This is a genomic window from Rufibacter soli (assembly GCF_054781795.1).
The window spans coordinates 287,963-403,305 of the sequence record NZ_BAAGTS010000001.1 but is presented as its reverse complement, the minus strand read 5'-3'; the positions used below and the strand labels follow the sequence as shown (position 1 = coordinate 403,305).

Annotated in this window: 90 protein-coding genes and 1 tRNA gene (2 of these 91 running past the window's edge); 44 read left to right on the top strand and 47 right to left on the bottom strand. The window is 51.1% G+C overall.

Translation table 11 applies throughout. The features are described from left to right. Positions 1-571: the 3' portion of a hypothetical protein gene (locus ACYVJQ_RS01665; protein ID WP_460891329.1), read on the top strand. Its footprint begins 131 nt before the window's first position; only the last 571 of its 702 coding nucleotides appear in the window; its start codon lies off the left edge, out of view; it ends in the stop codon at positions 569-571. 688 nt (positions 572-1,259) lie between these two features. Here the strand turns inward: ACYVJQ_RS01665 and ACYVJQ_RS01660 are convergent. After that, a complete protein-coding gene (locus ACYVJQ_RS01660; RefSeq protein ID WP_460891328.1) occupies positions 1,260-1,766 on the bottom strand; it encodes a hypothetical protein in 507 nt (168 codons plus the stop codon). 307 nt (positions 1,767-2,073) lie between these two features. Here ACYVJQ_RS01660 and ACYVJQ_RS01655 point away from each other — a divergent pair, with 307 nt between their 5' ends. Continuing rightward, positions 2,074-4,518, top strand: a complete 2,445-nt coding sequence (locus ACYVJQ_RS01655) for a TonB-dependent receptor (RefSeq protein WP_460891327.1) — start codon at positions 2,074-2,076, stop codon at positions 4,516-4,518. Positions 4,519-4,808: 290 nt separating this feature from the next. Here the strand turns inward: ACYVJQ_RS01655 and ACYVJQ_RS01650 are convergent, their stop codons facing one another. Beyond that, entirely contained in the window at positions 4,809-5,318 is a 510-nt protein-coding gene (locus ACYVJQ_RS01650; RefSeq protein ID WP_460891326.1) for a DUF421 domain-containing protein, read from the bottom strand. A gap of 87 nt (positions 5,319-5,405) precedes the next feature. After that, positions 5,406-5,840, bottom strand: coding sequence for a hypothetical protein (locus tag ACYVJQ_RS01645; RefSeq protein ID WP_460891325.1), 435 nt, complete (start codon positions 5,838-5,840; stop codon positions 5,406-5,408). A gap of 257 nt (positions 5,841-6,097) precedes the next feature. Between ACYVJQ_RS01645 and ACYVJQ_RS01640 the strand changes: the two genes are divergently transcribed. Together ACYVJQ_RS01640 and ACYVJQ_RS01635 are read left to right on the top strand one after the other, a co-directional pair. Next, positions 6,098-6,481 carry an Hsp20/alpha crystallin family protein gene (locus ACYVJQ_RS01640; protein ID WP_460891324.1) on the top strand — a complete coding sequence of 128 codons (384 nt, stop codon included), beginning with the start codon at positions 6,098-6,100 and terminating at the stop codon, positions 6,479-6,481. A gap of 174 nt (positions 6,482-6,655) precedes the next feature. After that, positions 6,656-7,213: an Hsp20/alpha crystallin family protein gene (locus ACYVJQ_RS01635; RefSeq protein ID WP_460891323.1), complete on the top strand. Its 558-nt coding sequence runs from the start codon at positions 6,656-6,658 to the stop codon at positions 7,211-7,213. A 92-nt stretch (positions 7,214-7,305) separates the two neighbouring features. On the opposite strand, the gene ACYVJQ_RS01630 is transcribed toward ACYVJQ_RS01635, so the two are convergent. Continuing rightward, on the bottom strand, positions 7,306-7,551 hold the full coding sequence (locus ACYVJQ_RS01630) for a hypothetical protein (protein ID WP_460891322.1): 246 nt from the start codon (positions 7,549-7,551) through the stop codon (positions 7,306-7,308). A gap of 157 nt (positions 7,552-7,708) precedes the next feature. On the opposite strand from ACYVJQ_RS01630, the gene ACYVJQ_RS01625 reads away from it, so the two are divergent. After that, the gene (locus tag ACYVJQ_RS01625; RefSeq protein ID WP_460891321.1) at positions 7,709-8,470 is read left to right on the top strand and encodes a hypothetical protein; all 762 of its coding nucleotides are present in this window, start codon (positions 7,709-7,711) and stop codon (positions 8,468-8,470) included. Between the two features lie 82 nt (positions 8,471-8,552). Here ACYVJQ_RS01625 and ACYVJQ_RS01620 read toward each other — a convergent pair whose 3' ends face one another. Continuing rightward, a complete protein-coding gene (locus ACYVJQ_RS01620; RefSeq protein ID WP_460891320.1) occupies positions 8,553-8,867 on the bottom strand; it encodes an SH3 domain-containing protein in 315 nt (104 codons plus the stop codon). Positions 8,868-9,632: 765 nt separating this feature from the next. On the opposite strand from ACYVJQ_RS01620, the gene ACYVJQ_RS01615 reads away from it, so the two are divergent. The 3 genes from ACYVJQ_RS01615 (at position 9,633) to ACYVJQ_RS01605 (ending at position 11,265) form a co-directional block, all read left to right on the top strand. Next, positions 9,633-10,067 carry a GNAT family N-acetyltransferase gene (locus tag ACYVJQ_RS01615; protein WP_460891319.1) on the top strand — a complete coding sequence of 145 codons (435 nt, stop codon included), beginning with the start codon at positions 9,633-9,635 and terminating at the stop codon, positions 10,065-10,067. A gap of 96 nt (positions 10,068-10,163) precedes the next feature. Then, positions 10,164-10,859 (top strand): alpha/beta fold hydrolase, encoded by a 696-nt coding sequence (locus tag ACYVJQ_RS01610; RefSeq protein WP_460891318.1) that lies wholly within the window; start codon positions 10,164-10,166, stop codon positions 10,857-10,859. Beyond that, positions 10,852-11,265 (top strand): septal ring lytic transglycosylase RlpA family protein, encoded by a 414-nt coding sequence (locus ACYVJQ_RS01605; protein WP_460891317.1) that lies wholly within the window; start codon positions 10,852-10,854, stop codon positions 11,263-11,265. Before ACYVJQ_RS01610 ends, ACYVJQ_RS01605 begins: the two co-directional genes overlap by 8 nt. A 27-nt stretch (positions 11,266-11,292) precedes the next feature. Here ACYVJQ_RS01605 and ACYVJQ_RS01600 read toward each other — a convergent pair whose 3' ends face one another. The 5 genes from ACYVJQ_RS01600 to ACYVJQ_RS01580 all read right to left on the bottom strand — a co-directional run bounded on the left by ACYVJQ_RS01600 (position 11,293) and on the right by ACYVJQ_RS01580 (position 18,831). Continuing rightward, on the bottom strand, positions 11,293-12,222 hold the full coding sequence (locus tag ACYVJQ_RS01600; protein WP_460891316.1) for a 1-phosphofructokinase family hexose kinase: 930 nt from the start codon (positions 12,220-12,222) through the stop codon (positions 11,293-11,295). Between the two features lie 164 nt (positions 12,223-12,386). Further along, positions 12,387-14,483, bottom strand: coding sequence for a M13 family metallopeptidase (locus tag ACYVJQ_RS01595; RefSeq protein WP_460891315.1), 2,097 nt, complete (start codon positions 14,481-14,483; stop codon positions 12,387-12,389). Positions 14,484-14,726: 243 nt separating this feature from the next. Further along, on the bottom strand, positions 14,727-15,881 hold the full coding sequence (nagA, locus tag ACYVJQ_RS01590; protein WP_460891314.1) for an N-acetylglucosamine-6-phosphate deacetylase: 1,155 nt from the start codon (positions 15,879-15,881) through the stop codon (positions 14,727-14,729). A 203-nt stretch (positions 15,882-16,084) separates the two neighbouring features. Next, on the bottom strand, positions 16,085-16,417 hold the full coding sequence (locus ACYVJQ_RS01585; protein WP_460891313.1) for a hypothetical protein: 333 nt from the start codon (positions 16,415-16,417) through the stop codon (positions 16,085-16,087). Positions 16,418-16,419: 2 nt separating this feature from the next. Continuing rightward, positions 16,420-18,831 carry a penicillin acylase family protein gene (locus ACYVJQ_RS01580; protein ID WP_460891312.1) on the bottom strand — a complete coding sequence of 804 codons (2,412 nt, stop codon included), beginning with the start codon at positions 18,829-18,831 and terminating at the stop codon, positions 16,420-16,422. 1,203 nt (positions 18,832-20,034) lie between these two features. Here ACYVJQ_RS01580 and ACYVJQ_RS01575 point away from each other — a divergent pair. Beyond that, positions 20,035-20,343: an ArsR/SmtB family transcription factor gene (locus ACYVJQ_RS01575; protein WP_048921996.1), complete on the top strand. Its 309-nt coding sequence runs from the start codon at positions 20,035-20,037 to the stop codon at positions 20,341-20,343. A 155-nt stretch (positions 20,344-20,498) separates the two neighbouring features. Here ACYVJQ_RS01575 and ACYVJQ_RS01570 read toward each other — a convergent pair whose 3' ends face one another. Further along, positions 20,499-21,452, bottom strand: coding sequence for a phosphodiester glycosidase family protein (locus tag ACYVJQ_RS01570; RefSeq protein ID WP_460891311.1), 954 nt, complete (start codon positions 21,450-21,452; stop codon positions 20,499-20,501). Between the two features lie 455 nt (positions 21,453-21,907). Then, entirely contained in the window at positions 21,908-23,182 is a 1,275-nt protein-coding gene (gene hemA, locus ACYVJQ_RS01565) for a glutamyl-tRNA reductase (protein WP_460891310.1), read from the bottom strand. A gap of 182 nt (positions 23,183-23,364) precedes the next feature. Here hemA and ACYVJQ_RS01560 point away from each other — a divergent pair, with 182 nt between their 5' ends. Beyond that, positions 23,365-24,552, top strand: a complete 1,188-nt coding sequence (locus ACYVJQ_RS01560; RefSeq protein ID WP_460891309.1) for a sensor histidine kinase — start codon at positions 23,365-23,367, stop codon at positions 24,550-24,552. Between the two features lie 43 nt (positions 24,553-24,595). Here ACYVJQ_RS01560 and ACYVJQ_RS01555 read toward each other — a convergent pair whose 3' ends face one another. Then, positions 24,596-25,348: a carboxypeptidase-like regulatory domain-containing protein gene (locus tag ACYVJQ_RS01555; RefSeq protein WP_460891308.1), complete on the bottom strand. Its 753-nt coding sequence runs from the start codon at positions 25,346-25,348 to the stop codon at positions 24,596-24,598. 80 nt (positions 25,349-25,428) lie between these two features. Here ACYVJQ_RS01555 and ACYVJQ_RS01550 point away from each other — a divergent pair, with 80 nt between their 5' ends. Further along, the gene (locus ACYVJQ_RS01550; protein WP_460891307.1) at positions 25,429-27,174 is read left to right on the top strand and encodes an amino acid permease; all 1,746 of its coding nucleotides are present in this window, start codon (positions 25,429-25,431) and stop codon (positions 27,172-27,174) included. Between the two features lie 154 nt (positions 27,175-27,328). Further along, a complete protein-coding gene (locus ACYVJQ_RS01545) occupies positions 27,329-27,751 on the top strand; it encodes a hypothetical protein (protein WP_460891306.1) in 423 nt (140 codons plus the stop codon). 5 nt (positions 27,752-27,756) lie between these two features. On the opposite strand, the gene ACYVJQ_RS01540 is transcribed toward ACYVJQ_RS01545, so the two are convergent. Then, positions 27,757-28,668, bottom strand: coding sequence for a DMT family transporter (locus ACYVJQ_RS01540; protein ID WP_460891305.1), 912 nt, complete (start codon positions 28,666-28,668; stop codon positions 27,757-27,759). A gap of 385 nt (positions 28,669-29,053) precedes the next feature. Continuing rightward, positions 29,054-30,052 carry a tRNA dihydrouridine synthase DusB gene (gene dusB / locus ACYVJQ_RS01535; protein ID WP_460891304.1) on the bottom strand — a complete coding sequence of 333 codons (999 nt, stop codon included), beginning with the start codon at positions 30,050-30,052 and terminating at the stop codon, positions 29,054-29,056. A gap of 56 nt (positions 30,053-30,108) precedes the next feature. Between dusB and ACYVJQ_RS01530 the strand changes: the two genes are divergently transcribed. The 4 genes from ACYVJQ_RS01530 to ACYVJQ_RS01515 all read left to right on the top strand — a co-directional run bounded on the left by ACYVJQ_RS01530 (position 30,109) and on the right by ACYVJQ_RS01515 (position 34,171). Then, a complete protein-coding gene (locus ACYVJQ_RS01530; protein ID WP_460891303.1) occupies positions 30,109-31,059 on the top strand; it encodes a lysostaphin resistance A-like protein in 951 nt (316 codons plus the stop codon). A gap of 82 nt (positions 31,060-31,141) precedes the next feature. Next, entirely contained in the window at positions 31,142-31,972 is an 831-nt protein-coding gene (locus ACYVJQ_RS01525; RefSeq protein WP_460891302.1) for a phosphatidate cytidylyltransferase, read from the top strand. A gap of 121 nt (positions 31,973-32,093) precedes the next feature. Further along, positions 32,094-33,368: a Glu/Leu/Phe/Val family dehydrogenase gene (locus tag ACYVJQ_RS01520; protein WP_460891405.1), complete on the top strand. Its 1,275-nt coding sequence runs from the start codon at positions 32,094-32,096 to the stop codon at positions 33,366-33,368. Positions 33,369-33,484: 116 nt separating this feature from the next. Then, a complete protein-coding gene (locus ACYVJQ_RS01515) occupies positions 33,485-34,171 on the top strand; it encodes a phosphatidylserine decarboxylase family protein (protein WP_460891301.1) in 687 nt (228 codons plus the stop codon). Between the two features lie 178 nt (positions 34,172-34,349). Here ACYVJQ_RS01515 and ACYVJQ_RS01510 read toward each other — a convergent pair whose 3' ends face one another. Together ACYVJQ_RS01510 and ribD are read right to left on the bottom strand one after the other, a co-directional pair. Continuing rightward, positions 34,350-34,832, bottom strand: a complete 483-nt coding sequence (locus tag ACYVJQ_RS01510; protein ID WP_460891300.1) for a GAF domain-containing protein — start codon at positions 34,830-34,832, stop codon at positions 34,350-34,352. 202 nt (positions 34,833-35,034) lie between these two features. After that, positions 35,035-36,066: a bifunctional diaminohydroxyphosphoribosylaminopyrimidine deaminase/5-amino-6-(5-phosphoribosylamino)uracil reductase RibD gene (gene ribD, locus ACYVJQ_RS01505; RefSeq protein ID WP_460891299.1), complete on the bottom strand. Its 1,032-nt coding sequence runs from the start codon at positions 36,064-36,066 to the stop codon at positions 35,035-35,037. Positions 36,067-36,144: 78 nt separating this feature from the next. Here ribD and prmC point away from each other — a divergent pair, with 78 nt between their 5' ends. The 7 genes from prmC (at position 36,145) to rfbA (ending at position 43,080) form a co-directional block, all read left to right on the top strand. Next, a complete protein-coding gene (gene prmC / locus ACYVJQ_RS01500; RefSeq protein WP_460891298.1) occupies positions 36,145-37,014 on the top strand; it encodes a peptide chain release factor N(5)-glutamine methyltransferase in 870 nt (289 codons plus the stop codon). A gap of 121 nt (positions 37,015-37,135) precedes the next feature. Then, on the top strand, positions 37,136-37,726 hold the full coding sequence (locus tag ACYVJQ_RS01495) for an acyltransferase (protein WP_460891297.1): 591 nt from the start codon (positions 37,136-37,138) through the stop codon (positions 37,724-37,726). 11 nt (positions 37,727-37,737) lie between these two features. Next, entirely contained in the window at positions 37,738-39,027 is a 1,290-nt protein-coding gene (locus ACYVJQ_RS01490; protein WP_460891296.1) for a nucleotide sugar dehydrogenase, read from the top strand. Between the two features lie 9 nt (positions 39,028-39,036). Next, on the top strand, positions 39,037-40,059 hold the full coding sequence (galE, locus tag ACYVJQ_RS01485; RefSeq protein ID WP_460891295.1) for a UDP-glucose 4-epimerase GalE: 1,023 nt from the start codon (positions 39,037-39,039) through the stop codon (positions 40,057-40,059). Between the two features lie 18 nt (positions 40,060-40,077). Further along, positions 40,078-41,124, top strand: a complete 1,047-nt coding sequence (gene rfbB, locus ACYVJQ_RS01480) for a dTDP-glucose 4,6-dehydratase (protein WP_460891294.1) — start codon at positions 40,078-40,080, stop codon at positions 41,122-41,124. Positions 41,125-41,207: 83 nt separating this feature from the next. Beyond that, a complete protein-coding gene (locus ACYVJQ_RS01475) occupies positions 41,208-42,215 on the top strand; it encodes an SDR family oxidoreductase (protein ID WP_460891293.1) in 1,008 nt (335 codons plus the stop codon). A 4-nt stretch (positions 42,216-42,219) separates the two neighbouring features. Beyond that, entirely contained in the window at positions 42,220-43,080 is an 861-nt protein-coding gene (rfbA, locus tag ACYVJQ_RS01470; protein WP_460891292.1) for a glucose-1-phosphate thymidylyltransferase RfbA, read from the top strand. A gap of 89 nt (positions 43,081-43,169) precedes the next feature. Here rfbA and chrA read toward each other — a convergent pair whose 3' ends face one another. Next, positions 43,170-44,345 carry a chromate efflux transporter gene (chrA, locus tag ACYVJQ_RS01465; protein WP_460891291.1) on the bottom strand — a complete coding sequence of 392 codons (1,176 nt, stop codon included), beginning with the start codon at positions 44,343-44,345 and terminating at the stop codon, positions 43,170-43,172. 98 nt (positions 44,346-44,443) lie between these two features. Further along, on the bottom strand, positions 44,444-45,415 hold the full coding sequence (locus tag ACYVJQ_RS01460) for an isopenicillin N synthase family dioxygenase (protein WP_460891290.1): 972 nt from the start codon (positions 45,413-45,415) through the stop codon (positions 44,444-44,446). Positions 45,416-45,520: 105 nt separating this feature from the next. Between ACYVJQ_RS01460 and ACYVJQ_RS01455 the strand changes: the two genes are divergently transcribed. From ACYVJQ_RS01455 to ACYVJQ_RS01440, 4 genes are all read left to right on the top strand, one after another. Further along, positions 45,521-46,393, top strand: coding sequence for a hypothetical protein (locus ACYVJQ_RS01455; protein ID WP_460891289.1), 873 nt, complete (start codon positions 45,521-45,523; stop codon positions 46,391-46,393). A gap of 356 nt (positions 46,394-46,749) precedes the next feature. Then, on the top strand, positions 46,750-47,469 hold the full coding sequence (locus ACYVJQ_RS01450) for an ABC transporter ATP-binding protein (RefSeq protein WP_460891288.1): 720 nt from the start codon (positions 46,750-46,752) through the stop codon (positions 47,467-47,469). A 225-nt stretch (positions 47,470-47,694) separates the two neighbouring features. Then, a complete protein-coding gene (locus ACYVJQ_RS01445; RefSeq protein ID WP_460891287.1) occupies positions 47,695-48,798 on the top strand; it encodes a DUF3616 domain-containing protein in 1,104 nt (367 codons plus the stop codon). Positions 48,799-49,176: 378 nt separating this feature from the next. Further along, positions 49,177-50,067 carry a carboxypeptidase-like regulatory domain-containing protein gene (locus ACYVJQ_RS01440; RefSeq protein WP_460891286.1) on the top strand — a complete coding sequence of 297 codons (891 nt, stop codon included), beginning with the start codon at positions 49,177-49,179 and terminating at the stop codon, positions 50,065-50,067. A gap of 109 nt (positions 50,068-50,176) precedes the next feature. On the opposite strand, the gene ACYVJQ_RS01435 is transcribed toward ACYVJQ_RS01440, so the two are convergent. Together ACYVJQ_RS01435 and ACYVJQ_RS01430 are read right to left on the bottom strand one after the other, a co-directional pair. Further along, positions 50,177-53,299, bottom strand: a complete 3,123-nt coding sequence (locus ACYVJQ_RS01435; RefSeq protein WP_460891285.1) for a glycoside hydrolase family 3 N-terminal domain-containing protein — start codon at positions 53,297-53,299, stop codon at positions 50,177-50,179. Positions 53,300-53,394: 95 nt separating this feature from the next. Then, the gene (locus ACYVJQ_RS01430) at positions 53,395-54,453 is read right to left on the bottom strand and encodes a S66 peptidase family protein (protein WP_460891284.1); all 1,059 of its coding nucleotides are present in this window, start codon (positions 54,451-54,453) and stop codon (positions 53,395-53,397) included. 673 nt (positions 54,454-55,126) lie between these two features. Between ACYVJQ_RS01430 and ACYVJQ_RS01425 the strand changes: the two genes are divergently transcribed. Further along, positions 55,127-56,488: a D-alanyl-D-alanine carboxypeptidase gene (locus ACYVJQ_RS01425; protein ID WP_460891283.1), complete on the top strand. Its 1,362-nt coding sequence runs from the start codon at positions 55,127-55,129 to the stop codon at positions 56,486-56,488. A gap of 209 nt (positions 56,489-56,697) precedes the next feature. Here ACYVJQ_RS01425 and ACYVJQ_RS01420 read toward each other — a convergent pair whose 3' ends face one another. Further along, positions 56,698-58,206, bottom strand: coding sequence for a glycosyl hydrolase family 18 protein (locus ACYVJQ_RS01420; protein ID WP_460891282.1), 1,509 nt, complete (start codon positions 58,204-58,206; stop codon positions 56,698-56,700). Positions 58,207-58,306: 100 nt separating this feature from the next. After that, positions 58,307-59,509: a C40 family peptidase gene (locus ACYVJQ_RS01415; protein WP_460891281.1), complete on the bottom strand. Its 1,203-nt coding sequence runs from the start codon at positions 59,507-59,509 to the stop codon at positions 58,307-58,309. A 180-nt stretch (positions 59,510-59,689) separates the two neighbouring features. On the opposite strand from ACYVJQ_RS01415, the gene ACYVJQ_RS01410 reads away from it, so the two are divergent. From ACYVJQ_RS01410 to ACYVJQ_RS01400, 3 genes are all read left to right on the top strand, one after another. Then, entirely contained in the window at positions 59,690-60,448 is a 759-nt protein-coding gene (locus ACYVJQ_RS01410; RefSeq protein ID WP_460891280.1) for a hypothetical protein, read from the top strand. Positions 60,449-60,539: 91 nt separating this feature from the next. Next, a complete protein-coding gene (locus tag ACYVJQ_RS01405) occupies positions 60,540-61,013 on the top strand; it encodes a GNAT family N-acetyltransferase (RefSeq protein ID WP_460891279.1) in 474 nt (157 codons plus the stop codon). A gap of 112 nt (positions 61,014-61,125) precedes the next feature. Continuing rightward, the gene (locus ACYVJQ_RS01400; RefSeq protein WP_460891278.1) at positions 61,126-63,528 is read left to right on the top strand and encodes a TonB-dependent receptor; all 2,403 of its coding nucleotides are present in this window, start codon (positions 61,126-61,128) and stop codon (positions 63,526-63,528) included. A gap of 733 nt (positions 63,529-64,261) precedes the next feature. Here the strand turns inward: ACYVJQ_RS01400 and ACYVJQ_RS01395 are convergent. Further along, entirely contained in the window at positions 64,262-65,554 is a 1,293-nt protein-coding gene (locus ACYVJQ_RS01395) for a M20/M25/M40 family metallo-hydrolase (RefSeq protein WP_460891277.1), read from the bottom strand. A gap of 211 nt (positions 65,555-65,765) precedes the next feature. Continuing rightward, positions 65,766-66,905, bottom strand: a complete 1,140-nt coding sequence (locus ACYVJQ_RS01390; RefSeq protein ID WP_460891276.1) for an AI-2E family transporter — start codon at positions 66,903-66,905, stop codon at positions 65,766-65,768. 276 nt (positions 66,906-67,181) lie between these two features. Here ACYVJQ_RS01390 and ACYVJQ_RS01385 point away from each other — a divergent pair, with 276 nt between their 5' ends. Further along, complete coding sequence (locus ACYVJQ_RS01385) at positions 67,182-67,682, top strand: hypothetical protein (protein WP_460891275.1); 501 nt, start codon at positions 67,182-67,184, stop codon at positions 67,680-67,682. Positions 67,683-67,924: 242 nt separating this feature from the next. On the opposite strand, the gene ACYVJQ_RS01380 is transcribed toward ACYVJQ_RS01385, so the two are convergent. Then, on the bottom strand, positions 67,925-69,268 hold the full coding sequence (locus ACYVJQ_RS01380; RefSeq protein ID WP_460891274.1) for a DEAD/DEAH box helicase: 1,344 nt from the start codon (positions 69,266-69,268) through the stop codon (positions 67,925-67,927). Between the two features lie 272 nt (positions 69,269-69,540). On the opposite strand from ACYVJQ_RS01380, the gene ACYVJQ_RS01375 reads away from it, so the two are divergent. Then, positions 69,541-70,044, top strand: coding sequence for a hypothetical protein (locus ACYVJQ_RS01375; RefSeq protein WP_460891273.1), 504 nt, complete (start codon positions 69,541-69,543; stop codon positions 70,042-70,044). A gap of 94 nt (positions 70,045-70,138) precedes the next feature. Here ACYVJQ_RS01375 and ACYVJQ_RS01370 read toward each other — a convergent pair whose 3' ends face one another. From ACYVJQ_RS01370 to ACYVJQ_RS01360, 3 genes are all read right to left on the bottom strand, one after another. Next, the gene (locus tag ACYVJQ_RS01370) at positions 70,139-70,315 is read right to left on the bottom strand and encodes a hypothetical protein (protein WP_460891272.1); all 177 of its coding nucleotides are present in this window, start codon (positions 70,313-70,315) and stop codon (positions 70,139-70,141) included. Between the two features lie 152 nt (positions 70,316-70,467). Continuing rightward, the gene (locus ACYVJQ_RS01365; protein WP_460891271.1) at positions 70,468-71,973 is read right to left on the bottom strand and encodes an HTTM domain-containing protein; all 1,506 of its coding nucleotides are present in this window, start codon (positions 71,971-71,973) and stop codon (positions 70,468-70,470) included. 98 nt (positions 71,974-72,071) lie between these two features. Continuing rightward, positions 72,072-72,467 (bottom strand): hypothetical protein, encoded by a 396-nt coding sequence (locus tag ACYVJQ_RS01360; protein ID WP_460891270.1) that lies wholly within the window; start codon positions 72,465-72,467, stop codon positions 72,072-72,074. A gap of 203 nt (positions 72,468-72,670) precedes the next feature. Between ACYVJQ_RS01360 and ACYVJQ_RS01355 the strand changes: the two genes are divergently transcribed. Further along, on the top strand, positions 72,671-73,072 hold the full coding sequence (locus ACYVJQ_RS01355) for a thiol-disulfide oxidoreductase DCC family protein (protein ID WP_460891269.1): 402 nt from the start codon (positions 72,671-72,673) through the stop codon (positions 73,070-73,072). Between the two features lie 167 nt (positions 73,073-73,239). Next, a complete protein-coding gene (locus ACYVJQ_RS01350; protein ID WP_460891268.1) occupies positions 73,240-74,625 on the top strand; it encodes an alanine/glycine:cation symporter family protein in 1,386 nt (461 codons plus the stop codon). A 248-nt stretch (positions 74,626-74,873) separates the two neighbouring features. Here ACYVJQ_RS01350 and carB read toward each other — a convergent pair whose 3' ends face one another. Continuing rightward, positions 74,874-77,687 (bottom strand): carbamoyl-phosphate synthase large subunit, encoded by a 2,814-nt coding sequence (gene carB / locus ACYVJQ_RS01345; protein ID WP_460891267.1) that lies wholly within the window; start codon positions 77,685-77,687, stop codon positions 74,874-74,876. A 452-nt stretch (positions 77,688-78,139) separates the two neighbouring features. On the opposite strand from carB, the gene ACYVJQ_RS01340 reads away from it, so the two are divergent. Both ACYVJQ_RS01340 and ACYVJQ_RS01335 read left to right on the top strand, forming a co-directional pair. After that, a complete protein-coding gene (locus ACYVJQ_RS01340; RefSeq protein ID WP_460891266.1) occupies positions 78,140-80,068 on the top strand; it encodes a PAS domain-containing sensor histidine kinase in 1,929 nt (642 codons plus the stop codon). A gap of 215 nt (positions 80,069-80,283) precedes the next feature. Further along, complete coding sequence (locus tag ACYVJQ_RS01335; RefSeq protein WP_460891265.1) at positions 80,284-81,333, top strand: sensor histidine kinase; 1,050 nt, start codon at positions 80,284-80,286, stop codon at positions 81,331-81,333. Between the two features lie 370 nt (positions 81,334-81,703). Here the strand turns inward: ACYVJQ_RS01335 and ACYVJQ_RS01330 are convergent, their stop codons facing one another. The 6 genes from ACYVJQ_RS01330 to ACYVJQ_RS01305 form a co-directional block, all read right to left on the bottom strand. Next, complete coding sequence (locus tag ACYVJQ_RS01330) at positions 81,704-89,140, bottom strand: YDG domain-containing protein (protein WP_460891264.1); 7,437 nt, start codon at positions 89,138-89,140, stop codon at positions 81,704-81,706. Positions 89,141-90,026: 886 nt separating this feature from the next. After that, entirely contained in the window at positions 90,027-91,148 is a 1,122-nt protein-coding gene (locus ACYVJQ_RS01325) for an alkene reductase (protein ID WP_460891263.1), read from the bottom strand. A gap of 58 nt (positions 91,149-91,206) precedes the next feature. Then, on the bottom strand, positions 91,207-91,659 hold the full coding sequence (locus ACYVJQ_RS01320) for a MarR family winged helix-turn-helix transcriptional regulator (protein WP_460891262.1): 453 nt from the start codon (positions 91,657-91,659) through the stop codon (positions 91,207-91,209). 186 nt (positions 91,660-91,845) lie between these two features. Then, positions 91,846-92,475, bottom strand: coding sequence for a DsbA family protein (locus ACYVJQ_RS01315; protein ID WP_460891261.1), 630 nt, complete (start codon positions 92,473-92,475; stop codon positions 91,846-91,848). A 117-nt stretch (positions 92,476-92,592) separates the two neighbouring features. Continuing rightward, complete coding sequence (locus ACYVJQ_RS01310; protein WP_460891260.1) at positions 92,593-94,536, bottom strand: LTA synthase family protein; 1,944 nt, start codon at positions 94,534-94,536, stop codon at positions 92,593-92,595. A 186-nt stretch (positions 94,537-94,722) separates the two neighbouring features. Continuing rightward, positions 94,723-95,916 carry an alpha/beta hydrolase gene (locus tag ACYVJQ_RS01305; protein WP_460891259.1) on the bottom strand — a complete coding sequence of 398 codons (1,194 nt, stop codon included), beginning with the start codon at positions 95,914-95,916 and terminating at the stop codon, positions 94,723-94,725. 357 nt (positions 95,917-96,273) lie between these two features. Here ACYVJQ_RS01305 and ACYVJQ_RS01300 point away from each other — a divergent pair. Both ACYVJQ_RS01300 and ACYVJQ_RS01295 read left to right on the top strand, forming a co-directional pair. Next, a tRNA-Gly gene (locus ACYVJQ_RS01300) sits at positions 96,274-96,349 on the top strand. Positions 96,350-96,374: 25 nt separating this feature from the next. Beyond that, entirely contained in the window at positions 96,375-97,310 is a 936-nt protein-coding gene (locus ACYVJQ_RS01295; RefSeq protein WP_460891258.1) for a hypothetical protein, read from the top strand. 98 nt (positions 97,311-97,408) lie between these two features. Here ACYVJQ_RS01295 and ACYVJQ_RS01290 read toward each other — a convergent pair whose 3' ends face one another. Both ACYVJQ_RS01290 and ACYVJQ_RS01285 read right to left on the bottom strand, forming a co-directional pair. Beyond that, the gene (locus ACYVJQ_RS01290; RefSeq protein WP_460891257.1) at positions 97,409-97,768 is read right to left on the bottom strand and encodes a VOC family protein; all 360 of its coding nucleotides are present in this window, start codon (positions 97,766-97,768) and stop codon (positions 97,409-97,411) included. A gap of 65 nt (positions 97,769-97,833) precedes the next feature. Further along, positions 97,834-98,748: a pirin family protein gene (locus ACYVJQ_RS01285; protein ID WP_460891256.1), complete on the bottom strand. Its 915-nt coding sequence runs from the start codon at positions 98,746-98,748 to the stop codon at positions 97,834-97,836. Between the two features lie 454 nt (positions 98,749-99,202). On the opposite strand from ACYVJQ_RS01285, the gene ACYVJQ_RS01280 reads away from it, so the two are divergent. Beyond that, on the top strand, positions 99,203-100,252 hold the full coding sequence (locus tag ACYVJQ_RS01280; RefSeq protein ID WP_460891255.1) for an LLM class flavin-dependent oxidoreductase: 1,050 nt from the start codon (positions 99,203-99,205) through the stop codon (positions 100,250-100,252). A gap of 219 nt (positions 100,253-100,471) precedes the next feature. Here ACYVJQ_RS01280 and ACYVJQ_RS01275 read toward each other — a convergent pair whose 3' ends face one another. From ACYVJQ_RS01275 to ACYVJQ_RS01240, 8 genes are all read right to left on the bottom strand, one after another. Further along, positions 100,472-100,930, bottom strand: a complete 459-nt coding sequence (locus ACYVJQ_RS01275) for an SRPBCC domain-containing protein (RefSeq protein ID WP_460891254.1) — start codon at positions 100,928-100,930, stop codon at positions 100,472-100,474. 274 nt (positions 100,931-101,204) lie between these two features. After that, positions 101,205-102,899: an asparagine synthase B gene (gene asnB / locus ACYVJQ_RS01270; RefSeq protein ID WP_460891253.1), complete on the bottom strand. Its 1,695-nt coding sequence runs from the start codon at positions 102,897-102,899 to the stop codon at positions 101,205-101,207. A 368-nt stretch (positions 102,900-103,267) separates the two neighbouring features. Then, positions 103,268-104,494 (bottom strand): serine hydrolase domain-containing protein, encoded by a 1,227-nt coding sequence (locus tag ACYVJQ_RS01265; protein WP_460891252.1) that lies wholly within the window; start codon positions 104,492-104,494, stop codon positions 103,268-103,270. A gap of 165 nt (positions 104,495-104,659) precedes the next feature. Beyond that, positions 104,660-106,135 carry a glycosyl hydrolase family 28 protein gene (locus ACYVJQ_RS01260; protein WP_460891251.1) on the bottom strand — a complete coding sequence of 492 codons (1,476 nt, stop codon included), beginning with the start codon at positions 106,133-106,135 and terminating at the stop codon, positions 104,660-104,662. Positions 106,136-106,320: 185 nt separating this feature from the next. Then, positions 106,321-106,632 (bottom strand): putative quinol monooxygenase, encoded by a 312-nt coding sequence (locus ACYVJQ_RS01255; RefSeq protein ID WP_460891250.1) that lies wholly within the window; start codon positions 106,630-106,632, stop codon positions 106,321-106,323. Between the two features lie 153 nt (positions 106,633-106,785). Then, positions 106,786-107,487, bottom strand: a complete 702-nt coding sequence (locus tag ACYVJQ_RS01250) for a hypothetical protein (RefSeq protein ID WP_460891249.1) — start codon at positions 107,485-107,487, stop codon at positions 106,786-106,788. Positions 107,488-107,662: 175 nt separating this feature from the next. Next, the gene (locus ACYVJQ_RS01245) at positions 107,663-108,211 is read right to left on the bottom strand and encodes a hypothetical protein (RefSeq protein ID WP_460891248.1); all 549 of its coding nucleotides are present in this window, start codon (positions 108,209-108,211) and stop codon (positions 107,663-107,665) included. Positions 108,212-108,338: 127 nt separating this feature from the next. Beyond that, positions 108,339-109,595, bottom strand: a complete 1,257-nt coding sequence (locus ACYVJQ_RS01240) for a DUF6161 domain-containing protein (RefSeq protein WP_460891247.1) — start codon at positions 109,593-109,595, stop codon at positions 108,339-108,341. A 175-nt stretch (positions 109,596-109,770) separates the two neighbouring features. On the opposite strand from ACYVJQ_RS01240, the gene ACYVJQ_RS01235 reads away from it, so the two are divergent. The 4 genes from ACYVJQ_RS01235 (at position 109,771) to ACYVJQ_RS01220 (ending at position 114,325) form a co-directional block, all read left to right on the top strand. Further along, the gene (locus ACYVJQ_RS01235) at positions 109,771-110,523 is read left to right on the top strand and encodes an FkbM family methyltransferase (RefSeq protein ID WP_460891246.1); all 753 of its coding nucleotides are present in this window, start codon (positions 109,771-109,773) and stop codon (positions 110,521-110,523) included. Further along, complete coding sequence (locus ACYVJQ_RS01230; RefSeq protein WP_460891245.1) at positions 110,523-110,822, top strand: DUF4834 family protein; 300 nt, start codon at positions 110,523-110,525, stop codon at positions 110,820-110,822. Before ACYVJQ_RS01235 ends, ACYVJQ_RS01230 begins: the two co-directional genes overlap by 1 nt. A 41-nt stretch (positions 110,823-110,863) precedes the next feature. Next, positions 110,864-113,305: a YfhO family protein gene (locus ACYVJQ_RS01225; protein WP_460891244.1), complete on the top strand. Its 2,442-nt coding sequence runs from the start codon at positions 110,864-110,866 to the stop codon at positions 113,303-113,305. A gap of 96 nt (positions 113,306-113,401) precedes the next feature. Beyond that, entirely contained in the window at positions 113,402-114,325 is a 924-nt protein-coding gene (locus tag ACYVJQ_RS01220) for a 1-aminocyclopropane-1-carboxylate deaminase/D-cysteine desulfhydrase (protein ID WP_460891243.1), read from the top strand. On the opposite strand, the gene ACYVJQ_RS01215 is transcribed toward ACYVJQ_RS01220, so the two are convergent. Further along, positions 114,314-115,343, bottom strand: the 3' portion of a protein-coding gene (locus tag ACYVJQ_RS01215) for a hypothetical protein (protein WP_460891242.1). 158 nt of this gene lie beyond the right edge of the window; 1,030 of the gene's 1,188 nt are visible here — the last part of the coding sequence; its start codon lies off the right edge, out of view; its stop codon occupies positions 114,314-114,316. The genes ACYVJQ_RS01220 and ACYVJQ_RS01215 overlap by 12 nt on opposite strands.

Here is a 115,343-nt window from a genome sequence, read left to right as displayed (position 1 = left end):
TCCACGAGATTTTATTACATCACGATACTCCAAAGCAGAGGCTGTTATCAAAGGTTTTTTTCTTGATGCGAATAGAAGCGAGCAAGTAATCCATCAAGCTATTGAGGAGTTGAGTAAACAGAAACCTACTAATAAGCATCAACATGAGGTAATTTATTCTTGTATTGAGGCTCTAACTCAATTTTTAGAGTTTATTAATAATTCAGAATTGCTAGAAGAGGACAAAGACTTCAATGATGGAATAAGCAAATATGCGTCGTTAACTATTTCAGGAGTTGAAATAAGTATCCGGCCCGAGATTCTTATTCATGACAAATCAGAAATTTCTGGAGGCGTTAAACTGTATTTCTCAAAAAGTTGTCCATTATCTAAAACCTCTGCTGATTATATAGGCACACTTTTGAAGATGTATTTAGAGCAACAATACGGCAAGCCTATAAAAGCGAGAAATTGTTTTGTTATAGATATCTTCAATAAGACTATATATACAGCACCAAAAGCTTATGCAAAGAGGCTACAGGATATTGAGGCTGCTTGTTCAGAAATTTCGCATAGATGGAATTTTATTTAGTTTTGCTTTAAAACAGGAAAGGAGGCCCGTAACGGCCTCCTTTTCCGTTTGTACGTATTGGTCAAAAAAGTTATTCTAAATTGGATATTATGAAAGATTTACCACATTATAACCAGAGGATGCGGCAAAGATCGTTTATGAAAATATACCGACTGCCCTGCGGGCAAAGCTCACTTTAGATGATATTTTGATTATCCTCGAGATTGAATTTGAGTTTTTAGAGGAATCTGGGGTTACAGACAATCCAGACTCTTCTCCCTTGTTGGTGTTTTCACCAACAAGCACCTCTGCGGTCCAACCACAAAAGGCCCTCAATTAATTAGCCTGCATCAAGCATAGTGGATCAGTTGTTCAGAGACCAACACCTTAAAGCTTGTTGGTGAGAACACCAACAAGGGCGGGCGCTACTGCTGTCTTTCTGATATCACGTAATATACTGCTTCCGTTTTAAAGCCAAAATCAGAAAAACAGGCCAAAAGTGATCTTCTGCTCATCACCCCATTGCTACCGCCAGGAAAAGAAGCAGTAAAATGGACGCTGGCACCAAGCTAAGAAACAACCCAAATTTTGCGGCTCTTCGGTCTTTGTCATAGGTGGGGCGGCTGGGATTTGCATTTATTTTGGAAAGAGCCAAGATGCTGAGGGAAACGCCTAACAGGGCCAGGATGCCATACAGGGTAAGCAAAGTCTAGCCGCCAGATAGAAGGGTGCCAATACCTATCAGGCCCACCAGCAACGCGGCAAAACCGAATAAAAGGCTTAAAGTAACCATAGTGTTAATGCCCTTGTCCAGAGGAGTTTTGTCTGCCTTGCGAGCAAACTTGTGCCGCATAAGCTGCTTATTCTCTTGGGTAGCAAACGGCGCTAGGGCCGGAGTGGTTTGTATAGCTGATGGCCTTACTACTACTGGCTGTGGCCGTGGCCTAGAAGTAGCGAGCAGCAAAGCAGGTGTTGGAGCAGCAGTAGACGCCAACAATGGGTAGCTTTCTGGTACGGCAACCGGCGTAGTCACCACTACCGCGGGTGGTGGGGCTGTCACCGAATCTACCAGCGGCGCTACAGTACTTTGATGAATATTGGAGGAAGGGGCAAAAGAATAAAATGGCTTTTGCGTGGAGCAGGCGGAAAGAAGAAGTGTAATGGCTAGAATAGAAACCAGGGGAAACCAACGGGAGGGAACTGATTGAAGAATCATGCCAGCTAAAGTAGCTAAAAGCACTTGGTTTTCAACCAGGGCTATCTCTTCTCCTTTGATGGTGTTCTCACTAAGAAAGGTGCTAGTAGCGTGCTCCTAGCCTCCTGTTTTACCCAACCCGCTACTTCTGTTTTGAGCCTGTTTTTCAGAAAACAAGCCTAAATCAGAAACCTGCTCTTCTTAACCTTTCCGCCAGGTTTCACCCAAAGCCAGGCACCAACCCCAATAAAATCAGGAACTTATATTTTTAAGTTTATTTACTATCTGGAAGAATTCCGCATCTTCGCCGGTAAGCTCCCCTACGAAGATGAAAAAGTTTTCCGCCCTTTGCCTTTTCCTCCTAAGCCTCGGCATTTGGAGCCCCAGTGTTTGGTCACAGACGGCCAATGTGGTGGTGCAGGGTAAGGTGGTGAATGAGCAGAACCAGCCGCTGGAGTTTGTGACCGTTTTCCTGTTGCAGGAAGGCAGTACGCAAAGCTTGAAAGGCACGGTGACCAACGGCAAAGGCGAATTCTCTTTGACGTATGCACCCACCGCCAGCCGGTTTAAAATAGGGCTCACTTATCTGGGGTACCAGCCGTTCCAGACGCCGGCTTTCCCGCTGGGCAACCTGCAGCTGGGCACCTTGCAGATGAAAGCCACTGAGCAGGCCCTGAAAGAAGTAAAGGTCTACAGCCAGAAAAACTTGATCTCCGCCGAAGACGGCAACCTGACCCTGAACGTGGAGCGGAGCATCGCCGCCCAGGGCGGCACGGCCTATGATGTGCTCAGCACGGCCCCGGGCGTGGCCATCAGCCAGGACAACGCCATCTCCCTCAACGGCAAAAGCGGCGTGCGCCTGCTTATGGACGGCAAACTGGTCTACCTGGAATCGGCTGACCTGGTGGCGCTGCTCAAAACCTTGCCCGCCTCGGCTATCAGTACCATAGATTTGCTGGCCAACCCCGGCGTGCAGTTTGACGCGGCGGGATCGGCGGGGCTTATCAACATCAAAACCCGGAAGAACATTGAGTTTGGTATGAACGGCTCGGCGACTATTGGGGTGGCGGGCTGGGTCACGCCCAAACAGAACCTGAGCTTCAACCTCAATACCAGAAAAGGCCCCTGGAACGTGTACGGCAGCTACAGCCATCTCCTGGGGGCGTATGCCTATGACTACACCTTTTACCGCGAGCAGAACGGGCTCGTCTACAACAGCCCCGTAGATGATTCTGACACCCGCAATCGCCTGAATGCCAGCGTAGGCGTAGACTACCAACTGAGCCGGTACCAGACGGTGGGCGTGATGGGCAGCGGCAACCTCTTCTTCGCCTTAACCGAAGGCAGCCATACCCACACCAGAACCAGCATTTACGACGAGTTTAATCAGCCACCCATACGGGTGCTCCAGGCCAACAATGACTATTACCACCAGCGCAACAACCGCTACAATACCAGCCTGAACTACCGCTTCGCGCAAGATAGCATAGGCCGCAGCCTCAGCGCCGCCCTGGATTTGGGCTATTTTGACGGCGCCAATAAAAACCGGCAGTCCAATACCTACTATTCCCCGGCGGGCGAGCAGGAAGACCAGGCCTTGTACCGCTCGCTCTCAGGCGCGGGCGTGACCCTGTTTGCCGTGAAGGTAGATTATGAAGACAGCCTAGCCGGCGGGAAAGTGCTGGCCGGCGCCAAGTTTTCCTCCGTGGAGTCAGACAACTCCTTCAAGTTCTTCCATCAACTGCCGCAAGGCGAAGTGCTGGATGACCACCAATCCAATGATTTCAACTACCTGGAACGCATCTCGGCGGTGTACGGCAGCTACCGGTTTGCCCTCTCACCCAAGGTAAGCGGGCAGGCAGGGCTCCGGGTGGAGCATACCAAGGCCAATGGCGAGCTGGCCTTCCGGAAAGAGGAACAGGCCGCCGGGCAGATGGTGAAGAATGACTACCTCAACCTTTTTCCCAACCTTTCCCTTTCTTTGAAGGCCAATGAAAACAGCCGCTTCTCCCTGGCCTACTCCCGCCGCCTGGACCGGCCCGCCTACCAGCGGCTTAACCCCTTTGTGGCCTTGGTAGATGACCTCACATTCTGGCAGGGCAATGCCTTCCTGCAGCCGCAGTTCAGCAACCGCTATTCCCTGGATTACGGCCACGCCAACGGCCTGGTGGTCTCATTGGCCTACTCGCGCACCAATAACCTTATTGCGCAGGTAGATGACACCATCAACGTGACCCAAATTGTGATGATGCCCCGCAACGTGGGCGACCAACAGCATTACTCCGTTAATGTGACCCGCACGTTCAAAGCCAGGCCCTGGTGGGAGGTATCAGTGAACGGGCTGTTCTACTACGTAGACAACTTTGTGGTCTTTGACGAGAAACGCAAGTTCAGGCAAGATGCCACCGCCTATACGCTCAACCTGCAGCAGACCTTCCGGCTCCCCAAGGATTTCACCGGTGAGCTTACGGGGCGGTACAACTCGGCCACGGTGGCGGGCGGCAACAAATACAGCCGGGCCAGCGGGCAGGTGAACGTGGCAATGAAAAAGAAGCTGAGCGAAGCCGCCTCCCTGAGCCTGGCCCTTACAGATGTGTTCCTGACCAACCGCTGGAATACCTACAGCTCCTTCAACGGCTTCTTCTACCGCAACACCGGCCACGGCGAGAGCCGCCAAATCAGGCTTAATTTCACCTACGGGTTTGGGAAGAAGTTACCGGCCCCCAAGAAACGCGACTCGGCCTTAGATACTGAGAACAACCGGTTAAATTAGACGCTTTCCGTTTTAAGCCCGTTTTTTGGAAAAGAGCCCCAAAACAGGCAGTGGCTTGCCGTCCCATCTAAAACAGTGGCCAAGGGCCGAAGACCAGCCAAAGACTTTCTTAAAGCTTATGGGTTGCCACGGCAATGGCATGTACCAAAAGAATAGCCGCGAGGGCCGAGACAAGAAATCACTCAAGCTTAGCGGCTTTTCGGGCTTTTGCATGGATAGGCGGCTCTGGGCTGGCTTTGCTGTAGGGACGGGAATGTGTACAAAGAATAACTCGGACCGAAGGGCGGTGATCAGTTTTCTTTTTTCATGATCAGGCTAATGTCACCGCTGCGTTCTAGGTAGGCTGTTTCAATTTTGGCAAGGTCTACAGGCCCTCCGTTAGATCTGAGCGCCTCCTGAAGGTCGCGCTCCGTGATGCTATGTTTCTGCAGGGCGTCTTGGAGAATATTCCCGTTCAGCACCAGCGGAATGGGTTGGCCTTTGATAAAATTACTAAGTGGTGACCCATGCCTCACCCTTAGAGACAGAAATGCCAGCAGCCGGTGCAGTAAAATGAGAGATAATCCCGCCGCCAGGGTGGCAAAGAAGGGAGCGTTGCCGGTAATGGCCCTGCTCATGACAGAACCGTACATAACGCCCAACACAATGTCAAAGGCACTGAATTTTCCGAAGATGCGCTTGTTGGCTATCCTGATATACCCCAGTGAGATAAGAAAGACCAAGGCCGCCCGTATGCACATCTGCCACCAAATCAGTTCTTTCTGTGATAACCCTAGCACCGTTTCTAGAAAGTCTACCATAGAAAGGTAAAACGGCCGTGGTGCCCTGGGGTTTTCGGTAAAAACTAAAAGGAAGGCGTAGCCTGGCCCTTACCTCCACCAGAACAACTAAAAGTCCTGCAGCAGCCACTGTAGCGCCGCGTCTTCATAATTGAAATCATGGATGGCCAGTTTGTGCAGGCCCTGGGCCCGTTCAATGATGTGCTCTATGGCGGCCACTTGGGCCTGGTCTTTAGAAACAAGCGTAGCCATGCGCCGAAGCGGCCCGGCAATTAATTGGGGTAGCTGGGTTTCAATAAACCATTGCTCGTCTTCAGGGGAAAAAGCCTTCATAAGCCGATTGTCTCCTAGCCAGCGGGTAAGGCTGTATTTTTCTACTACATGGTTGCAGAGCAGCACCCCTTCGCGTAGGTCAGAGCTTTCAAGGTGCCCTTTCCACTTGGCCGTACCCAACTGCTGCTCCTGATCATACCTGATAACAAGGCTGGGGCTCTCATAGTAAACCTGAGGAAGGGTGAGTTGCATGGCCAATTTTTCTGTCATTAAATCTAATGAATTGCCCTAAGTTAAGCAAGCGGTAAAACACTGCTTTGGGCAATGGTTTTGGCAATGCCCATTGACCTTTCCAGCCCTGCTGTTTTTACTTTTCACCCCGCTTTTGGGTAGTCTGTCATTTTGCCGGTTAAGCGAAAACTAGGCTTGTCATTTTGTCGGTATTTAGCCCTTGAAAGGCGGTTTACGTGCTTGGTACGCCCTTTGCATAGCCCTCTGTAAGAAATAGAGAAAGGAAAGTGAAGATCATGAAACTGATAAAAGACAAGAAGTTCTTACAGAATATAGCGCAATACATAGACCTTACCAATACCGTAGGAGGCGGCGTGGTTCAGCCGCAGGTTAGAATGACCAAGCGTAAGAAAGAAGCCATCCTGCAGGTAGTATTACCCGGTATTTCTCTGGAGCAGTGCCAAGTGGTGCTGGATAAAAATCAGCTTACCGTTATGGCGTTGCACCAGAGCGAGCAACAGCAGGCCATGCAGATACCTTTGTTTAACCAGAGTTTCCTGCTGCCTCCATTCACAGATTTCGGGCAACTGCGGGTAGAGTACGCCGGCCAGGAACTACGGGTGCATATCCCGTATTTGCCCCAGGGCCCGCGATTTCTGGAGATTGAACCGGCAGAATAATGTGCCGTAAAAATAAAAAGGCCAGACGGGCACAGTAGGTACGTAAAGAAACACAGTTTAAGGCTCTTTTGGCAAAACCAGGCTTAAAACGGCCCTTGTGTACTTGTGAGTGTGATGGTTACGGCAGAGCCCATGTCTCTGCCAGATGTTTCAGTATCATAAAAAGGAGGAACTATGGCTATTCAACGTTATGGAAGCGGCTTTGAAGACATGATGCCGCAATCCTTTAGCACCATGCTAGACAAATTCTTTAATGAGTCTGTCAACAGCAGAGAGCGATTGAACAAGTTTAACCCGCACGTAGATACCTGTGAAACCGAGAACGGGTACGAGATTGACGTGTCTTTGCCCGGCCTGAAAAAGGAAGACATCCAACTGGATTTCCAGCAAGGGCGTCTCACCATTTCAGGCGAGCGCCAGTTCAGCAATGAAAAGAAAGAGAAGCGTTACCACATGATTGAAAGCCAGTACGGCGCTTTCTCCAGGTCTTTTCAGTTGCCAGATACGGTTAACCCCGAGAGAATTGAGGCCACCTTTGAAGATGGCATCCTGCACGTAACGGTGCCTAAAGACGAACGGAAAACCACCCGTCACCGGATTGAGGTCCGCGGCGGCAATGCCCAGGCCCGGCAACTGGATAAAAACAGTGACCAGAAGGGCATGGCAGGCAGCAACGGAGAGTCAAAAGCCGAAGCCTCTGGCAAAGAGAAAGTAAAGGCTTCAGGCAAATAAGCCTTTATGGTTTTCTGAGGCCTAGTGCTCTAAAACAGGAACGCCCCTTGCAAGGGGCGTTCCTGTTTTAGAGCAAATACCAAAATCGGTGGTTAGCCTTGCATGCCACTGCTGAGTGCCGCGCCGCCGTTTCCCTTGTCATTACCCGTTCCGTCTGGCACGCTGCCGGAGTTAGGAGATACTTTGGTGGTTTGGCCCGGGGCGGCAGGCTGTTGCGGCCTACCACCAGAAATACGGGTGGTGGTTTCTTGCTGGGCTGCTCCGGCTTTGCTTGCCCGCACGTAATACACCGTTATGAACAAGGCAATTATCAGTAGAATAGTTAGTGCAATAAACATAGTCTGGTCCGTTAAGGTGGAACAAAGGGGATATTTCCTTTTACTGTTTCCTTAGGTTTTGGGTTAACTTTGGCCTGCGCTGCCCCAGGTGGCTAAAAACGGCACATATTTTTTTCTTATCTTTCAATAGCTTTCTGGTTTTTAACGTTTTGTAGGCATGATGAAAAAACTTTTCCTATTGGTGTTGTTGGGGTGGGCAGCGGTAAGCCAGGCCCAGGACGTTTCTAGCGGCACACCCTACTTTGTGGAGCTGCACAACGGCCAGCGCGTCTATGCCCGCCGGCTCCAGTTTAAAAGCCCCATCTTCAAACAAAACTATTTTCTCCTGGATGATACGCTGCGCTATAACCCCGAGATGGTGAAGTATTACCAGAGCCAGGACGGCTTTTTTGCCCGGGTAGAGGCCGGCCGCCGGTTCAGTGATTTCGCCCAGCGTGACCAGGCCGGCAAGGTGTCTACCTATTTTGTTTACCGGACAGATTATAACTCTTATGGACCGGGCGTTGGCATAGGTATGGGCGGCTACGGCATGGGTGGTTACGGCTATGGCGGTTATCCTACCCAACGCAAGGTTTACTATTTCTCCAAAGAGAACGGCCCTCTGCAGCCGCTTACCTACAAAAACCTGCGGCCTGCCTTGGCAGATAACCCAGGCAGCCTGGAAAGCCTGCAGGACTATAAACGCGGGCAGAACATACAAACCGGTATTTACATTGCCGGGGCCGGGGTATTGGTAGCCGGGCTGCAGCAGCAGTTCAGGGGTGGTTCTTCGTCTGGCTCCAACTTCTCTACCCTTACCTTGGTGGGGGCCGGCATCATGCTCATTCCGCAGATCATTAAGCTGGTTAAAAAAGACAAGCTCTCTGAGGCTATTGACCTGTATAACTATACTCCCGTAGAGCCTGCCCCCAAAGAGTAAACGTAAATTTAGACGCAACGCAAAGTGCCCGCTCTCTACAGAGCGGGCACTTTGCGTTTAACGCTAAAACGGGGCGCAGAAATTAAAGTCTGGCGCTTTTATTCCCGTCTTGTGATACTTTGGCGGCGGCTACTTTCTTGCCTTTCTTGGCTTTCAGGTAAGAGGTGAGCACGTAGCCTCCTTCTCCGTCAATAGCCACTAAGGTCCATTGGCGGTTCTGCTCCCGCATTACCACAATTTCATCTTCGGGGTTGAGAAGGCGCATAACCTCTCCTTTGGCGTCTGGCTGGCGGTACATCTTAACCTTATCTGCATTTACCCGGCTGGTTGGCCCCTGTGCCATAACTGCCATTACTTGTACTAAAACTAAAGCGGCGATTAAAAATAAACGTTTCATAGTAATGTGTTTTTAATGTGAAAAATGGATGGTTTTATGGTAAAAAATGAATTCGTATTTCACCTTTCTTAAAAAAAAGGACATAAGGGTCAGGGGTAGAAATTCTACCAGTTTGTTTTGGCATTTAAGCCTTATGAAATAGCTCTATTAGTTTTTGTTAGATGCTGTTCTCTTAAATAGATGCAGATTTAAAAAGATGGTTGCTTGGGGTTTGAAAAAAATATTTTAGTGTTCCTTTCCTTGCCTTCTCTCTGTGGTGTATAAAAGCGCTGGGTTGCCTTGGCTCTTGCTCTGTTACTTCACTTCCCCATTTGCAAGGGCTGTGCCAATAATGTAAGATACTGATTTTCAGATTGCTACTTATTTATATAGTGATCAATACTGAACAATGTCTGTCTAAAACCGAACAGTGTTGGGCCTTGACAGCTGAAGGAGAGTTATTTCCTGCGTACATGTGTACTTGTGTAAATGTAAAACATGATGTTACCTGGCAGCATATAATTACTTGGTGAAACCGTGCTAATAGAGGGTGCAATGGTTTTTATTAAAATAAATTTTTCTTCTTTATTCAATTGAATTCCTGCTGTCTTGCCTGTTTTATGAAGTAAATATAGAATGCCTGAATGGGAGTAAATAGGCATAAAATGTTAATTAATATATGTTTAACATTGGCGGCTTTTAATTGTCTATAACTTAACGTTTTCATAATGGCTGGCTTTGATGCCGTGCCAGGCGTATTATTTTTGCAGGTATTAACAAGAACCCATGGCGCAAGACCTAGAGATAAGAGAAATAACCTCGTTGACCGAGATGCTGACGTGCTTCCCCCTGATTCAATTCCTGAACCCCAACATGGAGTACAGCCGGTATGAAAGCCTGCTCCAGCAAATGCTGCCTAATAACTATAGAATGGTGGGTGCTTTTGCCGGAACCACCTGCGTGGCGCTTTCTGGCTTCTGGCTTGGCACCAAGCTATACAGCGGCAAATATTTGGAGGTAGATAATTTTGTGGTAGAGGAGCAATACCGGTCGCAGCGGGTAGGAAAGCAGTTGCTGGACTGGCTCACCCAAGAGGCTGCGCAAAACCAGTGTGAGATGATGATGCTGGATGCCTACGTAGTGAACCATGCGGCCCATAAGTTTTACCTGCGCGAAGGATTTGTGATCAAAGGCTTCCACTTTCTCAAGCGGCTAGCCTAGATAGCAATCCGCAATTTCCTGTTTTAGGGCTGTTTTCAGAAAATAAGGCTTAAAACAGAACGTTAGGCAAATAACGCCACCATCATTACCTATCACATGCCACCACTGCTTTTGCTACATGGGGCGCTGGGCGCCAAAGACCAGTTTGAGCCGCTGCTTCCGTTGCTCCCGCCCTCTTTGCCGGTGTTCCGGCTGAATCTGGCAGGCCACGGCGGAGAACCTTTTCCAGAGGAAGATTCTTTCTCCATTGAAACGTTTGTGGATCAATTGCTGGCCTGGCTGCAAGCGCAAGACCTGGGGCCGGTTTGGGTATTTGGCTATAGCATGGGCGGCTACATAGCACTGGAAGCGGCCCGGCGGGAACCTTCCCGGTTTGCGGGCATCTTCACCCTGGCCACCAAATTTACCTGGAGCCCAGAGGCAGCAATGCATGAGACGGCAAAGCTTAACCCTGAAGTAATAGAAGCGAAGGTACCCGCCTTTGCCCAAGCCCTGCAACAGCGCCACGCGCCCCAGGATTGGAGGCAGGTAGTAAAAAACACAGCCGTCCTGATGGAGCAACTGGGCCAGAACCCTTTGCTTTCTCCCGAGGCGCTTAGCCAGATAACCTTGCCGGTACGTATTGCCGTAGGAGACCGGGACCAGATGGTGACCATAGAGGAATCACTAAGCGCTTACCGGCAGTTGCCTCAGGCGCAGTTTCAGGTCTTGCCTGCCACCAAACACCCGCTGGAACAGCTTGACTGGCCTTTGCTGGAAAGCGCCCTGCGTCATTTTTTCAACTATGCATAAAACCTTCCCCCTTTTCAGAATTCATCTGTATTGCCTGCTGGCGGCCCTGGCGTTTTTTACCACCAACTGTACTTCTTCCGCCCCGGCTTTTGGTGAGCGCGGCTATAAAGAAACAGGCAAGGCTTCTTATTACTCAGACAAGCTCAAGGGAAACAAGATGGCCAACGGAGACCGCTACCAACCCGGTAAACTTACCGCCGCCCATAAGAAACTACCCTTCGGGACGAAGGTGAAGGTGACCAACCCCAGCAACGGAAAATCTGTGAAAGTTAAGATCACCGACCGCGGTCCTTTCACCCCGGGCCGTATCATAGACCTCTCCAGATCTGCCGCTAAAAAGCTGGACCTGGACAAAGCCGGCGTAGCGCCCGTGCAAATGAAAGTGCTCAGGAGAGCGGCCAAGTAATTAACCCCGAAGAAGTAACGCGCCCCTTTAATGCGATTTCAGCCAGTGGTAGATTTCTTCCACGTCTGATTTGCGGCACAGCTCTGAGCCAGGCGTCATGGTAGTGGCGGTACCGGTAGCCACGCCGTATTTGATCACATCTGTGAGGGGCCAGCCTTCGGTGAGTTTGAGTACCATACCGCCCACCATGCTATCGCCGGCACCCACGGCGCTTTCTACCTTCACCGTGGGAGAGGTCACGTACTCAAAGCCGTTCTCCGTGGCCAGCATGGCCCCCCGGGGCCCCAGGGAAACCACCAGCACGTTGCTCTTGCCTTCCTTGATTACCTGGTGGGCCAGTTCTTCCTGTTCTTTGGCGTTAATGGTCTCTTTGCCGGCCAGTGCCGCCAGTTCATTTAAGTTGGGCTTCAGCATATAGATACCTGCTCCGGCCGCTTTCAATAAGGCCTCGCCCGAGGTATCTACCACCAGCTTGAATCCTTTCTTCACCGCCAGGGCGGCTATCTGGGCGTAAAAATCGGCGGGCATGCCCGGTGAAATACTGCCGCTGGCCACCACAAACTCAGGGGTTTCCTCTAAGTCTTCCAGGGCCTGCAGCACCTGTCGCCATTCTGGTTCGGTTAAGGCTGGGCCTGGCATACCAAAACGGTATTGGTCTCCCGTGGCTACCTCCATCACCATCAGGTTCTCGCGGGTCCAGTGCTGGCACTTGAATTCCCGGTAGCTTACCCCTTCGGCTTGCAGCAGTTGCCCTATGCGCTCGCCGGCTGGTCCCCCAGACAGGTACCAGGCACACGACTCTCCGCCCAGCTTTTTAATGGCCCTTGACACGTTGATGCCACCTCCACCTGGTTCATACACGGGCTCCTCACAGCGGAGCTTCTTTTCCGGGGCCAGTTTCTGTACGCGGGTACTTTTGTCCAGGGCAGGGTTAATGGTGATGGTAATGATTTTCATAGCGAAAGCGTTGGGCTTAGTGACGGTATTACCTTACGTGCGAAGGTTGTTTTAGGCCTGTTTTCTGAAAAACGGGCTCGAAACGCCAGGGCGGTTCCTAAAAAAGAAGAGCCTGTCTACCACCGTAGACAGGCTCTTCGTTCACCTTATAAACGTCTGGCAGATTACCAGATTTTTACTCTTTTCTCTGGAGCCAGGTACAGAGAGTCTGTGGGCTTCACGTTGAAGGCAGTGTAGAACTCAGGTACGTTGCGCACCACACCATTTACCCTAAAGGTGGCCGGCGAGTGCGGGTCGGTAGACACCTGGTTGCGTAGGGCTTCTTCGCGGGCTTTGCTCAGCCAGGCCTGTCCCCAGCCAATGAACACACGCTGCGTGCCCGTAAAGCCGTCCAGCACCGGGGCCGGTTTGCCGTTCAGGCTGTTGTTGTAGGCTTTCAACGCAATGCTCAGGCCACCCAGGTCCCCAATATTTTCGCCTAAGGTAAAGGCACCGTTCACGTTCAGGTCTGGGAACACCTTAAACTCATTGTACTGGGCCACCAGGGCGTTAGTACGTTTCTTGAATTCCTGCTGGTCTTTCTCGGTCCACCAGTTGCGCATCACGCCGTTGCCGTCAAAGGTGCTGCCCTGGTCGTCAAAGCCGTGGCCAATCTCATGGCCAATCACGGCGCCAATACCACCGTAGTTCACGGCATCCTCGGCATCCATGTCAAAGTAAGGGGGCTGCAGAATAGCGGCCGGGAACACAATCTCGTTCAAAGGCGGGTTGTAATAGGCGTTCACGGTCTGTGGCGTCATGCCCCACTCAGAGCGGTCTACTGGTTTGCCCAGTTTGTTCACGTTGCGCTGGTACTCAAAGGCGGTGGCGCGTTTCATGTTGCCGTACAGGTCATTCTTGGCAATCTGCAGCGCCGAGTAATCACGCCATTTGTCTGGATAGCCAATCTTAGGCGTGAACTTGCTCAGTTTGTCCAGGGCCTGTGCCTTGGTTTCCTCGGTCATCCAGTCCAGTTCCTTGATGCTGCTCTCATAGGCTTTGATCAGGTTGCCCACCAGTATCTGCATTCGTTCCTTGGCTTGGGGCGGGAAGTGTTTCTTTACGTACACTTTGCCTACCATCTCGCCCAGGTTACCGTTCACCACGCCTACCGCACGGCGCCACTGCGGCTGTTGCTTCTGCATGCCAGACAGGGTTTTGTTGTAGAACTCAAAGTTCTGCTGGTCCAGGGCAGTAGTCAGGATAGTGGCTGAATTATTAACCAGGGCCCAATGTAGATAAGTTTTCCAGGTGCTGATGGGGGTAGTTTTGATGATGTCATTGACGGCTTTCATGTACGCCACCTGAGTCACTACCAGGCTGTCCTGTCCGCTCATTCCTGCCTCCTGCAAATAGCCGGTCAGGTCAAAGTCTGGCATGAGGCTAGGTACCTTCTTGATGGCGTATTTGTTGTACAGCGCCGCAATGTTGCGGGTGTCTTCCTTCTTCATGTGCTTGGCCGCCATCTTGGTTTCCAGCGCCATGATCTGGCTGGCCTTCTCCTTGCCCTTGGCGATGCCCGCCAACGTGAGCATCTTGTTGATGTGGTCTACATACTTCGTCCTGATCTCTTTGGACTTGGCGTCTTCCTTAAAGTAATACTCCCGCTCAGGTAAGCCCAAGCCGCCCTGCCAGGTCAAAAGCATGTACTGCGTTGGTTTCTTGAAATCTTCGGTCACGCCAATGCTGAACGGCGCAGTGATGCCGTATTTGTTGGCGTAGGCGAAGTAGCGGGCCAGGTCTTTGTGGTTTTTGATGGCCTCCACCTTCTGGAACTCGGCCTGTAAAGGCTTTAATCCGATAGAGTCTCTCACCTTGGTGTTAAGGTAGGCCTCATACAGATCGCCTATCTTCTGCTCTTCAGAACCATTGGCGAATTTTCCCGTCGCCGAGGATTCAATGATGGCCTTTACGTCTTCCTGGGCTTTGTCATTGAGAATGTACATGGCCCCGTAAGCCGCCTTGTCTGCCGGAATCTCGGTTTTCTTCACCCAGGCGCCATTTACGTAGGCCGTAAAGTTGTCGCCGGGGTTAACGGTAGGGTCCATATTGGCCTTCAGGATACCAGAGCGTAGTTGGGTCTCTTCCTGCGGAACGGTGGCCACCGCTACCTCTGCGGCGGGCTTCTGCTCAGTGGTCATAGATTTGCTGCAGCTCACGGCCAAAAAGGAGCCCGTGGCCAGCAGGGCGATCCCTGAGAATTTAAAGGTTTGTTTTATCATGGGTGTATTCTGGTTGGTAAAAGTGGAGGACCCTGGCAAATGCCCTTTTCTTTAGGGGTGAGTCCCAGAAAAGCCTGCCGGCCACGGCCTGACGTATTAGTAGAAGAAAGCGTTAAATTATTACCAAAAATAGCAAAGCAAACGGGAGAAGCGTAACTCCCATAAAAGTAGCCTGCGTTTACTCTTTACTTGGGGAGCCGGCGTTTTAAGGCTGTTTTTTCAAAAAGAGGCCTAAACCAGAAACTACTGCTTTGGCTGTAAGGCTACCGCTTTTCCGTTTACCCATACCTGCTGCAACTCAAGCTCCTGGTTTAGCACCACCAGATTGGCCACCGCGCCCGGCACCAACTGCCCTACGCGGTCTTCCATTTTCAACACCTGGGCGGGATACAAGGTAGCCATGCGCAACGCCTCGTCTATCTCAAGCCCTACCATGTGGACGGTGTTCTGTACCGCCTGCAGCATGGTTAAGGCAGAACCGGCCAACCGGCCGTCTTCGGTCTCGCAGCGGCCATTGCGGTAGTAGGCTTTAAAATTACCGAAGTCTGTGAACGGAATGTCTGAGCCTACGCAGGCGGCACAGTCAGAGACCAAGTGCAGTTTCTGGCCCAGTATCTTTTTGGCCAATCGCACGGCGTAGGGGTGGCAATGCTCGCCGTCCACAATAATGCTGGTCCAAGCCTGGCCGTAGTCCAGAGTAGCGGCGGCCAGCCCCGGCTGCTTGGTATCTATACCCGACATGGCGTTATAGAGGTGCGTGACAGAGGTGATGCCCTGTTGGAAAAATTGCAGAGCCTGGTCAAAGGTGGCCATGCTGTGCCCCGCCGAGAGCACGATGCCCGTTTGGGCCAGTCGCTGCAGAATACTTTCCTCCACGCATTCGGGGGCCAGGGTCAGGTATTTGATGATGTCATTTCCGGTAGCCAGCAGCACGTCCAGTTCCTCATGGGTAGCTGATCTAATACAGGCTGTGTCATGGGCGCCGGGCTTTTCAGGGCTGAAGAATGGCCCTTCCAGGTGCATGCCCAGAAACGTGTTGGGGTCTTCCTGCATGGCCTGCCGCACGGCTTCTATAGTCTTCAGAATGCGGTCCTGAAACGCTGAGATCACCGTAGGCAGAAAACTGGTGGTACCAAAGGGCAGATGCGCGTCTCTAATGGTGTGGAGGCTCTCCAGGGTAGGATACTGGGTGAAATACACGCCTCCTCCGCCGTTTACCTGCAAGTCTACAAAACCAGGGCAGATAATGCCGCCCTTAGCGTCCACCACGGTCACGTCCGCCGGAATTTCTTCTGTCTGCACCAGATCCAGAATCTTGCCGTCTTCAAAAAGGACCGCGTAGCCTTGGGCGGTAGTAAAGCCAGAGTAAATGGTGCCGTTGGTAAGTGCGAAGCGCATGGGGTGGAAAGTTATTTTAGGGCTAATTTCAGGAAAAGGGGCCAGAAACCGGAAAGTAATTTTCCGTTTCCAGCCCCTTTTTCGCAAAACGGAGGTAAAACACCCTCATTCCCTTATGCCTTATTAAAAAGGAGTCGATAGCAAAGTTGAAAGACCGACCGGCGTTTTAGGCCCGTTTTTTAAAAAACGGGCCTAAAACGCGGCTATTCCCACAACCCACGTACCAGGTAGCCAGACAACGCACTTACCCCGCCTACCATGGCCCCCAGAAAGGCGGTCACGGCCACTAGAATCCAGGCGGAATTCACGGTCATCATGGTGGCTACCCGGTTACTGAGTACGCCGTCGGTAGCCAAATGCCAGAACAGCGCGCCGCCCAGCCACGTGAGCCCAATGGCCAGAAACCCCGACAAGAAGGCCTGCCGCCCGTACTGCGCTTTCCAAAAGGCGAGGGCAAAGCAGACCAAGGCAATGCTCCACCAGGGCAGAAAGAACTGGGCCAGCAGCCCGAGCAAAAGAATGAGAAGGAAAAGCATGGCTAGTTTTTCTGTAAGGTCCAGGTGATAGAAGTAGCGGCCGGTTGGTCTTGTGCTGATTTCAAAAACAGCAGTTGGTGCAATTTGCCGGCCTGCCAGTCATGGAGCAATTGGTCATAGAAGCGGCTGCCGGGGTTGCCGCTTTGTCCGCCGGGGTACACGCCCCAGGCCTGCACCTGCGGCCCCATCTGCACCACCATTCGCCAAGACGGGCCGTGGCTGCCATTGAGGGCATTGATGGAATTGGCGCTTCCGCCGGCAAACAACTTCTGCCCGAAGCCCGGCAGCTGGGCCATGTGTTTGATGGTGGAGTTGCGCGCGTTGCCCCATTGGCCCTTCTGGTCAGTGGTGTATAGACTGTCGGCTACGTGCTTGAAGGTGGTGTTAACCAATTGGGGTAGGGTTTCTTTCTGGGGCGTGTTCACGTTGTCATACCAGGGCGCGTTGGGTTCCTGCAAGAGCATCTGCACCAGGCGGTCGCGCGAAGGTGCCTTCTGGGTTTCCGGCGGAAATTCATCAAAGAAAATAGCCTTGGCCAAGCGTTGGGTCCACTCCTCAAATAGGTACGGCGCGAGTAGGTTGGCCTCAAAGCGGTAGTTCCACCCAGCCAGGGTCTGAAAAGCTTTCCTCTGTTTGCCCGAAAGGGTGTTATGGTCAATCAGTCCCAGTAAAGTGGGCAGTATATTCTTAGGTACAAAGCTGTAATTATCGGTCTGCAGCACCCTGAAACTGTCTGGCGTAGCCTGGGTCATGGCCGTTAAGCGCTGGTTGATGCGGGCGCTCCGTTCATAGCCGGCAAACGTGGAACCCAGGTAATAGGGATAGTCCTTCGGGTTTACCGGCGATTGGTTCGCTGAGCTTACAAAGCCGCGCGCTGGGTTCAGGGTCATGGGCACCTGGTTCATGGGAATCCAGCCCTGCCAGTCATGGGCGGGATTGGTGCCATCCAGCAGGAACTTGCCTTGCCCTGGCCACTTGAGCGGGAATAAGCCATTGGAGACAATAGCAATGTTCTGGGTATCGGCGTAGACGAAATTAAACGCCGGGGCCGCCCAGGTAACCAGTGCTTGCCTGAACTGCGGGTAATTGGTGGCGCGGTTGATGAGGAACAGCGTTTTGAGTTCGTTTTGGTTGTCATGGGCAATCCAGCGCAGGGCGTGGCCTGTGGGTGTGTTGCCGCTCCGGAAGGGCTTCTCATTAGGAAGGTAGGCCACCGGACCGTGATGGGTGTAGAGTACCGTGTCTACCACGTCTTTGCCGCCTTTCACCTTTATTTTCTCCACTACCCGGCGCACCGGTTTCCATTGCCCTCCGTGCCAATATTGTCGGCGCGTGTTGTCCTTGAATTTGATTTCGTACCAATCCAGCACATCGGCGCCCACGTTGGTCATGCCCCAGGCAATATGCTCGTTGAACCCAATGCCCACGCCCGGCGCGCCCGGTATCATTACGCCGTAGGTATTAATGCCCGGTGCGTGCAACTGAACCCCGTGCCAGATGGAAGGCAGGGTGAGGCCCAGATGCGGGTCTGAGGCCAGCAAGGGATAACCGCTGGCGGTGCGGGCCCCGGCTACGGCCCAGTTGTTGCTGCCCAGGTTTTCGGGCTTCTGCCGTTCCAGGGAATGAAGCGCTGCGCCGGCCATAAACTCTGCGGGCGTGGGCGGAATAGGCACCGGCTTGAATTTGGGTTGGGCCCCGGCCACCATAATCGGCTCCTCCCGGAAGGGATAATCAGGGAACAGGTCTTTCATGGTGGCTGCGCCGAATTTGCGTAGGTTGTTGGTCATGCGCAGGTCATCTGAGTACCCGGTCATGTCATTGGTGAGCATCTTGAGCAGCAGAACTATCTTTACCGGCGACCAGCGCTCTGGGGCGTAGTGCAGCAGCTTGTACTCAAACGGATAGTCGTGCGGGGATAATTGGTCAATATAGGCGTTCACCCCGGCGGTATACGCTTCCAGGGCCATCCGGCTCTGCGGATCGGCGAGCATCTTCTGCAGTGATTTCTGGGCCGAGGTCACCATGCCCATGCGGCGCTGGTAGCGGTCCATCTCCAATGTGCGGTCACCAATAAGCTCTGACAGTCGGCCCGCAGCGGCGTGGGTCATGAACTCCATTTGCCACAGCCGGTCTTTAGCAGTAAGGTAGCCCTGCGCTAAATACAGGTCATGATCATTCTGCGCGAAGATGTGCGGCACCCGCAAAGAGTCAAACCGTACCTGCACCGGCGCCTGCAGCCCTTCCAACGCCAACTCCTCACTCTGGAATTCGCCTTCGCGCTCACTGTTCCGCCAGAAGCCTTCATACGGGCTCAAAAACGGCCCCAACGCCGGAATAATGCCGTAGGTGCGGTTAAGGCCATACACCGCCAATAAGGTGAGCGCAACAGAGACAAAGGCTTTGGTCCATTTCATAGAAGACAGTACGGGGCTTGGAAACTTCTTGAAATATAGTTGCTTCCGGAGGCAATGGCAAGGGGGGAATGGATTATAGGTAACCTTGTTTCATATCGGTTCAGGCATGTTATGTTTGCCGTTAAGACTCCCTCTCTCTTGCTACTACCTTGTGCACGCCTTTCCGCCTGCTGCTGGCGTGGTGCCCGCTGTCGCCTTAAGTCCTTATACAGTATTGTTGCATGGTTTCCCTCCGAGCGCTCACGGCCGCGGGGCCCCGTCTTTCCCCCTCGCACTGCCCTTGCGGCCGAGTTGCAGTCTGCCCTTAGCAACGCCATTGCCGGGCCACAAGCGAGGCGCTCGAAGTAAAGACTGGAATCGGGAAATGCGTGGTAGAAGCAAAGTAGAATTAGAGGTTATTAGCGTTTCGTGCACGTTTTTGAGGAAACAGGCCTAAAACGCAATAACGCTTAATAATGACAGCACCGCCTATTAAAAGCAGACTCTCCCCTTGAGGATTGCCCAAACGAGAGTTTGAGGCAGCGAGCGAAGCTCTGAAGAGGGGTGTTTACACCAGCAAGTCTTTCTTGGTTCAAGTTTCCAACTTGGACTCATAATTCGGGAAGCTTCCAACTTCCCTGAGGCGAAAGCCTCATCCCACGCATATCGTCCCCCTTTGAAGGGGGTAGGGGGATGACCAATCGTGCAGGTCCATTCCTATTTCCAGCCCGTTATCCGCAAAACACCCACTAAAGTAGTTGCTGTTTTTTCTCTTCCCCTGTTTCTCCAAGGATGTCCATTTGCATTTTAGAGGTAAGTGGAAATGGGCGCTTTTCAGAAAGAATTGGACGCAGAAGAAAATTTTTTAGCCCCAACAAAATTTTTAACAGTTGGCTTGGATGAGGCCTAGAAGCCCTGTCTGCGGCGATTATGCCGGGGTCGGTTGCCTCTCAGCGGCCTGTCAGGCGTCGCTCTCATATATTTGAATATGGAACTGTTTCAGTATTAAGTATTTTATATATCCAATTATCTTCTTTATACGTAAATCTGCAATAAGCCACGTCAACTCCGGCTAGCGAAGTCCCCGGCATGATACCTATACTATGGCAAGTGGCCATGCGTTAAAGTAGCAGAATGTTATGGTGCTAAGTAAAACGGGTTGTAGGGCGGGTTTAAAGGCGCGGTGGGCGCGTCTATTGTAGTACTGGTTTTAGTGTGTCATTTATGAAAAGTTTATTATCCAGAGTTGAGTCTAAGAAGATAGATAAGGCGGCGTCTATGCTCAAGGTGTTGGCGCACCCCAAAAGGTTGGCCATTGTGGATCTTCTGGGTAAAGAAGATAAAATGACGGTGACGGAGATCTATAATTACCTGGATCTGCCGCAGGCTATTGCGTCACAGCATTTGATCACCCTTAAAGACAAGGGCGTGCTCTCGTCTTTCAAGGTAGGCACCAAAATCTATTATTCCCTTTCCATTCCTAAGCTGATTGATGTCATTGACTGCCTGGAGGAATGTTGCGGCGATCTGTAACCTTCCTACTTGCTCTGTCACCCCCTGCGTCAAGTAAGTATTCCCTGAAACCGTTTCCAGCCTGTTTTGAAAAAAGTAGGCCAGAAACGGTTTTTATTTTTCAGGATATTCTACTTATTAGCCTATCCTAAAATGGTGAAAGGGAGCCAGGGAAGTTACTGCTTGTACTTGAGCACCAGCACCGCAGGCACCGGCCGCTGGCCTTCTTTATCTGAGGGTTTAATAGTATCCTTTCCTTTCACAACCAAAGCGCTGGAGCCACCCCCGTCCAGATTCAGGGCTTCATTGCAGCCTAGGCTTACCATCAAGCGGGCCAATTGGTCCAGGCTGGCGCCTTCGGCTATGCCCTTGTTGCGACCTTCTACCATGAGAATAATCAATTTTTGGTTTGGTGTGTAGCCCATCACGGTGCGGGGATTTGGCCCGGTAAAGCTGGCGCTGCCGCGCATCTCTTCCTCAGCGGTCACATGTACTTTCCCATCCTGCACCAGAACAGGGCCGCCGCCCACGGCTACCTGGGGTTTCCAGCGTTTCATGCCCTTCACGGTTTTCTTAGAAGGCGCCGGTGCAGCCTGGCCATTTTGGCTGGTGGCATAAGGGGCAGCCAGTTCCATGGTTTTCTTTTTCTTGCCCACGTTGTAGGCCCAGGTTACGTCGGCGGTGCGGTTCCGGAAGAAGCCGATGGCGCCGGTGGTGGGGTAGTAGGTGAGGGTATCTGAGCCTTTGGGGTTCTTGCGCCGCACGGCGGTCTGCGGGGCCAGCACCTTGCCGTCATTGATGACCAGGTTCAGGTTGCTGTTATCTGCGAAGGAGAAAAACGTGGTGTTGACCACCGCCAGCACGTTGCCGGGCTCCTGCTCATAATACTGCATTGGCGTATAGCGTTTGCCATTTCCTACCCTGGTGAGTACCTCCAACTTTGGGTCCTTTAAATCTGCCTCCAGGTAAAAAGCCCTGAAGGCTTTGCCATCCAAAGAATCTGACGTGGTGAAAACCCTCACCGAGGACGGCAAGCCTTGCTGGTGCTCTGGGCTAGGCACCCATTTTACCTGCGCTTGGCCGGTGAAAGAAACGAATACGGTAGTGACAAGGAGGAGGAGCTTTTTCATGCCGCCAATATAAGCAACCGATTGGTTCTTTTCCGGAATATAGGGCCCTGTGCATTTGCAAGAGATGAGCTTTTGCCACTGCTTTTCCTTTCTTCCTCCTGCTTCGGCTGCAACTTGCCTTTGCGCCTTCTCCTCTTTTGTCATCCTGAAAGGATTTTGGTAGCGTACGGTAATGACCATGATTACACGCTACTGCCGTTTGCTCAAAGGTCCTTTCAAGTTGACAAAGGGAATGAGTTAAGTAGGAGGGAATTTTCCGTTTTAAGCCTGTTTTCCTAAAATCAGGCTTAAAACCCTAAGTAGGGGCAATCCTTTGTGGATGGCCTAACGCTTAGGGAACGTAAGAGGGCAACCACAAGGGATTGCCCCTACATTCTGGTATCAAGAAGTATATAAAAACAAAACAGGACGCCCTGTGCGGAGCGTCCTGTTTCTAATAGTGATGTAATAAAGTATTAATGCTGAGCCTCTGTTGATTGTTTTTCCAGGTCAAAAAGATCAGTGAGCACATCAATGAGGGTTTCGGCCTCGCCGCGTTTGCAGGCGGCTTTCAGTTGGAGAACCGGCAGCTTGATGATCTTCTGCATCATGGACTTGGTGATTTCCTCTACGTGTTTGGCTTCCTCAGAAGAAAGCTTTTTCAGGTAGCGGGCCATTTCCTCCTGCCGGATGGTTTCCAGCGCGTTCTTTAGTTTCTGGATGGTAGGCGACACATTCATCTCCTTGGTCCAGTCTTCAAACGAATCTATAGACTCAGAAATGATCTGCTTTACGTGCGGAATAGCTTCTATGCGGCGCTGCAGGGCGGCAGATGCCTTATTCTGGATGGCGTCAATGTTATATACTAACACCCCAGGTATCTGCTCTATCTCTGGCTCTACGCTACGCGGAACGCTCAGGTCAATAAAGAACTTGTAGGTAAGCACGTTCAGGCGGCTCACCATCTCCTTGGTGAAGAAAGGCTCATCACGGGCTACCGAAGAAATGATCACATCGGCGGCTTTCATGGCCTCTACCAGATCCTCAAACGGAACCACTTCCATGCCGCACTCCTCGGCCAGCAGCTGGGCTTTGGCTTGAGTGCGGTTAGAGATTTTTACGTTCTTGAAATCAGAGTCTTTTAAGTGGCGGCAAACATCGGCGCCAATCTCGCCTAAGCCTACCACTAAGATAGAGGGGTTGGCGATTTCGGCCGTAAGGCTTTCCACCAACTCTAGGGCCGCGTAAGAGGTAGAGGCAGCCCCATCTCTGAAAGAGGTTTCCTGTACTACGCGCTTGTTGGTGAAGAAGGTGGTGTGCAGCAAACGGTGCAGGAACGGGCCGGCGGTGTCACTGTCTACGCTCCACTGGTAGGCGTGCTTTACCTGGTTGGAGATCTGCATGTCGCCTACTACCTGCGCGTCCAGGCCCATGGCCACGTTGAACAGATGCTGCACGGCGTCACGGTGCTCGTTTACAATGGTGAAGTAATCCAGGTACTGAGAAATATTGGCAATACCCTTGCTAATGCCTAGCAGCTTCACAATCTCGTGGCTGTAGTCATCATCTGAGGTGTAATAGACCTCGGTGCGGTTGCACGTGGAAAGAACTAAAATGTCAGTCGCCTGAATGAAGTCCTTGAGCGTTTGCAGAAACTGGCGACACGACCCCTCATCCAATGCGATTAGTTCCCTTATGTCTAAGGGAGCCTTTTTATAAGAAAGACTGACGGCTCTAAAATTCTGAAGCATACGGCAGTTTTGAAATAGTGTGCAAAATTACTTCAGTATCTATTAAAAAGGAATTACTTTTCATTCTTTCTTTTATTTATACTCATTCCAAATTGAAGGCGACAGACGGTTCTTCTGCTATCTTCGTTTAGAAAGAACTCTATCCCCTTGACGGGCGTATTGGTTCAAGCGTTGCTTTATCCATGATTCCAACCTCCATTTATTCTAAGAAATCACGCCTTAAGCTGCTTATCATGACCGTGGCCCTGGTTATTGGGGCTGCCACCGTCATTTATACCAACGTGCTGGTGGCTAAACTCTCTGAGCGCGAGCAGCAACTCATTGACCTGTACGCCAAAGGCCTCAAGTACATGGGCTCTCCTGAGATTGACAGCGAGAACCTGGTTTTTGTGCAGGAGGAAATCATTGACGCCAACCGTTCAGTGCCCGTTATCCTCACCGACGAAAAGGAGAACACCCTCGCCTATAAGAACCTTGAAATCCCCGAAAAAATTTCAGAAAGCCGCAAAAAAGCGCTCCTGAAACGTGAGGTGGCCAAAATGAAGGCCCAGCACAAACCCATTGTGGTCTCTTACCAGGAAGATTTCAAAAACTACATTTTCTACAAAGACTCTGAGCTGCTCACCCAACTGCGCTACTACCCCTATGTGCAGCTCACGGTCATTGCCTGCCTTTCAGTGATTGCCTACTATGCCTTCAGTTATTCCCGCAAAGCGGAGCAGAACCGCGTGTGGGTGGGGCTGGCCAAGGAAACGGCCCACCAGCTGGGCACGCCGCTTTCCTCGCTCATGGCCTGGTATGAGTACTTGAAAGCAAGCCCCCGCTTCGCGGAGGAACCTATTGTGGAAGAACTGGGCAAAGACGTGCGGCGCTTGGAGATCATCACCGAACGGTTCTCCAATATTGGGTCGGTGCCAATCCTGAAAGACGAGCCCATGCTGCGGGTGGTGGAAAACGCCATTGGTTACCTAAGAAACCGGGTTTCCAGCAAGGTGGCCTTTTACGTGGAGACTGATTTTCCGCCGGAGACCACAGCCAAGGTGAATATACCGCTGTTTGAGTGGGTGATTGAGAACATCTGCAAAAACGCCGTAGACGCCATGGACGGTAAAGGCAGTATTACCCTCCGCATCTTGAAAACGGGCGCCAAAGACGCCCTGGCCCTAGATATACAAGATACCGGCAAAGGCATCCCCAAGACCAAGCAGCAGGAAGTGTTTGTGCCCGGCTACACCACCAAGAAACGCGGCTGGGGCCTGGGTCTGGCGCTGGCCAAGCGTATTATTGAGAACTACCACCAGGGCCGGCTGTTTGTGAAATCTTCTGAGGTAGGCAAAGGCACCACGTTCCGGTTGATTTTAAATCGGTGAGGCGTTTTGAGGCTGTTTTTAGGAAAACAGGCTCAAAACAGGTTTAGGGCTTTTTCTTTTTAAACTGTTGGAAAAAGCCCGGTTGCTGCTCTTTCTTTTTGGCAGGCTTGACCACTGCGCCGCCGGCAATCACAATTACTTCGCCCATTTTTCTTTGATCTGGGCTGAGGGCAATTTTCTCAATTCTGCCTGGTTTAAGCTCAGACAATAGCCTTGTCTCCGTCATAAATCCTATAAAAGAAACCGTAATCTTTTCTTTTGAATGATTTAGGCCATTAGTAGGGATTTTCAATTCAAATTCTCCGTTGACGTTAGTGGGTGTGGCTATAGATGTTCCTTCAAGCTGTATCGTAACTCCTGGCATTGGTTCTCCGGTAGCGCTATCCACCACTACGCCCTTATAAATAGGGGCAAGTGATTGTTCTGGTTGAGCGGCCACAGAAGCCCTTGGAGATTGGTGGGATTTCTGGTTTGCAACTGAGAGCGTTTGCGCTTCCGTCGTTTTGGAACTCAGCCAGGCCGCAAACCCTACCAATGCTGCCCGCCAAGGCCACCGCCTGGGCGGGCTGGAAACAGCCACTAATTCTCTTGCTACTTGGTTTTGCTTGAATCTTCCACAAACGCGTCCGTTTTCTTTCCCCAGCCAATTCACCACCTCATAATCAGACATTTGGGTAAAGTCTACCACTGTTTTCTGGCAGTTTTTGCAAAAACGGCCCTGAAACTCAGGCCTCATTTCCTCCCAGTTTTCCTGGCAAGGCTGGGGCACGGAAACGGTGAGGCGGGTGGCGGTCATAGGCAGGGGTTTGTCTAAATATACGCATTCAGAATATTTTCCTTAACTTTTACCCCTGAATTTTACCTGAAGCCCAACACGTGAGTCTAAAAAGTCTTTTTCGTCGCAAGAGTTTAAATGCTGTTTTACACACGCCGCCCGCCGATGTGGCTACCCACCCGGGAGCCGTGGAAGAGGGGCTGGAGCGCAACCTGACCGTAAGGGATCTGACTTCCCTGGGCATTGCCGCTATCATTGGGGCGGGTATCTTCAGTACCATTGGCAACGCCAGCTATGAAGGCGGACCGGCCGTGTCTCTGCTGTTTGTGTTCACGGCCATTGCCTGTGCGTTCTCGGCGCTGTGTTATGCCCAGTTTGCGGCTACTATTCCGGTGAGCGGTTCTGCCTATACCTACGCCTATGCCTCTTTCGGGGAGTTGGCGGCCTGGATCATTGGCTGGGCGCTGATCATGGAGTACACTGTGGGTAATATTGTGGTGGCCATTTCCTGGAGTGATTATTTTACCGGGCTAATGAGCGGAGTGGGGCTGGATATTCCCGCCTGGCTGACCATGGGGACCCAAAGCGCCCATAAAGGGTATTATGAGGTGCTGGCCTTGTTGCAGGCGGGTAAACCGCTTTCGGCAGCAGACCCAGCGCAGTTAGTGGCCTACAATACCTGGCTGGCCGCCCCAGACTTTCTGGGTGGTAAATTTGTAGTAGACCTGCCCGCCTTCGTGATCAATGCCCTTATTACTACCCTGGTCTATATTGGTATCAAAGAATCAAAAAACGCCTCTAACCTGTTGGTGGTGCTGAAGATGATTGTGGTGCTAGTCGTGATTGCCGTAGGGGTTTTCTACGTGAACCCGGCCAACTGGAGCCCGTTTGCGCCCAACGGCATTGGCGGGGTTTTGAAAGGCGTATCTGCCGTGTTCTTTGCCTACATTGGGTTTGACGCCATTAGTACCACCGCCGAAGAGTGTCGGAATCCACAGCGCGATCTGCCCCGGGCCATGATTTACGCCCTTATTATCTGTACTGTTCTGTATGTGATTATCACGCTGGTGCTGACGGGCATGGTGCCGTATAAAGAATTGGCCGTGGGCGATCCCTTGGCCTACGTGTTCACCAAAGTAGGCGTTGATTGGCTGGCGGGCGTAGTGGCCGTGAGTGCCATCTTCGCCATGGCGTCTGTGTTGCTGGTGTTCCAGATCGGGCAGCCCCGCATCTGGATGACCATGTCCCGCGACGGGTTGTTGCCCCCGGTTTTCGCTAAAGTGCACCCCCGTTTCAGAACGCCTTCGTTCTCTACCCTGGTGACTGGTTTCTTTGTGGGCGTGCCGGCCTTGCTGCTGAACATGGACCTGGTTATTGACCTGACCAGCATTGGCACCCTGTTCGCGTTTGCGCTGGTGTGCGGCGGTATCTTAATGATTGACCCGCACGGCACCTCAGACGCACGATTCAAAGTGCCCTATCTGAACGGAAAGTTTCTGGTGCCTTTGCTGCTGGCGGTGGCCGGCGGCCTGGTACTGGTGTATAACCGGGAAGCCATTGATGAATTCTGGGGAGCGGTAGGCTGGAGCGGCGGCTATGAAGAATTCCGGCACCAGATTCCTATGCTGGTGTTCCTGATCTCCTGTGTGCTGCTGGCCTGGGTATCCTTCCGGAATAATCTTTCTTTATTACCAGTCCTGGGCCTTTTAACCAACCTGTATCTTATGACCCAACTGGGTGTAAACAACTGGTTGCTGTTCACCGTGTGGCTCTTAATTGGGTTGGCTATCTACTTCGGGTACAGTTACAAACACAGTAAACTAGCCCAACGCGCAGCAGTTGTCTAACGGTTAGTATCCTTTTTAATGGGTGGCCTTACGGTGGGCAATTAAAAAGGTTGTAACATCTTTAAATTAGTCAACTTCCGGGCGTATCTTGCGGGAAGATTCATCTAAGCTATGTTGTAGCTGGGTGGGTCTTCCCGCAATACGTTTATACCCAGTGATAGAGAGAAACTTACTAGAGAGCCAACTGCAGCTAACCTACCGCAAAGACCTGGACGTTTTGTTCCTGCGGTGGTTCAAGGCCCCAGATTCTGAGGGTTTGCGGAATGGGTATCTAAAGGCGTTGGAGTTGGCCGAAGAGGTAGGCGGCTGCTATTGGATGTTTGACCTGAGAAGTCGGGGTAAAGTCTCTGAAGAGGATGAGGCCTGGCTGCTGCAGGAATATTTCCCGATGGTGGAAGAAAGGCTGGGCCAGCAGAATTATTTCGCCAATTTGGTCATGCCCTCCCATTACTACTATATTGAACATAACTTCGGGTTTGACTACCTCATTAACCTGGGCAAGCTCACGCAAGTGGCCGTATTTACCTCAGAGCAGGAAGCGGTGGCCTGGCTACTGAGAAGCCGCGCCGATAGGTAGTTTCTTTATTTGGCCCTGTTCACCAGCAGCACTCCCGCCAGAATTACCGCCATCCCCACATAATGCATCAGGTGTATACTCTCGCCATCGGCTAGGCCCCAGCCCAGTGCCACAATAGGCATTAGGTAGGTAGAAGTGCTGGCAAAAAGCGTATTGGTCATGTGGATGAGCTTGTTGTAGAACACCAAGCCAATGGCCGTACTGAAAACCGCTAGCAGCGTAATGTACCCCAGCGCCTCCCAGGCCTGCGGCTGCGTGGCTAATTTGTTAAACGCCGAAGTAGAAAGTAGATACCCAAAGGCCAACGGGCCCACCGTGAGCAGAGAAAGACTGGCCATGGTCAGGGGCTTGATGCCGGCCAGACAATGCTTGATAATGTTCAGGCTGCCGCCATACAGTACCGTAGCCAGCACCACATACAGCCCAAAAAAAGAGTTAGAAGAGGTTTCCTGGGCGCTGCCCGAAAAAATCAACACCGCCGTTCCGCCTATCCCAATCAAAATACCCAGCACCCGCAGCAGCGTAATGCGCTGGTGAAAGAAGACCGCGCCAATAACTAGCGTGAAAAGGGCCGTCAAGGAGTTGAGCACGCCAGCAAGGCCACTGGCCAACTGGGTCTCAGCGTACGCGAACAAAAACGCCGGAAACAGATTTCCAATTAAGCCGCTAATCACCAAGAACTTCCACTGCCCAGGCTTAGGGGCTTTGAGGCCTTTCAACGCGAAGGGCAGCAGGGCCAGCATGGCAATAGTAATCCTCAGCGCGCCCAACTCATCTGAGGAGAAAACCGCCAGCCCTTTCTTGATCAAAATAAAAGAAGTACCCCAGATCAGGGACAGGCCGCCCAGAATAATCCAAGCCAACGCCGGGGTAGAAGGTTGCTCAGTAATAGCGGAAGAGGTGGTTTTGGTAGACACAGCGGTGGCGCAAAAAATGGAGGTGCAAAGATAGGGGATGTTAACGCGTTTCAGAGCCGTTTTCCAGAAAACGGGCTTAAAACGGTTGTCACGGAGACACTCGTAGGATCTCCGGACACTACGAGGTCATTTGAGGAAACGGTGTTGTGGTAACTTACACTACACTACTCTTAATGTCTTAGAAAAAACTGTGAGGTTTGACGCAGTAATATTTCCAGCTGTAAGACCTCGTAGTGTCCGGAGGTCCTACGAGTGTCTCTGCCAATAGCTTAGCCGGCCCTGAAAACAAAAATGCGTTTTGGGCCTGTTTTCTGAAAAACAGGCCCAAAACGCACCAGGCCACTAACCCAATCCTGAAAATTAAACCTAATCCTGAAAATCCTGCTTATAGTTCAGCGTATTCCATGGAGGTGGCAATCTCATCCAGGATGGCGTAGATCTCCTCGGGGTCCTCAGTCTGCACCAGGCGGGTGCGGTAGGTTTTCACGTTGGGCAGGCCCCGGAAGTAATTGGCATAGTGGCGGCGCATCTCAAAGATGCCCAGGCGCGGGCCTTTCCACTCCAGGCTTTTGTCAAAATGCATCTTGCACATGTCAATGCGCTCCTGCAAGGTGGGTGGGGCCAGCAGCTCACCGGTCTCGCGGTAATGCTTGATCTCCCTGAAGATCCAGGGGTAGCCAATAGAGGCGCGGCCAATCATGATGCCGTCAACGCCGTACTGCTCCTTGTATTCCAGCGCCTTCTGCGGCGTATCAATGTCGCCGTTCCCGAAGATGGGGATCTGAATGCGGGGGTTCTCCTTTATCTTTCTTATCAGGGTCCAGTCAGCCTCGCCTTTGTACATCTGCACGCGGGTACGGCCGTGCACGGTAAGGGCTTTGATGCCAATATCCTGCAGGCGCTCGGCTACTTCCTCCACGTTTCTGGTGCTGTCGTCCCAGCCCAGGCGGGTTTTCACAGTCACCGGCAAGCCGAAGGGCTCCACCGCTTTCACAATAGCCGAGGTCATGGCCACCATCTTGGGGATGTCACGGAGCAGGGCCGCGCCGGCGCCTTTGCAGGCCACGTTCTTCACGGGGCAGCCGTAGTTGATGTCAATTAAATCCGGGCCTACCTGCGCTGAGATCACCGCGCTCTCGCGCATAGATTCTATGTCTGCCCCAAAGATCTGGATCCCGATGGGGCTCTCATAATCAAAGATGTCCAGCTTCTGGCGGCTCTTGGCGGCGTCCCGGATGAGGCCTTCAGAGGAAATGAACTCTGTATACATTAAGTCGGCGCCGTTGGCCTTGCACACTGCCCTGAACGGCGGGTCGCTTACGTCTTCCATGGGTGCTAACAGTAGCGGGAAGTCCGGAAGCTCAATATTGCCGATTTTTACCACGTGATTGAGTTTAAATAATTCGCGTAAATTTACCTCATTAAAACCACACCGCCTATATGAAAGGTTTCATCTCGCCCGCGCTCCATCCTTTTAAGTCGCTTTTGCTCTTCTGTCTGTTTGTGGTGCCGGGCCTGTTCATTGGAAACTTTCTGGCCATGGTGCTCATCAAACTCTTCTGGGGCTACGGCCTCACGGAGGTAAGCGAGATGCTGGCCAACCCCAGCGCCTATCCCGGCAGCCGTAGCGCCCTGGTATTTTTCCAGGGAGTGGTGCATTTGGTAGGTTTCACGCTGGCGTCTCTGGGTTTTCTAAAAGTGTATGCGCACAAGCCGGCGGCTTTCCTGTCGCCCAGGCCTACTATTCCAGCTTATTTATTGCTGGGCAGCGCCGTGCTGATGCTGGTGATCTTGCCGGCGGCCTCCTGGCTAGTATACTGGAACGCTAATGTAGACTTCCCGGCGTTTATGGACGGCTTTGAGCAATGGGCCAAGGCCAAGGAGGAATACCTGCGCCAACTTACCCTGGAACTAACCAAAATCAGCACTGTGCCACAGTTACTGCTGGGTATGGTAGTGTTTGCGGTGTTGCCCGCCATTGGCGAGGAACTGGTGTTCAGGGGCATTGTACAGAACGAACTACAGCGCTGGTGGCGTAACCCGCATCTGGCTATCTGGGTAGCAGCCATCATCTTCGGTATTATTCACATGCAGTTCTATGGCGTGGTGCCGCGTATTTTCCTGGGCGTGGTGTTTGGCTACCTGTATTGGTGGTCTGGAAACATCTGGGTGCCCATTATTGGCCATTTCATGAACAATGGCTTTATGGTGCTCATGATGTACCTGCAGCAGCGGGGCCAGGTAGACATGAATGTGGAATCTACTGAGGCCTCGCCCTGGCATGTCTCTTTGCTTTCGCTGGCCATGAGCCTGGGGCTGCTGTACGTGCTGTACCACGGGTTCAGAAGGCTTCCGTTCCCGGCCCGCCCCGAAGAGGAAAGCCTGGTTTAGGCCTCTTTTCCAAAAAAACACCTTTAAAACCGATTTAAGAAAATCCCCAGCCCGCCCAGATGCGCGTATAAGCATCTTTTATATGGAGAAACCTAAGAAAGAACTTAATAACCTGCAGCTCAGGCTGCTGGCTGGCATTATAGGAGGGGCGGTGTTCATAGGGGCCATCTACTGGAACGAGTGGACCTTCTTTCTGCTTTTTCTGGGGCTTACCGTGCTGGGGCTACTGGAGTTTTACCGGTTACTCTCTGACAAAGGCTTTCAGCCCGACCGTCTGGTTGGCCTGGCCTTGGGAGTGGGGCTCTATCTGCTAGGTTTTGCCGTGGAGTACGGCGCCCTTTCCCCTGATTGGCTCTTTCTGCTGCCGCCGGTCATGCTCCTGGCTCTGGTAGCCGAGCTGTACGGAAAAAAAGAGCAGCCTTTCACCAATGCCGCGCTTACGCTGGTGGGGGTTTTTTACATAGCGGCCCCTTTCACCTTGCTGCATGTATTGGCTTTTCTGCCGGGCAGATACAGCTGGCAAATCATTCTGGGGATTATATTCCTGATCTGGGCCTCAGACACTGGGGCCTACGCGGCAGGCAAAAAATTTGGCAAGAATAAATTGTTCCCGCGTATCTCACCGGGCAAAACCTGGGAAGGCTGGGTAGGCGGCGTGCTGCTTTCCATTGCCATAGCCTGGTTGCTCTCCCTTTATTTCACAGACCTCACGTTGGGGCATTGGCTGGGGGTGGCCGTACTGGTTTCTGTGTTTGGCGTGCTGGGTGATCTGGTGGAGTCTATGCTCAAGCGCAGCTTGGGTGTGAAAGACTCCGGCACCTTGATTCCGGGCCACGGTGGCATTTTAGATAGGTTTGATAGCCTTATTCTGGTAGTTCCGTTTTTAGTGGCTTTTTTAGAGCTGGTAGGCTAAGATAAAAGCACGAATAAAGCAGGTCAGGTTAGGTTTCGTTTGTTTATTTGGTAATTTTGCGGCCATAATATACCCCTGGATTATTAATTTAATAATTATGGCAGCATACATTAATAACAAGATGGCCTACAAAGAGCCAGCTCCTATCAAGGACAAGGAAAATCCTTTTGAGTCCATGATGTCAAGGTTTAACATAGCGGCAGAAGCCCTGGGCCTGGATGACGAAACCTATGAGGTCTTAAAGTCGCCCACCCGGCAGGTGATCGTGAACCTGCCTGTGACCATGGATAACGGTAGTGTGCGCGTGTTTGAAGGCTTTAGAGTAATCCACTCCAATATCCTGGGCCCCTCTAAAGGTGGTATCCGGTATGACAAAGGCGTATTTCTGGATGAGGTGAAAGCCCTAGCCGCCTGGATGACCTGGAAATGTGCCGTGGTAGACATCCCGTACGGCGGTGCCAAAGGCGGTATCATCTGTGACCCTTCCACTATGTCGGCCGGTGAGCTGGAGCGTCTTACCCGTGCCTATACCGTAGCCCTGATTGATACCTTCGGCCCTGACCAGGATATTCCGGCCCCAGACATGGGTACCGGCCCACGTGAGATGGCCTGGTTAATGGATGAGTACTCCAAGACCAAAGGCATGACAGTGAACTCAGTAGTAACCGGTAAACCATTGGTGCTAGGCGGTTCTTTAGGTCGTGTAGAGGCCACCGGACGCGGGGTAATGGTTTCGGCCATGGCCGCCATGGAGAAACTTGGCATGGACCCCACCCAGTCTACCGCTGCGGTACAGGGTTTCGGGAACGTGGGTTCTTCTACGGCCAAGCTGTTGGCTGAGCGCGGGGTGAAGATCCTGGGCATCAGTGACGTGAGCGGGGCTTACTGGAACGAGAACGGCATTGACATTGAAGCGGCTATTATCTATAAAAACGCCCATAGCGGTAGGTTAGAAGGCTTCTCTGGGGCAGAAATCATCAGCAATGATGACCTGCTTACCTCAGCGGTAGATCTGCTGGTGCCTGCCGCCGTAGAAGACGTGATCACGGCCCGCAACGCAGACCAGATCCAGGCCAAGCTGATTGTGGAAGGCGCCAACGGCCCTACTTCGGCCAACGCCGATAAGATCATCAATGAGAAGGGCATCATGGTAGTGCCTGATATCCTGGCCAACTCTGGCGGGGTGACCGTCTCTTACTTTGAGTGGGTGCAAAACCGCCTGGGCTACAAGTGGAGCTTGGAGATGGTGACTGAGCGTTCTGACCGGATAATGACCGAGGCGTTCAACAAGGTGTACGCCACATCTCAGAAATACAACGTGCCTATGCGTATTGCCGCTTACATTGTAGCCATTGATAAGGTAGCGCAGACGTATAAGTTTAGGGGTGGGTTCTAGGCCATTAGCCGCTTAGAAACCTCCAGGATTATATAAAAATTGCCGCCCTGCTGTCTTTTTTTAGACAGGGGGCGGTTTTTTTTATATTTTTGCTACATAAGCCATAGAAGTGTCTAATGAAAATTCATAAAGAAGGCCGAAAGATTCTGTTTTTTACCTTGTTAGGTATGTTGGTGGTGAACATGGCGCTTTACTATTTCAACAGTACGCACCTTACATTCAACAGAATCTTCTCTGCCGTTTCCCTCATCGTTTTCCTGCTTATCCTTCAGTTCTTCCGGAGCCCGTACCGCAACCTGCTTCTGCATGAAGACCTGATTGTGGCCCCCGCCGATGGGAAAGTGGTGGTGATTGAGGATGTGGAGGAGCCCGAGTACTTCAATGATGTGCGCAAGCAGATCTCCATCTTTATGTCACCCATTAACGTGCACATTACCCGTAACCCGGTGTCTGGGGTGGTGAAGTATTTCAAATACCACCCAGGTAACTACTTTGTGGCCTGGCACCCTAAGTCCAGCACCAAGAACGAGCGTACCACGGTGGTGGTAGAATCACTGGCTGGCCCAGAGGTATTATTCCGGCAGATTGCCGGCGCCATGGCCCGCCGCATTGTGTGGTACGTGACCGAGGGCGACGAAGTAAACCAGGGCGAGGAGTTCGGGTTCATTAAGTTCGGGTCCAGGGTAGATATCTTTGTGCCCGTTGATACTGAGGTGAAGGTGCAGCTGGGCCAGGTGACCAAAGGCGGCCAAACCGTGATTGCCCAGCTGAAAACCCCGGCTTCTGCTTCTTTCTTTGGGTAGTAGCAAGTAGGGCGTATCACGTAGCAAGATTTTCTGGGATTCCAGAGTTTATATAAAACGAAGAAGCCTCATCTGGGAAAGATGAGGCTTCTTCGTTTTGGGCCTGTTTTAAGAAAAACGCCCTTAAAACGCCATGGTCAGAGAATCGTGATTCTTGCTACGCGCTCATGATACCAGCCTAAAACCAGTTCTCGGCCAGTTTCATGAGTTGCTCCAGGTATTTCTGGTCTGTCTCGTCAAAGTCATTGAGACGGTCGCTGTCTACGTCCAGAACCATTTTTACCTCGCCGTCTTTGATGACTGGGACCACAATCTCAGACTTGGAGTCACTGCTGCAAGCAATATGGCCGGGGAAGGCTTCCACGTCGGGTACCAGAATGGTTTCGCGGCGGGTGTAGCAGGCGCCACAAACGCCTCTGTGGAACGGAATGCGGGTACAGGCCACCGGCCCCTGGAACGGCCCCAACACCAGTTGGTCTTCTTTGACCAGGTAGGCGCCTACCCAGAAAAAACCAAACCCTTGTTTCAGGGCCGCCATTACGTTAGAAAGGTTAGCGATTAAGTCAGTTTCGGGCGCTACCAGGGCTTCAATCTGCGGAAGCAGGGCCTTGTATTTCTCTTCTTTGGAGAGTGTATTGTCAATGAATAAATTCTCAGCCATGTAGGTAAGGTGCTAATTTTTTTAATGTGCTGATGTGCTATTGGTCTGTAAAGCACAGCTTTTCTTTGAAAGGCAAAGGTAACTCGGGCAGTTCTCGGGTGCAACTTGTTGCTGGTATGGTGCGAGAAAGGGCGCTATAAGGCCTCCCTGTTTTGGGCCTGATTTTGGAAAAACAGGCCCAAAACAGGGAGGGAGGGTTTCTCTAAGAGTTTCTGTAGATAGTTAGCTCATCTGGGCCAATTTGCCGCCGGGATGTGAACAGGGAAGGAGACAATAGGGGTGCTTTTACGCCTTCATTTAAAAGAACAGGGCTTCTAAAGACCCGTATCTCATCCCAGAGGTTTCCCTTTATTAACGCTTCCAGCAATACAGCGCCGCCCTCCACCAGAACGGACTGCACGTTTCTCTGGTGCAGATCCTGCAGCATTTGCTCCAGAAACTCTTTTTCTTGAGAAAGGGTCACAAACGTTGTTTGGGCGGTGGCTGCTTTTTCTTGCAGGGTATAGAGGAGCGTAGGTTGAGAATTGTCCAGGAGGTGGTGCGTGGACGGTATTTGCAGCTGTTTGTCTATGGCAATTCGTAGCGGGGCTGGTCCGGGCCAGTGACGGACGTTTAACTGGGGGTTATCGTTTAACGCCGTGCGGGTGCCTACTAAAATGGCCTGTTCCTGGGTGCGCCACTGGTGCACCAGAAGCTTGGCCAGAGGGCCGGAGATCTGGCAAGGCTGGCAATCAGGCAAGCCAATAAACCCATCGGATGACTCTGCCCATTTCAATATCAGGTAAGGGCGATTTTTGGTTTGGGCGGTGAAGAAGCGGCGGTTCAGTTCCAGTCCATCCTCTGCCAGCACACCAATATGAACCTGGCAACCGCCGTCTATCAGTTTCTGGATGCCTTGGCCTGCCACCAGGGGGTTAGGATCTGTGGTGCAGATTACTACGTCGCGCACGCCCTGTTGGAGCAGGAAATCGGCGCAGGGTGGGGTTTTGCCATAGTGAGAGCAGGGCTCCAGGGTCACGTAGACCCGACTTTCGGGCAGCAGGCTTTTATCCTGAACGCTGTTAATGGCGTTTACCTCAGCGTGGGGGCCGCCATATTGCTGGTGCCAGCCTTCGCCAATAATCCTATCATTATGCACTACCACGCATCCCACCAGCGGGTTAGGGCGGGCGGTGCCGATTCCTAATTCTGCCAGGTCCAGGGCCCGCCGCATGTATTTCATATCGGTCTTCATGGTGTGTATTTACGCGTGTACCCGGTTTCCATACCCGAATATCGGGTGTTTTTTCAGAAATTGCCCAAAACCACGCGTATGCCTACCATTGAAGAGACGTTAAAAAGCCTGACACGCCAGTTAGGAGCCCTTTATGAGGAACCTGAGGCCCGGACCATTGCAGAGTGGGTGCTGCAACATTTTCTGCAAACCGGCAGGATGGGGCTACTGCAACGCCGGCAGGAACCTCTGCCTGTGGGTTTGTCTGCACAGGTGCAGCAGTGCCTGGAGCGGCTGCTTTGGCAGGAACCACTACAATACGTGTTGGGAGAGGCGTCTTTCTATGGCCGCGACTTTAACGTAACCCCGGCTGTGCTCATTCCCCGCCCTGAGACCGAGGAACTGGTGCAGCGAATCATTAATGTTTATAAGCGTCACTCTGAGGTGAAATTACTGGATATAGGCACCGGGAGTGGCTGTATTCCCATCACGCTGGCAGCAGAACTGCCTTCTTCCCAGGTTTGGGGATTGGATGTGTCTGAAGAAGCCTTGGCCGTGGCAAGAGCCAACGCCGTAGCGCTGCAGCATCAAGTGACCTGGCTCCACCAGGACATTCTGCAGGAGGTGCCCGCTCTGGCACCACAGAGTTTAGACGCGGTGATTAGCAACCCGCCCTACGTGCTGGAAGAAGAGAAAGGCCTGATGCGGGAAAACGTACTGGCCTTTGAACCGCACCTGGCCCTGTTTGTGCCCAATACAGACCCGCTGCTTTTTTACCGGCGCATTGGTCAGGTGGCGCAGGGGCTCTTAAAGCCAGGCGGCCGGCTCTTCTTTGAGATCAATGAGCGATATGCCCCGCAGACCATTGCCCTACTACAGGAACTAGGTTACCAAGAGATAAACGTGTACCAAGACCTGCGTGGGAAAGACCGCATGGCAGAGGCCGTGTGGCGTGGAAATACGGTTTAGGGACGTGGTAACAAATGGGTTACCCTAAATAATGAAAAACTTGTACCTTTGCGCTGAAAAAATAATATCTAAAGCGCCTGTTTCTTCGTAAGGAGTCTGATTCTTTTGATTCACCATATCCATGAGCCAACCCGCCCCCTTGTTTTCTGCCCATGAAACCGCCGTTATAGACGAAGGGTGTCAGATTGGGGAGGGTACTAAAATATGGCATTTTTCTCACATTATGTCTGGTTGTCAGATAGGAGAGCGCTGCAACATAGGGCAAAACGTGGTTATTTCACCAGGCGTGGTATTAGGAAAGAACGTCAAAATCCAGAATAATGTCTCTGTATACACGGGCGTGGTTTGTGAGGATGATGTTTTTCTGGGGCCCTCCATGGTTTTTACTAACGTGCTCAATCCCAGGAGTGCCATTAACCGGCAGGGCGAATACAAAAAAACCTTGGTGCAGAAAGGAGCTAGCATTGGAGCCAATGCTACTATTGTGTGCGGCCATACCATTGGGGCATATGCTTTGATAGGTGCGGGGGCAGTAGTGACCAAAGATGTGGCTCCTTATGCCTTAGTCTATGGGAATCCCTCCCAACAGCATGGCTGGGTAAGTGAGGCCGGGCATAAGCTAGGCTTCAATGAATACCAGGAAGCCCTTTGCCCGGAAACGGGTGAGAAATACATTTTGAGTAATAATTCAGTAACTAAATCTTCCATTTAAATAGATTAACTGTGTACCAACAACTCCTCAATAAAGAAGCCAAACTGGCAGTAATCGGCCTGGGATATGTAGGACTCCCTATTGCATTGGAGTTCGCGAAGAAGATAAGCGTGATTGGCTTTGATATCAATGAAAAGCGGGTAGAGTTGATGAAGAATAACATTGACCCTAGCGGCGAGTTGGAGGCATCAGCGTTTGAAGGTACAGATATCACCTTCACCCATGAGCTGGATGTTCTAAAAGAAGCCCGGTTCTTTATCGTAGCTGTTCCAACCCCCATTGACGCCTACGCTTTACCAGACCTGAAGCCTCTTTTAGGTGCCTCTGCTACTGTAGGGAAGGTGCTGAAAAAAGGAGATTACGTGGTGTTTGAGTCTACTGTGTATCCGGGCTGTACTGAAGAAGACTGTATTCCGGTACTAGAGCGTGAGTCTGGTCTGAAGTTCCCTACTGACTTTAAGGTTGGGTACTCACCGGAGCGTATCAACCCTGGTGATAAAGAGCACACGCTTACCAAAATTGTGAAAGTGGTATCTGGCTGTGATGAAGAGTCTCTGGATGTGATTGCTAAGGTCTATGAACTGGTGATTGAGGCCGGTGTACATCGTGCGTCATCTATCAAAGTGGCAGAAGCGGCGAAGATCATTGAAAACACCCAGCGTGACGTGAACATCGCGCTGATGAACGAGCTTTCCATCATCTTTGACCGGATGAACATCAACACTTATGAAGTGTTGGAGGCTTCTGGTACCAAGTGGAACTTCCTGAAATTCTTCCCGGGTCTGGTGGGTGGTCACTGCATTGGCGTGGATCCTTACTACCTTACCTATAAGGCAAAAGCCTTAGGGTATGATTCCAAAATCATTTTAAGCGGCCGCACCATCAATGACGGCATGGGCGCCTACGTGGCCAGCAAAGCCATCAAAATGATGATCAAAGAGGGGAAAGCCATCTCCAAGGCCAAAGTATTGGTAATGGGCGCTACCTTCAAAGAAAACGTGGAAGACATCCGTAACTCCAAGGTAGCCGATGTCATCAATGAGTTGAAAAGTTTTGGGGTGCAGGTAGATGTCGTAGACCCTTATGCCTCTTCAGAGGAGTTAAGCCATGAATACGGCTTTGGCCTGGTGGAGAATCCTACCAATGACTATGACGCCGTGGTAGTAGCGGTGAACCACAAAGACTACTTGGGATTTGACGAAGATTACTTCAGAACCATTTCCAGCGACAGCCCAATTGTAATTGACCTGAAAGGCATTTACAGAGGTAAAATCAATACGCTTCCTTACTGGAGTTTATAATTGCACATTATGAGTAAGATTCTTGTCACAGGCGGGGCAGGCTACATTGGGTCGCATACCGTGGTGGAATTGGCTAAGGCCGGCTACACCCCTATCATTATTGATAATTTCAGTAACTCAGAAGAGCGGGTGCTGGACGGGATTGCCCAGATTCTGGGCCATCAAGTGGTGTGCCATAGGGTAGACTGTACTGATGCCGTTGCCTTACAAGAGGTGCTTTCTAAAGAAGGGGATATAACTGGTGTGATTCATTTCGCTGCCTTTAAGGCGGTAGGTGAGTCTGTAAAGGAGCCCTTGAAATACTACCATAACAATGTGACCGGATTGGTGACCCTGCTGCAGGCCATGGAGGCCAATAAGCTTACTCGCTTGGTCTTCTCTTCTTCTTGTACGGTGTATGGTATACCAGAGAAACTACCGGTAACGGAGGAAACTCCAACGCAAAAGGCTAACTCACCTTATGGGAATACCAAGAAGATTGATGAGGAGATTTTGCAGGATGTTGCTACCAGCGGAAACTATGCCGTAAAGTCTATTGCCCTCCGCTACTTTAATCCTGTGGGCGCGCATGAATCAGCCTTGATTGGAGAACTACCCTTAGGGATTCCAAGTAACCTGGTGCCATTTATCACGCAGACCGCTGCGGGTATTCGGGAGAGCTTAACTGTGTTCGGTACCGATTATGACACGCCAGACGGGAGCAATATCCGTGACTATGTACACGTGGTTGACCTGGCGAAAGCCCACGTGGCCGCCATCAAGCGGTTAGAGAAGCCAGACGCCGTGCCTTATGAGGTATTCAACATTGGCACCGGTCAAGGCAGCAGCGTTTTGGAGGTCATCAAAGCCTTTGAGAACGCCACCGGCCAGAAATTCAACTATAAAATAGGGCCCCGCCGCGCGGGTGACGTGCCAGCCATCTACGCTGATGTAACCAAGGCCACGCAGGAACTTGGATTTAAAACATCCTTGTCACTAGAAGACAGCTTGGGAAGTTCCTGGGCATGGCAGCAGCAATTGATGAAGAAATAGAAGATACTATCTAATAAAATGAAAATACTATTAACAGGCGGAGCCGGCTTCATAGGATCACACGTGGTGCGGTTATTTGTGAATAAATACCCGCATTATCAGATTTTCAATCTGGATAAACTTACCTATGCCGGCAATCTGCAGAACCTGAAGGATGTAGAGGATGCCCCCAACTATACGTTCCTGAAAGGAGACATCACAGACCAAGAGTATATTAACAACCTCTTTCAGGAACACCAATTTGACGCCGTGATGCACTTGGCGGCAGAATCTCACGTGGACCGTTCTATCACTGATCCCATGGCGTTTGTCAGGACCAACGTGAATGGTACCTGCAATTTATTGCATGCTGCCAAAGAACTCTGGAAATCTGACTTTACGGGTAAAACCTTCTACCATATCTCTACTGATGAGGTCTATGGGTCATTAGGGGAAACTGGCTTGTTCACGGAAGAGACGGCTTATGACCCTCGGTCACCGTATTCGGCTTCTAAGGCTAGCTCAGACCACTTCGTGCGGGCGTATTACCATACCTATGGCTTGCCAGTAAAGGTGTCTAACTGCTCCAATAACTATGGGCCTAATCATTTTCCGGAGAAGCTTATCCCGCTGGCCCTGAACAATATCAAGAATAACAAACCAGTGCCGGTTTACGGCAAAGGAGAGAATATCAGAGACTGGTTATATGTCATTGACCATGCCCGCGCCATTGATGACGTGTTCCACAAAGGCCAAGTAGGGGAAACCTACAACATTGGCGGTGTCAATGAGTGGCGCAATATTGACCTGATTCACTTGCTATGTGATATCATGGATGAGAAGCTGGGTCGGGAGAAAGGCAGCTCCAGAAAACTGATCACCTTTGTAACCGATAGAGCCGGACATGACTTGCGGTATGCCATTGACTCTTCTAAAATCATGAAGGAACTAGGTTGGGCTCCGTCCGTTACCTTTGAGGAAGGGCTGGAGAAAACCGTGGAATGGTACCTTGACAATGAGGAGTGGCTGAACAATGTGACGTCTGGTAGCTATCAGGAATACTACAAAGGACAATATACGCGCTAGTACTAGTTTAAAGCATTTCGGTTTTGAGGCTGTTTTCAAGGAAATAGCCTCAAAACCTTTTTTATTAACTTATTTAATTTAAAATGTATTCATCACCTTTCCATTCCGGCACTTTAGAAAATACCTCCTTCCTGGTTACAGGCGGAGCCGGCTTTATAGGCTCTAACCTGGTAGAATATCTACTGAAATATAATGCCAAGAAAGTCAGAGTCCTGGATAACTTCTCCAACGGATTCCACAAAAACCTGAAGGCTTTTCAGAACAATGAAAGGTTAGAGATTCTGGATGGAGATATCCGGGATTTGGAGGCGTGTATGAAGGCCTGCGAAGGCATGGATGTGGTGTTGCACCAAGCCGCCTTGGGGTCAGTGCCCAGAAGCGTGAAGGACCCTGTTACCTCCAATGAGGTAAATGTAGGCGGTTTTGTGAACATGCTAATGGCTACCAAAGAGCAGAATGTGAAGCGGTTTGTATATGCTGCTTCTTCTTCTACTTACGGTGACAGCAAGTCCCTTCCTAAAGTAGAAGATAAAATTGGTAAGCCCCTCTCTCCTTACGCCGTGACCAAATATGCCAATGAGCTGTATGCTGATGTGTTCGGGAAAACGTATGGCATGGAAATCATCGGATTGCGGTACTTCAACATCTTCGGCCCACGCCAGGATCCAAATGGGGCTTATGCGGCCGTGATTCCATTGTTTATTGACGCAGTGCTGAATGGCAAGTCTCCTAGAATGAACGGAGATGGCGGACAGACGCGGGACTTCACCTTCGTGGAGAACTGTGTGGAAGCCAATATTCGCGCTGCCTTGGTGACCAACCCGGAAGCTATCAACCAGGTGTACAACATCGCGGTAGGCGACAGAACTTCTTTGAATGACCTGTTCAACATCCTCAAGGAAGAAGCAGGAGTAGATATCACCCCAGAATACGGGCCAGAGCGGGCCGGAGATATCAGAGATAGTCTAGCCGATATTACCAAAGCCCGTACCTTGCTAGGATACAATCCGCAAATCAGAATTCAGGAAGGTTTGCAAAAGACGCTAACTTGGTTTAAGGAAAACCAGGACTTTATCTACAACCAAAAATAAGCGCATGAAAGGAATCATCTTAGCCGGAGGCTCAGGTACCAGGTTGCATCCACTTACCTTAGCGGTTAGCAAACAGCTAATGCCGGTGTATGATAAGCCAATGATCTATTACCCGCTTTCTACCCTCATGCTGGCGGGCATCAAGGACATACTGATTATCTCCACCCCACATGATCTGCCCATGTTTGAGCGGCTGTTGGGCGACGGTAGCCAGATTGGCTGTAATTTCAGTTACCAAGTGCAGGAAGTACCCAACGGTCTTGCCCAGGCATTTGTGTTAGGTGCTGACTTTGTAGGCAGAGATAAAGCCGCCCTCATTTTGGGAGATAATATCTTCTATGGCTCTGGCATGAGCAAGTTGCTGCAGGCCAACAACGATCCAGATGGAGGTGTAGTGTATGCTTACCATGTGCAAGACCCAGAGCGTTACGGCGTGGTGGAGTTTGACGAGAACATGAAAGCTATTTCCATTGAAGAGAAGCCTGCGCAGCCAAAATCACATTATGCGGTGCCAGGGCTTTACTTCTATGACAACCAGGTAATAGATATTGCTAAAAACCTGAAGCCCAGCCCTCGTGGGGAGTATGAGATCACAGACGTGAATAAGGAGTATTTGCGCCAAGGCAAATTGAAAGTAGGTATTTTGGATAGAGGCACAGCCTGGTTAGACACCGGTACCATCCAATCTTTGATGCAGGCGGCCACGTTTGTACAGGTGATTGAGGAACGCCAGGGACTGAAGATTGGCTCTATAGAGGAAGTAGCCTACCGAATGGGTTTCATCAATGCCGAGCAATTGCAGCGCATAGCAGAACCCTTGCGCAAAAGCGGGTACGGAGACTATCTACTGGGCCTACTGAAGTAGACACATATATAACAAAACTGAATAGCCGGGAGGCAGGGTACTCATCCTGTTTTCCGGCTATTTTCATGAAAACGGGCTTAAAACAGGAGCTACCCCGGAAACAACAGGCCCGCGGCCAAACCGATAAGAATGAGCGCTGGCGCGGGTATCCTGGTCCAGAGCAGCAAGGCAAAGGTGAGCACCACCAGTCCGAAATTATAAGGCGTGTTCTCTATGGGATGGTAAAGCATAATAGCCGCCGCGCAGACCATGCCGGAGCCTACCGCGTTGATCCCTTCCAGCGAAGCCTGAATAACCCGGTACTTCCGCAATTCTTCCCAAAACCTGATCACAAAGAAAATCAAGAAGGTACCCGGCAGGAAAATAGCAATGGTGGAAACCACTCCCCCTAAAATCTGACCGCCCCAGCCGTAAGGCCTCATAGACAAAGTGCCAATATAAGAGCAGAAAGAGAAAACCGGGCCGGGCAGAGCCTGCACCAAAGCAAAGCCTGACATGAACTCTTTGAAGTTTAGGTACCCTTTAAACTCCACAAACTCGGTGTACATGACAGGTACCAAGACTTGGCCCCCGCCAAAGATAAGGCTGCCGTTCCGGTAGAAGTTCTCAAACAGCAGGACTGCCCGCAGTTGGGTGTACCTTCCCAGCAAGGCCGCCGCTATTAACACACCCACAAACAGCAGGAAATTAGCCCATTCCACCTTCATGGGTTTCTTTTCCAGCACAGGTTGTTTCTGAAACCTAAGGGCGGTGAGGCTTCCGCCGGCCAGTAGGAGCAGTGGGAACACCCACGGCGACCTGAAAAAGAAAGCCAGGATGGCAGATACCACCATAATCACAATGCCACCCTTGGTGTATACCACCTTTGAACTGATGCGCCAGGCGGCGAAGGCCACAAAACCCACGGCCATGGGCTGGATAAAACGGGTAAAGCCCAGAGGAGCGCCTTTGCCTTCCAGAAAAGACATGATGAGCCCGGCGGCAATCATAATGATAGCGGCAGGCGCTATCCAGACCAGAAGCGTAAGGTAGGCCAGGTTAGGACCTCCTACTTTAAACCCAATGGCGGTAATGGTTTGGGTGGAGGCCGGGCCAGGCAGAATCTGGCAGAGGGCATTCAATTCCAGCAACTCTTTTTCGCTGAGGTAGTTTCGCTTCTCCACCATCAGGCGCAACATCATGGCGATATGCGCCTGCGGCCCGCCAAACGCCGTGAGCGAGAGCGAGGCAACATCCTTCAGGAAAATAATATTACGAGGGCGCAAATGTCTGGGGTTGAGTTGCGTTTTAAGGCCGTTTTTTAAAAATAGGCATAAAAACGAAAGGAGCCTTTACGGCTCCTTTCTAAATGATATAAATCATCTTATTTTTTGAGCCCCAGCTCTACCAGACGCTCATTCAGGAAGTCGCCGGCGGTGATGTCTGGGAACTGCTTAGGGTTTTGGGCATCAATGCAACTCTCCAGGCAGGTTAAGTCCATTTCTGAGCGTGGGTGCATGAAGAACGGGATGGAGAAGCGGGATGTGTTCATCAGTTCACGCGGTGGGTTCACTACGCGGTGAATAGTAGACTTCAACTTGTTGTTGGTGTGGCGGGACAGCATGTCTCCTACGTTCACAATCACCTGCTCAGGTAAGGCGGTGATGGGAATCCACTTACCGTCACGGCGCAGTACCTGCAGGCCGTCAGCAGAGGCGCCCATCAATAGGGTAATCAGGTTGATATCACCGTGCTCTGCGGCACGTACGGCATCAGCGGGAACCGCATCTGGGTTCTCAATAGGGAAGTAGTGAATAGGACGCAGGATGCTGTTACCGTTGTGTACCTTGGCGTCAAAATAATCCTCAGACAGACCTAAGTAGATAGCCAAAGCCTTCAATACTTGCTTGCCGGCGGCCTCCAGACGCTGGTACGCCTCCAGGGCTACTTCCTGGAACTCAGGTACCTCTGTTGGCCACACGTTATCTGGGTATTCCTCCTTGATAGGGTCATTGTCGGTAACTTCCTGGCCCACGTGGTAGAACTCTTTCAGGTCACCGGTGTTGCGGCCTTTGGCGTGCTCTTTTCCTTTGCCCACGTACCCGCGCTGGCCGGCCAGACCAGGTATCTCATACTTTTGCTTCACCTCATCTGGCAGGGCGAAGAATTTCTTGATGGCAGCATATAAACGCTCGGTGAGGTCATCGCTCAAGCCGTGGTTTTTCAGGGCCACAAACCCAATGTTCTGGTGGGCGTCACCCATGGCCTGTACAAAAGCAGCTTTGCGCTGCGGGTCGCCAGACACGAAGTCGGCTAGGTCTAGAGAAGGGATTTCTTCTAATAATTTATCGTTCATAAACCTGGATTGACGTATTCTTAAAAAAGAGATTAGAAATGAGACGCAAGTTACAAAATTTCTAACTTTGAAACATTCGCCTACTATTCACGATACTTAATTACTATGAAAAAGAAACACTTATCCTTTGTGGCAATTGCAGCCCTGCTGGTTGCATCTGCCTGTGATGGAAACCGTTCCACCACTACCACCACAGAAACCAATACCACCACCGCCACAGAGCAGGAGATGGAGCATGATTCTGCCGGGGTGCAGCACAACGGCACCATGGGCACGCCCATGGAAAAAGGGGGCCTGAAGGTCTATTCCTACAGCAATTCAGTTGACTTCCCAGACGCCAAACTTACCCTGAACAAGCCGGAGAAAAACGCCAAACTCACTGGTGACTCCGTTCGGTTTGAATATGGCGTGGAGAACTTCCAGCTGAGTCAGCAAACCTCAGATGCCACGCAGCATGAGCACGCCAACTCCAAAGAAGGTCAGCACATCCATAACATAGTGGACAATGAGCCTTACACCGCGCATTACAAGCCTATGTTCAACAAGGCTGTGAAACCAGGCCAGCACGTGGTGCTCTCCTTCCTGTCACGGTCTTACCATGAAAGCATCAAGCACAAGGGCGCCTATGACCTTAGAACTTTCCAGGTAGGCAACGCAGCTGCCAGTGCCACCAAATTTGACGAGAACGGCCAGCACCTGTTCTACAGCCGCCCTAAAGGGGAATACAAAGGTGCAGACACCAAGAAAGTGATGCTGGACTTCTACTTGGTCAACACCACCTTAGCCAAAGACGGCAACAAGGTGCGGGCCACCATCAATGGCAACGAGTTTATTCTAGACCAATGGTTGCCCTACTTGGTAGAGGGCTTGCCTATGGGCGAAAACACCTTTAAGCTGGAACTGATAGACAGCCAAGGCAAAGTAGTGCCAGGCCCTTACAACACCGTAGAACGTAAAATTACCCTCAAAGCTTCGTAAGCATTTGGATTTTATAAATAGAAAGCCACCTCATGCGGGGTGGCTTTTTTTGTGCCTTTATCTTTACTAAGTTTTAAGTATTTGATTAGTATAGGGTTTGTTGAATATTTATGGAAAATTAATTTGGGAGCGCTGCTAAATTTTGTCCTGCAGAAGTTGTAATAAAAAGGGAGCGTGGGCTACCAATAAAAGGATAAAACCTATATAAAGCCTGGTTTGGGGCTGTTTTGGTAAAAACGGGCCAGAAACGCTTTATGGGCTTGTGCTTAAAATGCAACCATTTCACCCCTAGGGGAATCTATTAAAACAAGGGCCAAAGAATACCGGCATTTTTGCCCACCCAGAATTGAAGAGCCATGATTCACCTCCAGGACATCCATAAATACTACGCCGTAGCGGGCAACAAACTACATGTCCTGAAAGGCATAGACCTGCAGATACAGGAAGGGGAGCTGGTGTCTGTGCTGGGGGCAGCAGGTTCAGGTAAGTCTACGTTGCTTAACATTCTGGGGGTTTTAGATGAGTTTGACCGGGGCCATTACACCCTGGCGGGCTCGTCTATGAAAAACCTGTCGCAGGCCGGTGCGGCGCATTTCCGGAATAAGTTTCTGGGGTTTGTGTTGCAGAGCTTTGACTTGATCAGTTTTCAGAATATCCTGGAAAACGTGGCTTTGCCGCTCCAATATCAGAATGTAGACCGCCAAGAGCGCAATCAACTTGCCCTGGAATGTCTGGACCGCGTTGGCCTGAAAGACTGGGCCCAGCATTCACCCGCTGATTTGTCTGCCGGGCAGCGCCAGCAGGTAGCCATTGCCCGGGCCCTCATTGGCAGCCCGAAGCTAATCCTGGCAGATGAACCCACCGGCGGACTTGATACCCACGCCTCTAAAGTGGTGATGGAAACGCTCAAAGAAGTAAACCGGCAGGGCATAACCGTGGTGTTGGCCACCCAGGAGAAAAGCATCGCGGAGCAAGCCACCCGCAGGTTCAGACTCAAAGATGGCCGCCTACGCGAGGGTAACCCGGGCAAAAGCGCAATTAGTCCTCTGTCTCCCATGGCGTATACCCGTCCCTGACTTTTACCGGCAAGTTTTACAGCGTAGCCCCTTCAGTTGCGTGGCGCGAGCCAGGGGTTACAAGAAAGGTTTTTGCGTAGATCATACCTAAAAGAAGAAACCAGAACGCGGCAACCCCTAAAGGATTGCCGCGTTCTGGTTTTAGAGCCTTTGCTCAGGAAACAGCCCCTGGGGCAAACGCGTTTAACACCATTGTCTACTTCCAGTACTTCGGCAGAACTACCCATGAAAAACCAGCCTACCCACGTTGAGCTTCATTTTGACCCCAAGAAGAGTTTCACCACCACCGGCAAGCACGTGCGCGACGGCCTGTCTACCGTGCTACGCACCGGTGACTACCTCTGGCTAAGTTGTGATGAGCAGATCTCCCTGGAAAGACTCAAAAAAGTAAGCGACAACACCTTTGCCGAGCATACCCGCTTTGACCTGAGCCAGTTCCTGGATTTGCCAGACGGGAAAAAGACAGAGATTGACATTGAAGGCATGGGCGAGTCTGGGGGCTATTTGTGGCTGGTGGGGTCACACGGGCTTAAGCGCAAGAAACCCCGCAAGGAAGACTCCCTCCAGAAACAGATCAAACGCCTTTCCAAGGTCATCTCAGAGGCAAACAGGTACCTGCTGGCCCGCATTCCGTTGGTGCAGGATGCCGCCACCGGCGAGTATACCCTCTGCAAGGAGTGCACCAACCCCGAAGACGCCGCTAAATCTTTAAGGGCCGGCCAGCTTATGGGCTCAGACAAAGGAAACCAGTTAATGGAGGCCATTGCCAAAGACCCGCACCTGCAAGACTTTCTGCACATACCCGGCAAAGACAACGGCTTTGATATTGAAGGCTTGGCCCTGCATGAAAACCGCATCTTTTTGGGACTGCGGGGGCCTGTCTTAAGGGGCTGGGCCATGATTCTAGAGCTACAGGTAGAGTCGGGACAGGAGGAAGGAACCCTGCAACTCAAGGCGGCCAAAGACGGCGCGCTCTATAAAAAGCATTTCCTGCACATGAATGGCAAAGGCATCCGGGAGCTAAGGATCAAAGGAGAGGACCTGTATATCTTGGCGGGACCTACCATGGATCTGGACGGCATCATCGCGGTTTACCGATGGCCCAAAGCCATGGTAAAAACCCTACAGGAAGAGCAGATGGTGCACCGCCATGACCTGGAGCGCCTGTTTGACGTGCCCCACGGCAGCGGGGAGACCTCCGGCAAAGACAAAGCCGAAGGCCTGGCCCTGTATGATGAAAAACATCTGCTACTGGTCTTTGACAGCCCCACCGATGCCCGCAAACCAAAAGACGATGTAGTAGTGGCCGACCTCTACCCCATGAAATAATAGACCAAACCTATAAAAGTGCAGGATAATGCGGCTGAAGGAAAACCGTCCTGCCCTGTCATCTTCAGGGTTCAGGTTCCCAACCACTACCCGCCTCTGGCGAAGGGTTTCAACTTGCGTGAACTGCCTGCCCCAAAGGCTCACTTAGACAGGGCCACAATTCCTTTGAATGCCTTATAAAATATCACCCTGGCTCTTTGAAGGACCAGGCAACTATTGCTCTTACCCGAACCAATCTTTTTATATGAGGCAGCAATGGGCGTTGAGCTTCTGGCGTTGTACCTGTGCCCTCGGTAATTTCTGTTTTAAGGCCGTTTTTGGCAAAACAGGCCAGAAGTAGGAATTGGTCTCGGCAAAGTGGTAAATTGGCAGTATCTCATGAAACACGTTTTTCCCCTTTGGGCTCTCTGCCTCCTTTTCTCTTTCACCACGTACGGCCAAATCAAAGGCACTGTGACAGACCAAGCCACGGGCAAGCCGGTGGCGTTTGCCAATATCTGGGTGGAAAATGAGAATCTGGGCACTACTTCCAGCGAGCAAGGCGAGTTCAGGTTTACCCAGACGGGCCTATCCGGCAAGACTTTGGTGGTTAGTTGCCTGGGGTATGAGAAAGCCCGAATAGCGATAGTGGGCCCTGTCCTACAGATTGTGCTAGTGCCATCGGCGGTAGTCTTGTCTGAGGTCACTGTGAGGAAAGATGCCAAGCGCACCAAACGGGTTATAAACGCTTTAGACAACAATACCCAGTACAGCTTCGGGAGCAACGGCACGCCTTGGATTGTGGCGCAGTACATACCCTATACCGCCAACTTTGCCGCCACGCCTTTTCTGGATGAAGTGGCGCTCATCACCATGAACAACCTCAAGAAAGCCACCTTCCGGATTCACCTGCTGCGGGTAGGCGAAAAAGGAGAGCCTACCACTTCGCTGTTGAAGACGCCGCTACTGGTGCAGGCTCCACAGGGCATTAAAACGGTTCGGCTGGACCTGAGCCAGTATGACCTCCAGATGCCCGCACAGGGCTTGTTCATCGCCTTTGAGTGGCTTATCCTTAAACAGAACCGCTATGAGCCGGCAGACCCAGAGACCGGTGAAAAGCTGGGCCCCGCCCGAATCTCCTATGAACCTAGCATCCGGACATATGCGCCCAACAGCACCGGGCACAGCAGTTGGATCTATCACCAGGGCCAATGGGTAAGCACCAACCAGCGCGAAGGCGACGCTATTTCCTTCGCCACGCCCCATTTCCAACTGACGCTTAGTAACTAAATCTCTAAATATCGTTTTAAGCCTGTTTTTAGAAAAACGGCTCTAAAACGGAAACGCCCACCTCATTTAATTGAGGTGGGCGTTTCCGTTTTATCACTTTCTGAAAGTGTTATCTCCCAGAGCTGGCCGAGGTAGTATCAGTAGTTTTAGAACCGTTCTTGGCTTTGGCCATGGCGTCATAGACCACCTGCATTACTTTGGTGCGGGTATTGAGTTTGCTCAGGGTAGAGCTCTCACGGGTTGGGTGCACGCGGTTAGACAGGAACACGTAGACCAGTTGGTTCACGGGGTCTACCCAGCTGTAGATACCGGTAAAGCCGGTGTGCCCGAAGCTCTCTGCCGGGGCGCTTTCTGGGGCGTTTCCGTTTACGGTGCCCGGTTTAGAAGGGCGGTCAAACCCTAGGGCGCGGTAATTGTCTGGGCAGAACTGACATTTACTGAACGTGCTTACCACGTTAGGTGCAATGTAGCGCTTGCCGGCATAAATGCCGTTGTTGAGGTACAGCTGCATCATTTTAGCCAAATCATTGGCAGTCCCGAACAGGCCGGCGTGGCCGCTTACACCGCCCAGCATGGCGGCGCCTTCATCATGCACGGTGCCATGCAGCAGTTGCTTCCGGAACAGGGTGTCTATCTCGGTGGGTACAATTCTGCTCAGCGGGTAGTATTTGTACGGGTTGAAGGTGAGGGTGGTGGCACCCAGCGGCTCGTAGATGTTCTTCTTCAGGTAGGTCTCAAAGTCCTGGCCGGTGATGTTCTTCACTACCAGCGGGGCCAGAATAAAGGACAGGTCACTGTACACATAGCCCGGCTTCTCGTTCAACGGGGACTCCTTGATCTCCTTGTAGATTTCCTCGGCGTAGTCTTTGTGCATGTACAGGTTCTGCGCCACTTTATAAGGGTACTTAGCCGAAGAATCGGTTTCAAAGGTTTTGTGCTTGAACTTGCCATTCTCCTTCACGGTCTCTTTCCAGAACGGAATCCAGGATTTCAGGCGAGCCTGGTGGGTGAGAATGTCGCGGTACTTGAGGTTCTCTTTGTTAGAACCCTTCATCATGGGCAGGTACTCACCCAGGGTTTTGTCCACGTCAAACTTGCCTTCGCCGCTCAGTTTCATAAAGGCCGCCAGAGAGGTAGTGATTTTGGTTACCGAGGCCAGGTCATACAGATCTGTGTTCTGCACGGGCACCTTGTTGTCATAGGTATGCGACCCAAACGACTTGTAGTAAATCACCTTGCCGTTCTTGGCCACCAGCACTTGAGCGCCCGGGGTGGCTTTGGCTTTGATGGCCTCATTTACTAGGGTGTCAATCTGTGCCAGGTCCTGTGATCTCAAGCCAACCGCCTCTGGTACGGTGTACGCCAGGCGCAGGCCGCCATCGGTCTTAAGGCCGTCATTAATCCTGAAGTAGTTAGATACGTTCACGGGCAGTTTGCCTTTGGCGCCAATCCCGCCGAAGATCAGCTGGGCGGCGGCATCCTGGGTCAGTTCGTTTTCCTGGTACGTGGCAATCACGCCGGCGGCTTTCTCAATATCCTCAAAGCGGTTCAGGCTGTACACGTTGCCAAACACACTTACAATAGTGGGCTTAGAACGGATCAGGTCTTTCAGGAACAGGTTCATCTCAGCGGTAATGCCAAAGGTATTGTTACCGGAGGCTTTCAATTGCAGGCGGTGCACGCCCACCAGGATGGTGTTGTAGTCTTTAAGTTGTTCCTTAAGGGCCTGCAACTCAGCAATGGAGCTGGTAGGGGATAAAAAGAAGTTGTCTACCTTGGTGTATTTGGCCAGGCTGCGCTGGAAATCAGTCTCTACGTTAGTGCCCAGGGCCAGGGCTGCAATCTTGAGCGTGTCTAGGGTTTTGATAGGCAAAACGTTGTTCTTGTTGCGCAACAACGTCAAAGAAGCCTCCGTGAGCTGACGGTTAATATAGTCGGCGGTGGGGTTGTTGAGGTCTTTGATCAGGTTCTTGGTTTCAATGGGCTTCCATTTGTCCAGCCCGGCCCATTGCTTGGCGGCCAGCACTTTCTTGCAACGCTCATCAACCTCGGCTTGCGTGATCTCTTTGTTAGCGATGGCTTTCTTTACCTCCTCAATGGTGGTTTTCACGTCCATGGTGTTCAAAAGCACGTCATTACCTGCTAATAAGGCTTTCACGTCTACTATGCCGGGGCCATAGAATTTAGCCACGCCCTGCATATTCAAGGCATCTGTAAACACCAGCCCTTTGAACTTCATCTCATCCTTCAAGAGGTCTTGTACAATGTTCTTGGAAAGAGTAGAGGCCAGGTCTTTGGTGTTGTCCAGCACGGGAATGTTCATGTGGGCCACCATGAGGCTGCCCAGCCCGTTTTTGAATAACTCCCTGAACGGGTAGAGTTCCGTGGAGTCCAGGCGCAGTTTGGAGAAATGGAGCACTGGCAGACCGTAATGCGAATCTACGTTGGTATCACCGTGGCCGGGGAAGTGCTTGGCGTTGGCCAGAATCTTGTTGTCCTGCATACCCTTCACATAAGCGAGGGCCTTGCGGGTAACGTTGTATTTGTCTTCGCCAAAAGAGCGGAAACCGATCACGGGGTTGTTGGCGTTGTTGTTCACGTCTACCACCGGCGCGAAGTTCACGTGAATGCCCAGGCGCTGGCACTGGCGGGCAATCTCGGCGCCCATGTCATAGATAAGCTTCTCGTTCTCAATGCCTCCCAAGGCCATCTGGTACGGGAACCGGGTAGTGCTGTCCAGGCGCATGGCCAGGCCCCATTCGCCGTCAATGGAGATCATGAGCGGCACCTTGCTTTCGCGCTGGTAGCGGTTGGTCATGTTTGCCTGACGTACGGGCCCACCCTGGAAGAAAATCAACCCACCAATTTTATAGGTGGTAATCAGCTTACTGATGGAGTCTACGTGCGCCTGGTTCTTGTTGGAGTACACCGGAATCATGATCAACTGCGCAATGCGCTCCTCTGGGGTGAGAGACATGAACACCGAGTCCACCCATTTCTGGTTAGCACCATAGAAAGGCGGATCTGTCTTGGGGTTGAACGCCGGAACCACCGGTTTCTTGGCTGCCGGCTTCTTGGCCGAAGTTTTTTTGGAAGACGCTTTTTTAGCGACTACCGTCTTTTTAGGGGAAGATTTGCCTGCTTTAGCGCCACGGGTCTGGCCATGCAGGGCTACGGCTCCTACAAAGAAGAGCAAAATAACGAAGAGGGAAAGAAGACGATGTTTTTTCAAGGCAGAGTCAGATAAAACGGGTATGGGTAGGGTAAACGCCTGCAAATTACGGCAATTATATCAAAAACAGGGCCAGCGAGAAGCAAAGTTCCAAATCAGGCCACAGCACTGTTTAATAGCTTTATAGTACCAGCGGTGGCGTCCATTTCGGCCTCAGCGCCTACTGGTATAGTAAATTTATGGGTAATGTGCCCAATCATGGCGCCGGAGTACACCGGTACCTTCAAGGGCTGCAGGTGTTGCTCCAGTACTTCCTCCAGGGTAAGGGAACCGTAGCTGCCCTTGCCCGGCTCGCAGTCAGAACACTTGCCAAACACCACGCCCTTCACCTGGTCCAGCACGCCCGCCAGTTTGAGTTGGGTAAGCATGCGGTCTATGCGGTACACGGCCTCATTGGTGTCTTCCAGAAACAGGATGGCGTCTTTCCAGTGGGGCAGATAGTCTGAGCCCATAATGGCGGTGAGCACGGTCAGGTTTCCGCCCACCAATTTACCGCGGGCCGTGCCAGGCGTGATGGTGGTGATGCGGTCTTTGGTGACGGTGAGGTTATCGCCAATCTCCTTGGGGTTTTCAAAAAGGGTGGGCATGCCGTCAAAGAGCACTTGCTTGAAAGAGTCAACTGAGAATTTGTTCCAGGTGGCAGCGCCCACAGGGCCATGGAAGGTCACCAATCCGGTCTTGGCGTTAATGGCCAGCAGCAGGGCGGTAATGTCTGAGTAGCCAATGAGTGGCTTGGGGTTTTTCTGGATGGTCTTGTAGTCCAGCAAGGGCAATAAGCGGGCGCAGCCCCAGCCGCCGTGAATGGCCAGAATACCTTGGATACTTTTATCTGCGAACATGGTGTTCACGTCCTCGGCGCGGGCCTGGTCTGTGCCGGCCAGGTAGCCCATCCGGTCATACACGTGTTTCCCCAGCCTTATTTTAAGGCCAAGCGCCTCCAGAGATTCTATGGTAATCTGCACCGTCTCTTTACTAAACGCCGCCCCTGCCGGACAAATCAATCCAACGGTATCGCCGGGCTTGAGCCGAGGCGGAAGAATGGTTTTGAGGGCTTTCTCTGCCAACGCGGTTGAGGGCGCGAAACCCAGAAGGGGAAGAGCTGCGGCAGCCACAGAAAGCGAGGCCAGCACCTCACGGCGGGAACGGAATGACATAAGGCAGAAGGTTATAAAGGACGGAAGCTTTGAATCCGTTAAAATAAAGAGATTGAATAAGTTTCACGCGTTTTTCTGCTATTTTTCAGAAAACAAGTTGGGCGCGAGAGTACACGCGCGAGTCCTAAGTTCAAAGTCATGAGTCCTGAGTGGGAAAATGAGCTTTCCATAGAGAAATTGGTTTATGCATGAAACGAACCCGCATTTCGTCCTTTGAAAGCGGGGCCGTTCCCTACTACATTTTCCCTGGTTCAAGTTTTCAACTTGGACCTAAAATGATCTGAAGTTTTCAACTTCAGTGAGGCGATAGCCTCAAATTACGAATGGCTGATTTTGGGATTTCCTGAAACGGGTAGGATGAAACGGCCCCGCCTTCTACACGTGGAGGAGGGTGTGGGATGGGGCGCATGCCCCAAGGGAAGTTTCAAACTTCCCGAATGATAGGTCCAAGTTGCAAACTTGAACCAGGGAAAGCATGATGCGTTTTAAGCCTGTTTTTGGAAAAACGGGCTTAAAACAGAAAAGCTCAACACACTCCAGACTTCCATGGGAAACTAGAAGGAAACTGTTACGCCCTAGAGAAAGCCATGTGCAGCCGAAGCCGCAATTTTCTGCCTGAATTTTTGATGGTGTCAGATTCTTGCGCTAATTACGGGTTGTAAACCTGTACCCTATGAAAACCAGTCTCCTGGGCCGCCGCTGGCGCCTGATCCCCTGCCTTTCCCTGCTTCTGCTGCTAGGCTGTAAAACCACCAAAGAAGCCCCTGTGGCAGTGGGGCCGCCGCCTTACGGGCCTGAGGTTATCAAAGAGCAGATTCTGTCTTCTGAGATTGGCAAGAACCGGTTTGTAGGCTTCGCGTTGTATGACCCGGCACTGGGCAAGATGGTGGTGGAGCATAACGCCGACAAATACTTCGTGCCGGCCTCCAACACCAAGCTGTTCACCTTCTACGCCAGCCTCAAAATGTTGGGCGATTCCATTCCGGCGCTCAAATATGTGGTGCGCGGCGACTCCCTTATCTTTTGGGGTACCGGCGATCCTACGTTCACGCATATGGACCTGAAAAACTCCCTGGCCTATGATTTCCTGAAGAACCGTAAAGAGAAACTCTACTACCTGGAGGCTCCTTTCACCAGCACGCCCTTTGCCGTTAACTGGGGCTGGGATGATTACAACTATTATTACCAGCCCGAGCGCAGCATTTTCCCCATCCATGGCAACATCGTGAAATTCGCCCGTAAGGGCGGACCTACCCAAAAGTACACCACTACGCCGGCCATCTTTAAGCCCACCGTTAAGACAGATACCGCCCGTTACGCCCACGGCGATGCCTTTGTAAGAGCCTGGCGCACCAATGACCTGACGTATTTCCCCAAGCATGCGTCTGCTGATTTCTCCGTGGAGGTTCCCTTTATCCCGAGCCCCGACATGACCGTGCGTTTGCTCACGGATACCCTGAAAAGGAAAGTGACGCTCCTCAAGCCCCGTCCGCTGCCCCAGGGCGCGCAGACCTTCTATGGCCTTCCGGCCGATACTGTGTACAAGCGCATGCTGCAGGTAAGCGACAATCTCTTTGCCGAGCAGTTGATGGCTCTTTGTTCCGGTACTTTGTCTGATACGTTGAGCGTAGAGCGCGCCATCAAACACGTGGTGAAAAACTACCTCGCTGACCTGCCCGATTCCCCAGTGTGGGTAGACGGCTCCGGCCTTTCTTCTATGAACCTGTTTACGCCCCGCAGCATCATTGCCCTGCTGCTGAAAATACAGCAGGAGCGGCCCCAAGAACGGCTGTTACCCCTCATGGCGGCTGGTGGCCAGCCCGGCACTTTCCGGAGCATCTACAAAGCCGATGTGCCCTACGTCTTCGGGAAATCCGGTACCCTGGCGCACGTGCACAACCAAAGCGGCTACATCAAAACCAAAAGCGGAAAACTGCTGCTCTTCAGCTTCATGAACAACAACTTCAAAACCTCCTCTGGTGACATCCGCAACGAAATGGTGCGCATCATGACAGAGGTGCATGAGAAATATTAATGAAGTTGAATGTTTCTACTTCCTGATCTGCTTCTTTACCCATTCGTCCTCCAGTTTTTCTCAAAAAGTGGGAGGGGAAATGATTTTCTGTTTTGAGCTTACTTTCTGAAAAACAGCCTCAAAACAGAATATCCCTACACAAAAAAATCGGCCCTTCGTCTCCAGTGAAAATGGAAATGAAGGGCCGATTGCTTTTAGCCAGAAACTGGCTAGTCTGCCACTACTATGCGATAGGTGGCGCTGGCTTTGGGGCTGCTAACCGTCAGGAAATAAAGGCCGGGGGCTAAGGCCGAGGTGTCAAAAGAGCCATCGGCCGCTAAGGCCACTGAGGTGGTTCTACCTACGGCATCTAGCAAAGAAACCGAAAGCGCGGCATTGCCGGGCGTGGCTGTTTTTACAAATACTTTCTGGCCGCGGTTCACGGGGTTAGGGTAAGCCAGGTTGCCAGCCTTGTTGGGGCTTTCCTCACCCGCAGAAAGCACGTTGGGCGGAAACTTGGTGCGCAGCAGGTTGTTCAGTTCGGGATTCACGCCGGGGCTGTCATAGCCCAGGGCCCAGATACCAATACCGGCCAGCCCTTTGTTGTTCACCAGATCATACTTCAGGCCCAGGCTTTCGGCGTCATCATAAAAGGTCTGGAACCACTGCCCGTTCTCCTGGTACACATAATAGGGCACTGATCCCTGGCTGTTCCATTGGCGGGTGTAGCCTTTGGCGGCTATCTCCTCTTTAGCAGCAGCGTAGGTACGGGAGGCTGAGGCTACTTTGCTGTTTTGGGTAGTGCCCGTAGCCCCAACGGCGTTGGTGGAGGTAGCCCACCGGCGACCGTAGTAAGGCAACGCCAGCATAAGCTTAGCCGCCGGAAGAACCGTTAAATACCCGTCTACTGATTTGGTGAGGTTGAGGGTGGGGCCCCAATAGTCCCAGCCGCTGGGAGCCAGCGGCGCGACCGGACCAGCAGTAGAAGAGCCAGCGTACCAGTAATCATAGCCCATAATCAGGAAATCATCTACCTGGGTCATGCCGGCCACGTCAAAGGCATTAGTGGTGCTGAACAGAGCCGGCAGCGCAATGGAGACCCGGGAGCCGGGTATCTCGGCGTGGAACCGGTCAGACAGGGTGTTCATGAAACTGGTAAGCGCGGCTCTTTCAGCCGAGGCCACGGTCTCAAAGTCAATGTTCACGCCATCTCCGTTGCGGGCTTTCACTACTGAAATAAGCGTAGAGATAAGGGTTTCGCGGCGGGTGGCGTTGTTCAGGATAGAGGCGTTGTTGGCGTTCCCGAAGTTGGTGACGGTTAACACCACTTTAGTGCCGGCGGCGTGGGCGGCCTCAATCAGGCCGGTGGTTTCCCAGCTTCTGATGGTGCTATAACCGCCGGTGCTGGGGTTCACCTCATAAGAGAAGTAAGCCACGGTGCTCAGGTTGCTGAAATCATAGGTGTTCCAGGTTTCGCCCTGCCAGTAGGGGTGCCAGCCCAGAACTTTTTTGCCCAGCCGTTCGCCGGTACGCTGGGTACTGGCCTGGGTGCCGGTCTTGCGGGCCAACCGCAGTGCTTCGGTATCGCGGCCTAGGGCGCGGTCATACTCAGCATCGGTCTTGAAATCATATTTTCGGTAACGCGCCATTTCTTCGGCATGAATAGACTGGGCCTGGGTTTTTGCCAGGGGACCGGCCAGGAAAAGAAAGGAACAAAGGAGAACGTAGAGTTGCTTCATATTCAATACGGGGGCTATGATAACGCAAAGAGCTGCTGCCCGTTAAGTTAATTAAATAATTTAACAAGCAGCAGCTTTTAAAGACAATCCTTGGGGAAACTTAGTAAAGGGCGGCGGTGCGTAAATCCATAAGGGACGCCTGCGGCGAGATGCGCTTAGCCCTTAAGAAACGCTTCAGTTCAGGGGCATCAAAATTAGCGGCGGCGGGGTCCATGCTGCTAATGCGCACCCGGCCCGCAGAGTGGATGAATTCATTGTTGCCAATCCACATACCCACGTGCACCACGCGCTCAGATTTGCCGTCTTTGGCCGGTGACCCAAAGAACAGCAGATCACCGGGCTTAAGGTTCTGGAAACCGCTTTTGGTATCAATCAGTTCGCCAATATTCACTTGCTGCGATGCGTCACGGGGCAAGATAAGGCCGTTCATGAAATAGACGGTTTTAGTAAAGCCGCTGCAGTCTACGCCTTTGAAGGAGGTGCCACCCCATAGGTACGGAAGTCCTAATAGCTTTTTAGAGGTCTCCACCAGGTTCTGCTCAGAAGGTTTGCGGGTGGCGGCCCAGGTGGCGTATTTCTCGGTTTCAGAAACAGGCACAAACGCGGCGCGGCCATCTGGGAATTCTACTTCATAATAATCTTTGGTCTTGTTTTTCAGCACCATTACGTCGCCATACACCAGGTCTGAGACCGTGGCGCCCTGTTTGTTGGGCTGGGCAAACGCGAAGCCGTAGGGGTTCAGGTACAGCAATTTCTCGCCCTTCTGCCAAGCCACAAATGCCTGATCAGTCATGAGTTTGATGGCGCTGGCGTCTACCCAGGCCAAGTATTGGTCTGGGGTCTGCACCAAGAACCAGCCGCCTTTGTGCTTAAACACCTTAAGGGGCGTGCCCATGGTGGCCTGGGTGGCCAGTTCTGCCGGGTGCTTGGGCTCAGAGCGCAGGTTGGCTACTGAAAGCGTCACTACTGCCTGAGTGTTTCCTTCCAGATCGGCGGCAGGCAAGACCTGAATACTATCCTGGAACGGAAGGCCGGCCTTTTGCAGGCGCTCCAGCAGGGCGGCTTTGGCGGCCGGGTTGTTCGTTTCACCGGTCAGCACATTGCCCAGGGATTTCACGTCAAACAATACTACCCGCTTATCTGGAGCAAACTGCTGGCGTACTGCCTCAATGTGTGGGGTATGTTCTGAAGGAGCCATGGAGGCAACGGCCTTCACGGCATTCAATACCTCAGGATTTGGTTTGGTGCTGGTACAGGCGGCCAAAAAAGTGAGCAGCAGAAGAAAGGGGACAGTATTTTTCATAAAAGCGAGGTCAACTGGGCGAAATATAAGGCTTTTGCGCTTCATCCTGAACAGGAAGCGTGGGCAATCCGTTCCTGTTGCTTAATTTAGGCCATGCATAGTCCTGTTGCCCCCCGCGTTTTAAGGCCATTTTTTCTAAAACAACTCCAAAACGGGTTGCTCTTTTTTTGCCTGGCTTTCATGTTTTGGCAGTGCGGCCGGCCGCCCCAGAAATCTAAGCGCCTTTCTGGCACCCAGGTAGTGCAGGCCGCAGCGCGGCTTTCGCCGGTAGAGCGTGAGAAGTACCTATTGTCTCAGCTGGCCAAGGACAGCCTGCCCACCTTTCTGCGCACGTTCAGGCCCGTAACCTTAACGGCCACCGCACCCAACGGCCAGCTGCTGCAGGGCATGTGCTTTGTCATGCCAGACTACCTGGCCGTGGGCACCGACAAAGATTTTGTGCGCATGCCCCTTCAGCCCAAGACCGCCCAAAAGGTGGCCGACGCCCTGGGCTGCACCCTGCCTACCCGTAAACTTGTAGACGCCATTTACGCCGCCGCCAAAGTAAAACTGGTGCCCATTCCGTTAACCAAAGACCGCGACAGCGTGCGCACCTTTCTGCTGCACAACCAACTCATAGAAAACCAGCGCAAAGGTCAGAAGCTGGGGTTGCTCACAGCCGGGCCTAAGAAAGACGTAGTGCTTACGCCGCGGCTCAAACGGCAGCCGAGGGCCAATCGCGTGGCTATCTATGGGTGGCACAAAACAGACGGAAGCCCCATTCAGCCACTGTACCTGGGCCACATAGAAACGTACACAGACTATAGCCAGGGCATCAGGTTAGTATTGGATCGGTTTGAGGTGGCGGGCTCTGTGTATACCCTACAACAGTTGTTAGCCCACCCACTGTTTAAACACCTGGTCTGCGACGAAGAGATCTGTGAGCCGGTGCGGTATTAAGCTAGCTGTTTTGAGCCCGTTTTCTGAAAAACAGGCTCAAAACGCCTTTGCCGTTCCGTATCTTTGCCACCCACACAAGTAATGTTTTAGAATGAATGCATCTGCCGCAACGGTTTCCATTATAGATTATACGCCCGCCCACGCTACCCTCTTCCGGGAACTGAACCAGGCCTGGATTGAGCGCTATTTTGAGATGGAGGAACTGGACCATAAATCTCTGGGCAACCCAGACGGCTACATCATTGCCAGAGGCGGTCACATTCTAATGGCCGAGCATAACGGCGAGATAGTAGGCACCTGCGCCCTCATCAAAGTAGACGACCACACCTATGAACTGGCCAAAATGGCCGTCACAGACAAAGCGCAGGGTCTCAAAATAGGCAAGCGCCTGGGCGAGGCTGCTATCCAGAAAGCCAAAGAACTTGGTGCTACTACCTTGTTTCTGCTCTCTAACCGAAAACTGGAAACCGCCATTCACCTGTACCGCAAACTGGGCTTTATAGAAGTGCCAGATGATTTCAAAGACTACAAGCGCGCCGATATCAAAATGGAGATGTCCCTTTAACAAAAGCACCAGGTCCCAAAGCTCAAGATGGAAGCCTCAGGTTTATATGGCCTGGCCCGAAAGGAAGGGGTGATCTGCGGCAATTAGGTTCCGGTACTTTTACACTCTTTTTATGAAAGCTTTTTTCTCTCTGGTCCTGTTTGTGTTGCCCATAGTGGCCTCGGCGCAACGCGCCACTGTGCAGGACCGGGCTAGCCTTCAGCCTTTGGCCGGGGTGCGGGTTATCCCCGTGCAGGGCGGCGGCGCGGTCCTGACTGATGCCAAAGGAAGGTTTGACGTCCAGGGATTCCGGGTAACGGACAGCCTTCGGTTTGAGCGACCAGACTACCAGGCCCGCACCATAGCTGTGAGCCAGCTCAACACCCTGCATTACCGCGTCTTGCTTTCTGAGCGCAGCTATTCACTAGAAGAGGTGGTGGTGTCGGCCAGCAAGTTTGAAGAGAAGCGCGCCGATGTGCCGCAGCAGATTCAGGTATTGAAAGCAAAGGACCTGTCGTTCCAGAACAACCCCACCACCGCCGATGTGCTGCAGCAGAGCGGGCAGGTGCTGGTGCAGAAAAGTCAGGCTGGCGGCGGGAGCCCCATTTTAAGGGGCTTTGAGGCCAACAAGGTCTTGATGGTCATGGACGGCGTGCGCCTCAACAACGCCATTTACCGGGGTGGCCACTTGCAAAACGTGATCACGGTAGACAACACCGCGCTGGAGAAAGTAGAAGTGGTATTTGGGCCGGGCTCTGTGGTGTATGGCTCAGATGCCTTGGGCGGAGTGGTGCATTTCTACACCAAGAACCCGGTGTTAGGTGACAGCGCTGGCACCCGTATTTCGGGCAACGCCTTTACCCGCTTCGCCACCGCCAATCAGGAGAAAACCGGCCACGCAGATGTCTCGGTGGGCGGAAAACGCTGGGGCAGCTTTACCAGCCTTACCTATTCAGACTTTGATGACCTTCGGCAGGGCAAAAGACGCAACCCGTTCTACGGAAACTGGGGCCTGCGCCCTTTCTACGCTCAGCGCGTGAACGGCCAGGACATGATGGTGCCCAATGAGAATGTGAACGTGCAAAAGCAAAGCAGCTACCAGCAGTATGACGTGCTGCAGAAAGTGCTGTTCCAGGCCAGTCCCGCTACCTCGCATGTCTTGAACCTGCAGTACTCTACTTCCTCAGATATTCCGCGCTACGACCGCCTAACCGAGGTGGACAGTAAAGGCGTACTTAAAAGCGCCCAATGGTATTACGGTCCGCAGGAGCGTCTGCTGGCCGCCTACACGCTTGCTACCCAAGGCAAAGGTTGGTTGGAGAACCTCCGGTTTACCGCCGCCTACCAAAGCGTAACCGAGAGCCGCAACAACCGAAGCTTCGGGAAAACCCTGCTCCAGCACCGAAAAGAGAAAGTAGACATCTTCACGCTTAACGCAGATGCCAGCCGCCTGCTGGGCGACCATGAACTGCGCTACGGCCTGGAGGCTACCTTCAATGATGTGCAGTCCCGGGCCTACGGTGAAAATATCAATACCAGCGAGCGCTCCGCCCTGGATACCCGCTACCCCAGCGGCGGTTCAGATATGCGTACCGCCGCCGCCTACTTTACCCACACCTGGGAAATCACGCCCCGCTGGATTCTCTCTGACGGCCTTCGCCTAAGCCGGGTAGAGCTGAACGCCGATTTCTCTGACAAGCGTTTCTTTAATTTCTCGTTTGATAAAGTAAACCAGAAAAACACCGCCGTGAATGGTAACCTGGGACTGGTCTTCCAACCAGGCCATGACTGGCGACTGGCGGCCGTGGCTTCCTCGGGGTTCAGGGCACCTAACGTAGATGACCTTGGCAAGGTGTTTGAATCGGTGGCCGGGCAATTGATTGTGCCTAACCCTAATTTAAAGCCTGAGTACACCTACAACGCCGAGGTGTCTATTGGCAAAACCATCATGCAGAGCGTGCGGGTGGAAGGCACCGGTTTCTACACCTGGTACCGTGACGCCATCACCACCCAACCGTTCCAGTTTCAGGGACAATCTGTGGTGGAGTACAACGGCCAACCCAGCCGCGTTACCGCGAACGTGAACGCCAACAAAGCCTACATTTACGGCGCCAGCGGCTCTTTAAGCGCTGATATTACCCAGGCCTTCCGGTTGGCTTCCACGCTTACCTACACCTATGGCCGCATCACGGCACAACCCCAGGACATTCCGTTGGACCACATTGCGCCCGTGTTCGGGAAAACCAGTCTGTTCCTCACGCTGCCCAAGTTCGGGTCTGAGTTTTTTGTGCAGTACAACGGCTGGAAACGCCTGGAAGACTACAATCCCGTAGGCGAGGATAATCTGCAATACGCCACCCCGCAGGGCGTGCCGGCCTGGTATACCCTCAACCTGCGCACTGCCTACCAGTTCCACCCAAGGGTGCAGTTGCAGGCAGGTTTGGAAAATATCCTGGACCAGTTCTACCGCGTCTACGCCTCTGGGGTTAGTGCACCTGGCAGGAATTTGGTGTTGACGGTAAGGGGGAATTTCTAAGGAAGAAATAGTAAAAATTCTGAAATGAATTCGGCTTCTGTTTTGGGCCTGTTTTCAGAAAAACAGGCCCAAAACAGAAGCCGATGTTTAGCCCTCACAGGTGTTGAAAACCTGTGAGGGCTTTTCGTTTTTGGCGGAGACACTCGTAGGGGCTGCGCACACTACGAGGTCATGGGTATCTGCTGCCTTTTCTTTGTTTTCTGACGAGGGGCTTTCCTTTCCCTCTCCCTTTGTCATCTTGGAAAGATCTTATGGGCAAACTAGGAAAGCGTTTACTCAGGCGTAATTACCGTTCGTTACCGAGATCCTTTCAGGATGACAAAAGATGGGATAATCTTCTTAGAAAGACTTACCAATAGCAAATCTGGTAAACCGTAGCGCCCAATCCAGAAAGAAAAAAGCTCCAGTAGAAAAGCTTCCATCCAAGTCCTCTAGGGTAGGCCAATCCATCATAGTAAACTATTTTGATGGATTGGCCATTTTTATGAAAAGATAAATTGGTTCCTACAGCAAGTCTCTCTTGCATAAGCTTACCGTCCTCTGCGTAAAATTGAACAATTGGGTAGAACATGTAGTCAGCACTTCTTCTTTTATGATCCCATTTCCCGCCTGTATCAATTACAGTTCCTGTAGTATGAAAGCCGTATTGAAAAAACTTGTATTCACGAATTAAAAATAAAAGTCCTATTCCAAGGAGTACAGAACTAATTATCAGGCCTATATTGCTCGGTTCCTACTGCACCTGCGTCTTATCCACGCGCTTAGGTGTCTTTTTGCCTTGCACGAAATCTCTGGCGCCCAGGGCTACGGCTTTGATCATGTTGGTCATGTGGGCTACGTCCAGGCTTTCTACCTCGTCATCCACGGAGTGGTAGAGTTTGTCTTTGTCAATCTGCACCGAGGAGATGGTATGGGCCGGAACGCCCAGGCGGGCCAGGGTGGCGTTGTCTGAGCGGTAGAACAGGTTCTGGCCAGGGTACGGGTCTGGGTGAAAGCTGTAGGGCGTGCCTTTTACGGCCTGTTGCAACAGCGTCCCGAAGTCTGACTTGTCAAACCCGGTAATGTAGGCGCTGTTGGGACCGAACTTGGAGCCTTTGCCAATCATCTCAATGTTGAACATGGCCACAATCTCATCGGGGTTCAGTTGCCTGGAGAAATGCTGGGAACCGTAGCCGCCAATCTCCTCGGCGGTAAAGGCCACAAAGAGCAGGGTGCGCTCTGGCTTAGGCTGCTTTTTAAAGTGGTTGGCCAGTGTGATGACGGCAGTAATGCCAGAGGCGTCATCATCGGCACCGTTGGCAATGGAGTCGCCGTCTACCGCTTTCTGGATGCCAATGTGGTCATAGTGGCCCGAGAAGACAATGTATTCCTTGGCGCGCTTGCCCGGGATCATGCCCGCCACGTTGGCCAGGTTCATTTCCTTTACTTCGTTCTTGATCTCCGCGTCTAGTGAAGTTACCTCTGTAAGCGGGGAAAGCACGAAGATGAGCGTAGAGCCTTTGCCCAGTTCAGTGACCGGGCTAGACTGCCTGAAGTATTCGGCGTAGCGGCTGAACATCTCCTGGTGCTTGGGGTGCACCATCACCAGCAAATCTTTCTTCTGCTGGCGGGCTTTGTTGATCCCTTGCCGGAAATCATCATTCTCGCCAATAAATACTGGTTTAGGCGCTTTGTCTTCCCACTCTACCTTGCGGTGTACCGTGCTGTAGAAGAACTCCTCGGGCTTCAGTTGCTTGCCGTTTATTTCAATATCAGCTTTATCAGGAGATAGGCTGTACATTTTAAACTCCTGCTTAAAATCGGTGTCGCCGGCCAGGGGCTGCAGGCCGGCTTTCTTGAATTCAGAAGAGATGAACTCGGCGGCTTTCTCAATACCTGGGGTAAAGGTTTTGCGGCCCATCATGTCATCTGCGGCCAGGGTATTGACAATACGGGCTACATCTTTTTGCTTGATGTCTTTCTGCGCGAAGGCACCGGACAACGGCAGAAGCACGAGGCCAAGGGCAAGGGTTTTTCTAAGCATCATAGGTGGTTCAAATGAGATTATAAGAGGCCTGTAGGTAGGTAACAAGGCTAGCCAAGTACGCATTAGTCTCCTGAAAGAAGAATTTCTTACGGTTTTGCCGAAGGAAGATATCTGTTTTATGCCTGATTTTCATAAAATGTGCTTAAAACAGGGCAAATTCAAAAAGAGCAGACGTAGCCCGAAGGCAGAAGTAGGTGGCCGGGCACCTGTGCTAAGGCGTATTTTCTTCTGGCGGGATGGGGGTGCTTTCTTCCTGGGCAATGGCTTCCTCTTCGCCTTTCACTTCCACGGCATAATCTCCCAGGTAATCTTCAATGTAGAGCATCTTTACCAGCACCACCGTCACCGCTACCAGGGGCACCGCCAAGAAAAGTCCCCAGAGACCAGCCAGTAGCCCCAGCACCAGTTGGCCCATAATGGTGAGCACCGGCGGAAGGTCAATAATGTGTTTCTGCACCATGGGGGTGAGAATGTACCCCTCCAAGCTCTGGAGCGCTACAAAGAACAAGACCACCGTAAGGGCTTTGCTGGGGTCATCTACCAGAGCCAGGATGACTGCCGGAAATCCCGCAATGAAAGGCCCAAGGTTAGGAATAAACTCCAGCAAACCGGCAAACACCCCCAACAGCAGCGGCATGGGAACGCCTATCATATACAGGCCAAAGGTGGTAAGGGAACCGATAATGGCCATGGCCAGCAGGGTACCTTTAAGCCAGCCCCATAGCGTAAACCGCAGGACATGGATCACCTCACGGGCCCGGGGCCGATGTTTCTTGGGGACCAACCGTACCAGCCCGCTAGCGGTTTCCTGGGGCGAAATTGCCAGGTAAATGCCCACCACCAGAATAATAAGAATGTTGGCCAGCACCCCAAACGTGGAGGAGAAAAGCGAGAACGCGTTCTCTATAAAGGAATTCTCTCCCTGCAGGATTTCTTCCGGGGAAGGGATCTGCTTCAGCAATTGGTCTCCGTAGGGCAGGGAGGCCACCTGGGCCCGTAGCCTGTCTAACACGGTGGGCAGGGTCTCCCGCAGTTCCTCGGTCTGCTGCGAGAGGGTGGGCCCCAGATAGAAGAAGGCGCCCACTACCAGTCCCGCCAGCAGCAGGCAGACAGCTGCCAGGGCCCACCTGTAAGGCAGCTTGAGGTGCTGGTGCAGAAACCCGCTGAGCCCATGCAGGAGAATGCCAAAGAGCACCGCGGCAAAGAAAACCAGCAGGGTTTCAAAAGCCATTTTTATGACTGTGTACAGCAGAAACAACACCACAAACACAAAGGCCACTATTAACACTTTTCTGATAAAGTGCGGGGAAGAACCAGGGGTGGTTGGACCAGACGTTTCAGGAGCAGGCATAGGCGCAGAACAAGAGGTAAAACGGTTTCTACTGCCTTTTACGTAAATAAAACGCTAAGCGCTATATATTGCACCCTACATATTTGGAAGGCCTTAATTTGGCATGAGGCGCAACCTTGGCTGGTAAAAAATAGTAGAAAATATAGAAGTTGACGCAACCATTTGCGCCCGTTTCCGATAAAATGGATTCGCCTGCTTATGAACTTAGGTAGGTAGCGCCAGAGACTTTGCCCTGGCATTTAATAGGCATCTATACATCTTAAATTTTTTACAACTATGGAAAACAAAACTAACCAGCCGGGCCGTCAGCCAAATGCTTCTGCCCAGGATGCTACTTCGTATGAACAAGATTCAGCCAGAAACCAACGCTCTGGCAGCAACCAGAACCAGAACCAGAACCAGTCTTCTATGAATGCTTCCAGCAGACAGCAAGACCAGTCTAGCCGCCAGCAGCAGCCACAAGGCTCATCGCAGCAGCAACGCCAGCCACAGGGTTCTTCACAGCAACGTCAGCCGCAGGACTCAGCGCAAGGCGGTATGTTGAATAACCTTACCAGCGGACTGAGCAACGTGCAGGTGCCACAGGCCGTGAAAGACCTGGGTTCTAACGTAGCCCGTTCTTTCAACAGCTTAACCACTACCCAGAAAGTGATTGGCGGTGCCGCCATTGCCTTAGGCGCCTCTTACTGGGCTGCCTCTTCACAAGGCTGGATAGGCCAGGGCAAATCAAGCTCAGGCAGAAGATCTAAGTCTTCCGGCGGAACCCAGCATTCATAAGAACGCGCAATAGCTTAGGAGTTATTTGAAACGCAGTATTTGCAGAGGTGATGGCTAGAGTAAGGTGTTGCCAGAAAGGGCAGGTCTCACCGCCTAGAAACGGGAAACTCTATTAGCCCCGGAAAGCAACCACCAGAAACAGCGGTCACAAAACGCAAGGCCTGTTACTTAAGTAGCCCCTAAAACAGAAAAGCCGAACACATCATGTGTTCGGCTTTTCTGTTTTGATAGGTGAACGGTGATTAGCGGTTGCCGCCCCGGTTGCCACCGGAAGAACGTCTGCCGCCGCCACTTCCCTGGCTGGCGCCCTGGGTGGAGTTGGGTCTTCTGTTTCCGCCACCGCCCTGGCCTCTTCTGCTACGGCCAGCTTCGCCGCTGCGGTTGCTGCTTCCGGCAGAGGCAGCACGGGCTTTGTCCGTGGTTCTTCCGCCGGCCAACGGCAGTTTGGAATAGTTGGCGTGGAACGGCTGGTTTTCCTCTACCGGTATTTCCTGCTTGGTCAGTTTTTCAATGTCGCGCAGGTACGGGAGCTCCGTGTCATCGCAGAAAGAGAGGGCCATGCCATCGGCGCCGGCGCGGCCGGTGCGGCCAATGCGGTGCACGTAGGTTTCGGGCTCGTTAGGCAGGTCAATGTTGATTACGTGGGTAAGGTCATCTACGTCAATACCGCGGGCGGCAATATCAGTGGCTACCAGGGCCTGCAGCTCATTGTTCTTGAACTGGGTAAGGGCCTTTACGCGGCTGCTTTGGGCTTTGTCACCGTGAATAGACTGTGCCGAGATGCCCGCCTTGGAAAGCTCCTTGGCAATGCGGTCGGCGCCGTGCTTGGTGCGGGAGAAAACCAGGGCGCGGGTAATGCCTTCCTCTTTCAGGAGGTGTCTTAGCAAAGCGCGTTTCTCTAGTTTACCCACAAAATATACCTTCTGGGTGATTTTCTCAACGGTGCTGGAAACCGGGGTTACCTCTACATACACCGGGTCTTTCAAGATGCTGGCAGACAGCTTCTGAATTTCCTGAGGCATGGTAGCCGAGAACAGCAGCGTCTGGCGCTTGGTAGGTATCTGGGCAATGACCTTGCGTACGTCATGAATGAAGCCCATGTCTAGCATGCGGTCTGCCTCATCCAGAATAAAAGTCTCAATGTGCTTGAGGGACAATAAACCCTGGTTCATCAAATCCAGCAACCTGCCGGGAGTAGCCACCAGAATATCAACGCCGTTTCTGATCTGTTGCACCTGTGGCACCTGACCCACGCCGCCAAAAATAACGGTGTGCTTGATGTTGGTATGGCGGCCATAGGACTTAATGCTGTCGCCAATCTGCAGGGCCAGCTCGCGGGTAGGGGTTAAGATAAGGGCCCTGATGGCTTTGGCCGGATGCGCCGGGCCTGCCTCATGCAAGCGCTGTATAAGCGGCAAGCTGAACGCGGCGGTTTTGCCGGTTCCGGTCTGGGCGCAACCCAGCATGTCATCACCGTTCAATACCGGCGGAATAGCTTGTTCCTGAATGGGGGTGGGGGTGGTGTATCCTTCTTCCTGCAGGGCCTGCAGGATAGGGTCAATTAAATTTAGTTCTGAAAATGTCATGTGGATTGATAAAGGCCGTAAGTAGTTGGCCATACAAGAATATGCGGATGCCTTGGCCCCGCTGGATATAAGACACAAAGATAGGTAAAAAGATTCAGTGTGCGTTTTGGGCCCGTTTTCTGAAAAACAGGCCCAAAACAGGAAACTTGTCTGCCCTATTGCGGCCGTTGCTGGCAACCTTCCTCCCTGAAATCGTTTAACCTGTAAAGGAGCGAATAGCAGTTTTAGCTTAGACCGTTTCCTTTTCCTGTCTGATAAAAACAACTGAAACTATGGGATCTAAAAAGAAAACCAACCGACCAAAGACCAATAAAAAAGCCTCTAAGCAGCGGCTGAACAAATGGGTGCGTTCTGGCCTGAGCGGCCTGGCAGGCGCCCTGGCTGTAACGGCCGTGCATGAAACCGTGCGGCGGTTCTACCCCGATGCTCCCCGCATGGATATCCTAGGCATGCGGGCCATTACCAAGGGCTTGCGCTATGCCGGTGAAACTCCTCCTGAGGAGGATAAATTACATACCTGGGCCCTGGTAGGCGATATCATTTCTAACGGCCTGTATTACAGTCTTACGGGCGGTGGCAAAAAGGCCTGGTTGCGCGGATCAGTACTAGGAACGGCCGCCGGAATTGGCGGGGTGGTATTGCCAGGCCCCATGGGCCTGGGATCTGCTCCCAGTAACCGTACCCGCGAAACCCAGGCCCTTACCGTAGGGTATTACCTGCTGGGTGGCCTGGTAGCCGGCGGCGTGGCCAAATGGCTGCGCACGGTGAAGGTGTAGCTCTTTAGCATAAAAAAGCATCAGTCCGTTTTGGGGCCGTTTTTATGAAAACGGGCCCAAAACGGACTGATGCTTTTTAAAGGGTATTGGGTTCTTAGCTTTTCTTACCAGAGCCGCTTTTCTTGCCGCCGCCGTCATGTTTGTTCACGGTGGCCCAGGCGCGTTTTTCGGCTTCGTCTTCAGAAACGCCTTTCTTCTCGTAGCTTTCCTCTATGTGTTCGGCCTGCCGTTTCTGTTTGTCTGTGTAGGCAGATTTATCTCCTTGTGGCATGGTTTCCTCCTTTCTGGGTTAAATGAAACAATCTGTTCGCCTGTTTTATACGAAATTCATCTTAAAAGGGACACAAGACGCTGGATACAAGAGGCAAGACTTTTAATTCAACCCTTAAAGGAAATCTAGTGTCTTACGTCTTATGTCTAATATCAAGGTTTGCAATGGCAGAGAAGCTCCTTTTGAACGGGGGCGGTTTGGTAGTCTGGCAAGGTGAACTCCTTCATGTAGATGACCGTGAGTTCCTTGACCTGTTGCGGGGGTGGGTGGGCTTCATTCCAGCGCCTGAGCAGGTAGAAGCAGTAGTACGGCCGCATGTAGGCATTAGACACAAAGAGGTAATTTTCTGAGTACTTCCGCCATCGGTCATTCTTGAACAGGCTTACCACCGAGGCCGGTTTAATGGTGTCTGGTTCCTTGCCCTGCTGATTGAGGTCTACCTTGCGGTTTTGGTTGTTGATGCCCTCCAGCACGTACCAGCCATCGTCTTTAAATACATTGGGGGCAAACATGCTCCAGTTCTGATCTAACCGGGGAACCAGCGCCACCCACTGCACACCGGCTGGCACCTGAAAATACGGTTTGCCCAAAGTACTCAGGTTCCACCAAAGGGCAAGTGCCAGGGCTACCAGCACTACGCCTTCGCGCAAGTATTTGAGGGGGAAGTTTCCGGACCAGGTGGGTCTGTTCCAGGTAAGGCGTACCTGCAAGTCTACCGGTGAGCGCCAGGTGCGGGCGTGCCGTACCCAGCTTTTTTGTATTCGGTGGTACCCAGACCGCAGGTAGTGGTCAATGGTGTCCATAACCGGGGTAGGCAGCAATCCCATCACCGCCGAGATACTGATAAGGTAGAACAGGCCCACAAATAAGGAAAGGCTAATGCCAATGTGCAGCCCTACAATAGCTACAATGAACAGCATCCTGAACCAGGCGTTGCGCCAGGGAATGAGCAAGACGAAGGGCAGCCACAGCTCTACATAATAGGTGGCGTGGGTCAGGAACTTCATGAGTTCTGGGTACTGATAGAGAAGACGGCCGCCGGGCATCAGGATCTGGTCCAGGCTGAGGGCGTAATACAGGGCCGTGCCGTCTGTGGTCCATTCAGCGCCGCTTTTGAGCAGGGCGGTAAATACATAGACCCAGGCCACTTGCAGAATATAAGCCACCGTGGCGGCACTGAAGTAACGGGTAGAAAGGGCAGAGGAAGGGGTACGGCGGGCATCCAGGGAGTAATGCCGGTGCCAGGGCAAAAACATGCCCCAGAAGAGCAACATCCGAAGCAGGCTATCACCGGACTGGGTGATGAGCGGGTTGCGGTTATGCAGGGAGAGAAGTAAAATCCAGGAGACAAAGGTGGCCCAGCGGGTGTGGTAGCCTAGCAGCAGGCAAAGGGCAGCTATACCGGCCAGGGCAAAGAGAATCACCTCAAATTGCCAGAGCCCGCTTAGGGCATGGAAAGAAAAGAAATAAGGATTCCAGGCATTGGCATGCAAGACATGGAGCGGCAAGACACCCATGTTGGAGTAGTGCGCTTCCAGGTCTGTGGCCCGTATGCCAATATCCAGCAGCAAAACACTGGCTACCCAAATCCGGAGGAGGGAAAGGGCGCGGGTGTCTGCGTAGAAGACGCAATGCAGGTACTGCCTAAGTAGATGCATAGTCTGGGGTGATGGCTAGAAAGGAAACAGAAAAGGCAAAACCTTTGGGCCTTGCCTTTTCTGCACTATATACTTTTGCTTTTCTGCTAAACGCAGAACTAGTTGCCAGTAGTGGTACCGGTGGTAGTGCCGGTAGTGGTACCTGTGGTACCAGTGGTAGTACCAGTTGTTGTTCCGGTAGTGGTGCCGGTAGTAGTACCTGTAGTACCAGTAGTGGTACCGGTGGTAGTGCCGGTAGTTCCGGTGGTGGTGCCGGTAGTTCCGGTAGTACCAGTTGTGGTGCCGGTAGTTCCGGTGGTTGTTCCAGTTGTGGTACCGGTAGTTGTTCCGGTTGTGGTACCGGTAGTGCCATAGGTAGTGCTGGTTTCTGACTCAGTACTTCTGTCTGTGTTGGTAGTGTCAGTGGTGGTTTCAGTGCTGCCAGAGCAAGAGGTCAATGTTGACCCTGCTACCAGGGCGGCAACGGCGAAAAGGTTTACAAACGTCTTTTTCATAGTTTTGACAAATTAATGAATGATAGAAATGGGGTTTCATTTCAGGTTCCTCTTTTACGGCGATGTTCTTAGAAAGGTGCTACTTTTTTCGTTTAAATTAGCGAATACCCGTAAAGGAGGTGAAGCAAAAGAGAGAATATCCGTAGAAATACTGTCCTCCTTTTGCCGGAATAAATACCAGTCTTTGCCCACTATTACTTGCTATGCTTCCCTCTTCTGCCACCATTCTCTTTGACGGCGTCTGTAACCTGTGCAATGGATTTGTTCAGTTTGTGATTGCCCATGACCCGCAAGGGCGCTTTAAATTCGCTTCTTTGCAGTCTGAGGTGGGGCAGGAGGTGCTGAGGGCCCATGGTTTGCCCACGGCCCATTTCCAGAGCGTGCTCCTGCTGGAAGACGGCCACCTGTACTACCGCTCCACCGCGGCCCTGCGGATAGTACGGAGGCTGGCTGCCCCGTGGCGGTGGCTGTATGGTTTCACCTTGGTTCCTCGTTTTCTGCGGGACCCTGCCTATGACTGGGTCTCCCGGAACCGCTACCGTTGGTTTGGCCAGCGCGAAAGCTGTATGCTCCCTACTCCAGATTTGAAAGCGCGTTTTCTGTAGTAACTTGAAAGGGTGGTGTAGCCCCTGGATTCTTTTTAAGTGATTTTCCTATTCTCCTATAGAGTATAAGCGTTTTAAGGCCGCTTTTTCAAAAAGGCACCCAAACCGCCTTTCCATTTCCCAACTTCCTGCCGTAAGTTTGTCTTTTATAGCCTTAATAAATCTCTGTGGAAATAATAGAATCGTTTCTTGCTGAGGCCAGCAGCCTGGCCTGGGGCATGCCGTTGTTGATTTTGCTGATGGGCGGCGGCCTGTTCCTGATGCTGTACTGCCGCTTTGTCCCCTTCCGGCACTTGCCCCATTCCCTGGAGATACTGAGCGGAAAGTACGTAGATCCCAACGCGCCCGGACAAATCAGTCCGTTCCAGGCTATGTCCAGTGCGCTGGCCTCTACCATTGGTATGGGCAACATCAGTGGCGTGGCCGTGGGTATTGCCATGGGCGGCCCCGGGGTGCTCTTCTGGATGTGGATGAGCGCTATTGTAGGCATGGCCACCAAGTTCTTTACTTGTACCCTTTCTGTGATGTACCGCGGCCGCAATGAGCGCGGCGAGGTGGAGGGTGGCCCTATGTATATGGTCACCGAGGGCTTGGGCCAGAAATGGAAGCCTTTGTCTATTCTGTTCGCTGCCGCCGGTCTGCTGGGCACGCTGCCTCTTTTCCAGTCAAACCAGTTGACCCAAATTGTACGCGACGTGGTGCTTCGGTCCAGCGGCCTGGTCACTGGCGAAGATACTTTCCTGCCCAACCTTTTCATGGGTATCGCGCTGGCGTTCCCGGTGGCCATTATCATGTTTGGCGGCCTTAAGCGCATTGCCAACGTAGCCACCAAACTGGTGCCGCTCATGGTGGTGCTCTACACGGGGTCTGTGCTGTACATCATTGGAGTGAATGTGTCTGCCGTGCCGCATATGTTTGCCTTGATCTTTGAAGACGCCTTTACGGGCAACGCCATGATGGGCGGGGCCGTGATGCAGGTGATTATCATGGGCGCGCGCCGGGCCTCCTTCTCCAACGAGGCGGGCATAGGCACGGCCGCTATGATGCACGGCGAGTCCCAGACCAATGAGCCCGTGCGCGAAGGCCTGGTAGCGATGCTTGAGCCTTTTATTGACACCATCATTGTCTGCACCATGACCGGCCTGGCCATTCTGGTGACCGGCGTCTGGGAAACCCACAGCGACAACGGCGTGAGCATGACCGCCCAGGCCTTTGACGCCGCCATGCCCGTGATGGGCAAATACCTGCTGGTGATCTGCGTGTTCATCTTCGCGTTCACCTCCCTGTTCTCCTACTGCTACTACGGGGCCAAGTGCTTCACCTACCTGTTCGGGTTCAAGTACCGCCGGCTGTATGACTATTTCTACATCTTAACCGTGATTGTAGGCGCCGTGGCTACCATTACCTCTGTCATTAACCTCATTGACACCGCCTTCGCGCTCATGGCCATCCCTACCATGACCTGCGCCCTGATGATGTCCCCAAGGGTGATGGCGGCGGCTAAAGATTACTTTGCCCGCATGAAAGAGGAAAAGGTGGCTGTGGTAAAATAACACTATCGTTATCAGGTAGAACGTATCAAGTAGCAAGATTATGAAATTCCGTTTCGGGCCCGTTTTTCAGAAAACAGGCCCGAAACGGAATTTTGCTTTTAGACTAGGCCAAAGCTTGCTTGCAGAAGATACGGCTGTTTTAAGCCTAGTTTCAGGAAAACAGGCCCGAAACGCAAAAAGGGCCGCTCCTGCAGGAACGGCCCTTTCTCTTATCAGAAGTCATGCGATGTGATACGCAATACTTGCTACTATTTACTCAGATACAGATTACGCTCAGAGTAGATTTTGGTGAAGTACTCGTCTTCCAGGTTATCAATGAAATAGATGGCCTCACCGGTAGACTTCATCTCTGGCCCCAGCTCCTTGTTCACTTCCGGGAACTTGTTGTGGGAGAAGACCGGCACCTTGATGGCGTAGCCTTCCAGCTGTGGGTTGAAGGTGAAGTCCGTGACTTTTTTCTCGCCCAGCATCACCTTGGCGGCGTAGTTCACATAAGGCTCTTTGTAGGCCTTGGCAATGAACGGCACCGTGCGGCTGGCGCGGGGGTTGGCCTCAATGATGTAGACAATCTCGTTCTTGATGGCGAACTGGATGTTGATCAAACCAACGGTGTTCAGCGCCAGCGCGATCTTCTTGGTGTACTCGTCAATCTGGTTGAGCACGTTCTGGCTCAGGTCAAACGGAGGCAATACCGCGTAAGAGTCACCGGAGTGGATACCGGCCGGCTCAATGTGCTCCATCACACCTAGGATATGCACGTTCTCGCCGTCGCAGATGGCATCGGCCTCGGCCTCAATGGCGCGGTCCAGGAAGTGATCCAGGAGAACCTTGTTGCCAGGGCTGTCTTTCAAGATGTCCAGTACCTGCGCTTCCAGCTCTTTCTCGTTGATCACAATTTTCATGTTCTGGCCACCCAGCACGTAGCTAGGGCGCACCAAGAGCGGGAACTTGAGGTCTTTGCATACTTCCAGAGCTTCCTCCGCGGAGGTCACGCTGGCGAAGGGTGGGTACGGGATGTTGTTTTCCTTGAGCAGGGTAGAGAACGCGCCGCGGTCTTCGGCTAAGTCCAGGGCCTCAAAGGTAGTACCCAGGATCTTGATGCCGAAGCGGGTCAGTTTCTCGGCCAGTTTCAGGGCCGTCTGTCCGCCCAACTGCACAATAACACCTACCGGGTTCTCATGCAGGATGATGTCATAGATGTGCTCCCAGAATACCGGCTCAAAGTAGAGCTTGTCTGAGATGTCAAAGTCGGTGGAGACCGTCTCTGGGTTGCAGTTGATCATGATGGTCTCGTAGCCGCACTCGCGGGCCGCGAGCACCCCGTGCACGCAGGAGTAGTCAAACTCAATGCCTTGGCCAATACGGTTAGGGCCTGAGCCCAGCACCACCACTTTCTTGCGGTCAGAGACTATGCTTTCGTTCTCGCCGTCAAAGGTGCTGTAATAGTAAGGCGTTTTGGCCTCAAACTCGGCGGCGCAGGTATCTACCATCTTGAACACGCGCTTAATGCCCATGCTCAGGCGTTTGTCATGCACTTCGCTCTCTTTGCAGCGCATGAGGTAGGCCAACTGGCGGTCAGCGTAGCCTTTCACCTTGGCGGTGCGCATGAGGTCTGCGGGGATGGTGTCAATGGTGTATTTGAGGATCTCGCGCTCGGTTAGCTCCAGTTCTTCAATCTGCTGCAGGAACCAGGGGTCAATCTTGGTTACTTTCTGGATGGTGCTGGTGGCTACCCCAAACTTCATGGCGTCCTTGATGGTGAACAGGCGGTCCCAGCTGGGGTTGGCCAGGCTGTGCATCAATTGGTCATAGTTGGTTTTCTCTTTGCCATCGGCGCCCAGGCCGTTGCGCTTGATTTCCAAGCTTTGGCAGGCTTTCTGCAGGGCCTCCTGGAAGGTACGGCCAATGCCCATCACCTCACCCACAGACTTCATTTGCAGGCCCAGGGTTTTGTTGGCGCCCTTGAACTTGTCAAAGTTCCAGCGCGGTATCTTCACAATCACGTAGTCCAGGGCGGGCTCAAAGAACGCCGAGGTGGTCTTGGTGATGGAGTTCTTCAGTTCGTCCAGGTTATACCCGATGGCCAGTTTGGCGGCCACTTTGGCAATAGGGTACCCGGTGGCCTTGGAGGCCAGGGCCGAGGAGCGGCTCACGCGCGGGTTAATCTCAATAGCGATGATGGTGTCATCTTCGGGGTTCACCGAGAACTGCACGTTACAGCCGCCGGCAAACTGCCCAATGCCGTTCATCATCTTAATGGCCAGGTCGCGCATGCGCTGGTAGACGGTGTCTGGCAGCGTCATGGCCGGAGCTACGGTGATGGAGTCACCGGTGTGCACGCCCATTGGGTCAAAGTTCTCAATGGAGCAGATGATGATCACGTTGCCGATATTATCGCGCAGCAGCTCCAGTTCATACTCTTTCCAGCCCATGATGCTTTGCTCCACCAACACCTCGTGGGTAGGGGAGGCGTGCAGGCCGCGGGTAAGGGCAGCATCAAAGTCTTCCGGTACGTTCACAAAACCGCCTCCGGTGCCGCCCAGGGTAAAGGATGGGCGTATTACCAGCGGGAAGCCTATCTCCTGGGCAATCTCCTTGCCTTCCAGGAACGAGGTGGCCGTGTAGCCCTTGCAGACGTTCACGCCCAGCTCAATCATGAGCAGACGGAATTTCTCGCGGTCCTCAGTGGTCTCAATGGCGGCAATGTCTACGCCAATGATTTTTACGCCGTATTTTTTCCAGATACCGGCTTTCTCGCAGTCAATGGCCAAGTTCAGCGCGGTCTGTCCTCCCATGGTAGGCAGTACCGCGTCAATCCTGTGCTTCTCCAAAATCTCCACTATAGACTTCTTCTCCAGCGGCTTCAGATAGATGTTGTCTGCCGTAATGGAGTCGGTCATGATGGTGGCGGGGTTAGAGTTGATGAGGGTTACCTCAATTCCCTCCTCGCGCAAGGAGCGGGCGGCCTGGGTGCCGGAGTAGTCAAACTCACAGGCTTGTCCAATGACAATAGGACCAGAACCGATGATTAAGACTGACTTGATGGATTGATCTTTGGGCATTGGTAAATGAGTATGTATAAATTGCCCAAAGTTAAGGGAGAAAGTTGAAAGTTGCGGAAAAAATGCCTTTGAGGTTGAAAAAAAAATAATGGTCTTCCAGGATTATTTCTGCTTAAGGAATATTTAGGGCTGTTGCCTGGCAAAGTGATAAATTCTGGGTGTCTTCCTTGTGAGTTTGTTAAACTAGATTGGCAAAATGGACCGTTCCGGGAGGTAAGAGCCAAAAATAAGCCACTGAAAAGCCTCCAAGCCAGAAATGAAAGAGAACCCATCATGCGGGCTACCCGTAGTAAGGAGATTATATTGAATTCTTGGGAAGAGAATCTGGCGTTTGCCACCATTCTTTTTTCCCTGATGGATAAGAATTCAGGAGGTCCTTTTAGTAGGATGGTTATATTAGCCGAGCCAATCCTGGAGGAAAGGACCCGATATAACAACGTTCCCCATTCCTTATGAAATCAGAATCAGAAGTCCTGCCAATTATCCCTCTTGGCAGTCAGCCACTTGATAATTACCGCCTGCTAGTAGAGAATGTGACGGACTACGCCATTTTTATGCTAGACCCCACCGGGCATGTCTCTACCTGGAACCTGGGCGCGAAAAAAATAAAGCAATATGAGCCGCAGGAAATCATTGGCAAGCACTTCTCTATTTTCTACACCAGTGAGGCCAAAGACCGCGAGTTCCCTGCCTATGAGCTAAGGGAAGCCCAGGCGCAGGGCCGCTTTGAGGACGAAGGCTGGCGGGTACGCAAAGACGGCTCGGTTTTCTGGGCCAACGTGATTATCACTCCCCTTTATAATGAGGAGAAAACCCTGCTAGGCTTCTCTAAAATAACCCGTGACCTGTCTGAGCGCAAGAAAGCCGAGGATGATCTGTTCAAGGCCTATGAATGGCTGAAGGAAAGCGAGGAACGGTACCGGCTGCTGGTAGAGGGCGTCACCGACTACGCTATTTTCATGCTGGACCCGGCCGGCAACGTGGCCACCTGGAACCAGGGCGCCCAAAAGATAAAAGGCTATGAGGCCAAAGAAGTCATAGGCAAATATTTCTCCAGGTTTTACGGGCAGGACGCCATACGGCAGGGGCGCCCCGAGCATGAACTGAAAGAAGCCAAAGACCACGGGCGGTTTGAGGACGAAAGCTGGCGTATTAGAAAAGACGGGTCAGCCTTTTGGGCTAGCGTGGTTATTACAGCCATCTATAACAGCAAGAATGAACTGCTAGGTTTCTCCAAGATCACCCGGGACCTTACCGACAAAAAGCAGTTGGAAGAGAAACTGTTCCGGACCCACGTAGAGCTGAAGGAAAGCGAGGAGAAGACGCGCCTGCTCATAGACAGCGTAAAGGACTACGCCATTATCATGCTCAACCCAGAGGGTCTGGTAGTGACCTGGAATTCAGGCGCAGAACGTATCAAAGGCTATAAGCAGCAGGAAATTGTAGGCAAACACTTCTCAGCTTTCTATGGTCGTGAGGCTATTGAGCAGAACTTTCCGCAATTTGAATTGAGCAAGGCCATAGAAAACGGCCGTTTTGAGGATGAAGGCTGGCGCATACGGAAAGACGGCACGGCCTTCTGGGCCAACGTAGTGCTTTCCCCTATCTATAATGAGGAGAACCGCCTGCTGGGGTTTGCCAAAATTACGCGTGACCTCACGGAGCGTCGGCGCAATGAGGATCTCATGAAGAAGAACATGGAGCTGGTGCGCATCAACAATGACCTGGACAATTTTGTGTACACCGCCTCCCATGACCTGAAAACCCCCATCACCAATCTGGAGGGACTGCTGATAGCCCTTGTGGAAGATCTGGGCCCAGACAAGGAAAAGCACGAGCATATTCTGTCCATGATGCGGGGTTCCATCAAAACCTTCAAGAACGTGATCTCTGACCTGGCAGAAATTACGCAGCTGCAGCAGGAGGCCCATACCTCTGAGAAGGTTTACCTCACAGAGATGCTGGCAGACGTGAACGAGCACCTCAAAGGGCTTATAAACGCCAGTAAGGCCCGCATTGAACTGAAAACCGATGGCTTTGAGTTTCTGCAGTACTCGCGCAAAAACCTGCGCAGCCTTCTTTTCAACCTGATCTCCAATGCCATCAAATACGCCCACCCAGACCGTGCCCCGGAGGTCTGCATTAAAACCGAGCTGGCAGAAAATGGAGCGCATATTCTGTCTGTCTCTGATAACGGCCTGGGCATTTCACCCAAGCAAACCACCAAAATCTTTGACATGTACAAGCGGGCCCATGACCACGTGGAGGGGACAGGAATTGGCCTTTACCTGGTCAAGAAGATACTGGACAACTCAGGTGACAGAATAGAGGTGAACAGCAAAGAAGGGGAAGGAACTGTTTTCAGGCTAGTTTTCAAATAACAGGCTTAAAACGGAAAGTAGGATTTACCAAGGCTGCTATGGGTTTTCCAGCCAGTGGCGCAACAACTAGTAACAGGCGTTGTGCCGTATTTTTCCACTTTCAGTAGGTTGAAAAAGGGGCTAGGGACAGAATACATCACCCAACTTGCCAGGAAATTCCTACCTTGTAGGTCTTTGAGGTTTCTCCTGGCTAATAGGCTCCCCGGTCTCGTTTTATGCAGCTTTATAGTAGTTTGTCACGCATCGGCTTTTTAAAGTCGTATTCCCTTAAGTTTCTGTTTGTTGCTTTTTTGGGCATCCACATTCCCCTTATTGGAATTATCTTTTTCATAGTCCTCAACAAGGACCATCACCTCACGGCTTTCAACATTATTTCCTATACGCTGCTGTTAACGCTGGTAGCCACGGGAATTACGCTCATCATCCTTAACCAGCTGATCAAGCCTATCCAGCGCGCCAAGAAGGCCCTCCGTAACTACCTTGACCAGAAGGAATTGCCCAGACTGCCCACTTACTTCACCGATGAGGTAGGGATTCTGTTGCAGGATATTCAATTGACGGTGACTTCAGTAGATAATCTTCTCAATGAGAAGAAAGACCTGGTGTCTATGCTCTCCCATGACCTGCGCACGCCCACCATCACCATGCTGGACACCGTGCGGCTCCTGCAGGAAAGCCCGGAAGAGCAGGTCAACCTGGCACCTTACCTGGCCAACCTGCAACAGGTAGGGCAGAAGCAACTGGACCTCATGGACTCCGTGCTCAGTCTGCTTCGGCAAGATGAATGGACCGGGCAGACCCTGAAGAAAGTTCCGGTGATGCTGGGCCCCATGGTTAGGAGCGCGATTCTTTCTATGCAGATGACCTTGGTTAACAAGCGCCTGCAGATAGTACAGGAAATACCGGCTAAGCTTCAGGTAAACGTAGAGGGCACTTCCTTTGAGCAGGTCCTGAATAACCTGTTGGTGAACGCCGTTAAATTCTCTCATCCCGGGCAGACTATTTTCATTAAAGCTGAAGAAAAGGGGAGCAACGTTTTCATAACCTTCCGGGACCAGGGCGTTGGGTTTGAGCCAGCCACTGCCGAGCGCCTGTTTGACCGCTTCACGCCTTACCAGAAAGTAGGTACCGCCGGTGAGCCTAGTAACGGAATAGGTCTGTTCCTTTGCCAGAAAACCATGCAGAAGCATGGAGGCAGCCTTTCCGCGTATAGTGCAGGAATTGGCCAGGGCGCCACCTTCACGGTAGAGCTTCCTAAGAAATAAGTCTTTTGCTGGCTTGGTAGGATAGGCTGGTTTAGGCCTGTTTTACCAAAAACACCCTCAAAACGGAAAGAGGCCGCATTGCTAGTGCGGCCTCTTTCCGTTTTTTGGTAATAGTATGGTGCTTTACTTCCTCTGTGTAATTAGGCTCTAACCATTGGACAAGTTGATGTTTTATTTGTCTGGGGTATTGGCAAATGAACAGCGTTAAACTTCCCAACGATACGTAGGGAAATGAGAAGGTGGAGTTGCCCCTAGGCTAGGGCATAAAAAAGCACGCACCCGGTGTTGGCCAGATACGTGCTTTTTAAGGTTAAGTGCGAAGTGTCAGACGGCTCTAATTGTTAGAAAAGAGAGCTGCCTTCTGGGCCAGTTACTGCCTTACCACGCGCATGGTCTGCACGCCGTTGGTAGTGACCAGTTTGATGAAGTAAACCCCCACATTGTGTGAGTTGTCTCCCCAGGTTACCTGCACCGGTGTATTGGCCCGCGCTTTGCCTGATTTCAAGGTTTTCACCAAAGTACCATTGGCGCTGTAGATAACCAGGTTGTAGTCCTCGTCTTTGTCAAAGGCAAACTCAATGGTGGTTTGGTCTGTGAACGGATTAGGATAGCTGGTCAGTTTGGCCTGCGGTTTGGCTGACAGGTCTGGGGCGGCAATGGATTTGGCGGTAGTGGTAGCTACTGGAGCAGAAGTTGTTCCTACTTCTTGTTTTACTACAGCTGAATTGTTGCCAAACTTGCTGTCACCACCATAGTAGGCTACTATGTCATGAGATCCTTTTTCAAGACTGTTAGTAGTAAAGGTGACAGTACCTGTTGAACTCACTGCAAAAGTAGCTAAAGTTTTACCAGTTGTGAGGTTTAAGAAACTTACATTTCCTGTTGGCTTACTTGTCCCTGAGCCAGTAACTGTAGCTGTAAATAGTACTTGCTCTCCTACTGCAGATGGATTTTTTGAGGAAGTAAGCCCTACAGTTGTAGCACCACTACCGGTGGTAAACGAACCGCCTAGTACTTTCAGGTTGCCTCCATCTAATTGCTGTTCGTTGGTTCTTGTACCATCATAGCTGTTGGCAAACCATAAGCCACCATTTTTATCCCAAAGGGTAAGGCCAATCCTATCATTCTTGCCAGGCTCTCCCAAATCCGTCATGGTCACCTGTAAGGAAGCATTGCCATCAACCGATACGGGAGCAGTTGGGTTGGTAATATCCTGGATATTAGCTTTCCCATTGAATACTGCTGAAGCCGGTGAAGATGAGGTTGCATTGGTAATGACAAGTGATGTCATGGCATTCCCTTTTATCTGATATACATGCAGACCATCACTTTCCATCCTTCTGACAATAGTGTTAATCGTCCCTTTAGGACCGCTTTTATCATTCTTAACATTAAAACCAAAGTTGTTGTTTGAACCGATATCACCCGCTTTCAAACCACCAGAATTTTTAAGAATATTATAACCACCCCCTGTAATCATACCGGATACCGGCTTGGCAATGGTAATAATAACATTATCCTCTGAAGAGTTACGGTCATAATAATTGTTGACAATCATACCAATGGTATACTGTGCAGCATCTGCATTTCCTGTGCCTAATGAAACGTTTACAGTTGCAGTTCCAACTTTTGTGTCATTTGCATTAATTAAGCCCACAGGAACATTAGCAGCAAAAACAGTACCATTGTCTTTATTGATAAATGATACTTTAGCGTTTCTTACATCGCCGCCATTTAGGTCATTGCTGCCATCTACGGCAGTTATGTCCTTGATAGTAGCACTTAAGGTAACTGTTGCAGTTGAACTTGTGGTGCTAGAAGTTGAGGCAAACAAGGCGCCGGTGTAATAAGCACGTGCATCTTCTTTTGTAATATTCAGAACCTTAGCACTTGTGGTTGGATTGCTAAAGGTTAAGGTATAATTACTATTTAATGCCAGGTTGCCTAAGGTTATTGCGTACGCTCCAGGAGCTTCGCCTGCTACTCTACTGAGTGCACCGGTAAATGCATCACTTGAAATAATGGCAGGAGAAACATTATACTCAAATGTTGGATCTAAGTCACTGTACTGTCTAGAGTAAGAGGCTTTAGGAGTTACGGTAACTGCCAGAACGGTAATATTAGCTTTAGTAGAAGCAGTTGTGTTACCTAAAGTATAATTTCCAGCATCCAATCCCCCTGTTACAGATATACCACTAACATCTACCGGCTTTTCATTGCCAATATTAGCATCATTGAAGGAAGCTGCAGTATAGGCGGTAGTTACCAAATCATCTTTTACCTTATCATCAGATAAAGTTACGGTGGCCTTTGTAGTGCCATCATAAACTTTATTAGCCCCTGTTGCGCTGACATTGAGGGTGCGAGGGGTGATAGAAATGGCTACTGTGCCACCACTTACCTTGTAGTTGTTGTTAGAAGAAGTAAGGTTATTGGTGGCAAAGCCAGTGTAACTATTTACGTTCTTGCTTGAAACGGAGCTGCTTCCGCTTACCGTCACAACATCATTGTTTACCGTATTGCCCACTTCTAAAAGGTCTGCAGCAAAAGTAGCACTACCATTGTAATCCCGCGTGCTAGTAAAGTACAGTGAACGTTGGGTAATAGTTAAAGCAGTCTCATTAGCAGTTGCCTGGGCAAAGGTATAGTTAGTCGCGCTCAGGCCGGAACCATTGATAGCCACAGTACCTATACCGGTGGTACTGGTTGCCGGAGAAGTAAAGCTTAAAGTTCCGGTAGTAGCATTACCTAAATTTTCACCGCTAACAAAGCCTGTTACAGTTCCGGTTAAATTGCCATTGCCGTCTCCATAAGTCTTGCTCGCTGCCGTAGCCACATAGGTTAATCTGGCTTTGTCAATCTTGTTGGTGATATTAGTAGAAACAACATCCTTATAGTTACCGGTCACATCGGTGAAGCTCCATACGTCAGTTGTAAAGGTTCCAGCGGAGGTGTGCGTGGTTTTGCTCAGGTCAAGGCCATCTAGGGTCTCGCCCTTCACCCCCTTCGCTGTACCAATTACAGTATGCACATTGCCGTCATAGGTAACCTCGTAAGGCGTCACAGTTATGTTGGGGTTCGCCTTGCCGATGGTGAAGGTGTTACTGCCAGCGGAAGCCAAGTAGTTGTCAGTCTCCTCATAGGAGTAGGAGGCGGAGGCAGTACCAGCGTTGACGTTATTGGCGTAAGTGGCGGTTGGCGTCAGGTCCAGCCCGCCTGCGCCGGTCACTGAAACAGTGGCCGGCTGAATGGCCGCTCCTGTGTAGGTGAAGGGACCACCTGCGATGGTCACTGTGGTTTTAGATGAGGCTCTGGCAATGGTGAAGGAAACAGCCTGAGAGGTAGCAGGCTCATGATTGCTATCTCCAGCCAATGAGGCTATTACACTATAAGTACCTGCCATGGTTGGTTTAGAGCCTGATGCGGCGTAAGCTATATTGCCGTTGCTGGTACCGCTGTAGCTATAGGACACCGTACCGGCAGAGCCAGTCGAAGTTACTGCAGCTGGGCCTTGGGCAGCTCCTGTGTAAGTAAATGTGTTGTCACCAATTATAATAATCGTTGAGGCGGCCTTATCTATAGTAAAGGTCTTGCTGTCTGTGGCTAAATTGTAGTTGGTTGTAGCCGCATAGGAAGCAGTTACTTTGTAGGAACCCGCGTTGACCGGAGCCTCTGCTATTGCAGTCCAGGTTGTGCCGTTGGTGGTCTGCTCATATGTAAATGTCAATGCAGAAGACAGGTTCTCAGGTGGTGCCCCAACACCAGTGGCAGTGGCAGTTCCGCTAAAAGCACTTCCGGAATAAGTGCCGCTAGTAGCTGAGGCTGTTACATTGGGAGTAGCCTTATCTATAGTAAAGGTCTCGCTGTCATTGGAGCCAGTATGGTTGGCATCGCCGGCGAAGGTATATGAAACCGTGGCTTTGCCCGCGTTTATATTATTGGTGTAAGAAGCGGCTGGCGCCAGATTCAAGCCCCCTGCCCCAGTTACACTCACGGTAGCCGGCGTAATGGCCGAGCCGGTGTAAGTGAAGGGCGCACCTGAAATGGTTACTGAGGTAGTGGAAGAAGCCTTCCCAATGGTGAAGGTTTTGCTGTCAAAGGCCGGATTATAATTTGTGGTTTCTGCGTAAGAGGCAGTTACTTTATAAGAGCCCGCACCAATAGGAGCACCCTCAATCTCAGTCCAATTTGCGCCATGATCGGTAGTTTGGGCATAAGAAAAGGTTATAGCAGGAGACAAATCCTCCGAGCCTACGCCAGTAGCCGTTCCTGTGCCACTGTAAGCACTGCCATTGTAAATGCCACCTATAACTGAAGCCGTTACGATAGGGGTGGCCTTAGCTATATTGAAAGTCCGGCTCACGTCTTCTGGCTTTATGTAATTTGTGGTCTTCGCAGAAGTGGCTTTTACGGTCACTTTGCCCGCGCCGGTCAAGGTCAAGGTAGAACCATCTATTGTAGCGGGTCCACTTACTACCGTAAAACTCACTTCAGCCCCAGAAGCAGCCGAGGCCGTCACACTGAAGGCTGCATCTCCGAAGGTTTTGTCGGTTATTTCAGTGAATGTGATGCTGTTGGAAGCCTGCGCCACATTAAACTTATGCGTAATTGCAGTGGCTTCGTTGTAATTGCCATTTCCCCCCTGGGAGGCTGTGATGCTGGCAGAACCGGCACCAGTAATGGTTACCCTGCCAGTAGTTGCATCATAACCAATGCCACCAGTGGTAGTAATACTTACCGGCAATTCTGAAGAGGCACTTGGATTAATGTTGAAAGCGGGCTCTCCGAATGTCTTGTCTGTTATTTCGGCGAAGGTAATGGTCTGGTTGGCTCTATCAATGGTAAAGGTCTTACTGTCTGAAGCAGCCTTATAGTTATTATTACTTCCGTCAAAAGAGAATGTTGTTCTATAGGTGCCGGCATTAGTTGGAGGCACACTGCTGGCTGAATATTCCGTTGGGCTTATTCCTTCATAAAGAATATTCTTACCTAAAGCTACGCCGCTAACCCCGGTTACTGTAGCTACTGTGGCACCTTGTGGACTTCCAGTAAATGTATAGGAAGGAGCTAGTGTTAAAGTAACCGTAGGGGTAGCCTGGCCAATAGTCAGGGTGCCAAATTTAGAGGCCTTAATGGGCAAATAATTGTTGCTACCCTCATAAGAAGCTATTACATCATAATCACCAGCATCAATTGGAGTAACCACATCACCACTTTGCTTATACTCCACTGTAGCGTTTCCAAGACTAGCATTGTCAATTCCCTTTACAATAGCACTTTCTACCTCTTTAGCTGTGTTAGTAAAGGTAAAGGGGCCGCCTACCGTTAATGAAATCACCGGCGTAGCCTTACTAATAGTTAGGGATGCAGCAATGCTTGCTTTGCTTATGTAATTGTCGTTTCCAGCAAAACGGGCCGTTACAGTATATACGCCAGCCTCCGTTGGTGCAACTTCACTGTTGTAGCTGGTTGAAGCCCCTCCATTAGGTGTACCCACATAATTTAGTGTCACTGCAGGCATAAGCGACTCTGCAGGTATATGTACTCCCTTTACTGAGCCGCTTCCAACTTTGGGTGTTCCATCATATTTAAAATCTCCACCTATTGCTGCCACAGTAGGGGTAGCCTTGTCAATAGTGAAGGCTTTGGTCTCAGAAACTGCTTTGTAATTAGTCTCTGTACTAGCCAACGCCACTGTTACTCTATAGTTTCCGGCAGCAGTAGGCGCGGTTGAACTGGAGGTGTAGTTAGTGGGGCTTACCCCTTCATATGTTACTGTTTTAGCTAAGGAAACACCCTCCAGTCCATTTACGCTGGCGGCTGTGGCACCCTGTGCTTCGCCGGTGTAGGTGTATGAGGAGGCAACAACCACACTGGCCGTTGCATTGGTGGGGTTGATGTTGGCGGTAGAGGTGTTCACAAAAGTGAGGCTGTAATTTTCTGCCTGGGAACCAGACAAAGTAGCACCAGTCAAAGTGACTGTTTTGCCGATGCCTGCGTTCTCATCAGAGAAGGTAGCTGAGCCGCCAATGAGGTTCACATCGTCTGAACCAAATTTGGTAGTTACTGAGTAGCTTGTTACGGTGGCGTTATTTGTGCCATCATAATCCTTGTTGTCAGCAGTGAATGAGCCAGTCAGAGCAAGTGCCTTAACTGTTAATTTTGCTGCACTACTTGTTGCTGTTCCACAATCATTAGTAATAACACAATGATATGTATACCCATTCATAGAAACAGTTGGCCTATTAATGGCTAATGAGGCAGAGGTTGCCCCCTCTATATTAACAAAGCCGTTACCATCGTTTACTTGCCATTGGTAACCTAAGGTGCCTGTGCCAAAAGCCTCCACTGAGAACGTAGCATCACTTCCGTAAGTAAAGGTTGATGGAGTGGAGACAGGTTGAGTAGTTACAACTGGTGCCGCTCCTACAGCAATGCTGATAACTGCAGTTGGTGAGCTACATGCATTGGTTGCAGTAATAGTATAATTTGCTGCGACTACCGCTGTGGTGGGAGTACCAGAAATAATCCCTGTATTAGTATTTAGACTTAAACCATCAGGCAATGCAGGACTAATAGAATAAGTGGTAACCATGCCTCCTGTTGTAGTAGGCGCATTATTTGTAATAGCCGTTCCAACACAATATTGATTAGGAGTAGTATAGCTTAAGGACGCTATAGCAGTACAAGTGTTATAGGTAATTGAATTATCTATACTAGTAGATGCAGTATTGCCATTGCCTATTGTGTTTTGTGCTACGTTGGCATTAATAGAAGCCGTAACTGTGCCGTCGGTGGTCATTCCACTTACTGCAACATTATAATTTTTGCCGCTACCTGTTACACTCGCCGTTGCCCCAGCAGGCGCGCTTAATGTAATGTCGCTGCTGGTAAATCCGATAACACTTTCATTAAAGACAACTGTAAAATTAACTGGGGATAGAGTTGTGGGGTCAGCTTGATTTAAAGCTTGATTGATTGTAACGGAAGGGCGATCATGATTAACATCAACATTTTTTGTTGGACCAACAGTAGGAGATACTGATGATGGTGATGTTGTGTTACCTAATGCATCCACTACTCTAGCTGTATAACTACCAGTTGGAACTTTGGTCCCTACTCTTGGTGAGCCTATTGGTAAATTATAGGTACCATTCCATACAGCAGCATCAATCGTTGAATTATTATTGATGTCAAATTCAGTTGATTCCCAAATTAATTCTGTAGATGAACCACTACCTTTTATAATTTGAATTTTGTGGTTAGATTGTTTGCCGTTTGTATAATTAGTTACTTTAATAACAGTATTCCCAACATATCCGGAGAAAGGGGTAGGACTTATACTGGTAACTCTAACGTCTCCATCAGTAAAAGTAGTGGTAGCATTGGACCCAGTTGTTTTGCCTTCAGCGTTCACGGTAAATTTTACTCCCAAGTGCCTTTCCTCAATAGGATAAGTGATCTGCCAAGTACCATTTTCCTCTACCTTCACATCATGATAATCGTGGCTGTGTATGTAGGCGGGATCTTCTTCAAGATGTACATCTACATATTTATCGAGAGTCCAACCTTTGCCACTTATAGTGGCAATTTCCCCCGGAACATAATCATCTTTATCAGAAGTAACCGTAGGAGCGGGTAGCCCGGCATCCACATAGGCATCGCCCAGGGCGAAGGCGCCCACCGTGGCCAGGATCATAAGGGAAAGCAAGATGCCGTAGCGTCTGGCGTTTGCCTTAATAGAAGAGAGTAGTTGTCTGGTCATAATTTTTTTGAGTATGAATATGTAATAGGCAAATGGTTGCAAGGGAAGGGTAAAGGCACTACATGGAACTCCTGCCTCCTGATTGTAATGCAGGAGTAGAAAACACACATAGGTCTAGCTGCCGCAAAGCAGTAGAAAATAAAAAATGGAAGCGGTAAAGGGGGGAGACTTTAAGGCAGAAGTGATTCTTCTGGTAATAGTTAGGTATGGGTAAGGAGGTAAGCGGGTAAAATGCACTGGTTCCAAACCAGACATTTCCGTTAGAGGATTTCCTTTCTCAATAAGTGATTATTAAATCAGTATTTATTTATATAGTATAACTACGGATATAAAATGCATCGCTGAAACATTACAGACATGCAGAAGTAAATGTATTCAAAAAAATATAAATAGAATGCAAGTGTTGAGAAAATTTATGGGATCATTTTTATAAATACTTAGTTTTGGGTAATAATTAAACTTGAAAAGGGATAAAAGCGCATTCTTATCTATAGGAAAGGCGGTATATACCTATGTTTTAATGTATAATGGAATATTATAGACCATAAATACTGCTTCTTTGATAAGAAGCTTGGAGAAGTAAGCTGCCAGGGCTAGGAAGCCCCTACTATCTATCTATCTATCTATCTATCTATCTATCTATCTATCTAGAAGATGGTGCAATCTAGTTTAGCCAAATCCCAACTATCCCTAACACCACAGTTTTAATTGCTATTCTAAAGGCCAACGTAAACGAGGTTGGTATTCTGGTATTAAGCAAAATGTAGTAAAGGAGACCTTTTTAGCTGGGTCTGAAGAAATAATTAGCTCAATAAGGCAGCCACTCTAATTCTGTTTTAGGGGTGTTTTCCTAAAAACACCCCTAAAACAGAAAAGGCCGCACTAACAGCGCGGCCCTTTCTTTATATGCAGTGGTGTATTCCTTTACTTATTTTTCTTGCTCTACTTCAGCCAACACCGGGTAATCGGTGTAGCCAACTTCAGCGGTGTTACTGTAGAAGGTGTTGGGATCTGCTTGGTTGAGAGAAGCTTCCTGCGCGAAACGGTCTACCAAGTCTGGGTTAGCAATGAATGGTACGCCATAGGCAACTAAATCTGCGGTTCCTTCTTCAATAACCTTGTTTCCGGTTTCTTGGGTGTAACCGCCATTGGTAACCAAGGTACCTTGATAGATTTTCCGGAAATGCTTGGCCACCTCTTTGATGGCGTGCGGCAACTTTCTGGCACCGGCGCCAGCCTCTGTCAGGTGAAGATACGCCAGGCCGTAGTCATTCAAGCGGCGCACAATGTACTCAAAGGTCTCTGGGCCATCTTCTGGCAACTCAATACCAAACCCGCCGTGCATAGAGGGGTTCAGGCGAACGCCTACCTTGCTCAGGTCCAGCACTTCTTTCACGGCATCCAGAATCTCAAACAAGATGCGGGCGCGGTTCTCCACAGAGCCACCATATTCATCGGTGCGCACGTTGGTGAGGGAGCTGAAGAACTGGTGCAGAAGATAACCGTTAGAAGCATGTATCTCTACACCGTCAAAACCGGCGGCCACGGCGTTGGCGGCGGCATTTTTGAAGTCCTGCACAATGGCTTTGATCTCAGAAATCTCCAGGGCACGGGGCGTCACGGTTTCCTTGAACCCTTCGGGGGTGTAGGCCTGGTCGTTGGGGTTAATGGCCGAAGGAGCTACCGGCAGCGCACCATTGTGGAAGTCTGGGTGCGACATGCGGCCTACGTGCCATAACTGCGCAAAGATCTTTCCGCCTTTGGCGTGCACCGCTTCCGTCACTAATTTCCAGCCAGCTATCTGGGCGGGTGTGTAAATACCCGGCACGTTAATATAACCAATGGCTTGGCTGCTCACGGGCGTACCCTCACTAATGATCAGGCCGGCGCTGGCCCGTTGGGCATAGTATTCGGCAATAAGGGGCGTAGCGGCGTTCTCTGGGTTATTGGCCCGGCTACGCGTCATGGGGGCCATCACTAACCGGTTTTTAAGGTCTAAAGCGCCTTTTTTGTATGGCTGTAACAGTGGTTGATTTTGTGGATTGCTCATAGTTCTATATTTGTGTTAAAACATAAGTTGTATCTACAACTATATAGGTAAAAAAATATTAACGCTCACGCAGCTTGTCCATCAAGTCGCCAATGAGGGTGGCCTCTTGGGGAGAAAGGTGACTGAACCGCTCTTCCAGGGCATGTAAAAGCCTATCTGTTTCTTGGAGGAGTTCCAGGCCCTTATCAGTGATGATAATGTCTACCTTGCGGCGGTTTTCTGAGCATTGGCAGCGGGTTACCAAGCCTTTCTCCAGCAGCTTATCTACCAGACGGGTAGCATTGGAGTCACGGTCTAGCATGCGCTCCTGCACAAGGCCCAGAGTGGCAGGATTGGGGTGCTGGCCCCGCAAAATGCCCAACACATTGTGCTGCTGCAAAGACAACCCAAACGGCTTCAGCAAAGAGGCAATCTCCTTCTGAACCCAGTTGCCGGTGAACATCACGTTCACAAACATGCGGCGGTAAGGGTTGCCAAAGGATTTCTGCTTTATCTCGTCTTCTAATTTCATATGCTCTCAGCGGCTACGCCGACAAATGTACTTATAACTATTGTATATACAATTGTTGCTAGCTTTTTGTTCCGCTTAAGGTTGGTTTCTTTTGAGAAAGCAGTACTAGTCGGATATTGGGAGGCAGTAGTTTGGCGGCCACTTACATTTTAGGGCTATTTTCCCAAAAACTGCCGCTGAATGCGCTTACCCGTATATCTTCTCCAGGATCTCTTCCACGTCCTGGGCTTTTGAGTAGCCGCGGGCCACCAGAAACAGTTCCTCGCCCTTCTGCGCGATCATAGCCGGGAAGCCCTGAATGCCCCAAGCCTGCACCTGCGCGAATTCCTGCTGGGCCAAAAGCCGGTATTTGTCATCTGAGAACCGCTCCCTGAATGTCTCCTCTGAGAGGCCGGCTTCCCGGGCCAGCGGCAGGTAAATCTCCACCTGGCTCAGGTCTTTGCCTTCCTTGAAATGAAGGTCCTGGATGGCCTTGGCGTATTTTACCTGGTCCTCTGGCTTCGCCTCTTTGAAGATGGCCAGGGCCACCGATGGCGGTTCAGAGTTGCTGACATAGGTGCCCTCGCCTAGAATGCCTTGAACATACGCTTCGCCCATAGACACTCCGGTTATCTCCGTGAGCCGGGGCAGGGCCTGTTTAATGTAATCGGCCATCTGACTGATGGGCCCCACGCGGTCGCCGGTCATCATGCCGCCGCTGAGCACCTCAAAATTGAGTTTGTCACCGTAGGACTGGTGTAACTTCTCTACCTGCGGGCCCATGGCAAAACACCAGCCGCAGAGCGCATCAGAGATATAGTATAGGGTATTAGTCATGGTAGTTAAGGGTTAGGAATTAGTATAAGCGAACAGGGGCCGTTTGCGTTTTAAGCCTGTTTTCTCAAAAATGGCTCTAAAACAAAACCTCAACAATTAGCAAACAACAACCAACAATTACTCCGGCTTAAGCCGATTCTCCAGCATGCGGTTGTTGTATTGCTGGATGAAGGCCTTGAGTTTGTTTTCCATGGCCACGCGCACGGCGGGAAGGCTGTCTTTGAGATTATGCTTGAGGAACTTGTCCTGCTGGTAGTTGAACAGGCCCAGGGTGTTGGTGCCGTCAAACTGCAGGAAATATTCGCCCTCGGTCCATTGGTAGCCGCCCTGGTAACTAATCGCGAAGTTGCCTTCCTGGGGCTGGAGCATGTTCTTCCCGAACGAGAAGTACGGCTGGTCATAGCCCAGATAGCCCAGCACGGTGGGCATAATGTCCAGCTGCTGCACCACGCGTTCCTTCTCCACACCTTTAAACGAGGCATCGCCGGGGGCGAAGAAGAGCAGCGGCACGGCAAAGTTGCCCCAGGCGGTCTGGTACTCGGGGTAGTAGGTGTAGGTGGCCGAATGGTCGGCGGTGATCACAAAAAGCGTATTCTTGAACCAGGGGGCCCGGCTGGCGGTCTGGAAGAACTTGCGCAGGGCCATGTCTGTGTACCCAATGGTCTCAAAGATCTCAAAGGGGCCTTTCTTGAACTTGCCTTTATAGCGGGCCGGTATCTTGTAGGGGTGGTGCGAGGAGGTAGTGAACACGGCGGTCATGAACGGCTCCTCAAACGTGTTCAGCTTGCCGGCCATGAACTGCAGGAACTCCTCGTCCCAGATGCCCCACATGCCGTCAAAGTCCTCAGGCTTGCCGTACTCGGTCATGCCGTAGTACTTTTCCACGCCAATGAGGTTCATGAACGCGTCAAAGCCCATGGAGCCGTTGGGCGCGCCATGGAAGAACGAGGTGTGGTAGCCGCTGTTCCGGAGCGTGCGCGGCAGGCTGGGGAGGTCATTGCTCACGTACTGGGTGAGCACGAACGGCTCCTGGATGCTGGGGATGCTGGTGAGCACGCTGGGCAGCGCGTCAATGGACTTGCGGCCGTTGGCAAACGAGTTCCAGTACACCTTGCTGTGCTGCATGAGCGAGTCAATGAACGGGGTGAAGCCGGTGTAGGTGCCGTTCTCCAGGTGCTGGTTGTAACCGCCCACGGCCTCCTTCCCGAAGCTCTCCAGAATGATCACTACCACGTTTTTCTTCCGGAAGGGAATAGAATCTGATGGCTGATGGATGGGGTTATAGAGCTGCGCCACCTCCTTTTCAGGGAAATACTCCAGCTTCTTGAAACTGGTCTTGTTAATGGTCCTGATTACGGAGAAGGGCGTGTTGAGCACAATATAGATTTCCTGGGGGCGCTCCACATACTCACCGGCGTTGCTGAGCGTGATGGGCCGCGTGCTGTGCCGGAACCCGCCCCGCATGGCCGCAATGCTCAGGCCCACAGTAAGCACCAGCAACAACACGTGCCAGGGGTAATACACCCAAGGATTATAGCGCGGCGCTTTCTCTAGTTGTATGCGGTTGTAGAGCCACACCAGCAGAAGCACCAGCGCCAGCCAGATGGCGGGCACGTACCAGAAATCCACCAGGAAACTGCCGGCCAGGCCGCCCCAGTCCTCATTGCCGAACTCGCGCACCACGCTGCCGGTGGTGCGGCGCAACGTGAAGCGGTAATACACAAAATCTATGCAGTTAAGGGCCAGGCCCAGGGCGTTGAAGAAGATAAAGACGCCTTTCACCACTTTGCGGTAGGCCGGATGGTGCCTGAACCTGAAGGGCAGCACCATGAGCACGATGAAGAGCAGGTTGGTGTAGAGCACCGCCACCAGGTCAAAGCGCAGGCCGCCCCACATGAGGTACAGCAGGTCTGACAAAGACGTTTCTTGAAAGAAACCCCGGTTGAAAACGTAAAAGAGGACCCGGCAGAGGGAGTACAGCAGCATGACGGCCGCCAGGGCCAGCAGCATAGCCACGTGCGCGCTCTTTTTCAGCGCCTTCGGGTGGAAAGATTTTAGCATGTTCAGAAATAAGCCCCGCAAAATTACGTAACCCAGCGCAGAGTTTCACCAGAGAATGAGCGGCCGGGACACAGGTAAGGTAATGCTACCCCGTGGGCACAGAAACAACTCTGATTAAACAGAAAACGGCCCCGAGACAGAATTCCTGTTTCGAGGCCGTTTTTAAGAAAGTAGGCTTAAAACGGGTTACTTGTTAAAAACGCCTTTCAGTTTAGACACAGCTAAGGCTTGGGCTTCTTTGGCTTCCGGTAACACGGCGGTCATCCCGAAGAACTCATGCGTTACCCCGTTGTAGAGCTTGTGGTCTACGGCTACGCCATCGGCTTTGAGTTTGTCGGCTAGTTTCTGGCCATCGGTTTGCAGTGGGTCCAGTTGGGCATTGATGATGGTGGTAGGAGGCAGGTTTTTCAGTTTGGCGCCCACTAGGTTGATCATAGGACTTTTGCCGTCTTCAGGGGAACGCAGATACTGCTTGAAGAACCACTCCATCATGGGCTTGTCCAGGGGTTTGGCACTGGCGTATTTCTGGTAAGAGGCAGTGTTGGTATCATAGGCAGCAATAGGGTAGACCAGCACCTGGTGCAGTGGCATCTGTACTTTCTGATCGCGGGCCATCATGCTCACCGAGGCCGCCAGGTTTCCTCCCGCGCTCTCGCCTACTACGGCTACTTTCTTAGGGTCACCTTTCATAGAGGCGGCGTTCTGCAGCACCCATTTATAGGCGGCAAAGGAGTCGTTATGGGCCGTAGGGAATTTATTTTCTGGGGCCTGACGGTAGGCGACAGAGACCACAATGGCATCGGCCTGCTCGGCTAAGCCTTTGGCAGAGGCATCATAGGTGTCCAAGTCAGCGATCACCCAGCCGCCGCCGTGGTAGTAGACAATAACGGGGTAAGTGGCTTTGCCGGATTTGGGCGTGTACACCCGCGCATGAACCTGACCGCCGGTTACGGGGATCATTTTACCCACGGTGTCTACTTTAGATGGAGGCAGGGTGATATTGTTTTCCTTGATTAGGTCCATCACGGCCGTGGTGGGCGTAGGGTTCTGGCGGGCCTGCTGCGCGGTTAACTGCGGAATAGGCTTGGCTTTGTAGCTGGCCAGTTTCTCCAGCACGGCTTGCATAGGTCCGGTGATCTGGTCGGCCCAGGCGGGTTTAGGGCCGGTGGGTTTGAGCGCAGTACCTGCCGGGGCAGTGGCCGTTGACTCATTTTCATCGCCTATCTGGTTGTTTGACTTTTCGGTTCTGGCCGCTTCATCGCGGGCTTCGCGCTCTACTTCATTGCTGCGTTTGCTCTCACAGGAGAGGGTGAAAAAGCAGCAAGCCGCCAGCACCGCCACACCGGCTTTTCTGGCGAAGGGTATAAATGATTTTTTCATAGTTGTAAGTAGTAATTGTGTGTTATAAGTACGTACGGGGCCCAAAGAATTCTGGATTGATAGGGTGGGGTGCCAGACGCAGAAAAGAACAGCTTTTATAGATAGGCAAGGCCTTTGCGCAAGAACAGCTGCTTTTCCCTCCTCCTAGTTTCCCTACCTGGGAAGAGAGTTTCTCAACCTTACCATCAGATGCGTTTTAGGCCTGTTTTTCAGAAAACGGGCTTAAAACAGAAGACTAGGCTTTGGGTAGGTTGGCCTTGTCTGCCCGGGTTACATTTCCCAAGGCCAGAAACTATTGCTGTTGTGCGTAGGGGAAAGGCTACCTATATTTGTCTGATTAGCATTCAGGTGCCGCCCGCGAGAGTAGCTCAGTTGGTAGAGCATCAGCTTCCCAAGCTGAGGGCCGCGGGTTCGAATCCCGTTTCTCGCTCCATTTTTCATTTGTTTTCCTTCATTGTATGCGCGTAAGAGGATTCTTTTCTGCCCCAGGGTCATGGTTGTTTTTAGTGGTGTTAGCCTCCCTGGCCAGCTGTACCGCGCCCCGGTCCATTATCCACTCTGGGCGCGTAACGCCGCATGGGCAGTTTAAGGTAGGCGCCAATTTTGGCGGGAACGTAGCCTCTGAGCCCATTGGCCAGCTGAAAGACGTTACTGAGGATGCCATCAAAGCCCTGGCCAACCGTGACTCTGTGTACTATGACGGACTGGTAAAGTCGGCTACCAAGGCCGCCATTGCCTATTCTCTTGACCCCGTGGGGCCCACCTTTGATTTCTATGTGCGCTATGGCGTGTTGCCGCGGGTAGACGTGGGCTACAAATATGCCTCGGGCGTGCACGTGCTGGATGCCATGTACCAGTTCATGGGCCCCGAGGCCGGGACTGGCTCGGGTAACAACCTGGATTGGTATGGCAGTCTGGGCGTGCAGTATGCCGGGCAGAAATCAGATATTTTTGACAAGATCTTTCTGGGCAAGCTCACGCCAATTCTGGAGTTTACCGCCAAAAGAAAAGATATTTTGATTCCCTTGGTGTTTAGCCGGTCGTTTGGGCCCGATGAGGAGTTTGGCAATATCTCCTTCGGGGTAGCCTATAACCACACCTTTGTGGAGTACGGCCTGGTACCAGGTAGACTGTATGAGAAAGTGGGTGGCGGGAAAGCCGTGAAACTGGAAGGCCTCACCAGAAAACAGAGCTTCGGGTCTTACGGCCTGTTCGTGAACGGCAAGATTGGCGTGAAGCGCATTTACCTGGTGCCCGCCCTTTCTATGTTTTACCAGAACTACGGCACCTTTGAACTCCTGAAAAACGAGACCGTAGATTACTCGGGTATCACTTTTGTCCCTTCCATTGGCGTGCAGATTGGCTTAGGCCAAGGAAAGACAGGTAAGCGCTAAACCTGTTTTGAGGCCGTTTTGCCAAAAACGGCCTCAAAACAGAAAGCAGAGAACAGAGCTTAACAGGAGACATTACCCCTGGCTTGTTTAGGCTTTCCTTATTGGTTGGCTTCCACAAAGTGCCAGCATACGCCGGCCATGTCAATCACGTTTACTTCTTTGCCATAGGGTTGCTGAGTAGGTTGGCCCACGGTGATGCCATACTTCTCTGGTAGCTTCTTTAGGAGTAAATCATTTCTGAACCCCTCTACATCACTCACTCTTACATTGAACATCAAGTTCTGCGCGAAAGCGAGGTTGTCATATTTCTGCAGGATGAACTTGCAGGCATCACGCTCGAAACCAATATAGTCCCCGGCATCCCAGGTAAGGGTAAAGCCCAGTTCCTGAAAGAATAATTTGGCCTCTGCGAAGTTCTTCCCTGAAGGGACGAAGGGCTCTAGCGATAGAAATTTCATAGGTTGGTTTTGGTGAGGTAGCTGCTTCGGCCCACAAGGTACTTACTTTTTAGGAGCCACCACCATCAGGAAAGCGCCTGCGGCGAAGGGCTCCCGGCTGGCCTTGACTTGTCTTCGGGTAAGGGGACAAACTCGGTGTTATCTGTGGGCGGTAAGAGAATGCGGCCTTCTTTCCAATCTGCTTTGGCCTGTTCTATGCGGTCTTTGCGGCTGGAAACAAAATTCCACCAGATAAATCGCTCGCCCAGGGGCTCCCCGCCTAGCATCATGAGCGTAGTGGGTTCTTTGGCCAGAATCACCGGTTCGGCAGCTTTGGTGAACACCAGCATTTGGCCAGCGGTATAGACTCTCCCAGACACTTCCAGGCTTCCTTTGGCAATGTAAATACCTCGTTCGGGGTGTTCTGTGGGTAAGCTTAGCCGGGCTCCGGTTTCCAGCACCACGTGCAGGTAAAACAACGGCGAATGAGTCTTTACAGAATTACGTAGGCCATAGGCATCGCCGGCAATGAGGCGCATCCAGACACCGGTATCCGTGAAGATGGGCAACTGCTCGGGTTGGTAGTTGGTAAACGCGGGGGCGGCTTCTTCGTCTTTCTCGGGCAGGGCCACCCAGGTCTGGATCATCTCCAGCTGTCCGCCGGCCAGGGCGGCGGGGTCTTCAAAGCGTTCTGAGTGGGCAATGCCGCTGCCGGCTGTCATCCAGTGCACCTCGCCGGGCCGTATGATCTGCTCCATCCCCAGGCTGTCACGGTGCGTGACCTGGCCGCCAAACAAATAACTGACCGTAGACAAGCCAATGTGCGGGTGAGGCAACACGTCCAGGTTATGCTGCAGGGGCGGCTGCACGTTTACCGGGCCCGCGTGGTCCATGAAAATGAAGGGTCCCACCATGCGGCGTAGCCGGAAGGGCAGAATGCGGCGTACCTCCATGCCTGGCGCCAGCAATGCCTGGCGGGCGTCTATGACAATATCCAACATAGGTATCTGGGTTAGTTTTTATAAACGTAATTAGGATGATAAAAGTAGTGAAGTATTCCTCTTTTTGTCATCCTGAAAGGACCTTGTGAGCGAACGGTAATGACGCTTCCTAAATGTGGATTCTCCCCTTGAGGGGAGTGTAGAGGGGTGTCTACATATGCCAGTCCACGCATTATCGGATCTTTTGACTTTTAAATAAATGGAATGCTTGTGCAATGTGAAGCAATGCGTGCTCTCCTGTATAAACACCCCTCTAACTCCCCTCAAGGGGAGAGTCTGCGTTAATTAAGCGGGATCAAGTGATAGTACCAATCTGATTTGAGCCTCTCTACTTCACCAGGTATGCTTTTGTATAGCCGGGGCCCTTAGCTGGAATCCCTGAAGCTTTTCTAACTTTCCTGCGTTAGAATCAAGGGGCTTACCGCCTTGTATCACCCAAAACAGAGAAATACCCATGGAAATAGGCATCACCACCTTCGTAGAGAATACCCCAGACCCGGCCACCGGAAACCTGTTGAGCTCCTATGAGCGCATGCGCGACCTCATGGAGGAAATTGAGCTGGCCGACCAGGTGGGGCTGGATGTCTTTTCCATTGGCGAGCACCATCGCCCCGACTTTGTGGTCTCCTCGCCGGCGGTGGTGCTGGCGGCCGCGGCCATGAAAACCAAGAACATTAAGCTTTCCAGTGCCGTGACCGTGCTCAGCTCAGATGATCCCGTGCGGGTGTTCCAGGATTTCGCCCACGTAGACCTGCTCTCTAAGGGCCGCGCCGAGATCATGGCCGGCCGGGGCTCCTTTACGGAGTCTTTCCCGCTGTTTGGGCAGGACATGAAAGATTACAATGAGCTGTTCTCTGAGAAGCTGGACCTACTGGTGCAGTTGAACAAGGGCGAAAAGATCACCTGGAAAGGCAAGCACCGGCCTTCCATCAACAACCGGGGCGTGTACCCCCGGCCGTACCAGAAAGAGTTGCCTATCTGGGTGGCGGTGGGCGGCACGCCCGAGTCTGTGCTGCGGGCGGCCAGCTATGGCTTGCCCATGGCCCTGGCTATTATTGGCGGCAACCCCGAGCGGTTCGTGCCCTTCACCAACCTGTACAAACAAGCTTGGCAACAGGCGGGGCATGACATGGGCAAGCTGCAGCTGGCCATTAACTCACACGGCTATATAGCCGATGACTCCCAGAAAGCCGCCAACGAGTTCTACGGGCCTTACGCTTACCTCATGGGCCAGTTAGGCAAGGAGCGCGGCTGGTCTGGCATGAACCGCGAGCAGTATGACCTTATGCGCCAGCCCGAGGGCTCTCTGCTGGTGGGCAGCCCGCAACAAGTCATTGACAAGATTCTGTGGGAGCATGAGCTATTTGGCAATACTCGTTTTTTACTACACATTAGCGTGGGCACTCTGCCGCATGCGCAGGTCATGCACGCCATTGAGCTGCTGGGCACGGTGGTGGCCCCGGCGGTGAAGAAAGCGGTAGGGGAGAAGAAAGGGAAGGAGTAGACGCATTAATCTAATCCAGATTTTTTAGAGAAACCAATTTAGGAAGGCTGGAAAAACCCGCCCTTACGGTGTTTTGTCACCAGCAAGCGGAAAAGCTTCCCTGTTTTTGGTTCTTAGAAATATATAGGCGGTAGGCAGTTAGGTTAAAGGGAACAAGAAACACTTTCTGCATTTCTCTTCCCCTTTTTTTAAATTTAAATGATTGTTATTTGCAAATAACTATTGCTCTGAAATCTCCTTTAATCTATCCAAGGCCGTTGGGTAGGTGCTTTTAAAATAATCTGAATAGTCGTCAATTGTATCTAAATCTACCGTTACGGTAGTTATTCCGTTGTTTTCTTGATAGGAATAGTTTTCGTATCCACCTGCCCATTTCTCGACTTGTTCACCGGTTGTTATTTCAGTATCTCCATCCAAAAAGCCGTAATGCTTGATAGATACAAATTCGGCAGGTTTATTTTCTTCAATTTTAGAAACCATTCCACCCTTCTTTCCGTTTTCGTCCACCCCTACAAAAAGAATTTTACTTCCTTTTACCCAACTTCCTTCATAGGTAGAAGTAGGATTAAATACTGACGTCCAATGCTCATAAGTGCTTTTGTCTTTTAAGCCTAACATTGCTTCATAGACTTTTTGAGACGTTGCGTTTATCTCTTTTTTGAATTGTAGCTTTTCCATTCTTGCTGTCGCTATTGATTTTTTAAAATTATACCTATTTATTGGCAGTAGTGTGTTGTTTTAAACTGACAACTAACTAGCTGCTAAACGAAGCTCTTTGGCTTATCTATCATAACCAACAAAAAGCTGAGTAACATCTCAATATACTAATATAAGCATTACTAAGGGATATCTCCTTTTCCCATGTAAAGGCATTTTCCTAAAAACGCTTTAAAAGCAGAAGCCCCACCCGTTCACATAACGGGTGGGGCTTCTGCTTTCTAAAAAGGTAATGCTATTCTACAACTTCCGTCACCAGGTCCTTTTTATAGGCATCGGCGTGCACGTTGGCCACAGCCCTGCCCGAAGGGTCATTCAGGTTCTTAAACGAGGCATCCCACTCCAGGGCAATGGGCGTACTGCAGGCTACCGACGGTACTGACGGCACCGAGAGCGCCGCGGCGTCACTGGGGAAATGCTTCTGGAAGATGGACCTATAGTAGTATTCCTCTTTGCTGGTAGGCGTTTGGATAGGGAACTTGAAGCGGGCGTTGGCCAGTTGGGCATCGCTCACTTTCTGGTTCACCATTTCCTTGAGGGTGTCGATCCAGTTGTAACCTACGCCATCAGAGAACTGTTCTTTCTGGCGCCAGGCCACGCTGGCGGGCAGGTAGTCTTCAAAGGCCTTGCGCAGCACCCACTTCTCCATGCGCTCGCCGTTGATGAGCTTGTCATGGGGGTTCAGGCGCATGGCCACGTCCATGAACTCCTTGTCCAGGAACGGCACGCGGCCTTCAATGCCCCAGGCGGCCAAAGACTTGTTGGCGCGCAGGCAGTCATACATGTGCAGCTTGTCCAGCTTCCGCACAGTCTCCTCATGAAAGGCCTGGGCGTTGGGGGCCTTATGGAAGTACAGGTAACCCCCAAAGATCTCATCTGCGCCCTCGCCAGAGAGCACCATCTTAATGCCCATAGACTTTATGGCGCGGGCCATCAGGTACATGGGGGTAGAGGCGCGCACGGTGGTTACGTCATAGGTTTCCAGGTGGTAGATCACGTCTTTGAGCGCGTCTATGCCTTCCTGAATGGTGAACTTGATCTCGTGGTGGATGGTACCCAGGTGGTCGGCCACTTTCTGGGCGGCGGCCAGGTCAGGGGAGCCTTCCAGGCCAATGGCGAAGGAGTGCAGTTGCGGCCACCAGGCAGCCTCGGTGTCATTGCTCTCAATGCGTTTCTGGGCATATTTCTTGGCGATGGCCGAGGTGATGGACGAATCCAGGCCGCCGGACAGCAATACTCCGTAGGGCACGTCGCTCATTAGTTGGCGGTGCACGGCGGCCTCCAGGGCTTCGCGCAGCTGCTGAATGCTGGTCTCGTTCTCGGCCACGCTGGTGTATTCCTTCCAGTCGCGGTCATACCATTTCTGAAAGCCTTCTTCCTGGCTGCTCAGGTAATGGCCCGGCGGAAAGAGCTCAATTTTGGTGCAGGTCTTCTCCAGGGCCTTCAGTTCTGAGGCCACGTAAAAAGTGCCGTTCTGGTCCCAGCCAATGTACAGGGGGATTATGCCTATGTGGTCACGGGCAATGAGGTAGGCGTTGTTCTCAATATCATACAAGGCAAACCCGAAGATGCCGTTCAGGTCATCCAGGAATTTAGCGCCTTTCTCTTGGTAAAGGGCCAGAAGCACCTCGCAGTCAGACTGGGTCTGGAAATTATAGTCTATGGTAAGCTGCTCGCGCAGGGCTTTGTGGTTATAGATTTCGCCGTTGGCGGCCAGCACCAAGGTCCCTTCCTGGTTAAACAAAGGCTGCTTTCCGGAGATAGGGTCTACAATAGCCAGGCGCTCATGCGTCATAATGGCCTTGTCATTACTGAAGACGCCACTCCAATCCGGACCGCGGTGCCGGATAGATTTCGCCATCTCCAATAGCTGCGGCCGAAGCGCCTCAGCAGGTTCTTTTAAATCAAATGCACAAACAATTCCACACATACTAGTTGACTTTAAATGGTCAATCAACAAATGTGGTAGAAAAAAATCAGAATAGAAACAATATTGGCAAGTAATTTCCTTTAAAAATAAAAATTAAGCAAACATTGTGTCTTTTCTATAAAGGAATGCTATTAAGTGAGGGCTGGATTATGCCATTTGCGTTTTGAGCACGTTTTGGCCAAAACAGCCCCGAAACGCACCAGGCGCAAAGACTGTGAGAGCGCAATCTCTGCGAGCATCTCGTTCCATTTTCGTTTTAAGCACATTTTGGCCAAAATGTGCTTAAAACGAAAATGGAGTTATCAGGGGCTTTAAGCAAAAGCTATGAAGGGAAGAAAGAAACAGCGATTATGCCCTCGTTGCCGGGATTATAAATGGGCTGTCAATTTCCCTTGCTTGCCGTGTTTGGCCGCGCTGTCTGCCGGAACGGGGTACAAGAAATGCCTGAGCTCCTGTAAATAGCTGAAGCTGCCGTTGGGAAGGTTGCTGAGGATGATTAGGGCGCTATGCTCTTTGGGATTGCGCAGCAGGTAGCTGGAAAAGCCATGCCACAGACCACCGTGGTACACGGCGGTGTCGCCGTTCTCCAGAGGTTTGATGCGCCAACCAAAACCGTAGTCCTCGTCTTTCCGCTTCTCCTGGCGGGTGCCGGTAAAGGCTTCGTTCAGGGTCTCGCGCTTCACCAGCTTTTGGGTATAAAGGGCCTGGTCCCACTTGTAAAGATCCTCTACAGTAGAGTAAATGCCTTTGTCGCCCAGCACGGTGTCCAGGTAGTCTGAGGTGCGTTTCTGCCGGAAGCGGGTGTGGCCGGTGGCGATCTTACCGGTAAGCGTGGCCACGTCTGGGCTATAGGTGAAGGTTTTGGTCATTTCCAGAGGCTCAAAAATTCGCTCCCGCAGGAAGGTGGCGAACGGCTTCTCAGATACTTTCTCTACAATAGAGGCCAGCAGGCTGTAGCCGGTGTTGCTGTAGTCAAAGCGGGTGTTGGGCGGATAGTAGGGCTTGGGCTGGTGCTGCACCATCAGGTTGACCACGTCCTGGTTGGTAAGGTTCTTGTGGCGGTCTGGCCACAGTTTGTCACTGAAATAGGTGTAGTTAGATAGCCCGCTCTGGTGGGTGAGCAATTGCCGGATAGTGATGCCGTGATACGGAAAGGCCGGAAAATACTGCTGCACGCTGTCTTCATACGTGAGCTTGCCGTCTTCCTTAAGCATCATAATAGCCATAGCTGTGAACTGCTTGGAGACGGAGGCCAGCTGGAAAGCGGTGTTCACCGTCAGGGAATCGCGGTGGTAGAAATCGGCCATCCCGAAGGCATTTTTGTAGATAACCTTGTCATATTTGGTCACCAACACGGTGCCATTGAAGCCCCGCCGCTTATGAAAATGCTTGAACACCGAGTCTAGCTTCACGGCCAACTGGCGGGCGCTGTCTTGGGTAAACCAAGCCGGGACGGCTACCTGCTGCCGGCTGTCTTCTTTTTCTTCCCATAACCCGTTCTCCTGCCTTTTTTCTTTACACGCAAAAAAGAAAAGACACAGAAGCGCGGCCCCAATACCTCTAACTAAAGAATGATTTACTCTGCAAATGGCCATACCTAGAAATTTCCAACCTAAACACCAGCTCTAATATAAGTAGTTCGGTTCTGTTTTGGGAGAGATTTCTGAAAAACGGCTTGTTTACAGGAATTTAGTTTTTTCTCAAACGATTATAGAAAATCTTGTAGCAGATGTATTACTAGGTCTGGATGTAAATGGGAGCTAATACGTTAAGGCCAGGCTGTTCTCAAAGGTAAAGAGTGGTTTTTGGCCGCTTACGGTTTTTACCTCTGTAAATACCACGTTCTCTGCGTCTTTCACCAAGACCTGGGCCTTTTCTGGCAGAAGGATGTTTTGAAAAACTACGTTCCTGAGGCGGTGACCGGGCTCCTGGAACCCGTTTATATTGATAATCGGCTCTTTAGGGTTCGCCATGGTCAGGTCAATGTTCCTGAAGACAAAGTTCTCAAAGATGGGTATTTGTGGGGCCGGGGCACCGTCATTGTTGTAGTTCACCGCCGAGAAAATGGTGATTTTGAGTAACTGGCAGTTAGTAACGGTGACGTTTCGTACGTAGCCGCCCCGGTCTTTGGTGCCTTTTATCTGCATGCCATGGAGTAGGGCGCCGGCCTTGCAATCCTGTACTAGCACGTCACTCACGCCGCCAGACATTTCAGAACCTATGGAAATGCCGTGGCCCCTAATGAAATTACAATTGGTGATTCTTACGTTGCGGGTAGGTTTGGCTATTAAAAAGCCTTCGGGGTTTTTGCCAGATTTAATGGCAATGCAGTCATCGCCGGTATCAAAGGTGCAATTGAAGATGTAAGAGTCAGTGGAGGAGTCTGGGTCTATGCCATCGCCGTTGCGTATGTTGCGGGTAATGATGTTCAGGTTCTGGCAAGTGATGTTGTTGCTGTAGATGTAATGGATGGTCCAGCTGGGCGGCTCTGTGATGGTGAGGTCAGAGATGCTCACGTTCTGGCTGTTCATGAGCAGAATCAGGCGGCCTCTGCTGCGCATGCCGTTGGCCTTGATCATGGCCTCGCCCAGTTTTCTGCCGCCCCCAGAAATAGTGCCGCCGCCCGTGATCCTAAGGTTCTTTATATTGTAGCTGCCATCACGGTTAAGGGTGCCGGCGTTGAGCAGGCTGGCGTAGGTCTTCAGTTCCCAGCCTTCAAACCGGTTATGGATCATGGGTAGGTAATCTTCTACCGCCTGCGATCCTTTCAGGACGCCGCCTTTTTCTATGTGCAGTGTCATGTTGCTTTTGAGGAAAAGCGCACCAGACCTGAAAGTGCCTTTGGGGATATAGACGGTTCCACCCGGAGTGCAGGCATTAATAGCCGCCTGAATGGCCTTGGTATTCACGGTCTGGGAGTCAGCCTTCGCCCCGAAGTCCAGGATATTGAAGGTCTTTCCCTTGGCAGTTGTTTTGAACCGGATAGTGCGCAGTTTTGGGGCAGCTTTTCCATCTGTCTGTTTTAGCCGCACGCCGGCGGTGTAAGAAGTGGCCGGCGCCAGATTGGTAAGAGTGTAATTGGTCTTGCCGGTGGAGCCTACTACCTTGCCGTTCAGCAGAATCTCATAGACTACGCTGTCTTTGGCGTATTGCTTGTCCCAGAGCAGCGTAGCCGCGTTCTCTGTAACCGTAGCCGGTGCCAACAGCAAGTGGTACTCTGCCGGTGGGGGAGACATACCGCATAGCTTTCCTGAGAACAGCACAAGAAAAAAGAGGAGAGTGGCGCTTCTATACATACAAGAGGTGATAAGAAGTGATGACTGGTAAAGATATCTCCCTCCCGTAGCATGCTTATCCTGTGCTATCCTGACTTCGCCCTAAACGGGATGAACTCTTTTGGTGTAGAAAAATAACGACCGTTTTACCTGAGGGCACCGCCCAAAATATCCAGTTCCTGGGCTTTTTGGGGTTTTTCGGCTAAGAGAGGCATGGCCTGGGTAATCAGTTCGCGCACCCCGGGTACCTGCAGGGAGTTGTCATAGTCTTCTTTGCTGTCCCAGACTTCGGTGACCCAGATAGCCAGCGGGTCATTCTTGTCTTCACTGATAAAGTACACATGGCACCCTTTCATGTTGAACACCAATCTGGAGGCTTTTATTAAGATAGCGGCCAGGGCGTCCTTGTTGCCGGTAGTGGCGGTTAACTTGCCGTGCAAGCCGTATTTCTTTGCCATATAGGTTGATTGTTGCGTTCGGAAGGTAAGCAGTAAATGTAGTGACTTGCTAAACTGGTTTTCTTAAGCCTGCTTCTGGCAAATGGCAGGCAAGGTAAAAAATAAAAAGAACCCACTATTTTTTAGGCTGCCGGGCGAAGCCTGAAACCTCTCTTATTTGGCCTGGAGGAACTCCGTGATCTGCCGGCCTATTTCCTGAATCGTTAACAACGCGGCCTCATTTTGAACGCGGGCAGCGGCCTCTGCATGGTCCAGTTCCTCTTTCCCTTTCTGTGACATAAAGTCTTTGGTGACAATAGTGGAAAACGGAACCAACCCTGTGCGCACGTCAATGATGGCCAGTTGGGTGGTGGCGAACGCTTTTAAGTCGGGCCGGGAGAAAACCTTGTATTTGGAGTAAAGGTCACTGGAGATAGTGTACACCACTATGACATCTGCCTGCATTCTCACGGCTGCCTCCCTGAGGTTGGTAAAAGTGGGTGCTTTGGCCAGCAACAGATCAGGAATGACAGATAGCTTGGTTACCCTGCCTGATTGTTTCAGCTTTTCTGAGAACAGATCCAGATACGATTGCTGGGTTTTTAAATACTGCTCATCTGCCCAATAATATCTCCTGGTTGGTGGGTCCATCCTGACAATAGCCACGCGCAGCTGCTGCGGCAACTTATATTTCCCGTCCAGAATCTTTTGGATGTTCTCCTCTGAGATAGTGGACGCCCTATCATCAAACAAAGATTGGGTCATTAGGGGGTCGCTGCTCTGGTACTCTTGGCTTTCCCGGCTGCCAGTAGGTGGGGCGGTGGTGCATGCCGTTAACAAACCAATCACAGCCAGAAATAAAGCTATTTGTTTCATGGGGCTTAAGGGTTGCGCTAAATGGGTGGTCTTATCCTGTTTAAGGGCAATAGCTGGTATTTCACTTCAGATATTGTCTGTTGATCAGGTTAATGGGAAGTTATTTGGGTGGTTATTCTAAATGCTTTTTATGGTATGACCTTTCAAAAGCCGGTAACAAGTTACAGAGGGTTCCCTAAAAATAGTAACCAATCTTCAACGAGGCTTCTGGGTTTATCAAAGGAATGGTATAGCTTTTGTCATCTACCAATACGTTTTTATCGCCGGCTATTCTAAGGTTTAAACTTCCCCACGGCGATACATAGAAATGCTTGAACACCGGTACGCTATAGCCTAAACTTCCGTGGGCCAGGTAATTATGAAATGTTGCTGTCTGGGCCTTGGCCTCTGTCTGGATAGTGCTTTCCCACAAGACCAAACCCGCTCCAGCCCACCAACCTTGCCAATTACTTTTTAGAAAACGGTCTACCACCGCCGCGTAGGCATGTATCTGGTGATTGGAAAACCCTTTAGTGGTGGACCAGTCGGGTTTGTTGACAAAGGCCGTCAACGCTCTTATTCTCCACACATCTTTACCCACCCACCCGGCGCCAAAATAGCCACCCGTGGCATACGGCAGTACATCCAATTCTAGGCCGACGTCTATTTTTCTAGATTCATTTACTTGTGCCTGCGCCTGCATGCTAAAGTAGAAGGCGAGTAGGAGGAGTAGGAGGTGTTTCATTGTATTGAAAAAATTAATTTATTAGAAAATGAGTTGCTGTAGGATTAAATAGGGATGATTTTTTGCATAAAATAAGTGGTGCTACTCTGAGAATGACAAGTATTAAATAACTTTTATTGAATAAAAATTATTTTTGGAATAGTTTACTAATTAAGTCATTTGGCATAGTGGGTGAAGAGTCGTCTTTTAATAACCCTGTTTCTACCCTAGAAAATAAGGATTGTAAAATAAGTTTCCTGTCATCATCTTTTACATCGGTATCCTTAATAAGAGCCAAATAGAAGAAGGTTAATGTATGTCTCTCTTCTGCGTCCCTTGCTAAATGATAAGAACTAAACATATACTTAGTTACTGCTTTAACTGTGAAAGCTATTAGTGTAAGTAATGTGACAAAAATTAAAGACCATCTGACAATGGCTATTGAGTTTCCTTGGAATACATTAGTAAATATCCAATTTGGGGAAATTAAAAGTATTGATGAAAGAAGTACTCCTGTTAATCCGATAATCCAGAACAGATTTCTTTTTGCTGCGTTTCCTTGCTGGTAATAAAGGTTCGATTTTATTTGCCAATATTTAGCAGGCTTCTCTAATTTAAGTTTAGCTTCATAAGTTTCTTCAAGCTTTTGAAGTTTAATTACCTTCTCATCATACCAAGATTTCCATTCTGAATCCTTTGTGTTTTCAAACCATTCATTGAAATCCTTTTCTTTGGTGGCTTTTAGATCATCTATTTGTTTTGCATGGTCCTCAAAATCTTTATTGGTTTTCCGTAAATGATCAATAATTTCTTTTTCAGAAGCTGAAAGGTATTCTTGAAAGTCTGCTTTTAAATTATTTAATGATTTCTGCTCGGTCTTTCTTCTTCCTGTAATTTCAGTTCTATCTTTTAAGCTATATTCATAAGCCAATATTGCGCCAAAGAAAAGCTCTTTAGAATGGGTGGCAGGATTTGAATTTGTTACAAAATTGAATGCTCCATTATAATACTTTGGAGACTCTTTATAAGTCGTTAAAAGGAAATAGGTTTGGGGAGCATTGTATGGTAATGGATAGGAGGAGGTGTTATTAATCGTATTTCTAACTGATGACCAATAGTGTAATAAATTAGAATCTTGTGATTTAGTATAGTTTTGAATAAAATGTATTATTGCATTTTTAACATTTTCAAAATAAATCAAACTGGCACTTAACTCTGAAGGTAAATCTTCTTTAATGCTTTTCCACCCTTTAATTTGTTGATTTGTGTATTCATAAATAGCACTGACTCCTATGAAGCTTTGTGCAAGATCAATGTAGGAGTAATTGAATGTTTCTTCTATTTCTTTATGCCATTCAATATTTATAGCATTTGAAATGGCTGACTTGACTTCTGAATTTGTCATTTCTTTATAGATGATATTTGATTAAAATTATTGAATATATAGTAATAATATAATATGAAAAATTTGGAACAAAATTTATTTAAAACTAAAATTCTGTTTCCAGCCCATTTTTTCCAAAAACACCCTCAAAACGCTTCCTTTTGTTTTCTCCCCCCAGATTGCAGAACTTTACCGCGTGAAACTTCTCCGCAAATTATTAGTCAAGACGCTCGGGTTTGAGAGCTATCTGCGTTTGGTCAGCCGCATGTATATTATCATGATCGGTTCGGGCCGGGGGCGTGATAAGTACCCAGAGCTGTTTTTCCTGCGCAAAATCATCAGGCCGGGGTCTACCTGTCTGGACATTGGGGCCAATCTGGGTTATTATTCCACGTTCCTGTCTAAGCTGGCCGGGCCTACGGGCAAGGTGCTGGCCGTGGAGCCGGTGCCGCTGTTCGGCCGAATCTGGAAAGACAACGTGCGGGCCAGCGGGGTAGACAACCTTACGTTGTTGCCCTATGCGCTGGGCGGCGAGAACACCACCATTGAGATGGGTACGCCCGTACGCGACGGCCTGGTGCACCACGGCATGACCAAGATCGCGAGCTCGGCGCAAGAACAGTACGCCCAGACCTACCAGGTAGAGATGCGCGTGCCAGATGAGCTGTTCGCAGACCTGGACCGGCTAGATTTTATCAAGTGCGACGTGGAAGGCTATGAGCACCAGGTGTTTGCCCACCTGCAGGAAACTATAAAGAAATTTAAACCGTTGATTCAGACAGAACTGAACGGCACTGACAACCGCAAGGCGGTAATAGAGATTTTAACCGGTTTAGGTTATGGCGTATACACGTTAAGCCCAAAACAAACGTTAACTCCCTGTAGCCCCTTTGAGGTGTACCAGTACCAGGGCGGCGACTTTTATTTCAAACCAAACCCCAACGCCTAGTGAAATTCTTTTTGATTATGCTAGCGGTGATGATTTTGATGCGGTACCTCATGCCGTACATCATCCGCTTTTTACTCAAAACGTTTGTACAGAAGCAAATGCGCAACGCCCAGCAGTACGTGTATGAGGCCCAGGCGCAGCAGCAATACCAGCAGCAACAGCAAAGATCTGCAGGCCCCACGTTCTCCCAAACCACTGGTGGCAACGGCAAGGTGAAGGTCGCCTACGTGCCCGAAGAAAAGCGGCCCCGAAAAGACTTCCCCGGTGGGGAGTATGTAGATTATGAAGAAGTGAAATAAACCTAGTATCTTTCAAGCCCGATGCCTCCGCATCGGGCTTTTTGTTGCAATTCATAGTCATCATGGCCTCTAAAATTGATTTCAAACGGCACGTCTTGCCTCACCTGCTGGTGGTTTTGTTTTTCCTGCTGCTGGTAGTAGCGTATTTCTCACCTATTTTCTTTGACGGCAAAAGCCTCATGCAGCATGACGTGGTGCAGTTCCAGGGCGGCGCCAAAGAAATTGCAGACTTCCGGGAGAAAACCGGCCAGGAGGCCCTCTGGACTAATTCCATGTTCAGCGGAATGCCGGCCTACCTCATTAGCGTGCAGTTCTCCGGTGACCTTTTCCAGTACGTGCACTCCCTCTTCACGGTAGGCTTGCCGTTGGTGGCCTCCAACATCTTTATCACGCTGGTGTGCGCCTATATCATGTTTGTGGTGTTTGGCCTGCGGCCGATGCTGGCAGCGGTGGGGGCTGTTGCCTATGCGTTTGTGTCTTACAACTTCGCCATTCTGGAGGCCGGGCACAACACCAAATCATTGGCCATTGCCTACTTGCCGCTGGTGCTGGCCGGGCTCTGGTACGCCTACCGCAAGAATCTGTGGATAGGAGCGGCGCTGTTTGCCTTCGGGTTGACCATGCACATGCGCATGAACCACATGCAGATCACCTACTATCTCCTCTTTATCGTGCTCATTTTTGGCATAGTGGAGTTGGTAGCCTGGGCCAAAGAAGGCCGCCTACCTGATTTCTTCAAGCGCACACTTATATTAGCCATTGGCGCAGCCCTGGCCGCCGGCGTGAGCTTCGGGCGTATCTATACAACTGCCGAGTATGGCAAGTACTCCATCAGGGGGGCTTCTGAACTGACCCAAGGCAAAGATGCCGCAGAGGTGGGTTCTGGCCTTGACCGCGAGTATGCTTTCCAGTGGAGCTACGGCGTGGGCGAGACCATGACCCTGCTGGTGCCTAATTTCTACGGCGGTGCCTCACAGGGCCCTATTGAGAAAAACTCGGCAACCTACAAAGCCCTGTTGCAGGGTGGGGTGCCAGAGTCACAGCTTCAGAACTCTACCATGCCTTACTACTGGGGCGACCAGTCTTTCGTGGGTGGTCCGGTATACATGGGCGCTATCATCTGCTTCCTGTTTGTGCTTGGTCTGCTGGTAACGCCGCGTCGCCTGTGGGTGTGGCTGCTGAGCGCTACGCTGCTGTCTTTCCTGCTCAGCTGGGGTAAGAACTTTGAGGCCTTCAACTACTTCATGTTTGACTTCTTTCCGGGTTACAACAAGTTCCGAGCGGTGAGCATGGCCCTGGTGATTGCCCAGGTGACCATGGTGCTGCTGGCTATTCTGGCGTTGTGCCGCGTGCTTCAGAACCACCCTATTGAGAACCTGCAGAAGAAACTGATGATTGCCCTGGGTGTTACGGGTGGGCTTTGCCTGCTGTTGGTGCTGTTCAGTGGCATGTTTGATTATGTGGGCGCCGTAGATGAGCAGCTGGCGCAGTACCAGTACCCCTTACAGGCCATCCGGGAAGACCGGGAATCCATGCTTCGTGGTGACGCGCTGCGGTCTCTGGTGTTTATTCTGCTGGCAGCCGGTACGCTGTACCTTTACACCAAAAATAAACTGACCTCTTTCGTGGCCACCGGGGTTATAGGATTATTGATCCTGATAGACCTTTGGGGTGTAGACAAGCGCTACCTCAACAATGATGACTTCCAGAAAGACTACAGCAAGGCCTATTTCCAGCCTACGCCCGCCGATCTGGCCATTATGCAGGACAAGGAACTGAGCTACCGCGTGTACAATGCGCCTAACCCATTCAATGATGCCCGCACCTCCTACTTTCACAAATCGATTGGCGGGTACCACGGGGCCAAACTGCGCCGCTACCAGGATGTGATTGAGCACCACATTGCGCAGGGCAACGTGCAGGTTTTGAACATGCTCAACACTAAATATGTGATCACCGGACAGGAGAAACAACCCGTGCAGTTGATTCCGGGCTACCTGGGCAACGCCTGGTACGTGGAGGAAGTGCGGGCCGTGAACTCCCCGGACGAGGAACTGAACGCGCTCAAAGGCATTGATGCCAAGCACGAAGCTATTGTAGACGTCTCTAAATTCCCGAACGTAAAGCCGCAGAACTATACTACTACTGGTTCTATTATTAAACTGGTGGAATATCAGCCTAACTACCTGAAGTATGCGGTAAACGCAGCTCAAGACGGAGTAGTAGTGTTCTCAGAGATTTACTACAAAGATGGCTGGCAGGCGTTCCTGGACGGCAAACCGGTAGATCACTTCAGGGCCAACTACATCTTGCGGGCCATGAACATGCCAGCCGGGCAACACGCCCTGGAGTTTAAGTTTGAGCCCAAGGAATACGCCCTAGGGAACACCGTAGCCCTTATTTCTTCGCTGCTCTTGCTGGCTGGGCTGGCCGGGGCCGTGTTCTACGGTTTCCGTCGGCGCCGTAACCACGAGGCGGTTTAAATAATACGCCTTTTATATTTGCCTCCGTTTCGGGCCTGTTTTTCTAAAAATAGGCCCGAAACGGAGGCAAACTTTTTTAGTTAAATTCCGCTCCCTATGTCTGTGCTCCTGCAACCGCTTTCAGATCCATGGCTCGCCCAGAAAGGGATTCAGGTATCTGTGATGCGCGAAGACCTCCTGCACCCTACCATTCCGGGGAACAAATGGCGGAAGCTCAAATACAACCTGAAGGCCGTCCGGGAACAAGGATGTGAGACGTTGGTCACTTTTGGGGGCGCTTTCTCCAACCACATTGCCGCGGTGGCCGCCGCCGGGCAGGAGTTCGGGTTTGCCACCGTGGGCTACATCAGGGGCGAGGAAACCTTGCCCCTTAACCCCACGCTTCAGTACGCTACGGGCTGCGGCATGCAACTGCGGTACCTCAGCCGCTCTGATTACCGCCTCCGGCATGACCCCCAGTTTCAGGTAGAAATGGCAAAAACGACTCCAAAACCCTATTTGCTCCCCGAGGGCGGCACCAATCTGTTGGCGGTAAAAGGCTGCGCCGAAATAGTGACCGAGCTGACAGCCCCCTGGGATGTGCTCTGCGTTGCCGCCGGCACCGGTGGCACCTTGGCCGGGATAATAGCCGGGGCCAACGGGCAGGGAAAGATCATTGGGTTTCCAGCCTTGAAAGGAGGCGCGTTTCTACAACAGGACGTCACCCAACTGACCCAGGCTTTTTCCGGACAAGCCTTTGATAACTGGGAGTTGCAAACAGACTACCACTTCGGCGGCTACGCCAAGCACACGCCAGAACTGCTCACGTTTATCCAGGAATTTTACACTAAGCACAGCATTTTACTAGACCCGGTGTACACAGGGAAAATGCTGTTTGGCGTGTTTGATTTGATCAGGCAAGATTATTTCCCAAGCGGCACCCGGCTGGTGGCGGTGCATACGGGTGGGCAGCAGGGTTGGAAAGGGTATGCGCAGAGGTATGGGTTGGAATGGCCTGTTATTGGCTATTTATCTTTGTGAGATGCCCAATAGCCTTCTTTTAAAATCTTGCAAAGGGAATTGATATTTGAGTAGGACCTGGCTTAAACCCAAAGTTCCTAACATAAAGACAAAGGGAAGTATGGGAGTGATGAAACGGCAATCCCAGTCTTCTGACGTTGCCATGACAATTAAAGTCTGCAAGATTATGACTGACACGAACATGAGAGAGTAGGGACGAGTAGTGCGCAGGGTAAAAGCCTGAAAAATCAGGAAATAACAAGGGTAAACAGTCAAGGCGATTATTACCTTATGAGCCAGAGAAAAATAAGGCTTTATAAAAGCCAGGAAGACTAAGCCTTTGGCGAAAAACTGTTGTAAGGCAAAAACTGGGTTTTCCCAAAAGAACAGGACGATCTTTTGAAGGGCTAGCGCCTCTTTTGGAGGCATCTTGAGAGTAGCTGGCGGGGCTATTTTATACTCAGGAGAACCGTAAATTATTTCTCCTCTGGCATATGTTTCAACAATAGTGAAAGGGCTTAGGAGTTGATTTGCAATAAGTAGTAAGAACGCTCCCATTATTAAAAGGCCAAGTTCCAGATTTCTACGGTGGTATTTGTCTGCTTTGAGATAAGCTAAATAAAAATAGAAGATAAATATAGATGCGACAATGATAAACCCATTTGGCCTTAAAATGCTTGCATAAATAACTAGCGGGGTAAGCAGCCATCTGGCTTTTCCTTTCAAACATGTTACTATATAGGCACAAGCTACAAGAACACTTGTAAATACAGATTCTGTTAAAAGGTAATAATTCCACTGTTGTATATCTTGGCAAGATGCTAACAGAAGGGCAGCCATAAATGCGCAAAAATAGTTATTGGTTAGGGAGTAGATGGTTTTGTAAATAAATACTACTGCCAAAAAGGAAAGCAAAATTTGGAAAACAACTATATAAATGAACGGTGTTCCCAATTTTAAGGCTGCGGCTATTAAGACCGTATATCCAACAAATCTAATGTCATACCCAAAATCCAGGTAGCCCTCTATCGCGAGTTTA

Excerpts from the sequence above, each read along its gene's own strand:
- ACYVJQ_RS01660 (WP_460891328.1), bottom strand. The coding sequence starts at position 1,766 with ATGATTCTTCAATCAGTTCCCTCCCGTTGGTTTCCCCTGGTTTCTATT.
- ACYVJQ_RS01655 (WP_460891327.1), top strand. The coding sequence starts at position 2,074 with ATGAAAAAGTTTTCCGCCCTTTGCCTTTTCCTCCTAAGCCTCGGCATT.
- ACYVJQ_RS01650 (WP_460891326.1), bottom strand. The coding sequence starts at position 5,318 with ATGGTAGACTTTCTAGAAACGGTGCTAGGGTTATCACAGAAAGAACTG.
- ACYVJQ_RS01645 (WP_460891325.1), bottom strand. The coding sequence starts at position 5,840 with ATGACAGAAAAATTGGCCATGCAACTCACCCTTCCTCAGGTTTACTAT.
- ACYVJQ_RS01640 (WP_460891324.1), top strand. The coding sequence starts at position 6,098 with ATGAAACTGATAAAAGACAAGAAGTTCTTACAGAATATAGCGCAATAC.
- ACYVJQ_RS01635 (WP_460891323.1), top strand. The coding sequence starts at position 6,656 with ATGGCTATTCAACGTTATGGAAGCGGCTTTGAAGACATGATGCCGCAA.
- ACYVJQ_RS01630 (WP_460891322.1), bottom strand. The coding sequence starts at position 7,551 with ATGTTTATTGCACTAACTATTCTACTGATAATTGCCTTGTTCATAACG.
- ACYVJQ_RS01625 (WP_460891321.1), top strand. The coding sequence starts at position 7,709 with ATGATGAAAAAACTTTTCCTATTGGTGTTGTTGGGGTGGGCAGCGGTA.
- ACYVJQ_RS01620 (WP_460891320.1), bottom strand. The coding sequence starts at position 8,867 with ATGAAACGTTTATTTTTAATCGCCGCTTTAGTTTTAGTACAAGTAATG.
- ACYVJQ_RS01615 (WP_460891319.1), top strand. The coding sequence starts at position 9,633 with ATGGCGCAAGACCTAGAGATAAGAGAAATAACCTCGTTGACCGAGATG.
- ACYVJQ_RS01610 (WP_460891318.1), top strand. The coding sequence starts at position 10,164 with ATGCCACCACTGCTTTTGCTACATGGGGCGCTGGGCGCCAAAGACCAG.
- ACYVJQ_RS01605 (WP_460891317.1), top strand. The coding sequence starts at position 10,852 with ATGCATAAAACCTTCCCCCTTTTCAGAATTCATCTGTATTGCCTGCTG.
- ACYVJQ_RS01600 (WP_460891316.1), bottom strand. The coding sequence starts at position 12,222 with ATGAAAATCATTACCATCACCATTAACCCTGCCCTGGACAAAAGTACC.
- ACYVJQ_RS01595 (WP_460891315.1), bottom strand. The coding sequence starts at position 14,483 with ATGATAAAACAAACCTTTAAATTCTCAGGGATCGCCCTGCTGGCCACG.
- nagA (WP_460891314.1), bottom strand. The coding sequence starts at position 15,881 with ATGCGCTTCGCACTTACCAACGGCACCATTTACTCTGGCTTTACTACC.
- ACYVJQ_RS01585 (WP_460891313.1), bottom strand. The coding sequence starts at position 16,417 with ATGCTTTTCCTTCTCATTCTTTTGCTCGGGCTGCTGGCCCAGTTCTTT.
- ACYVJQ_RS01580 (WP_460891312.1), bottom strand. The coding sequence starts at position 18,831 with ATGAAATGGACCAAAGCCTTTGTCTCTGTTGCGCTCACCTTATTGGCG.
- ACYVJQ_RS01575 (WP_048921996.1), top strand. The coding sequence starts at position 20,035 with ATGAAAAGTTTATTATCCAGAGTTGAGTCTAAGAAGATAGATAAGGCG.
- ACYVJQ_RS01570 (WP_460891311.1), bottom strand. The coding sequence starts at position 21,452 with ATGAAAAAGCTCCTCCTCCTTGTCACTACCGTATTCGTTTCTTTCACC.
- hemA (WP_460891310.1), bottom strand. The coding sequence starts at position 23,182 with ATGCTTCAGAATTTTAGAGCCGTCAGTCTTTCTTATAAAAAGGCTCCC.
- ACYVJQ_RS01560 (WP_460891309.1), top strand. The coding sequence starts at position 23,365 with ATGATTCCAACCTCCATTTATTCTAAGAAATCACGCCTTAAGCTGCTT.
- ACYVJQ_RS01555 (WP_460891308.1), bottom strand. The coding sequence starts at position 25,348 with ATGACCGCCACCCGCCTCACCGTTTCCGTGCCCCAGCCTTGCCAGGAA.
- ACYVJQ_RS01530 (WP_460891303.1), top strand. The coding sequence starts at position 30,109 with ATGAAAGGTTTCATCTCGCCCGCGCTCCATCCTTTTAAGTCGCTTTTG.
- ACYVJQ_RS01525 (WP_460891302.1), top strand. The coding sequence starts at position 31,142 with ATGGAGAAACCTAAGAAAGAACTTAATAACCTGCAGCTCAGGCTGCTG.
- ACYVJQ_RS01520 (WP_460891405.1), top strand. The coding sequence starts at position 32,094 with ATGGCCTACAAAGAGCCAGCTCCTATCAAGGACAAGGAAAATCCTTTT.
- ACYVJQ_RS01515 (WP_460891301.1), top strand. The coding sequence starts at position 33,485 with ATGAAAATTCATAAAGAAGGCCGAAAGATTCTGTTTTTTACCTTGTTA.
- ACYVJQ_RS01510 (WP_460891300.1), bottom strand. The coding sequence starts at position 34,832 with ATGGCTGAGAATTTATTCATTGACAATACACTCTCCAAAGAAGAGAAA.
- ribD (WP_460891299.1), bottom strand. The coding sequence starts at position 36,066 with ATGAAGACCGATATGAAATACATGCGGCGGGCCCTGGACCTGGCAGAA.
- prmC (WP_460891298.1), top strand. The coding sequence starts at position 36,145 with ATGCCTACCATTGAAGAGACGTTAAAAAGCCTGACACGCCAGTTAGGA.
- ACYVJQ_RS01495 (WP_460891297.1), top strand. The coding sequence starts at position 37,136 with ATGAGCCAACCCGCCCCCTTGTTTTCTGCCCATGAAACCGCCGTTATA.
- galE (WP_460891295.1), top strand. The coding sequence starts at position 39,037 with ATGAGTAAGATTCTTGTCACAGGCGGGGCAGGCTACATTGGGTCGCAT.
- rfbB (WP_460891294.1), top strand. The coding sequence starts at position 40,078 with ATGAAAATACTATTAACAGGCGGAGCCGGCTTCATAGGATCACACGTG.
- ACYVJQ_RS01475 (WP_460891293.1), top strand. The coding sequence starts at position 41,208 with ATGTATTCATCACCTTTCCATTCCGGCACTTTAGAAAATACCTCCTTC.
- rfbA (WP_460891292.1), top strand. The coding sequence starts at position 42,220 with ATGAAAGGAATCATCTTAGCCGGAGGCTCAGGTACCAGGTTGCATCCA.
- ACYVJQ_RS01460 (WP_460891290.1), bottom strand. The coding sequence starts at position 45,415 with ATGAACGATAAATTATTAGAAGAAATCCCTTCTCTAGACCTAGCCGAC.
- ACYVJQ_RS01455 (WP_460891289.1), top strand. The coding sequence starts at position 45,521 with ATGAAAAAGAAACACTTATCCTTTGTGGCAATTGCAGCCCTGCTGGTT.
- ACYVJQ_RS01450 (WP_460891288.1), top strand. The coding sequence starts at position 46,750 with ATGATTCACCTCCAGGACATCCATAAATACTACGCCGTAGCGGGCAAC.
- ACYVJQ_RS01445 (WP_460891287.1), top strand. The coding sequence starts at position 47,695 with ATGAAAAACCAGCCTACCCACGTTGAGCTTCATTTTGACCCCAAGAAG.
- ACYVJQ_RS01440 (WP_460891286.1), top strand. The coding sequence starts at position 49,177 with ATGAAACACGTTTTTCCCCTTTGGGCTCTCTGCCTCCTTTTCTCTTTC.
- ACYVJQ_RS01430 (WP_460891284.1), bottom strand. The coding sequence starts at position 54,453 with ATGTCATTCCGTTCCCGCCGTGAGGTGCTGGCCTCGCTTTCTGTGGCT.
- ACYVJQ_RS01425 (WP_460891283.1), top strand. The coding sequence starts at position 55,127 with ATGAAAACCAGTCTCCTGGGCCGCCGCTGGCGCCTGATCCCCTGCCTT.
- ACYVJQ_RS01420 (WP_460891282.1), bottom strand. The coding sequence starts at position 58,206 with ATGAAGCAACTCTACGTTCTCCTTTGTTCCTTTCTTTTCCTGGCCGGT.
- ACYVJQ_RS01415 (WP_460891281.1), bottom strand. The coding sequence starts at position 59,509 with ATGAAAAATACTGTCCCCTTTCTTCTGCTGCTCACTTTTTTGGCCGCC.
- ACYVJQ_RS01410 (WP_460891280.1), top strand. The coding sequence starts at position 59,690 with ATGTTTTGGCAGTGCGGCCGGCCGCCCCAGAAATCTAAGCGCCTTTCT.
- ACYVJQ_RS01405 (WP_460891279.1), top strand. The coding sequence starts at position 60,540 with ATGAATGCATCTGCCGCAACGGTTTCCATTATAGATTATACGCCCGCC.
- ACYVJQ_RS01400 (WP_460891278.1), top strand. The coding sequence starts at position 61,126 with ATGAAAGCTTTTTTCTCTCTGGTCCTGTTTGTGTTGCCCATAGTGGCC.
- ACYVJQ_RS01395 (WP_460891277.1), bottom strand. The coding sequence starts at position 65,554 with ATGATGCTTAGAAAAACCCTTGCCCTTGGCCTCGTGCTTCTGCCGTTG.
- ACYVJQ_RS01390 (WP_460891276.1), bottom strand. The coding sequence starts at position 66,905 with ATGCCTGCTCCTGAAACGTCTGGTCCAACCACCCCTGGTTCTTCCCCG.
- ACYVJQ_RS01385 (WP_460891275.1), top strand. The coding sequence starts at position 67,182 with ATGGAAAACAAAACTAACCAGCCGGGCCGTCAGCCAAATGCTTCTGCC.
- ACYVJQ_RS01380 (WP_460891274.1), bottom strand. The coding sequence starts at position 69,268 with ATGACATTTTCAGAACTAAATTTAATTGACCCTATCCTGCAGGCCCTG.
- ACYVJQ_RS01375 (WP_460891273.1), top strand. The coding sequence starts at position 69,541 with ATGGGATCTAAAAAGAAAACCAACCGACCAAAGACCAATAAAAAAGCC.
- ACYVJQ_RS01370 (WP_460891272.1), bottom strand. The coding sequence starts at position 70,315 with ATGCCACAAGGAGATAAATCTGCCTACACAGACAAACAGAAACGGCAG.
- ACYVJQ_RS01365 (WP_460891271.1), bottom strand. The coding sequence starts at position 71,973 with ATGCATCTACTTAGGCAGTACCTGCATTGCGTCTTCTACGCAGACACC.
- ACYVJQ_RS01360 (WP_460891270.1), bottom strand. The coding sequence starts at position 72,467 with ATGAAAAAGACGTTTGTAAACCTTTTCGCCGTTGCCGCCCTGGTAGCA.
- ACYVJQ_RS01355 (WP_460891269.1), top strand. The coding sequence starts at position 72,671 with ATGCTTCCCTCTTCTGCCACCATTCTCTTTGACGGCGTCTGTAACCTG.
- carB (WP_460891267.1), bottom strand. The coding sequence starts at position 77,687 with ATGCCCAAAGATCAATCCATCAAGTCAGTCTTAATCATCGGTTCTGGT.
- ACYVJQ_RS01340 (WP_460891266.1), top strand. The coding sequence starts at position 78,140 with ATGAAATCAGAATCAGAAGTCCTGCCAATTATCCCTCTTGGCAGTCAG.
- ACYVJQ_RS01335 (WP_460891265.1), top strand. The coding sequence starts at position 80,284 with ATGCAGCTTTATAGTAGTTTGTCACGCATCGGCTTTTTAAAGTCGTAT.
- ACYVJQ_RS01325 (WP_460891263.1), bottom strand. The coding sequence starts at position 91,148 with ATGAGCAATCCACAAAATCAACCACTGTTACAGCCATACAAAAAAGGC.
- ACYVJQ_RS01320 (WP_460891262.1), bottom strand. The coding sequence starts at position 91,659 with ATGAAATTAGAAGACGAGATAAAGCAGAAATCCTTTGGCAACCCTTAC.
- ACYVJQ_RS01315 (WP_460891261.1), bottom strand. The coding sequence starts at position 92,475 with ATGACTAATACCCTATACTATATCTCTGATGCGCTCTGCGGCTGGTGT.
- ACYVJQ_RS01310 (WP_460891260.1), bottom strand. The coding sequence starts at position 94,536 with ATGCTAAAATCTTTCCACCCGAAGGCGCTGAAAAAGAGCGCGCACGTG.
- ACYVJQ_RS01305 (WP_460891259.1), bottom strand. The coding sequence starts at position 95,916 with ATGAAAAAATCATTTATACCCTTCGCCAGAAAAGCCGGTGTGGCGGTG.
- ACYVJQ_RS01295 (WP_460891258.1), top strand. The coding sequence starts at position 96,375 with ATGCGCGTAAGAGGATTCTTTTCTGCCCCAGGGTCATGGTTGTTTTTA.
- ACYVJQ_RS01290 (WP_460891257.1), bottom strand. The coding sequence starts at position 97,768 with ATGAAATTTCTATCGCTAGAGCCCTTCGTCCCTTCAGGGAAGAACTTC.
- ACYVJQ_RS01285 (WP_460891256.1), bottom strand. The coding sequence starts at position 98,748 with ATGTTGGATATTGTCATAGACGCCCGCCAGGCATTGCTGGCGCCAGGC.
- ACYVJQ_RS01280 (WP_460891255.1), top strand. The coding sequence starts at position 99,203 with ATGGAAATAGGCATCACCACCTTCGTAGAGAATACCCCAGACCCGGCC.
- ACYVJQ_RS01275 (WP_460891254.1), bottom strand. The coding sequence starts at position 100,930 with ATGGAAAAGCTACAATTCAAAAAAGAGATAAACGCAACGTCTCAAAAA.
- asnB (WP_460891253.1), bottom strand. The coding sequence starts at position 102,899 with ATGTGTGGAATTGTTTGTGCATTTGATTTAAAAGAACCTGCTGAGGCG.
- ACYVJQ_RS01265 (WP_460891252.1), bottom strand. The coding sequence starts at position 104,494 with ATGGCCATTTGCAGAGTAAATCATTCTTTAGTTAGAGGTATTGGGGCC.
- ACYVJQ_RS01260 (WP_460891251.1), bottom strand. The coding sequence starts at position 106,135 with ATGTCTCCCCCACCGGCAGAGTACCACTTGCTGTTGGCACCGGCTACG.
- ACYVJQ_RS01255 (WP_460891250.1), bottom strand. The coding sequence starts at position 106,632 with ATGGCAAAGAAATACGGCTTGCACGGCAAGTTAACCGCCACTACCGGC.
- ACYVJQ_RS01250 (WP_460891249.1), bottom strand. The coding sequence starts at position 107,487 with ATGAAACAAATAGCTTTATTTCTGGCTGTGATTGGTTTGTTAACGGCA.
- ACYVJQ_RS01245 (WP_460891248.1), bottom strand. The coding sequence starts at position 108,211 with ATGAAACACCTCCTACTCCTCCTACTCGCCTTCTACTTTAGCATGCAG.
- ACYVJQ_RS01240 (WP_460891247.1), bottom strand. The coding sequence starts at position 109,595 with ATGACAAATTCAGAAGTCAAGTCAGCCATTTCAAATGCTATAAATATT.
- ACYVJQ_RS01220 (WP_460891243.1), top strand. The coding sequence starts at position 113,402 with ATGTCTGTGCTCCTGCAACCGCTTTCAGATCCATGGCTCGCCCAGAAA.